This window comes from Butyrivibrio sp. XPD2006, from assembly GCF_000420865.1.
In the GTDB taxonomy this organism is placed as follows: domain Bacteria; phylum Bacillota; class Clostridia; order Lachnospirales; family Lachnospiraceae; genus Butyrivibrio.
On sequence record NZ_ATVT01000004.1, the window covers coordinates 173,015 to 281,717 of the forward strand.

Genomic DNA, 108,703 nt, shown 5'->3' on the forward strand with positions numbered 1-108,703 from the left:
AGCACTCTGTTCACTGTTATAGAATGTATAACCAAGGCAGCATTCATCGACATATCCAAGTCCGATCCTGATAAGAGACTTTGCAAATCCGGCTATCATACTCATTCCTGGAACAAAATCAAGGAAGCTCTCCACCCTGCCTACAGCATTCTGAAGCTGATTTACTGCTCCGCTCACAAGCCTGTCAAGCAGGAAATAGATGTTACTGGTAGCAAATCTTGACTTAACCATGCCTATTCCATAATGTACTTCATCGGAAGGAACCTGACCGGTTCTGAATGTTTCGGCAATTACTGCGACATGTCCGGCCTTAACCAGATATCCGAAATATGTATTTATTACGTAACTGATCGCCAGAGTTCCCGCCAACCAGATTCCAAGGCCGATAAGTCCAACCTCGGCACTCTGCATCAGTACGCTTATCCCCATGATTATTGCAAAAAGCAGTACCGACAAAAGCACTGTTGCCATACCCATTCCCAACTTGATCCAAGCGAATTTCAATGTTTTTCTGTATACTTCATTAGCTTTCATACCTTCATTCCTCCTTTAGCGTCTTTAGTAATTACCTTCGCTTCGTGTTCATTATATGGAGACATATATTCTTATTGGATATTTTTCCGCGAATGGTTGAAAATCTGGTGTGAATGGTTAAAATAATACTGTTTATCTTATTTTTTTCAGTTTTGAGGTATTATATGCGAGTTGCAATACTTGATGATGAACAAATATTCGTAGACAGTTTATATAAGCTTCTGTTTGGAGATATGAACTATGAGCTTTTCACTTATACCGATCCTGAAAAGCTCCTTTCAGACTACTCTCAGGGCAAGCGGTTCGATATAATCTTCTGCGATGTTATCATGGAGCCTTATAACGGCATTGAAGTCGGAAGGAAGATCCGCAGCTATGACTCGACATGCTTTATTATATATCTCACCAGCGACTTATCTTCTGCTCCCAGAGGGTATGAAGTAAATGCTTTCAGATATCTTTTGAAACCTATTGATGAAAAAGCTCTGTCAGCAACGCTTGGGGATATTCAGGAAGAGATCCGCAAAAAGCAGAAAAATCTCCTGTGTCTTGACACAACATTTGGCTCAATGATCATGAACACCGAAGACATTCTTTACATGGAAGCCAATGACAAGGAAACAACCGTCTATACGGATGATGATTCTCTGACCGTGAGAAAGAACCTGACTGACTTTGAAGAGCAGCTTTCCGGGCAGCATTTTTTCCGTATACACCGCAAAACACTCGTTAATCTTGGACGTGTTCAGCAATATGATGCTCTGCGCGTAACGCTTGATAACGGGAGCACACTGATTCTCAGCAGACGCAAATACAAGGAATTCGTATCTGCTTTTAATGCATATATTTCAGGAGAATTTTAATGGGTTACCCTATAGTTTTTCACAGCTCTGATATAATTAGCGCACTTGCAAATTCAGCAGCCTACATCGAAATCATACTGTTTCTGCAGTACTTTTGCGGAGGGCATCTGGATATTTCAGGCAAGAGACTTTACATACTCTGGCCTGCCTGCTCTCTGGCATTTTTTCTTGCGTATGTTTTTATTCCGGGATCACATACCGATATGATATCGGTTTTTGTGGCAATATATCTGACTGTCCTGATGTTCAGCTCATTGAAGCTTGTAGATGCACTGCTGACTGTTCCGGCTTTTTTCCTCTATGCCATTTTTTCAATATTTCCGACATTCATATTCAATGCTCTTTTTCCGTATGTGGATGACACTATCGAGATCCTTGATATGCCGCTCCAATACTCTGATATCATTACAGACCTGACCATGTTGTTGATCCTTATCGCAATACACGTCATTTCTCTGAAAAAGGGTCTGGTTTTCCATATCAACATCAGAGAAATTGTTCTGGCTTTCATTTTATTCTGCCTGGTAATGCTTATAACAGCACTTTATTCAGTAGCCACGATTCCGGAAAGCACTCTGAGTTATGCAACGGTATTCTGGAACATCTTTTTGCCGGTCTCATATTTACTGTGCCTTATCTTCTACATCTACAGTTTGTTTGAAAAGAGAATCCGGCTTCAGAATGAGGCTCTTGCGAGAATACAGATGACTTATCTGCAGACACAGTTTGATGCCATGCAGAACCTCCAGCTTCAGGATAATGAAATCAGGAAAAAGAGACATGACCTGAAAAAACATATGGTCGTCATTGAAACTCTGGCAGAAGACGGTAATTACGATGAGATCAAGAAATATACCTCAGAGCTCACATCCAGCCTTCCTGCTGCCCCTGTAGCCATCAGCGGCAACAATATTGCGGATATAATTCTTTCTAACAGAATGGATACAGCCCGGGAAAGAGGCATCAGATTTAATTATGAGGGCTCACTTGCAGGACTTTCGGAAATGCCTGCACCTGACATCTGCTCCATTCTTGCCAATGCACTTGATAACGCACTTGAGGCCTGTGAAAACGTCGAGGACCCCTATATCGATGTTAAAGCTGTATGCACCCGCAACTTCACGTCTATTTCAGTTAAGAATCCTGTGCTGGTACAACGCCATATCCACGGAAACACCATTTCCACCACCAAGAAGGATAAGACCAACCATGGCTATGGTCTTAAGATAATTCAGGAGCTGGCAGGTAAATATCACGGAAAATGCCTCATATCCTGCAGTAAACTTGAATTCAGCTTAAGGGTTCAATTGCAGAATCCCTAATAAAACACATGGCAACAATTTGCCGCATCAAAAAACCAGCCTACATCAGTAGACTGGTTTTGTTATGTCTTTTTATTCTTCTGTTGGTTCAATCGAAGGCTCAGCATCCTCTGCGGGAGCATTATTCTCCTCTGCAGGAGTCTCCTCTGCCTCAGGCTCTTTGGCAGCTTCCTCTTCCTTCTTATCTTCCTCAGGCTTCTTAACCGTATCGGTAAGATCTTCCAGAAGAATGGTCATCATATCCTCTTCGCTTGGCTCTGCCATAGCAGCAATTCTTCTGGCCTGGTTGGTGATGATCTCCTCAAAGAGGTTTCTGACTTCTCTTGCGTTAGCGAAGTTATCGATGTTCTCGATCTTCCTTGCTGTGATAAGAGCTCTGATCTGGTGCTTAACATCTTCAGGAACTATGTAGTCGTACTTCTTGCAGTTCATGTTGAAGATCTCTTCAAGCTCATCAATGTTGTAGTCAGGGAACTCAATGTACTTGTTGAATCTGGACTTCAGTCCCGGGTTGGAATCGATAAACTTCTTCATAGGCTCTGTATAGCCTGCTACGATAACAACAAAGTCATCTCTGTTGTCTTCCATAGCCTTGAGGATCGTATCGATGGCCTCCTGACCGAAAGCATCATCCTTCTGAGCCAGTGCATAAGCCTCATCAATGAAGAGCACTCCGCCCTTGGCCTTGGCAATCTGCTCCTGAGTCTTGATGGCTGTCTGGCCTACATATCCGGCAACAAGTCCGGAGCGATCCACCTCAACCAGCTGTCCCTTGGAAAGAACACCAATCTGTTTGTATATCTGAGCTATGATCCTGGCTACAGTTGTCTTACCTGTTCCTGGATTACCTGTAAATACCAGATGGAGAGATACGGGAACTGACTTAAGTCCCTGTTCCTGTCTTGCCTTCTGTACCTTAACAAAAGCCGTGAGTTCTTTTACATCGTCCTTAATTGTAGTAAGGCCTATGAGCTTATCAAGGGTCTCCATGGGATCCTCTTCTGGCTCCTTGGGCGCCTCGGGTTCTGCGGGCTTTACATTTCCGTCTTTTGCAAAAAGAGCTTTAGCCTCCTCGAGAGCATCATTGGCGCTTGTTACTGCATCCTTGTTTCCGTTTTTGGCCTCCTCGGCTCTTGCCTTATCTTCCGGAGGAATATATACGCTTCCGTTCTTAGGACCTTCCTGCACAGGTTTGCTATCCGGTGCACCTGACTCCGGAGTTGAAGAAGGTGCTGTGAAGAAGTCTCCGTACAGACTTCCAAGAAGGTCTCTCTGCATATTTGTGATCTTATTAAGTGTTTCTAATTCTTTATTTCTATCCATATCAGTCGTTCAAAAACCAGCCGTTTCTAGACAGGAATGTTCTGTTTGTTACAAGGGCATTTACGTCCTGTCCAATAATCTGTGATGCCTGTGCCTTAACTGCAGCAGCATTTCCTGTTCCAAGATTTTTGTAAGCATCATAAGACATCTTCTTGCTGCCGTCAAGGTTCTTAAGTCCCTGAGCTATATGACTCTCCATCTCGTGGGCATCGTCAGTCTCTCTAAAGAGAATGAAGCTTGTGATGTAAGGGTTGTTCTCAGCCATTGTGTAGGCATATACGATAGATGCCAGCTGTGCATCCTCGCCAAAGCTTGATGTATAACCAATCTCTGAGAGAGAAATATTTCTGACCTGTCCCGCAGGATTGAGGAAGGATGCCTGACACATGTAATCTGTAAGGATGTAAACGTTCTCCATTGTAATGTATGGAGTTGAAAGTGATGTGTTTACATACTGTGACTGCTGCTTCCACGCGTATGGATCAAAGAGAGGTGCATTGTATGGATGAACTGAAAGTGACCAGTCAATGTTACCCTCACGGTTGATGTAATAGTTGAATCTGTCCATGTACTCCTTTGAAAGGAAGCATCCAGGATTTGACTTTCTGTTCCACTCCTGATCGAAAGATGTGTAAACTCTTGCATTGGCGTTTACAGACTTAATCTCGTTGTAGAAAATACGGAAAGCCTTAACATACTCACTTACGTTGAGCTCGATATTTGTTGAATTGAGGTAATACCACTCGGTTCTTGCGTTTACTTCGTTGCCGATAACCCAGTTATCAACTGTTCCGTAAGCGCCGCCTGAATATCTCTGAGCGAGGAAAGCTGCAATAGCCTTAAGATGCTGTGTGCCGCCGTCCTCCTTGGTATTCATGGCATATCCCGGGCAAACATGTGCATCCCTTGAAAGCGGATGGATGAGGTCTGCAGCAGCTTCTGTCTTGTTGTTGAGGATTGTCATTGTGAGCTGGAAGTTGTTGATGCTACACCAGCGAACAAAACCGTCATACTGAGCAAGAGCTGCTCCGTTGAACTGATAGTCAACGCCGTTATATGAGAAGGGAACTACATTTGATCCGTCTCCGGGTCCTACAATATCTCCCATGTAAAGGTTATAAACCATCTGAGCAACACCGAGATCTTTGAATGTAGCTGCATCTGCGCTGTTAGGAAGGATACCCTTCATACCATGGTCATTTCTGGCAACAGTCTTGGTTGCTTTGGCTTCCGGATTGGTGATGTAATGCTCATCACTTACCTGAACCATTGAACCACTCTTAACAGCTACAAGGAACTTCTTGGAAAGATTAGACTCAGCAGTGTAATGATTGAGCGGGAATGTAAAGGTTGCATTTGTCCCCGCTGCAGTCTCGGCAACGATCTTGCCTACACAGCCGTCCTGATAAACCTCATCTGCATAGAGGTAGAACTTACCGTCGGATGAAGACGGAACCGAACTACATGATACATTGACAACAACGTTGTCCCCCTGAATTGTGCAGGATGTGATGCTGACCGGTCTGCCTGCTGCCTCAGCAACAGCCCCCTTGTATCCGGCAGTTACAACCGCACTCTTTGCAGCAACAGTCATAGTAACTGCAACCATTGCACCTGCAAGAATCCTTTTCATTAAACCTTTTTTCTTCACAACAAACCTCCAACTTGTTACACTTATGCGCTTACTATTGCATCAGTGAAGTTATTAAGCGCATCTGCATCTGTCGCATGAAGTGCGCTCTTGATTGTTAGTACGTTCTCAAGAACAGTTACATTCTTAAGTGCGGAAAGCTTCTCACTCATGAGCTTTCCTGTTACCGGCGCCCATGTGCCGTTCTGAGCAAGGGCAAATACCCTGTTCTGCACACCAAGTGCCGCCATATCGGTGATGAAGTTCTCCATTGGCGGATATACTCCGTTGTTGTAAGTAGGGCACATCAGGACTATCTTCCTCGCGCGCCATACTTCACCGATCAGATATGACACATCCGTTCCGGACACATCATAAACCCTAACATTACCTGCGCCCTTATCACGGAGCTGCGCAGCCACTGCCTCTGCAGCGCTGGCTGTATGTCCGTAAAGACTGCCATATACTACTATAACACTATCTTCCTCAGATTCATAGGTGCTCCATTTCTGATATTTCCCGAGGATCACATCAAGGTTTTTTCTCCATACGGGACCGTGAAGAGGAAGGAGCATCTGAATATCAAGTCCTGCTGCCTTTTTGAGAACAGCCTGGACCTGAGGTCCGTACTTTCCAACTATATTAGCATAATATCTTCTGGCTGAGGCAAGAAAATCTTTCTCGAAATCAAATTCATCTGCGAATATTCCGCCGTCCAGAGCTCCGAAGGTACCAAAAGCATCTGCGGACAAAAGAGCTTTATTCTTGTCGTCATACGCAAACAATACTTCCGGCCAGTGAACCATTGGAGCTGCCACAAAACTGAAAGTATGAGAACCTGTTGAGAGTGTATCCCCCTCTTTGACCTCAAATTTGTTAAAGTCCGCTGTCTGAGGGAAGAACTGCTGCATGAATGTAAATGTCTGCTTGCCTCCAACCACGGTTACCTCAGGGAAAAGAGCTACCACCTTATCGATAAGTGAACAGTGATCCGGCTCCATATGAAGCACTACAAGGTAATCGAGCTTTCTGCCTGCAAGAGCGTCTTTCAGATTCTCAATATACTGGTCAGCTACGGTAATGTCTGCCGTATCGAATACTGCAGTCTTATCATCATCTATAAAATAGCTGTTATAAGATACCCCCTCCGGAATCGGGAAAATGTTCTCAAATCTCTCAAGTCTTCTGTCGCTTCCTCCGATCCAGAAAATTCCGTCTGCAACTTTTTTAATTCCCTTCATGTCAAAAACTCCTCTCTGATGTTTTATTTTTTGAACTCGCTGATAGTCTTTTCAACCACCTTAATGTCGATAGGCTTTGTAACATGTGCATTCATTCCGGCATCAAAAGCCTGCTGAACATCGTCTGCGTATGCATTCGCCGTCATGGCTATGATAGGAATTCTCTGGGCCCAGTCGGTACCCAGCGCTCTTATGGCTGCTGCCGCCTCATATCCGTTCATAACAGGCATCTGAATATCCATAAGTATCATATCATAGTCGCCTTCATTTGCGGCTTTAAACATTTCAACAACTTCCTGACCGTTAACGCCTCTTGTAACTTTAGCCCCGTACATATCCATGAGCTCGATGAGGATATCGGCGTTGATATCGTTGTCCTCCGCAGCAAGGAACTTCATGCCCTCAAGAGGATTCTTGGGTTCTTCTTCAGGCCCTGTCTCTATCTTGGCTATCCTGTCTATTGTTGATCTTAAATTGTACGGCAGAACAGGCTTTTGCATAACCTCATTACAGCCGGCCTCTCTGAGAGCATCCTCATTTTTCTCAAAGAAGTCAGTTACTGCAAGAATTACACTATGATGGCTCTTATCTTTCTTTCTGATATTCCTTATCAGCTCGGCAGGTTCCATATCATCATAGTTTTCATCCACAATTATAAGGTCGTAAGCCTTTCCCTCATCCGCCATCTCCTCTACCAGTTTGAGGGCTTCATATCCGCCGGTGGCCACCGTAGAATCAAGCAGATCATTTTTGTATTTTTGCTTATAAACCTTATCATCTGACATGCTTCCGTTGACAGTAAGCAGTGTACGCATTCCATGGGCCTTCCAGAAATCCACGTTCTGAGTCTCTACAGCCTTAAGACGCAGATTTACAATGAAGGTACTTCCCTTTCCTTCCTCTGACTCAACCCTGATGGTTCCGCCCATCAGTTCAACCAGACTCTTGGTTATAGCCATACCAAGTCCTGTTCCCTGAATAGTCTTGGTTGCGCCCTTTTCCTCTCTGGAGAACGCATCAAATATCTTGTCCTTATACTCAGGCTTCATACCAATTCCATTATCAGCTATTGTGAACTTCACATTCTGGTATCCTTCTGAAGAAGAATCCGACTCTGATATTGTAAAATCGATCTTCCCGCCTTCAGGTGTGTATTTCACTGCATTTCCGAGAATGTTCATAAGGATCTCATTGACCCTCTGCTTATCAGCCATGAAAATATCATGCTGCATGTTTTCAATCTTTACAGTATAGGTCTGATCCTTAGCCTTTGCCTGGAAGCTGATTACAGAGTTGATCTCCTCAAGAAGCAGTCCTAAAGCCATCTCCTGAATATCCAGAGTGGTCTTGCCCGACTCGATCTTACTCATATCAAGGACATCATTAAGAAGTGCCAAAAGATTATGAGACGCCAATGATATCTTATATGTATACTCTTTTACTTTATCAGGCTCATCCGCATGTTTATCAATAAGCAGATTAAAGCCTGTAATGGCATTCATAGGTGTCCTGAAGTCATGAGACATGTTGGCCAAAAAGCTTGTCTTGGCCTTATTTGCGGTCTCAGCTGCACTGAGGGCTTCCTGAAGCTGGTGATTACGCCTGAACTCCTGAGTTCTGTCATAGAGAGCCACAGCCATTCTTTTGCCGCCGTCATCAATGGTGGATACAATAACACCACGATAGTACAGATGCTCATTTGTCCTGACGTTCTCAAATCTTATCTCGTCAAATATCTGTGTTTCGCCTGTTTTCCTTGCGTCTTCAAATCCTTTGCTCAGCCTCTTTTCCTCTCCTTCTCTCTGAGCCTTAACAAGGTTTCTTATATCCTCCTTAAGCTCATCCATCGGAATTCCAAGGACGGTCTCAGCATTGGCTGTTATAAAGCTTGGCGCATACCCGTCTCCGCTGATAACGGCGAGGATATCATTGTTCTTCTCAACCACAAAGTCAAAGAGCCACTCTCTGTAATGGATATCGTTATCCTTGAGCATGAGCTGCTCTTTATTCATCTTGTCAATCTCCCGAACCATGTTGTTCAGGGTTATTGCCATGGATTCCATGGAATCGGAGAGCTGTCCCAGCTCATCTATATGGTCATCGGGATTCTTGACATCGAAATTACCCTTTTCGATCTCATGCGCCATATCGTTGATCCTGGCAATTCTCTTGCCGAATTTATTTGCAAACCTTTGGCCGAATATAAATGCCGCCAGGAAAAGAACCAGCGCAATTACAATGACTGAAAGAAGAATGCTGTAAACGTCAGCTGTGATCTCATTTCTGTCCACATAGTAGTATAAGGTCCAGCCGTTTGCTGTATCCTCCGACTCGGCAATGAAGTATTCACTGGTGGCATGGAACTCTTCCACTTCCCCTGTCCTGATATTTTCTAATATTCTCTCTTCCAGGTCCGAATTATCTATCTTTCTGTGATTGATAGTCTTTCCTCTTCGGTCCAGAATTATGATTCCGTTATTGAGGTATCCCGACTTGTTGACGATAGAAAAGAACTCACTCTCTTTGACCTTCAGAGCGATCATGCCGATGCGTTTTGAGGAAGTTGCTGAATCTAGCAGCGCCTTTATCAGATACACTCCGCCTTCATCGTCAACATCCCAATAAGCACCGTACTCATGCCCGGTCTCCTCATACCACTCCTGTTCTTTATCGGTTACAGGCTTAAGAAGGAAATCTCCCATATGCTCGCCATCAATAAGGTCTGAATATATGGTAATGGACTCAATATTGGTATCGCTGCTGAGATAATACCATATAAGGGGCTCTATCTCGTCGTTGAGCTCCTCCGTCAGGGTGTATGGATCAATGCGCACTCTCTCCAGAGCTTTTCTGAAGTCATCCTCATAGGAAAAGAACTTTACGACGTCATTTTCTTTTTTGACACCGTTTTCTATACCATAGGAAATAACATCCACGTTTCCTATCATGGCAATCTTGGTCTGTTCGATAAGATTGTTTCTGGCAACGATATAGGAATAGCTGCCCAGCAATATGATGGGAATAATGATAAGCAGGGCAAAGACCCTTATAAGAGTCTTTCTTATGCTGTCCGCGTATCCGAACTTTCCGATCCTTTTAATCCTTCTCATATCCTTTGTTGCTCCTTATTTGTCACTCGTGAAGTATCTCGTACACAAGCTTGTCGACATTTGACAGTGCCATTTCAAGACTCTCTCTCTTTAAAAGAACCTTTTGAAGCTCTCGGCCATAGGTATAATGAACACGTCTGTTGAGGTCCTGTCCCCAATCCATCCATGGCGTATATACCAGTTCCTTTTTATAACAATCCTCTATTCCCTTAAAAGCCTCATCAACATTAAAGGCTGTATCCTCGAGATATGTCTGGCTTCCCGGACGGTCCTTCCAAAGAGCTTCCTGACCTTTAACTCTTGCAAGGGATGCCAGTACTTCTTTTGCCTTATCATAATTCATAGCGTTTGCGTTGAGTGCAAATCCAAGGTCGCATCCGCCAATTATAGCCATTCCTTCGCCTTCGGTCCCGAAATACGGAAGTGTTCCGATGTTCATATCGGGTCTTGCCTCCCTGATAGCAACATATGTTTCCGGCGTTCCTACTATCATGGCTGCTTCTTCGCTTACAAACTCTTCAATAGCTCTTTTTCCATCTATAGTGTACATATCAGCCGTAAGCACCCTGTGCTCTATAAGAGTCTCCCAGTCCTTCATGTATGGACGCAGCTCATCTGAAAATGTAGCTCTGCCGTACTGGAGCCTTGCGCCAAATCCGCTTCCTCTGTCGGTTGAGAAGTAATTGGCAGAAAGCACTCCCAATGCGCTGTTCGCAAATCCGTAAGGATCTTTTAAGCTGGCTGCAAGTGGCCTTATCTTGCGCACTACCCTGAAGTAGTCGCAGGCACCGATAAAAGTGCTGAAATCCGTTGGAACAGCGGCTCCCTTGGCCGTAAACATGTCTTTGTTGTAAAAAATGCATTCAAGGTCCGAAGTGTTGGGAACAGCATAAACTGCATTTCCGTAGCCGAAAGCCACCTTGGCTTCCATGTTAAACTTCTCGGTAATATCCGACAGATTTGCAATATATCCTGTCATAGCATGTTTTTCTGCCATCTCTCCGGTAACGTAAATAATATCCGGAGCCCCCTTATATGAGAGCTTCGAATCCATAATGGGCTCGTAGTTACTCTTCCCGATATATTCAAATACAAAATTATAATTTGGAAATTCTCCGGCCAGATAGGCCTTAAGATTAGTTAGATTATCTTCGGTATACCATGTACCGATCCTGATTGTTGTAGTTTCATCAGCAGATTCCAAATCCGCCTCGGAATCTGCTCCTTTAAGGACATGGACCTCCTGATTCTCCGCACCAAAAGACAGGCTCGCTTTTGTGGGAATCATGCCACTAAACGCACCTGTCAGAACAGCTACTGCGGAAAAAATACTTACAAAGATCTTTCTTGGATTCCTGCTCTTCATATGTCCCTCATAAGGATAGACTTATCTGATCATGATCTTCTTAATCTCCCCAACGTAGACGATATGATATTCACCGTTTTTTTCAAACTCATCCACCAGACTCTTGTCTACAAAGCCATCCTCCCTGAACTCTTTTTTGTAGAGTACTTTTGCTGTTATGACATTGTCGGCTTCATCAATAAAAGGTATCCCATCATCGTAGTTAACTGTCAGACGGGCACCTGCAATCTTATCTTCCGCTCTTCCGGAAACAGCTTCAAGATACTTAAAGGCTCCTCTGAATTCCTGCTGATTAAGAAAGCTCAGCGAAAATTCACCGGACTCATCAAGAAGCTCACTTGTGTACCTTCCACCGCGAAGGAAAATGTAAACCACTCTCTTATTCCAGAGAAAACCTGCGCCACCCCATTTGGCCGTGGTTGTGTTTACCTTGCCTCCGCTTCCTGCTGTCACAAGAAATTTGGTACCGTCAAAAGTATAAGCTCCCTGCTCGATATCGACAGGATCAACCGGCTGAAAAACGTGCATGTATACCCTCCATTTCTCATTAGAGCGCCGAGTCAGAAGTCCCTGATGGTATCCTCCTCGGTAAGTCCTGTGTTCTCTATGTTCATTATCGTTACATCGTAACTTATTTCACTGTTCACTATAATAGTAACACGGTCTCCTACCCTATGTCCAAGCAATTGTTTGCCCAGAGGAGATTCAATGCTGATAAGGCCTTTTAAGGAATTTTTCCTCATGGTGGTCACCACCTTGTAGGTCTCAATACTGCCGTCATCTTCCATTCTGATGGTCACAGTCTTATTCATTCCCACTTCGTCATCTTTAGTATTATCGTCAATAACGCGCGCTGTCTTTATCATTCTCTCCAAAAATCTGATCCTGCTCTCATTCTGATTCTTGGCTTTTTTGGCTGCGTAGTACTCGAAATTCTCTGAGAGATCGCCCTGGGCTCTGGCCTCTTTTACATGCTCGAGAAGCTCTTTTCTGACAACAACCTTGCGATGTACGATCTCCGCTTCCATATCTTCGATATCTTTTTTGGTAAGTTCGTTATTCATTTCATGTATACCCCTGATCTGTAAACTTGTAAGAAAAAAGAAGGGTAAAGCCTTGGCTCTACCCTTCCGGAAAATTCTGCTATAACCTGAATCAAGCCTTGCCAACTGATCCAAAGAGCTCCATCTTCTCCTTAACTGTAGCCTTGATAGCCTCAGCGCCGGGAGCAAGAAGCTTACGTGGGTCAAATCCCTTTCCTTCAAGATCCTTGCCTGCCTCGATGTATTTACGAGTTGCATCTGCGAAGGAAAGCTGACACTCTGTATTTACGTTGATCTTGGATACACCAAGGTCGATAGCCTTCTTGATCATGTCTGAAGGAATTCCTGTGCCGCCGTGAAGAACAAGAGGCATAACTCCTGTCTCTTTCTGAATTGCATCAAGAACGTCGAATCTAAGTCCAGGCCATCCCTCAGGATACTTACCATGGATGTTACCGATTCCTGCTGCAAGCATATCTACGCCGAGATCAGCGATTCTCTTGCACTCTGCAGGATCTGCGCACTCGCCCATTCCTACAACGCCGTCTTCCTCGCCGCCGATTGATCCAACCTCAGCCTCGATTGAAAGGCCAAGCTGATGAGCTACGTTAACGAGCTCCTGTGTCTTAGCAACGTTCTCCTCGATATCGTAGTGAGAACCGTCGAACATGATGGATGTGAATCCGGCCTTGATGCACTTGTAGCATCCTTCGTATGTGCCGTGGTCAAGGTGAAGAGCAACAGGAACAGTGATTCCGAGGTTCTTGTCCATCTCTCTTACCATAGCTGCAACAGTGCTGAAACCTGTCATGTACTTACCTGCACCCTCAGATACACCAAGGATTACAGGGCTCTTAAGTTCTTCTGCTGTTAAAAGAACTGACTTTGTCCACTCAAGGTTGTTGATGTTGAACTGACCAACTGCATAGTGGCCTTCTTTTGCTTTTACAAGCATGTCTTTTGCAGATACTAACATTTTGTTTCTCCCCTTTATAATTGATAGTTTTGATGGTTACAACCATTATATACTTGTTGTTTTGTTTAATCAAACCCAAAGAAGTTATCTGACCAGAATTCTTCATCTGTTATTGCTTCGAAGCTGTCATATCTGAGAACATATCCGGTATTTCTGGACATTGTAAGACTCAGGATTCCGTCAGTTACGGTCTTGGTTGTGGGTGATACATCAAATCCCGTGCTGTCTGAAACCATAAGCTGCTTGAACTTGGCATCCCTTGGGATTCCCATAGGCCATACCTGAATATCCCTCGTAATCTCATAGTCGTTAAGGTTTATGGCAACCACAATAGCAGAAGTTCTGTTGAATCTTCCGTAGGCCATGAAGTTATTCTCTGCATAAAGCTCTCTGATAGAGCCGGTCTTAAGCTCAGGGCATTCCTTGTGAATACGGATCATCTCTTTGTGGAAGGCAAGCATCTGCTTGTCCTCTTTGCCCCAAGGATATGTTCTCCTGTTGTCAGGATCGGTAAATCCGCACACACCGGCCTCATCGCCATAGTACAAGGTAGGAGCTCCGGGCCATGTCATCTGGATCATGACTGCCTGTCTCATCACATGCTTTCTGATACCTGTGTCAGCTGACGAAGACATGAGAGTATCGCATCTTCCTACCTTCTGGCTGGTCCTTGTGAGGAACCTCGAATGATCGTGGTTAGACAGCTCATTCATAGCCGTATAAAGAGAGGGCATGGTAAAGTTCTCACCGCCTGCATAGAGCATGGTGTCAAAAAACTCCCTGGCATTGCCGACTCTTATCGGTTTAAACTCATCGCTGTGCTTGTCCATTCCGGTGAGAAACCACGTAACAGGCTCCATAAAGGCGTCATAGTTCATGACGGTATCCCATTCTTTGCCACTGAGCCAATTCCTTGAAGGTCCGTAGTGCTCAGCAAGGATAATTGCCTCGGGATTGGCCTTTTTGACCTCTTCCCTGAACCTCCTCCAGAACTTGTGATTGTACTCCTCTGAGTGTCCGAGATCTGCTGCCACGTCAAGTCTCCAGCCGTCGCAGTTATATGGCTCTGACACCCACTTTTTGCCGATTCCTATAATGTAGTCCTCAAGCTCTTTGGAGCCCTCATAATTGAGCTTTGGAAGGGTATCATATCCCCACCATCCGTCATAGCTGGCGTTGTAAGGCCATTTATCCTGTGAAAATGAGAAATATTTTCGATAAGGGCTCCCGGATGCCACATAAGCACCCTTCTCGTATCCCTTGACATCTTCATATATAAGTTCTCTGTCAAGCCACTTGTTGAAGGATCCGCAGTGATTAAACACACCGTCAAGAATAACTCTGATGTCTCTCTTATGGGCCTCCGCAACTACCTTGGCAAAGAGCTTATCACTGGCTTCTAAGTTCTTTTTATTTGTAACGCGCCTAATGTAGCGCTCTGCTCTCTTGTTGCTCTTCTCAAACTGAGGAAGAATATCTCCTCCATCCTCGACAATCTTGCCGAAGTGGGGATCTATATGGTCATAGTCCTGAATATCGTATTTATGACAGGACGGAGAAACAAACAGAGGATTAAAATAGATGACTTCTATTCCCAGATCCTTGAGATAATCGAGTTTATCAAGAACACCCTGGAGGTCTCCGCCGTAAAACTCGCAAAAGTCTGTCCTTGGATCGGGGTAGCTCCCCCAGTCCTCTACCTTTTTGGCTTTGAAGCCGCTATAGGCATATTCTCCGGTCATTACATCGTTGGTGGGATCTCCGTTGCAGAACCTGTCAACGAATATCTGGTACATTACTGCGCCTTTGGCCCAGGTGGGAGTTGAGAATCCCGGGATAACAAGGAACCTCATACTCTCCATAACATCGCTGACAGCACCTCTCTTGTCGTAAAAAGAAAAGCTGCCGTCCCTGCCCGTTATCTCAAAGTGATATATGAATGGATCCTTGCCAATATTTATAGAAACGTCATAATAATCAAATCCGTTGTCGGTTTCGGAGAGCTTCATCTTCTTGTGTTCTGACCCACATACCAAATGGACCTGGGAAGCATCTCCGTGAGCGCATCTGAACCTGAAATCCGTGATACGCCCAATATCTGGTTCCGCAGGCCTTAGGTAGTCCAAGGTCATGTCATGAAAGAAAGCCGACTGATTCATAGTAATTCCTTTAAAAATATATTTTCGAATAAAGTAAAAAAGACAGCGGGGTAGCTGTCTTTTTAGAGAAGGTATTTCTTTCTTATGGGGTATAGCAAAAAACTATATAATGTATTGGGGGGTTACGCCTATTATACTAGCATCCCCTCAAACCCACGTAAAGACTAATACTTCACAAATTTGTCAAAAACAGCGTCATGTTTTTGTGCATTTTTCACAATCAAAGCTCTACATCCACGTCTTCTGTGATTGTATGACCCTCGAAGAGCGCTTCAAACTCCTCTCTTCCGATCTTTTCCTTCTCGATCAAAAGAGCTGAGCTCTTGTGGAGAACGTCCTCATACTGAAGGATTATCTCCTTAGCTTTCTTGTAGCATTTATCAATGATGTTTCTGACTTCCTTGTCTATCTCACCTGCCACCAGCTCGGAATGCTTCTTGGAATGTGAAATGTCATATCCGATAAAGACATCTTCTTCATTTTCATCATAGTTAACTATACCGATATTATCTGACATACCGTACTTGGTAACCATGCTTCTGGCTTCCTGAGTTGCCTTTCTGATATCACTGGATGCACCTGTTGTTATATCTGAGGTTCCAAAGATGATCTCCTCTGCAATTCTTCCGCCGAGAGAAACCATGATATCTTCGAGCATCTTGCGCTTTGTAAGGAACATTTCATCCTTTTCGGGAAGTGGCATTGTGTAACCTGCTGCCCCGAGGCCAGTAGGAATTATAGACACAGTATGAACAGGGCCAACCTCAGGCAGTACATGGAACAAAATAGCATGTCCTGTCTCGTGGTAAGCAGTGATCTTTTTCTCCTTGTCGGAAATGATCCTGCTGTGCTTCTCTGTTCCGATTCCAACCTGTATGAAAGCCTTGTTTATATCTTCCTGTTTAATGAACGCTCTGTTGTCGATGGCTGCGCGTATTGCAGACTCATTAAGCAGATTCTCAAGATCTGCTCCGGTAAACCCGGCTGTTGTCTGGGCAACCTGTTTGATATCAACATCCTCTGAAAGAGGCTTGTTTTTGGCGTGTACTTTGAGGATTTCCTCTCTTCCGCCGATATCCGGTCTTGAGACAGTGATCTTTCTGTCAAAACGTCCGGGTCTTAATATAGCGGGATCAAGAATATCTACTCTGTTGGTGGCTGCCATAACGATGATGCCTTCGTTTACACCAAAGCCGTCCATCTCAACAAGGAGCTGGTTCAGTGTCTGCTCTCTCTCGTCGTGTCCGCCGCCCATTCCGGTACCACGCCTTCTTGCTACTGCATCAATCTCGTCGATAAATACGATACAGGGAGAGTTCTTTTTGGCGTCAGCAAAGAGGTCTCTTACTCTTGATGCACCGACACCTACGAACATCTCAACGAAGTCTGATCCGGAAATACTAAAGAAAGGCACTCCTGCCTCTCCTGCAACTGCTCTTGCAAGAAGGGTCTTACCCGTTCCCGGAGCTCCCTCCAAAAGTACACCCTTGGGGATCCTTGCTCCCACCTTGGTGAACTTCTCAGGGTCCTTTAAGAACTCTATGATCTCTGCGATCTGCTCCTTCTCTTCCTTGAGGCCTGCGACATCCTTGAGGGTAGTCTTGTTCTCTTCCCCTGTTGACATCCGTGCCCTGCTCTTTCCGAAATTCATCATTCGGTTGTTACCTGAGCCCGAGCTCTGGATATTGGTAAAGAGCGTGAAGATGAATACCATGACTATCAATCCTACAATTATCGGAATAATGCCGTTTATCAGCACATTCTCCGTAGGAACATCCTTAACCTCAACGCTGATGCCCTTCTGTGTAAGATATTTCTCAATATCCACAACATCTGTAGAATAGAAGTTTGTTTCTTCAGATCCGTCATTAAAGTAAACCCTGACCTGACCTGTTGGCGTCTCTGCATTTGGTGTGATCACAACATAGGTGATCTTATCGCCTTCTATGTCTCTCTCAAGTGAAGTTCTGTTGTAAACCGGGCCCGGATTATTCACAAGCCCTCTTCCGTACTCAAGGATCACAACCGCAACCAAAAGCACGATCACAAAAATAAATAACGAATTAAAGTTCTTTGAACGATTCAATTTACTAAGCTTCCCCTCTTAAACAATACTTTTCCCTTATCAGTTAAATTCTACGACACCGATATAAGGGAGATTACGGTATCTCTGGTCATAATCCAGGCCGTATCCGACTACGAACTCGTCAGGAATCTCAAATCCTGTATAGTCTACCTTGACATCTGTTACTCTGCGCTCGGGCTTATCAAGAAGTGTGCAGAGCTTAATGCTTGCAGGATCTCTGTCCCCAAGCATCTTGATAAGATATGAAAGTGTTCTGCCTGAATCCACAATATCCTCAACAATAAGAACATGTCTGTCCTTTAACGGCTCATCAAGGTCTTTTACGATCTTAACAACACCACTGGATTTTGTTGAGCTTCCGTAACTTGAAGCAGACATAAAGTCCATTGTTACAGGAACAGTGATGCGCTTTGCAAGCTCACACATAAAGAACACTCCGCCCTTAAGGACGCATACAAGGTGAACTGTCTCACCTGCGTAATCTCTGCTTATTGCCTCTCCAAGTTCCTTGATCCTCTTATCTACTTCCTCTTCCGAAAGTAATATACGTACAGATTCAGCCATTAATCTTTCCTCCAGTTTTGTTTATATTTATAGTTAAAACTCTCTTTGTAGTTCCACTAACTTTGTAAGCGTCGCTCATGCGATAGCCCGGAAGCCATAAGACTTCATCCCCGTCACAGAGGATATACATGCTATCCCTCTCATCCCTTGGGACCTTCTCATCAGTCATCAGTTTGGAAAGTTGCTTGGAATGCAGCTCTCCTTTCTGCGAAATCCTGATATAATCATCCCGACGCCTTTTGCGAAATGAAACTGCTTGTATTCTATCATAATCGAGCCATTTCGTATATGTCTGCGTAGGTACTTCTTTTTGGGCATCGTAGGAAATTACTGCAATCCGAGCTCTTCCCAGTCCCGGGATCACAATTTCGGTTTCCTCTCCTTCTGTCAGTGACAGGTTTATATCACCGCCATCATCTGTCCGGTTTTCAGCCGGACCGAGTTTTAAAATATCGTATGACCTTACTGCCTTAAGCCCGTAAGGCAAATCTACAGATGCGGTACCCGACATATCTCTCATAAGGCTTAAAACCGCATCAACATGGGCAAACCCGATATCTTTGCGACTTTTAACAAGTTGTTCAAAGGCCATCAGTACAACATTTTCTTTTATAATGTCCGCTTCCTCTGAAAGCGCTCTGACATCTATATTAACCGAGTCGCCCAGGACCTCTGCGGTCTCTGCAAAGACCTTCTGCGTATAGCCTCTGATAAATTCGTCTGCTTTTTCAAAAGACATTGCTGCCCTTGCCATGTGACTGACAGATTTGGGGTTTACGCCCTCATCCAGCTCCGGAATGATGCGGTTTCTGATGATATTTCTGGTATGGACATTTTCAAAATTGGTCATGTCCGTGCAAAAAGATATGTTTCTCTCCTGAAGGTACTCTTCAATCTCGTTTCTGTCCACACATAAAAGCGGTCTTATGATGTTGTCCCTTACCGGCCTTATGGCTGCTGCCCCGTGAAGGCCGCATCCCCTTGTAAGGTTCATAATCAGGGTCTCAGCCACATCGTTTTGATGATGTGCAACAGCAATCACGTTTGCCGACAGCTCTTTTGCGTAAGCATTAAAAGCCTCATATCTGGCCCTGCGACCGGCTTCCTCTTCTGTCAGTTTAAGCTCCCTTGCCAAAGCCGGAACATCCACCGACACTGCTCTGAACGGAATACCTCTCTCTGAGCAGAAGTTTCTTGAAAACTCCTCATCCTCAGCAGCTTCCTGCCTGATGCCGTGATTTATATGTATCGCAGCAAGCCTGAACTTTAAGATATCCTTCAGCTCATAGAGCACGTTTAAAAGAGCTGTGGAGTCCGCTCCTCCGGAGAAGCCTGCCACAACCGAATCATCGGGGGATAACATCCCGTTCTCTTTTATGAAACTAAAAACCTTTGATGTGAATTTATCCATTAGACCTTGCTTTGAATATCAAAAGCGCAGACTTATACGATCCCCGTATAGATGTCTGCGCCTAACTACTTAGCTATCAGTTATCCGTGTTCTTGAAAATGATCTCTCCCGGATAAACAAGTCCCAGCTTCTCCTTGGCTGTATCCTCTATATATTTACGCGTCTCAGTGTATCTCTCGAACTCGGCAATTTCTTCACTTCTCTGTGTCTCGTACTCGATCTGTTGCTGAAGCTGATCTTCTTTTTCCTGATATTCCCTGGCCTTCTGCATCAGTCCGATGCTCTTTACAGAAACCACGGTCACCAGGATCAGCACAACAATGCTGGCCCAGACGATACCTGCTCTATTCCTTAATCGACGCCTTTTATAACGAGCTCTGGTCGCCATGTTTACCCCCTGCTTCTTAACACTATACCACCACTTTCATTGTAATACAGCTGTTTTGGCCGTGTCAAATCAGATATATCTGTAGAGATTGGTCACATCCTCTTTGTGGATGGTCTCCTGAACGTCCAGTACCTCCACTGAAACATCCTTGTTTCCAAAGCCGATGGTGATCTTATCTCCCACCTTGACCTCTGTTCCCGCCTTGGCAGGTTTGCCGTTGATGGAAACCCTTCCGGCGTCACAGGCATCATTGGCCACGGACCTTCTCTTTATCAGTCTTGTTACCTTTAAATACTTATCAAGTCTCATTATCCTTCACCCGATGCAGTATTGGCTGCATCGTTTGCTCCTTCGTCTGTACTTGTCTCTTTGCTTGCCGAGTCGGATGCGCCATCATCTTTGGAGGAATCCTCAGATGATGAATCTCCCGATCCCGACGAATCTTCTGTCGCTGCACTCTCTGCTGTCGAAGCAGAATCGCTTGACGGTGCAGAATCCTCTGTGGTTGACGCATCTCCTGACGAGGATGAATCTCCGGCAGAAGACGAATCTGCTGCGGAAGAAGAATCTCCTGCAGATGATGAATCTCCCGTAGAAGCTGAGCTTCCGCTGTCTGATGAATCACCTGTACTTGCGGAAGTGCTGCTTGATGCATCACTGCTTGATGATGAGTCATCGGTGCTTGAGGCATCGCTGCTTGAAGAGGAATCTCCTGAGGAAGCGCTGCTTGAAGATGATGAGTCATCTTCACTCTCTATCTTTACAAGATCCGGGAATGAGTAGGATTTGTTATCCTGTTCCTTATCCACATTGATCCTGTAGCTCTTTGTCTCATAACCGTCTTTTTTAAGGATGACTTCATGGTTACCTGAGATTTTATTTACACTAGTAGGTATTACGCCTATATAAGCGCCGTCAAAATATACCTCTGCATCGTAAGGATTGTCAAAGTATATCTTGTAGCCCTTGATCTCCTGATTGGGCTTTTCTTCTTCTGTTGAATTGGCGCTGACTGTTGCTGCGGATGACGCAGAACTGGAGGCGCCAAAATCTATCGTGCCCACAGGGTAGCTTGCATATGTGGATGCGCTGCTGGCAGCTGTACCGCCGTTTAAATCTTCCTCGCTGGAAGCTTCGGTTGCCGCATCATTCTCTTTTTCGAGTTCTATCTGGATAACAGCCTTGGCTGTACCAACCTTGAGATATTTGTCCTGGGTTATGTACCCGTCCGCAAGCACCTTAAGGGAGTGATATCCGTAGTTGATGGTCTGAGGAACTCCGGTAAGGGCTCTCTGCCCGTCCACAAACACTTCGGCATCCTCAGGAATGACCTCAAATGTGACCAGCGACTCCTTGGGCTTTGTTATGGATACGCTGCTGGTATCAACAACAGTCTCCTGGTTACGGCTGATATTGACTTCAGTCTGGAAGTTTGCACCGTTGCCCAGGATCTGAAGGTTATAATCTCCCTCCGGAGCACTGAGCATCATGTTAGGTGATATCTTGTGTATTACTTCGTTGTCCAGCTCAAGCCATGCCCCAACAAGGCTGTGATCCTCAACAGTGTCCGAAGAGAGGCTCACGTAGCCGTGTCCGCCGGTTACAACAACGCTGTAAATATCCCTGCCTATGCCGCTTACGGTAATCCTGTCTGTGGCAAGAACGTCCTCTGCAAGCGCCGGGTTGCCTTCTGCCATCACAAGGGTTCTGGTGTCTATCTTATATATATCCCCCTGGATCCTGGCTGTTCCGTCGCCTCTTACAAGATCATGATTTCTTGTATTTTCTATAACCCAGGCATCACTTGATACATTAAGCGTTGTAATGTGCTTGCTGCTCTTTAAAAAAGTAACATCAACAATTTCTCCGACTTCAAGCAAAGATGCCGATAAAACCGTACCTCTGGCGTCATACATCATACTTGTATTGTCATAAGTAAGAGTATAGGTCTTGCCTGTCTGATGGTTTCTTAGTCTTATGATCTTTTTGGTAGTGTCAATGTCTCTTATGGCTGCAGTATCTGCAGAATCATACTTGCCTATCAGAGAAACACTGATCTTGTCTGTGCTCTCTGCTGCCCTTGTAATGCTCTGAGGTGAAGATATCAGCATTCCCAGCGATAATGCAGTTGCAAGTACCACCCTTAGTATTCTCTTGGATGTAATCATTGCTCTCCCCGTTCCACATGATCCATCATGTATTCTTCTCTTAGGCGCTCCGGCTCCAGCAAATACTCCTTCGTGTTGTGCTCAGGATGCTCCAGAACATCCATCAGCATTGCTTGTAATATGTTTCCCAGCGTCTTGCCGGGTGTAACTCCGAGGCTGATAAGGTCCTTTCCGTTAACCGCCAGAGATTTCAGGTTAACGCAGTCCTTTCTCTCCAGAATCTCCCTGTAAACAGCCTTGCACTCCTCGATGACCTTAAGCTTATCATCGCGCATATAGTCGCTCTGAGCCATCGTATCAGCATATCTGACCTCGAAAAGAAGAGGGAAATCCGCCTCTCCCACTTTGGCCATGGCTCTTCTGATACTTGAAGCCTTGGGCGGAAATCTGTAGTCGTGATAGAGTACAAGATTGCAGACCCTGTCCATGGTGTCCCTGTCAAACTTAAGACGCCTGAATATGTTCCCGGCAATCTCAGCGCTGACCCGGTCGTGGTTGTAGAAATGATATACTCCCTCGTCATCTATCTCCATTGTATCAGGTTTTCCCATATCATGCATCAGCATTGTAAGGCGCAGAACCCTGTCAGAGCGCACATTCTTCAGGGCTTCCACTGTGTGATCGCCCACATTGTACATATGGTGTATGTTCTCCTGCGGTGTATCCATGCATTTGTCGAATTCCGGCAGGACCACTGCTGTTATTCCAAGCTCATACGCTGTTTTTATCTTCTCGGGATGCGGGGACAAAAGAAGCTTGACCAGCTCTGTCTGCACTCTCTCGGCGCTGATCTTTGAGAGGGTAGGAGCAAGCTCTTTTATCGCACTCTCCGTCTCCGGCTCGATGTCATAATCCAGCTGGGCTGCAAATCTGACAGCCCTCATTATCCTAAGTGCATCCTCGGAAAATCTCTCTCTTGGATTTCCCACGCACCTTATTATCCTGTCCTCTAAGTCCTTCTTGCCGTCAAATCTGTCTATCAGGCCTTCTTCCTCATTGTAGGCCATGGCATTTATCGTAAAATCCCTTCGTTTCATGTCCTCGAAGAGATCCCGGGTAAAAGTGACTTCCTTGGGATGACGGGAATCCTCATAAACTCCGTCAATCCTGTACGTAGTGACCTCATATCCCTCTTTTCCCATCATAACCGTAACCGTACCATGTTCAATCCCGGTATCGATGGTCCGCTTAAAGAGCTTCTTGGTATCCGACGGAAGCGCGTTGGTTGTGATATCCCAGTCCTCAGGAGTCCTGCCAAGAAGCGCATCCCGGACACATCCGCCCACTATATAAGCCTCGAACCCTGCCTTGTGCATGGTGTCGAGAATCATTTTTGCATTTTCAGGTATTGTTATCTTCATACCTTCATAATAGCCTAAAGCCCTGAATTTGTGAATAATTACTAGGCATTTTATCAATAAGGTTATATACTTAATATATGTAATAATGAGGAAAAATAAATGAAATTTTGGGATTATCATCGCTATGATAAGCTTGCAGCGATACTGCTGCTCATAATATCCGTTATTGCAATATTCTTCGCTACAGAAATCTTCTTCGAACCGACTTACGAGATCTACAGCTTAAACGACGGCTGGGAGATCTCTGTAAATGGTGTCTCCAAAGATACAGATTCCCTGCTTGATGCCAATTTCGGCGTAATGAACAACGGCGACATCATAATTCTCAAAAGAACTCTTCCTGAATTCAAACTCGAAAATCCCTGCATCATGATGTACACCATACACTCTCTTATTGATGTTTATCTGGACGATGAGCTCATTTACTCCTTCGGACATGATTATTATGAGCGCGAGAGAACTGTTCCCAAACGCTATAATTACTTTGCCCTCGGCCAGGATTATCTGGGAAAAGAGCTTAGAATTGCCATCTCAGGTACAAGATACCACTCATTTTCCGGCACCTCCGTTGTAACAGTGGGCGAAAGACGTGACATTCTCACCTATCACCTCAGAAGAATGCTCTCGAACATCATAATCGGCGATTTCCTGATGATCCTGGGCCTGGCGCTGATGGTACTCTCTCCATATATGGTCCTTTATCACAACAATGATCTGAGGCTTTTATTCAGCGGTCTTATATCGCTGCTTCTTGGTCTGTATATTTACTCTTTCTATGGACTTATCGATCTTTTGTGCAACAATCCGGTCCTTAACACCATCTGCGAGTACACGTCGATGTACAACATTCCGACGGCCATTCTCGGATACTTCATGTCCATTTCATCCGGCAGACTAAAGAAGATATTCGGAGGCTTGTTTAGTGCCAACATGCTTGTTTTCCTGTCGGTATTCTTCTTTACAGTCATCGGAAACAGCAGGATTTTTGAATTCTCAAGCTTTCTACAGGGGCTTGCCTTTGTGGAAGCTGTCATCTGCTCCGTCATCATAACAAAAGCTGCTGTAAAAGCATTTAAGGAACCGGATTTACACCTTATCTCCTCTGACAATGTCTTTTCCGCAGGCCTGATCCTGTTTATGATCCTGTCAGTTGTAGATATCTTCAGATACAACTACTCCAAATATATCTCCCATCTCGGCGAGTCCTCCACGACAATATCGTTCTTCACCGCCGGAGCTGTGCTTTTGGTGTGCAGTCTTCTTATCAGTTATCTGCTCTATATTATTTACAACTCAAACCTTCAGTCCATGCAGAGCAGGATATCTTCGCTTGCCTTTACTGATCCTCTTACAGGCCTTGCCAACAGGGCCCGTTGCGAGCAGGTTATGGATCTGCTCTCACAGGAGAGATCACAGTATACCATCATAAGCCTTGATCTCAATAAGCTTAAACAGGTCAATGACACCCTTGGCCACCATGAAGGCGACAGGCTTCTTTCAGGATTTGCCACAATTCTATCTGACTGCTTCCTGGATGCTAATCTTGTGGGACGCATGGGCGGAGACGAATTCATCGTCATCCTCACCGAAGAGAGGACTCTCAACACCACCAGAAGAATACACGAGCTTTACTCCATGATAAATGACTGGAACCACAAGGAGCAGGTTTTCCAGTACAGCGCTTCCTATGGTTATGCCTACAGCTACGAAGTACCCAGCGGTTCTGCCCAGGAAGTATATATGCTTGCTGACAGCAGAATGTATGAGATGAAGAGGGAGCATCAGATGGACAAGCGTAAGGAGGTGATAAAGAATGCGTAAATTCTTATCTTTCCTTGGCCTTGCCATAGCGCTTTTGATCATTTTCTTTTCATTTGCCGCATACATTTTCTCTTATGAACCGGTACATCCTGTAATAAAACTTGAAAAGGGCTGGACCGTGACCTATCACAACCAGCAATATCTCAACACAAATCTGGAGCACCTCAGCGCCGAGGTAGGTTCCACCTTCTCGAGAGGTGACATCGTTAACCTGAACCAGACAGCACCTCTTTCTGACATAGATGCTCCTTTCCCTTATCTTGCATTCAAGACAAGGTATTGCAGATATGAAGTTTTCCTTGATGAAGAGCTTATTGAAAGCTCACTGGCTGCCGATTCCTCCAACAAGGAATTTGTTGGCGCAGGCTACAATTTCATCTCTCTTCCCGATGACTACGCAGGCAAAAGACTCACCTTAAAGCTCTATGTAACGGAAAACGCCACAAGAGCTGACATAATCACACCTGTGATAGGGGACTTTGACGATATTTACAGAGATATGATCCATTCAGTCATCTATCCGTTTACCATCGGGCTGTTCATGATCATGTTCGGAGCAGTATTCCTGATAATATCACTTCTGTTCTATATCAGGTCAGCCGGAGTGACTACACAGATCCTCTGCTCAATCCTCACCATAGTTCTGGGGAGCTGGCTCCTTACAGCCTTTGATATTTCAAATTTCGTACTTCCTCCGTCATCTGCCACTACCATTGAATTTACCTCGATGTACCTGATAGTACCGCTTATCTACGCTATTGTTTTTGATCTACACAGACGCAGAAGCAATACGCTGTTGATTATAATGGGGCTTGCCACAATGGGCTTCTCACTGGTTTTCATAATACTGCACTTTACAAATACCGTGCACCTGAACCACTTCCAGTACCCGTACTACCTGATCTCCAGCGTGGGCATCCTTGTCCTGATCGCATATGTGTATGTAGATGTAAAGGCCCAAAACCACAATTCTTCCAGACTTATAATCATGAGCGGAGTAACATTCCTGTGCATATCTCTTTTGTGCTATGTTGTTTCAGTCCTGCTCCGCCAGCATATTGATTATATTCGCACCACAATGCTTGCTGTCATTATGACAACCGGATCAATGCTCTTTGTATTTACGCAGCTCCTCAATTACTTTGTATTCATGACGCACTCTTTTGCCCAGAAAAAAGAGTATGCTGCGCTTACAAAGATTGCCTATGTCGACAATCTCACCGGCCTTCCAAACAGAGTCAGCTGCGATGAGAGACTTGTCGAGTTCAATAACTCAGACGACAACTTCTGCCTGCTGAGTCTTGACCTCAACGGACTTAAGGAAGTCAACGACAATGCCGGCCACCCTGCGGGCGACAAGCTTCTTAAGTCTTTTGCCGACACGCTTTCAGCTACTATGGGGGATCTTGGAACCTGTACCAGAATAGGCGGAGATGAATTCCTGGTACTCATAAAAAGCACCACTTCAGAGGAACTTGACCAAAGACTTGTAGAGCTTGATAAACGTCTTTTGGAACTTGATAAAAAAGATCCCGATGTAAATCACAGTGTCTCCTACGGCTATGCCTTCAGGGATGAAGCCGAGGACAAAGACACTCACTCAGTCTTCATGCTGGCCGATCAGAGAATGTATGATTACAAACGGGCTCACTACGCTAATCTTATGAAAAGATAAAAAAAAGGACGCGCATTAATACGCGCGTCCCCAATATACCATCTTTGTTGCAGGCTTTCCGCACATTACACATGTGTCGGAGAGCTTTTCCTGTTCAAAAGGAATACATCTGCTGGTAGCATTGAATTCTTCCTTAACCTTCTCTTCGCACTCGCGGCATCCGCACCACATAGCCTTTACAAAGCCCTTGGTCTCTTTGAAAGCTTCTGCGAACTCCTCTTTGTTGTGAGCTGCGAAGGTGTGCTGTGCAAGGTGATTCTTGGCTCTCTCAAACATATCCTTCTGGATTGTATCAAGAAGCTCACCAACCTTGGCTGACACTTCAGAAATAGGGCACTCGATCTTCTCCCTTGTATCTCTTCTTACAAGAACACACTTACCCGCTTCAAGGTCCTTAGGTCCGATCTCTACACGAACAGGAATACCTCTCATCTCCTGCTCAGCGAACTTAAATCCCGGTGTTCTGTCTGTATCATCAGTCTTAACCCTGTAATCTGAAAGGCTCTTTGCGATGCCATAGGCTGCATCAAGAACGCCTTCCTTTTTCTGCTGGATAGGAATAACAACTACCTGTACAGGTGCGATCTTAGGAGGTACTACAAGACCTGAGTTATCGCCGTGTACCATGATCATGGCACCGATTGTACGTGTTGTAAGTCCCCATGAAGTCTGGCATACATAGTGGAGCTGGTTGTCCTTGCCGGCGTACTGGATTCCGAAAGCCTTGGCAAAGCCATCACCGAAGTTGTGGCTTGTTGCGCTCTGAAGAGCACGTCCGTCGTGCATAAGCGCCTCTACTGTATAAGTAGCCTCTGCTCCAGCAAACTTCTCTTTGTCAGTCTTGCGACCCTTAACTACAGGAATGGCCATGTCATTCTCAAGGAAGTCAGCGTATACGTTAAGCATCTGCTGAGTTCTCTCCTCAGCCTCTTCCATTGTAGCGTGTGCTGTGTGGCCTTCCTGCCAGAGGAACTCTCTGCTTCTAAGGAACGGTCTTGTCTCCTTTTCCCAACGAACAACGCTGCACCACTGGTTAAGAACCTGTGGAAGGTCCTTGTAGGAGTGGATTTCTCCCTTATAGTAATCGCAGAATAAAGTCTCTGATGTAGGACGTACACAGTATCTCTCTGTAAGTGGCTCAAGTCCTCCGTGAGTAACCCATGCTACCTCAGGTGCAAATCCTTCAACGTGATCCTTCTCCTTCTGAAGAAGTGACTCAGGAATGAACATAGGAAGGTAAGCGTTCTGAACGCCTGTCTCCTTGAATCTTGCATCAAGGTGCTTCTGAATAAGCTCCCAGATTGCATAGCCTGCAGGCTTGATCACCATACATCCCTTGATGTTTGAGTAGCTTACAAGGTCTGCCTTAATACATACGTCTGTGTACCATTGTGTGAAATCTTCATCCATTGATGTGATCTCAGAAACGAGTTTCTTGTTGTCTGCCATGATTTCTCCTCTCTCTTTCTTAATATGAAGTGGATACGAGGTTTACTAAAAGCAAATAAAAAAGCCTTCGCATCCCTAAAAACAGGGACCGAAAGCTCGGCGGTACCACCCTATTTAAATCTGCACAAGCAGATTTCACTTCATTTGTGCCCTTAACGCGGGTAACGCTGTATTTATGCTATCGCTTTCATACAGGACTCCAAGGCGGGTTCGCTGTTTTTCCGTAAGAGCCTCACACCATACGGCCCTCTCTCTGAAACGTGATTGCAGTTACTATTCCTCTTCAACGTCGATTTATTTATTTCACTCATTCTAGAATTTTAACCATGTATTGTCAACCCAAAATTTTGGTCCCCTGGGACCATTACCTGTTGAGCTCGCTCTGGGGTCCGTCTGAGTGGTGATTTCTGATTATACTGTCAATCACCTGCTTATCACAGGCAGGAAGGTCGCCCGGTACCGTGTTCTTAACGCTTGAGGTTGCGTTTCCATAGAAAAGAGCTTTCTCCACATCGTCATACTCAAGTAGTCCGTACAAAACCCCCGATACATACGCATCTCCGGAACCGATCCTGTCGATTACGTCAATTCCGGTATATGGCTTTTCTGTATAGAACTTGTCCTCTTTTGCGCTGTAGATAGTCGATGTGAAGTTGTGCTTCTTGGGACTTATGACTTCACGCTGAGTTGTGCATACAATCTCCACCGGATAGTCTTTTGTATAGCTCCTCATGATATCAGAGAGCTCTCCCTCCTTCTGCATCATGCGCCTGGATGTTTCCTCAGACACAAAGAGAATATCGACATACGGAAGGATGCTCTTAATTGCTGTCCTTGCCTCTTCCTCGCTCCAGAGATTAGCTCTGTAGTTGCAGTCAAAAGACACCTTGGCGCCGGCTGCTTTAAATCGCTTTATCAGCTCTGTTGTCACTTCGCAGGTATTCTTATTAAGTGCAAGAGTAATTCCGCTGGTATGGAACATTCTTGTATTCGTATAAACACTTTCCGGAATCTCATCCAGGGAAATCCTGGTAATTGAGGAATTCATTCTGTCGTAGACGATTGACGGCTTTCTCGGTGCTGCGCCGTTCTCATAATAATAGATACCAAGACGCGCCTCCGGTGCATCGTCATAGATAAGATAGTCATCGGAAACACCCTCAAACCTTATCCTGTTCTTGATAAAGGTTCCGAGAGCATTCTTCGGAAGCCTCGATATAACGCCTGTGCGGAGCCCTAAAAGAGCCACACCAGACGCCACATTGAGTTCGGAGCCACCGGCACGCTTATCAAACACATCTCCCCTGGTCATCAATTCGTAATTGGGCGGAGAAAGCCTAAGCATTATCTCCCCAAAGGTTAACAGATCAAATCTTCCATCTCCCATAACCGGCCTCCTTATTAACCATCAAAGCCACAGTAGTATCTGTAGATGATATTATAATATGCTATTAGAAATTCTCATGTAAGAGCTTACATTGCAGATAATGTAGAATATTTTGAACTAAAAAAGGGGATATGAACTATCCCCTTGAAGTATCCCTGTCATTATATTTTGATAAAACGACTTTTCCTGTCTTTAATGTCTCTTTTACATCAATGACTCTCTGGTTTGACGAGCCTCTAAACCTCAGCATAAGGTCTTTTTTATCAAGCATAAACTCTCCGTCCACCAGGACATCAGTCATTGAAAGGATCGCATCCGTATCCTCTCCATGGCATCTTTTATTATCCGGATCCGTAAGTTCATCCCAAAGATATCCCGAATATATCCAGATTGTAGCCTTAGGCACTTCCTTTTTGATCCTCTCAAGGAGCGGTCTTATCTCCTTCTGGTTTGAGATTTCCATTGGCTCTCCGCCAAGGATTGTCAGGCCATCGATATATCCCGGCTTTAAAGATTCAATAAGTTCATCTTCAACCTCTTTTGTATAGGGCTCTCCATAATTAAAGTCCCAGGTCATCTCATTGAAGCACCCCTTGCAATGGTGAGTGCACCCGGAAACAAAAAGTGCCGTCCTACAGCCTACTCCATTTGCAACATCGTTATAATAAACCTGTCCGTAGTTCATAACAAAAACCTCTAAAGATACAATACAAGCCGGACTAAATGCCCGGCTCGTATCTGTATTTCATACTTTTTCAATAACCCCCAAGCGATACCTTACACGGGTTCGCCTATAACCAATTATCAGCAGGAAATCTTAGGATTGGACATGTGGAGAACTCTCTCCTTGATCTCCTGGGTACGTCCCTGATTCCAGAACTGAGTTCCGATATATCCACAGGTACGTCTTGCAACATTCATCTTATTCTGATCACGGTTGCCACAGTTAGGGCACTCCCAGATAAGCTTGCCGTCTGTATCGGTAACGATCTTGATCTCTCCGTCATATCCGCAGCACTGGCAGTAGTCTGACTTGGTGTTGAGCTCTGCGTACATGATGTTCTCATAGATGTACTTCATAACAGAGATAACAGCCTCAATGTTGCTGTTCATATCAGGAACTTCGATGTAGCTGATAGCTCCTCCCGGTGAAAGAGCCTGGAACTCAGCTTCAAACTTGAGCTTGGTGAATGCATCGATCTGCTCTGTTACGTGTACGTGATAGCTGTTTGTAATGTAGTTCTTATCAGTAACCTCAGGAATTATGCCGAATCTCTTCTGAAGAGCCTTGGCAAATTTGTAGGTTGTTGACTCAAGAGGAGTTCCGTAAAGAGAGAATGATACGTTCTCTTTAGCACGCCATGCTGCGCACTTGTCGTTAAGGAACTGCATAACCTTTAATGCGAAATCTTTTCCTCTCGGATCTGTATGTGATACGCCCTTCATGTACTTGGTGCACTCGCAAAGTCCTGCATATCCAAGAGAAATTGTTGAGTAGTTACCAAAAAGAAGCGGATCAATCTTCTCACCCTTCTCAAGACGGGCAAGTGCTCCGTTCTGCCAAAGGATAGGAGCCACATCGGAAGGTGTTCCTAAAAGTCTGTTGTGCCTTGCCATAAGTGCTCTGTAGCAAAGCTCACATCTCTCGTCCAGGATCTCCCAGAATCTGTCCTCATCCTTGGAGGATGAACATGCAACATCAACCAGATTAAGTGTTACAACACCCTGATTAAATCTTCCGTAATACTTGTGTGTTCCTTCTGTATAATTCTTGGCCTTAGCCTTGTTGCCTGCATTGCAAAGTCCCTCTGCAAGAGCTTCGTTGTCAGGTGTAAGGAAAGATCTGCATCCCATGCAAGGATAAACATCGCCTTTCTTGAGCTCTCTCATCTTCTTGGCTGAGATGTAATCGGGAACAAGTCTCTTGGCTGTGCACTTAGCAGCCAGCTCTGTGAGGTACCAGTACTTGGAATCCTCATTTATATTGTCCTCATCAAGAACATAGATAAGCTTAGGGAATGCAGGTGTGATAAGCTGACCCTTCTCATTCTTAACACCGTAAATACGCTGCTTGAGCATCTCTTCGATGACCATTGCAAGGTCTTCCCTCATCTGTCCCTCGGGAACTTCGTCGAGATACATATATACTGTGATGAAAGGAGCCTGACCGTTGGTGGTCATAAGTGTAATGACCTGATACTGGATAACCTGGCATCCTCTCTCGATCTCTTTCTTAACTCGCATCTCTGCGATCTCATCAACCTGTTTCTTGTTGATCTTCATGCCGGCTGTCTCAAACTCGAGAGCAACTTCCTTGCGGAATTTCTGTCTGCTGACATCAACAAAAGGAACAAGGTGAGAAAGTGTTATACTCTGTCCGCCGTACTGTGAGCTTGCTATCTGGGCAATTGCCTGAGTTGCGATGTTGCATGCAGTTGAAAAGCTCTTTGGACGCTCGATCATGGTCTCGGAAATAACTGTTCCGTTCTGGAGCATATCCTCAAGGTTTACAAGACAGCAATTGTGCATGTGCTGTGCAAAGTAATCCGCATCATGGAAATGGATAAGTCCTTCCTCATGAGCCTTAACAACATCATCGGGCAGAAGGAATCTCTTTGTGATATCCTTGCTGACTTCACCTGCCATATAGTCTCTCTGAACGCTGTTAACAGTAGGATTCTTGTTGGAATTCTCCTGCTTGACTTCCTCGTTGCTGCACTCAATAAGAGACATGATCTGCTCATCGGTTGTGTTTGATTTTCTAACCAGAGCATGCTTATAACGATATGTGATATATTTCCTTGCAACCTCGAACTTGCCGGATTTCATCAGGCCATCCTCAACCATGTCCTGAATCTCCTCCACGCTGGCTGCACGGGTAAGAGAGGCGCACTGCTTTTCAACAGATTTCTCGATGTCACTGATCTGACCCTCTGTCAGCTTCTTCTCCTCAGTAACCTCGTTGTTGGCCTTTTCAATCGCAGCGATAATCTTGCTGCCGTCAAAGGCAACTTCTTTGCCGCTTCTCTTTATTATCTTCATAACAAACCCCTTTCCTTTTGAAACACCTTCTGCACACAATATATTGTGGTCATATAAATATGATAATACATTATATTGATTAATTCAAGCTCAAATATTTCGAACTTTTTCAAGGCGCAAATGCAGTCTTTTCAAGTGTTCCAGCGTTTCTCTCCCGGAAATTTCTTTTCCAGAAAAATAATATTCCGTGTTTTTCATCCACGACATTTCGTTTTCATCATCAAAAGACATATCTATATCTTGTGCCACTTCCAATGAAAGCACATCTGCAAGATGTCTTACCGTACCACTGTTCCCATCCACCAAAAGAGTTTCCTCTCCGAAATATTCCCTGTAGGACGGCTTAAAGTAATTAAAGTGGGTACAGCCCAGAACCAGCGCACAGTATTTTGCTTTATCAAAGGCTCCGAACTGGCTTGTGATGTACTCTTTTACCGCAGGAGTATCAAATTCCTCTCTCTCGGCGAACTCAACAAGCCTTGGCATTGCAAGAAGATCAACTCTGTGATCCTCATCTACTCTGTGGAGCAGGTCTTTTAGCTTATCCTGTCTGATAGTGACCGGGGTCGCAATGACCATTATCCTCTTTTTCTCTGTTCCCTCTACTGCAGGCTTAACAGCCGGCTCCATTCCAAGGATCGGAATATCATAGTTTTTGCGAAGCTCCTTGATCGCCACACTGGTAGCCGTATTACAGGCTACAACTATTGCCTCTGCCCCCTTGTCTATAAGAAAGTCTGTTATCTTTGTGGCATAACCGACTATCTGCTCAGGAGACTTGGTGCCATATGGAACATTTTGTGTATCTGCATAAAAAATGAATTCCTGATTCGGAAGCTGATGGTATGCCTCATGCAAAACCGAAAGTCCTCCGATGCCGGAATCAAAAATTCCTATCTTCATATTTCTTTTTCCTCTGTGTTACAATAAACTCATGAGCGAAAAAATATTTGATGAACTTCAAAAATTATATGACAACTCAAAAGTTGGCGCGTTGGTTCAGGAGATATGCGAATACTACGCCACAAGAGCAGGCTATGAAGACAGTTCCTACGAGGATGAGATTGAACCTACAGAAATCGTAGAATCTGCCTATATCCTCTTTTGTCTCCAATCCAGAGAGCAGATTCTTGATGAATTTGCCCTGGTCAGGAAAAAGTACCCCGCACTCTATGAACCTGTCGGAAATTTCCACAACACCCTTCTGGTGAACATGGACTACTCCCGACTTGAAAGCGAATGCGCAACCAGGATTGCCGGCTACGCCAAGGACACCACAGAAAAAGAGGTTCTCTCTCACGTAGAAAGCTTAGCCCGTTCAAGCGAAAACCTCTCTGAAGGCCTTGATAAATTTTACAGCTGGCTCCATACAAGAAGCCGTTAAAACCACCGAGCTTATTCCGGTGGTTTTTATTTTTCCTTGAGATACTTCATGGATGCATAGACCTGCTGCCCGTCAACTTCCACAAGGGCCCAGTGTCCGTCCTCCGAAACGGCGATCCTCTTGAGTTCATCGCCCTCCGGAACAAGTCCCACTACAGTATCTTTGCTCTCAGAACTGGGAACGGAGCGGATATTTAACGTCGAAGCTCCGGTAACCACCACTGTGTCGTTCTTTTCAATAAATCCTGCAGGTATTGCAGGCGCTGCCACAGATGCCGGCGCCTCATCGGGATCAGGCGCAAAATATCTGTCATATACCTTAACCTTAAGTGCCATTGCGACAATCGCCAGAATTATTATTCCGGTGAGTATTGATGCAACGCGCACCACAAGGTTCATGTTGATACCGCCCTCGGCATCATCCTCGTCGTAACCGTCATCACCATCGTAGTCTTCATCATAATCCGGATCATCCTCCGACTCATAACGCTCCCTTGACGGTCTTCTTCTGGGTTCAGGATCCCTCTGTCTTCTCTCTTGTCTGGGTTCCCTTCGTTTTTCTCTTCTCTCTTCGACAGGCTCCTCTTTGTGAGGTCTATCCTCCTCCGGCTCCTTGCGGGGTTCTTTGGGCACATCTTCACCAAGCTCCTTGCGGCGCTGGAGAATATACTCCTCCCTCTCCTCAGCGTTCAGGAACTGGTACGGATCCTCGATCTCGATGTTCATTGTATCCTGCGAAACAGGCTCCGGTGTTACAGCTTTATTCTTGTAGTCTTCAAAATTTGTAATCTTATCTGACAAAACTCTTCCCCCGGTCTCCTTTAAAAAGTGCTGGCTTTTTAAGCCAGCACCTTGTCAATTATTCCTTGTAATTTAGCTTTGTTCAGTGCTCCGACTGCTGTCTCCACAACCTCGCCGTTCTTGAAGAAAGCGAACATTGGGATTGACATTACTTTGTACTTCTGAGCGATATCAGGTGACTGATCAACATTGATCTTGCCAACCTTGAGTTCCCCTTCGTACTCCTCTGCGAACTCGTCGATCATCGGAGCCATCATCTTGCAGGGGCCGCACCAGTCTGCTGAAAAATCAACAAGCACCGGCAGTTTGCTCTTAAGCACTTCTTCTTCGAAATTCTGACTGTTTAATGTGTAGTCCATGTAAATTACTCCCCTTTCTTTCTGCTGATTATATATTTGTATATTGGGTTTCCTGCCTCCGAAAACCTCTCTTCATATTCTGTCATTACATTGCCCTTGTTCATGACCTCATCGTTGTGAAGGTCATAAGTCACGGCATCCAGTGTCCATCCTGCAGGCTCTATCTCATCCAGTGCAAACTGGAACAGGTCTTTATTGTCTGTCTTGAACTCGACAACTCCGTCAGGTACCAGTATCCGGTCATAGCGCTTCAAAAACTCTCTTGCCGGAAGCCTTCTCTTGGCGTGTCTGTCCTTGGGCCATGGGTCCGAGAAATTCAGGTATATCCTTCCGACCTCAGATGGTGCGAACACTTCAGTGATGGTCTCAGCATCCATTCGGATGAAGATGATATTGGGTAAAAGAAGCTGTTCCTGCTTCTGTAAGGCTCTGAGGAGTACACTTGAGTATTTCTCGATTCCAACGTAGTTGATATCGGGGTGAAGTGCTGCCATATCCATGAGGAATCTGCCCTTACCCATTCCTATCTCAATATGGATCTCGTTGTCATTTCCAAATACCTCTTTTTTCCAGAGGCCTTTTTTCTTTTCAGGATCCTTGATCGTAAAGTCTGAATCAGCTATTACTTCTCTTGATCCTGCTATGTTACGTAAACGCATTTTTCTTCCTGCCTGTGAATCTTATACTATGAATTTTACACCATTTGCTCGAAGTTTGGAAGTATTGTATTATAAGCATGTCATGAAGCTTACATATACTAACATAAGAAGAAATTTAATATACAGATCCATTGTCGCAGCCCTCATTTTTCTCGTTCTGAGCTTGTCTGTCTGTGACACTGCTTGTGCTGCTACCGACTACGAAGAGGCAGCTCAATTGCGCAAAGAACTTCCCATTCAGTCCAACGAAATAAGCTCCTGGCCCCACGGCCCCGAGATAACTGCAGAAGCAGCCATTGTCATGGAGGCCGGAACAGGTACCATCCTCTATGCCAAGAATATCAACGAAGAACTATATCCTGCCAGCACCACCAAGATCATGACCTGCCTTTTGGCTGTTGAGAATGCAGGTCTTGCGGATGAGATCACTTTTTCCAATGAAGCCGTTTTCAGCGTTCCTCAGGGAGGCTCCAATATCGGAATGGACGTCGGCCAGTCAATCACGCTTGAACAGGCTCTCTACGGTATCATGGTCGGCAGTGCAAATGAAGTAGCCAACGCCGTCGCCGAGCACGTAAGCGGAAGTATTTCAGCCTTTGTCGATCTTATGAATAAAAGAGCCAAGGAGCTTGGCTGCACCAATACCCACTTTTCAAATACCAACGGCCTTCAGGCGGATGATCACTACACCAGTGTCTACGACCTTGCACTTATCTCAAAAGCCTTTTTTAGCAATGAGCTTCTCTGTAAAGTCGGAAACACCGCACGCTATCACTTTACAGCTTCCGACAACCAGCCTGATGACTTCTATCTCAACAACAAACACAAGCTCATCAGCGGCGAGATGTCCTATGAGGGGATCGTGGGCGGCAAGACCGGATACACAGACCTTGCAAGAGAAACCCTGGTAACCTGTGCAGAAAAAGACGGCCTCAAGCTCATCTGCATCGTCTTCATGGAGGAGTCGCCGTCACAGTTTACTGACACTGTTACTCTTCTCAATTACGGTTTCAACAACTTTAAATCAATTAACGTAGCCGATTCAGACACAAGGTACATGCCCGATGACTCACTGTTCTTCGAGTCCGACAACGATGTGTTTGGCAGATCCGGAACCATATTAAAACTTGGAAAGAGCGACCAGATCATAATTCCCAAGACATCAACCATAGAAGATACCGATTATGAGATACAATACGATCTCACCGATTCGGAAAAGAGCCAGTTCCCCACTGCAATCGCACGAGTTGCCTACAGCTTTAACGGCGCACCTATAGGAAACGCTTACGTATGTTACTCATCAGCGGCAGGAATAAACTCAGCTGACAGCTCGGCTGCAGACAAGACCATATTCATAAATGTAAGGATTCTTCTTGCGATCGCAATTGCCATACTGATCCTTGCCACAATCATAGGTTCAATAACCGCTGCTGCCGTATCCGGCAAAAAGATATACAGCAAGTACGACAAGGTTCGCTACAACCGCAGGAAAAAAGAATACAGACGCACGAAATTCAAATCAAAGAAATTTTAAGACTGTGAGGATAAAAAATGATATATCAGGAATTTGACATCAAAGAAAAAGGCTCCCTTGAAGGAGCCAAGCTGACCGTATATATTCAGGAGTACGCAGAGACTCTCAATATCAAGGATCGTCCTCTTATCCTTATCTGTCCCGGAGGGGCATACGCCTACACTTCGGACAGAGAGGCAGAACCCATAGCCCTTTCATTTCTTGCCAAGGGCTATCATGCAGCTGTCCTTAGATACTCCTGCGCTCCTGCAGTCTTTCCGACAGCGCTTATGGAGCTTGGAAGATCAATTCTTCTTATAAGAGAACATGCAAAGGAATGGCACATTAAAGAGGACTCCATAGTCGTTCAGGGCTGCTCAGCCGGCGGACATCTCGCAGCAAGCTACGCATGCATGTGGATGAGCGACTTTTTATCTGAGGGCATGAACATAACCTATGCAGACAGAATCAAGCTAAGACCAAACGGTCTCATGCTCTGTTATCCGGTTATCACTTCGGGGAAATTTGCTCACGAGGGTTCAATCCAGAACCTTCTTGGAGATAATTATTTAGAGCTAAAAGAAATGATGTCCCTGGAAAACGCTGTCAACGAGCATGTTCCAAGGACATTCATATGGCATACATTTACAGATGGGGCTGTTCCGGTAGAGAACTCACTTCTGTTTGCAACTGCTCTTCGTGAGCACGGCATCAGTACTGAGCTCCATATATTCCCGGAAGGCTGTCACGGCCTTGCTCTGGCAAACGAGCTTACTGCTGGGAACGAGTTAAAAGAAATCGAACCTGTCGCAGAGCCGTGGATAGATCTTGCTACTACATGGATGAAGAAGTATTGATCCGCAGGATTACATAATTCCTTCTACGTATTCTGCTACCTTCTTCATATCAGCTGTGGGCTCAAAGCGGGCAACTACATTTCCCTCTCTGTCCACAACGAACTTTGTGAAATTCCACTTGATCTCAGGATTATTCTTGTAATCCTTGTCGATCTTCTTGAGCATTACACCCATAGCAAGGGCTGCAGGGCCTTTTCCGAATCCCTCAAAGCCCTTCTGGCTCTTGAGGAACTTGTAAAGAGGAAGTGCACCTTCACCATTTACTTCTGATTTCTTCATCTGAGGGAACATTGTGTTGTAGTGAAGCTGACAGAACTCATGGATCTCCTCGTCAGTTCCGGGGGTCTGGCCTGCGAACTGATTGCAAGGAATATCAAGGATCTCAAGTCCCTTGTCGTGAAGCTTCTCATACATAGCCTCAATATCTTTATAGTGTGGGGTAAATCCGCATCCTGTTGCTGTATTTACAACAAGCACTACCTTACCTCTGTAATTTTCCATTGATACTTCATTTCCCTGTGCATCTGTTACCGAATAATCATAAAAGCTCATGGTGAATCCTCCTTTTGAATTCCATAAACAACTATACAAACAAATCTATCTGAGCAAGCTCGATATATTTATTTGTATATATATCTGCTTGTCTCTGTATACAATCATATTGTGCGCAATCTAATTTGTCAATACCTGTTGCAAATATTTTTTTCTCCTCTTATCATTAATGCATGAATAACTACATTGTCTTTGACCTTGAGTGGAATCAGGGTGATGCGCCAGTTACCAGGGACGGCAAAACTCTCGTCTTTGAGATTGTTGAGATCGGCGCAGTCAAACTTAATGAAAACAGAGAAAAGATAGGTGAATTCTCACGGCTTATTAAGCCGCAGGTCCATCAGCACATGCACCGCATAACCGGCAAGCTCATCCATCTCTCAATGGAGGATCTTGAAAGCGGCGAGAAATTTGAGGATGTTGCAAAAGAGTTCTTGGAATGGTGCGGAGAAGATCCCAAGTTCTGTACCTGGGGACCGCTGGACCTTACCGAATTCCAGCGCAATCTGGATTTCTTCGGTCAGCCTCTTTTATCTGACAGACCCCTTGCTTTTTACGATGTCCAAAAGCTTTACAGTCTTGCCTATGACAACGGAAAATCCAGAAGGGGCCTTGAGTCTGCCATTGACGAGCTGGGCATCGAAAAAGATATTCCTTTTCACAGAGCTCTGGCAGATGCGGAATATACAGCCAAGATCTTTAAGCGCCTCGGCGAAAAGGCTCTCAGTAAGATTTCTTTTGACACCTATGTCACACCCAAGACCAAGAAGCAGGAAATACGGATAATCTTCGACAACTACGAGAAGTACATCTCGCGTGAGTTTGCCAACAAAGAAGACATCCTTGAGAATATCGAGATCATGAGCACCAGGTGTTATCTCTGTAAAAAGAACCTTAAGAGGGTAGTCAAGTGGTTTACCCCTAACGGCAAGCACTACTACGCTGTTGCATACTGCGAAAAGCACGGCTTCATGAAAGCCAAGGTTCGCATCAAAAAGGCTGAGAACGATAAACTCTATGTAGTTAAGACCTGCAGGTTCATCTCCACCGAAGACATGGAAGACCTGAAAAAGAAACATCGCAAGATCAAAAAGAGACAGAAAGATAAGGACGACTGAACATGGAGTTTCAGCTTACAACCCTGTGCTATATCGAACGAGATGATGAATATCTCATGATGCACAGGATTTCCAAGAAAAATGATATCAACAAGGACAAATGGATCGGAGTCGGCGGCCACTTTGAAGGCACTGAAAGCCCCGAGGAATGTGTAAAGAGAGAAGTCTTTGAGGAAACAGGCTTTGACATTCCTCTTGAGGACTTTGCCTATAGGGCCGTCATTACCTTTGTCTCCGACAAGGGTGACTATGAGCTGATGAGTCTTTTTACCGCCAAATGGCCCGGCGGTGAACCCAAAGAATGCAATGAAGGCAAGCTTGAATGGGTAAACAAAAAAGCTGTTTATAACCTTAACCTCTGGGAAGGCGACAAAATATTCTTCAAGCAGCTTGAAGAGAGCCGGGATTTCTTTTCCCTGAAAATGGCCTATGACAAAGAGGATAATCTAAGGCTTGCGATCCTTAACGGAAAGGAGCTTTCACTTGGAAGAAAAGAGTTATGAGTTCCTTGCGGGGAGGATCAGAGATCTGGCGAACAGAGCCTATCAGAACGGTTTTGTTACTCACACGGACTTTCTATCACTCTCTGAACTTTCGCATTTCTACAGGATGCTCTCTTCAGAGGGAGTTCCATCAAATGTGCATGAATACTGTGGCGCCGCTTTTTGTATCTACGGCGGCTTTGATGATGCCGAGAGGGCTATGGTGTGCTTCCTCCCTGATTATATGGATGAAGAGACCTTCCTCGCCTCGGAAAAGGCTGAGCAGACGGTGCTCGCCTGCGTGCATATCACTCCACTAAACAACAAGTTTTCGGATGACTTAAACCACAGGGATTATCTGGGAGCTCTTATGAATCTTGGAATAGAGCGCGATCAGATAGGTGACATCCTGACCGGCGATAAAGAAGCTTATATCTTTGCCACAATCGAGATTGCCGAGATGATCTGCAAAGAGCTGGTGAGGATCAGGCACACCTCAGTAAAATGCGAAAAGGTAAGCTCAGCTGACTGCAATATCCGGCCCACATATGAAGAGGTAAGCGGAAGTGTCGCCTCCGAGAGAACTGATGCGATCATTGCTTTCGTCTATCACCTTTCAAGAAGCGAAGCCCAGAAGCTTATAGAGAGCGAGATGGTATTCATCGATGGACGTACTGCCTATAGCGGCGGTTATGACTTAAAGGTCGGAAGCCGGGTATCAGTAAGAGGACACGGCAAGTTTATATATGACGGTCCTTCCGGTACCACAAGGAAGGGAAGGCTCTTTGTTAGCGCTAGGAAATTTGTATAATGTAAGAAAGAAAAACGCCACCACTTCAACTCTTGAAGTGATGGCGTTTATTTTACCCTATCAATCAGTAAGCAATTGCATCTGTCCAGTAATCCTGGCCGTAAATATCTGTAAATCTGTAGGTTACAAGAGCCTCTCCGTCGCCGACATAGGTGTTGCTGATCGTCATGTCTGACATGCTGCCCTTAACTGTCATAGGCTCGCCAAGGTAATAGCTGTCCTGGTAGCTCTTGTCATATCCGTAGTAGTCGCATACAAAGTCGATGACATCACCTTCTGCAAGTTCGGTTGTGTTCTTGGCAACAGTCTCTGTCTCGCCTTCAACGTAATCGTAGCATGCTCCTGCCACATATCCATCCTCATTCTCTGAATCGAATACAAGAATGAGATTACTTCTTACGCCGTTGATATAGCATGGAACACGGCCTGTAATCGCATAGCTGTCTGATGTTCCCTGAACATCGATGACATAATATGCCACTACCTGTCCGTCAATTGACATCCATGTCTTATCTGTCTGAGACTTAAGGTTGCCCTCATCGTCAAAGTCAAATATGTTATCAAGTCCAAGGTCTACATAGCCTTCTCCGTCATCATAGAACATATTGAGCTCAAGGTCCTGAACCATGCTCCACTGATCCTCGGAAAGCTTGATCACATCTTCGCCTGCAGCGTTTTGAGACCAGAAAAGAGCTGACTGATCAAAGCTGTGATTTGCGATATATTCCGCTGCTCTCTCGACATCCAGGCTCTTTCCGATAAAGCCTGAGTTGGATGATGTAAGACCTGATACGCTGCTAAAGTCACTTGAGAGGAAGGTTGTGAGGAGCTGTGTAATAAGCTCAGCTGAGCCTGCTCCGCTGCTGCCTGTGCTTCCCGAGAAGTCTCCGAAAATGGATCCGACAGGTGATCCCGTAGCACTTCCGCCTGCTGCCACCTGACCTGCTGTACCCATCGATGCAAAGCTTGCGATACACTTTGCATAGTCCTCATCCATTCCGATGTCATCGTAGGTATTAAGCATACTCTGGACATTTCCTGACTTCTTGTAAGGGAAGTAAATTGAAAGTCCGTATGCATTGGTCATGTTTGAGCTTGTCTTGTTGTACTTGATGGCGTCCCTGAGGGCTGATGCCAGCTCTTTTGACTCTGCTGTATCCATGCGGGTTGCAAAGTCCACAAGGTCAACCTGATCTATCCTTGCCTGAGCAAATTCTCTTGTGCTGCTTCTTGCGCCGGATACTGTCTGGAAATTATCTCCGTTTATCATTTCGGAAGTATCCTTGGAGAAATCAGCAAGCTCTGCGGGAACTGTCTCAGAGAGCTCCGCAAGATCTATAAGTGAAAGAGTTGTCTTCTGTCCGGGGCAGTTTCTTGCACAGGCATCGGTAAAGTCATCAATGATGTTTTTGCCGATCTGTACAGTCTCCATGGACGTGTTCTTGCCAAGGGCATTTAACCAGTTTGTATAGTACCAGCCTATACCGGGCTCTGTCTCCTCGGAAGCCACAAGATAATCCGAGTAGTTTGAAACAACAAGTGCATTCTCAACTGTAGCCATCAGACAGGTATCAAAGCCGACCATGTCAAAGGTCACGCCTCCGTCCTTGAGCGCTTTATTGATTCCTGCAAGGGACATAGCTCCTGCCTGAGGGAATTTCTCGTCATATCCATAGCCGCCTGTGGATCCGCCGCCGTGATCCCAGAAGATAAGGATATTTCTGTTAGCCGGGAAGTTCTTGGCAGCCCAGTTTATATAGCCTGAAAGTGTCTCCGGCTTGGTCATTGCTGCATTTCCGAGGTTGTCCTTAAGAAGTGCCATCTGACCGTTCTTGATCTGATATATCTGATTTGTGGAGCTTGAGATAACATTGTTCTGCCACTGCTTTGCTCCGCCTGTATATATGATCAGGTTTACGTTATCCCCGAGGTTTGCACCCAGCATTTCCTGAATATCCCTGCTGGCCATTCCGCTTCTGGACTCAAGGTCTGCGCCGCACATGTAAACCATGATGGTTACAACATCTTCGCCGTTGCCCTTAATAACTGTTCTCTTTGCACGAGCGCTTGGAGATACCGATGTGTTGAGTCTTCCTGTGTTGGGATCTGCGCTCCATGCTGCCGATGCTCCTGAGCTGGCACCTGAGTATGCGCCGTACCCGCCTCCGCCAAGGAGTTGTCCCAGAATAGACATTCCTGATGAACCTGAGCTGCTAAGGCCGGTACCGGTTGATGCTGACCCTGAACCTGTTGAAGTTGTTGTGGTCGTAGCCGGCTGTGTCTGCTGAGTAGTATTTGTATACTGCGTAGTATCACTTACACTGCTGCCTCCGCCTCCGAGGAATGAGGATAATCCTCCACCGCCTCCGAGAACAAGGAACAAAATAATAATGATCATAAAGAGGGGACTTCTACCGCCGGATCTCTGAGGGCCGCCACCCCCACCGGATGAAGATGAACCCGATGAATAACCAGCACTGTTACCGACAGGGCCGGTGCCCAGGCCTTCACCACGCTTGTGAACCCCGCTGCCGCCTTCGGTGACATTTTTCTTTCTACCTACCGGTCTGTTTTCCATTTTATGCCTCCCTTACGTAATCTAATATGCGAATAAATCACGTTTGCCCCTTTATTTTACCATAAAATAAGCCATCCGCATGAATAATTCACGCGGATGGCCCATAGACTCAAGATTCTTAAGTAGAGGATGTTTTATATCAGAGCTCAATCCTGCCTGAGCAGATGAGCTTACCTGATCTTCTGTCAAAGAGGAGGATGTTCTCCCCATTGATATTGATCTTCTCTTCCTGGCCGATCTGATAGATCACGCCACCGAAGATAACACTGGTAAGAAGGAACTCACCAACCTTAAGCTTTAGTGTTGACTCCATTCCTGTAGGCATCGCACCATAGATGGTTGTGTCGATCTTGCCATTTGGATCGATGTCTATTGCTTCAGGACGGATACCGATAACGAAGTCCTCGTCGGTGATGACAGGCTCGTCAACAATTGAATCATCCTGCTCTTCCACCTTCTGAACATGGTACTTGAATACCTCGTCCTTGTTGCTCTTTTCTACAGCGCCCTTCTGAAGGAGTCTCTGGCGCTCAAACTCTGCCTTGTCAGCAGCTTCTTTGTCACGAGCTGCTCTCCATTCTGTGAGGTCCATCTTTTCTGTAGGAACAAATCTTGCTTTGATTCCGCCGAGGATATCCAGTGAAAGGCTTCCATCGCTTCCCTGAGTTCCCTTTGCATCAACAAAGTTCATGGAAGGATTTCCGACGAAATCTGCAACGAAGAGGTTTGAAGGTCTGTTGTAAACTTCAAGCGGAGCTGCGTACTGCTGAAGAACACCGTTGCTTACAAGGCAGATCCTTGTGGCCAGTGTCATTGCTTCCATCTGGTCATGTGTTACATATACGAAAGTTGATCCTGTCTCAACATGGAGTCTCTGCAGCTCATATCTCATCTCGAGACGAAGCTTGGCATCAAGGTTTGAAAGAGGCTCATCCATGAAAAGAACCTGTGGCTCCGGAGCAAGTGTACGGGCAATTGCAACTCTCTGCTGCTGTCCACCCGAGAGCTCTGCAGGGTATCTGTCCATGAACATTCCGATCTTAACGATTCTTGAGCATGCTCTTACTCTTGAATCAATCTCTTCCTTGGAAAGCTTTCTGTTTTCGATAACAGGTTCACCGTTCTTTGTTACTTCAAACTTATCGTTCAGGCTCTTGCCCTCTTTTTCATATCTGCTCTTAATTCCGGCGAGCTTACTCTCATATTCTGCAAGCTTGGTCTTAGCAAGAGCTGCTGCATCGGATGCAGTATGAATGCCCATAGCAAAAAGATCTTTTGCTGTATAGATTGAGAGATTGTAATTGTCGATAAGCTTAACATAAGCCTTGTTCTCATCGAGCTTGCCATTCTTATCACGGCATTCCTCAATGATCTCTTTTACCTTATTGCCGTTCTGAAGGGCTCTCACAAGATCCCCTGCCTGCTTGGCTTCAACGTCAACTACCGGCATCTCCTCATGGATGTTCTTAAGACCAAAAGAGATGTTCTCGTAAACTGTCATGTTGGGCCAAAGTGCGTAGTTCTGGAAAAGGAATCCTACTTTACGCTTGTTGGCAGGAACGTTGATACCTGCGTTTGAATCAAACACTACCTTGTCCCCGATTGTTATCCTTCCCTCAGTGGGAGTCTCGAGACCTGCGATCATACGAAGGATTGTAGTCTTACCACAGCCTGAAGGTCCGAGAAGTGTAATAAAGGAATTATCCGGGATATTGAGGCTTACATTGTCTACGCCGAAGAACTTTCCCCAACGTTTTGTTATATTTTCTAAAATGATTTCCGGCATGATTACTTTCCTCCTATGCCGCTGTCAAGGCTGGCGCCTGTCAGCTTGTTCACTAATGTGTTAAATACAAGAATTGTTACGATGAGGATCAGGTTGATGGCACTTGAGAATGCGTAAAGACCCATCTCATCGAAGTAGTCAAGTGTAGTTGAAAGGATAAAGCCCTGTGTACACAAAAGAAGGAACAGGGACAACTCACGAAGACATGTCATGAACGGAAGAAGATATCCGCTTATGATAGAGGACTTCTGGATCGGAATGATAATCCTGGTCATTCTCTTTATCCATGATGTGTTCATGATTATCGCGGCTTCTTCAAGCTCGTTAGAGATCTGAAGCATTGAGTTCAGAGAGCTTCGGGAAGCAAACGGTATGTATTTTACAACACCTGCGATGATCAGAAGTGTGTATGTGTTGAACAGATTGATGCGCTCGTTGGAGAAGAGGATGAAGAACGCTGCTCCAACTGCGATGGAAGGCATAAGGTAAGGCAAAAATGCAACGTTGTTTACGTAATTAGCCCACTTATTTCTTCTCTTCTTTGCTACGGCATATCCGATAAGAGTTCCGATTGTTCCTGCGATAAGTGCACAGACAACTGCCAGGAATAAAGTTCCGAAGAATGCATGCCAGATTGTCTTGTTGTACAGGATACCGGGCTGACCGTACATACCGTTCTCTGTAATATTCTCGTTTGTTACCCACCACTTGTTTGTAAGGTGTGCAAGGTTTCCTGTGTAAAGGAAGCTGTAGTCACCAGGATTCGGAAGGAAGGTCTCAAGGGCAAACAGAACGATTGGCCAGATACTTGTGAAGAATGTGATGATGATAAAGATGATTCCCACAAGATATTTTCCGACTTTACCGATCGTGAGCTTTGTGAGCTGACCTGACTTACCGGTTACAGTGGTGTAATTCTTACGACTCTTAAGTGAGAGCTGGTTCATTCCAAGAATCAGTACGCCGAAGATCATCATGATGATGGCGAGGATTGAAGCCTCTCCGGTGTATTTGCTGTTCATTGAAATGTACTTGGTTGAAAGTGTTGTAAGGTTCAAATAATGCGGTACCGGATAACTTCCCATGGCACTTCCGAATACCAGAAGGATTGTTGAGAGGATAGCCGGCTTGATCATTGGAAGTGTAACCTTGAACATTATCTTCCACTTCGGTGTATCAAGGATGGTTGCTGCCTCTTCGAGGTTGGCATCCATGTTTTTGAAGATACCGCCTATAAGAATGTAGGCGAAGGGCGCGTAGTGAAGACCGAGAACCATGGCACTTGGAAATACTCCCTGGCACCACCAGTGTGGGAAGTACACATTAAAGATTGCTGCTAAAAGTCCATCGGATGTTCCCGTTACTTTGTTTGAGTAGAACATGTGCTGCCATACAACAGCCAGTGTCCACTGAGGCATGATGTAAGGGAAAATGAAGATGGAGCTTAAGTACTTTTTAAACTTCATATCTGTTCTTGTTACAAGGAAAGCAAAAAGTCCGCCGAACAGGATTGATATAAAGCAGGTAAGTACTGAGAGGATCACCGTGTTAAGAAGCGGTGTCCAGAGGTTTGTCTTTGCAAGTTTACTTGTGAAAAGATCTGTGTAGTTAACTATTGTGTATCCGGAAGCTCTTTTTGTCAGATGCTGATCAATGGTTCCCGGATGAATCGCAAAAGTGTCTTTTACAATTGCGATGATCGGTGCGACAGTACTGAAGGTCAAAACAATCCCAAACAGCAAAAGTATAATATTCTGAGGTTGGGAAAACCATGTCTTTACCTTATTCTTGAAAATCGCACTTTTGTCTGGTTTTGCGATTGTCTGCATGTTAAGTGTTCCTTTCTCTATTTACCATGATATTCGGGTCGTAAAGTACAAATGCGTTTCATGCAAGCATGAACGCATCTGTACCTTCGACACCTATATCATTCTCATTCGCCCGGAGCATAGTGATCAAGTACGTCGATCCAGCTTCCTACTGTGAAGGAAACGTCTGAGCAATATACAGGATCCTCAAGAACAAGCTCACCGTCTGTTGTCCACCAGTCATAGCCACGGTCGTTCTTTGCAGGGAACTCATCTCCGCCACCCTGTGAGTGCTGGAATTTCTCTTCAACCTCTTTTGCAACGTTAGGATTTGATGAATATCCACCCATATCCTTGCCCCAAGGCTCAAATCCGGACTCTGTGCATGTCATGAATGCGATGAATGCGCATGCTGTCCAAGGAAGAGGAGAATTCTTTGTAAGGAAGAGGTAGTGGCAGTAGCCGTATCCGCCGATTCCTGTGTAGCCGTCCTGATATGCTGCTACGTTGATGTTGTTAACTGATACTGTAGCTGACTCCTCAACTGAACGAAGCTTTGAGTAAACAAGAAGTCCTGCCTGGTCCTTAGCTGAAGCATCTACAAGAGTGTTGCAGATAGGGCCGTCATCAGTCTGTTCGTTGTAGTTGTTAACCCAGAGCTTGATCCATGCAAGTGCATAAGCGCCGTTTGCACCAAGTCCGAGGTCGCTGGCATCTGCCTGCATAGCCTGGATTTCAGGCTCGAAGTATGCCTTCTTTGTATCATCAAGCTTGTCATAAGCTTCTTTAAGCCATGTTGCGTACTTATCTTCTGTGAGCATCATAAGGAAGTTCTTTCCTACAATCTCAGAATCAACACCCATGAAAAGAGGATGTGAACCTTCATATACGAAGTCCCAGCAGTTTGTGTATGTAGCTGTTCCCTGGTTGTTGTACATGAATACCTTGTTAAGTGTCTGAAGAGGAAGGAATCCCTCATATGCATCAGCTGTTGTTCCGTTAGCCTCTGCCCACTCCTTAGGAACGAAAGTCTTAAGGATGTCTGTATCTACCATCTTGGACTGAATCTGGTTACCGTCCTGGATAAGAGTCATGGCAAATGTGCCTTCGCTCTTAAGTGAATCTGATGTAAGCTGCTCGAAGATCTTGTTATTCTTGGGCTGCTGCCACTCGAACTCCATTGTGTATGAAGGATCGATGGACTGAAGATACTCGATGAATACAGGAAGTGCTGACTTACCACGGCTACTGTTACCTACGCCGTAGAATGTCTTGCCGTTTGACTCTTCAATGGCCTTCTTGGCAAGCTCTTCCATTGACATACCTTCTGCCTCAGCGATGATCGCATCGATTCCTGTAAGCTCAGCAGCAGGTGCGCTCTCTGCTACTGCTGTGTCTGCTGCTGCGTTGTCAGCTGCAGGTGCTGCATCAGCAGAAGCCTGTGTGTCAGTTGATGTAGCTGCAGGTGCCTGTGCTGCGCCGCCGCAACCAGCCAGTGCTGTAACTACCATTGTGAAAGCTAAGATTGTTGATAATACTTTCTTTTTCACTTTTCATTTCCTCCTTTTACATTAACCCTGTGTTTTAGTACAAAAAAATGTACTTACGGGCATTTCTTGCTCTGTAAGTACATTGTAAATTTTTCAATATTTCGTTTGCAGATGATAATTCTGATATTTTTTGTAAATTTTTAACATTTTGTTTAGAAATTCCTGATCAGGCTCATTCAAGTCCCTTGGCCTGATAGTCAGAAGGGGTCTTGCCCACAAGCTTTTTAAAGGTATTTGAGAAGTAAGCGATGTCTGAATATCCCACTTTTTCTGCAACTTCGTAGACCTTGACCTGAACATCCTTGAGGTAATCCATGGCCTTTTTGATCCTGTATTTGGTCAGGTAGTTGCCAATGCTGATGTCGGTCTCTGATTTAAAGAGTCTGCTGATGTGCCCCTCGCTGACACCCATGGATTCTGCCAAAGCCCCGATGCTCATTCCGGGGTCAGCAAAATGCTCCTCTATATAAGAAATTGCGCTCTGAACATACCTGTTGGCTATCTCTTCCTTACTCTTAAGCGGAATCAGATTATCCTCAAGTTCTCGTGTGGAAGCCGGAACGCTGGGATGAAGATGAAGAAGCCTTTGGATCGAACCTTCAAGCTCGCCGTCCTGGAAGGGTTTTAAAAGATAATCCGACACGCCGATACGTATAGCCTGCCTTGCATACTCAAACTCGTTGTAGGCTGTAAGGAATATCACCTTTGTTCCCGGACATTTCTCAATGATCTTCTCTGCCATCTCTATGCCATCCATTTTGGGCATGCGTATATCAGAGATCACAAGGTCCGGGCGCAGCGTCTCTGCAGCTTCAAGACCCTCGATACCGTTGGCAGCTTCCCCCACAACCTCACACCCGATAAGGGACCAGTCCGTCTCACTCTTTATGCCCATTCTCACATATTTTTCATCATCAACTATCAGTACTCTTGTCATCTTTCTCCTCTTCCTTCACCGGTTCGTTTTCCGAATAAGGAATTGTAACTATCATAATTGTTCCGCCCTCTGACGGTCTTACAGCCATAACCCCATACTCCTTGCCATAGTAAAGCCTTATAATGGTGTTTACGTTGTTAAGACCAAGATGCCCCTTAAGCGTCTCCGGGTCATCGTTGTTAAGGGCAGTCAGCATCTCATCGCTTATGCCTTTTCCGTTGTCCTGAACGGAAATCTTAAGAAGGTCCGGCGCACCGTCCCTGCCTTTTTCCCTGATAGAAGCCACGTAGATGTGGCCGTTGTCCATCTCATCCATGCCGTGAATAATGGCGTTTTCTATGATGGGCTGCAGGATAAGCTTTGGAATGACGGCCTGCATCACATCCTCGGGGATATCTATGGTAATGTCAAACTTATCGTCAAACCTTATCCTTTGAATGTCGCAATAATTCTGGATCAGCCTGATCTCTTCGGAGAGCCTTACAAACTGAGTCTGGGAAATACTGGTCCGAAGGATTCCGGCAAGAGATGCCGACATGGTCGCAACCTCCGGCACATGATTTGCCTTGGCCACCCACTTGATGGTGTCTAACGTATTATACAAAAAGTGCGGATTAAGCTGCGCCTGCATCATCTCGATCCTGGTCTCGTTTACCTTTCTCTCAGCAGCCACACGCTCTTCCATAGTGTCTTTTAACTGAGTGGTCATCTTGTTAAAGCCGACTGCAAGCTGCTCGAATTCATCCTCTCTATCCAGCTCGATCTTGGCATCGAAGTCGCCCTTCCTGAAGCGCCTCATACCGGCTGCCAGTGTACCAATGGGCTTGGCCACATAATTACTCATCCTGTTGGCGACTATGAGACAGACGATAACACTTATTATGGCCAGAAGGATTATGATCTGATAACCCGCCTTCACTGCCGATTCATCAAGGGCCGGCGGAGTTACATATACGGATAAAAGACCGCTCTCTCCCAGCTCGGTTATATAGACATTGCTGTCAAAACCGTCGTTGTATAGATTCCCCTTAAAAAGATTGTTGCGGATCCGGTCCAGAGTTTTGCCATCCTCGGCTGTTCCCATAAGGCACAGTGGCCTTAAGTGGTCATTTACCAGCATGAAACCATCCTTGGCATTCATGGTTCCGCTGAGCTGTTCCTTAAGAGTATCCTGCTCTATTCTTATGACCGCATAACCGGGATTGTCTTTATTAATGATCTGCCTTGCTATCAATAAAGATGCCGACTCCTCATCGGAACTGCCCGGATCCAGGGCATAGATCGTCTTGCCGGAACTCCTTGAAGCATTTGAAAGAACAGAGTAATACTCAGGAAGTGCTGCCGACTTATATCCGCTTCTTGTGCTGTACATGCAGAGTCCTCCGATGTACAGATCAACCACAGCAAAGTCTCTGACATTCTGGCTCTCATTATAAAGAGCTGCATATATCTCCAGTGAATTCTTGCGTCCTTTGAAAAAAGCTTTTCTGAGAACATCATTTGAAGCAATGCCATCAAGGGTTTGCTCCGCACCTGTAAGCATCGTGTTGATTCGCTCTGTCACAAGCTCTTCCTGCTCTTTGTCTCTCTTTTCATAATCCGCTTTGACTCTGGCCTGGAAGCCCTGAACCGTCAGTATTCCTCCGAATATGACAAGGCACAGTGCCGCTGCAAGAAACGCTACAAACATCTGTCTTCTGAAGGATTGTCTTACAAAGCCCATAGTCACTCTCCCTCCTGCCCGGTCATGGCGTTCCAGAGGGAAAAGACCTCCATCTCTTCCTGCGCGGATTTCCTGATATCAAAGCTTATCTGTTTAAGTCCCGAATCGGTGCTCCTATTGAGGTCTGTTCTGACACTCCTTCTATAGAAGTTATCGCAGGCAAACTGCTGCGTATCATGTGAAACAACAAAGTCAATGAACTTGCCGGCATTATAACTGTGAGGCGCGTTCCTGACAACAGCGCAGCCATCGGGAACTGCACTGGTTCCGTCTTCCGGATAGATCATGGTTATATCATATCCCTGATCTATGGCCTTCTTGGCTGTTTCCTCGAGAGTTATCCCCACCAGGAATTTACCGTCTGAAACCTGTGGGATAATATCGCCTGAAGATCCGAGGACCTTGCCCTCAAGCTGTTCATAAAATCTCGGAACCAGGCTCTCAGGTTCCTCATTAAAGAGCTGTTCCATGGTTGAGATGATGGTGTAACTGGTTCCTGACATGGCAAGATCCGCAAATGCGATCTTACCTTTCCACTTCGTATCAAAGAGCTGCTCCCAACTTCTTGGAACCTCTGAATATGACACCAGCTTTTTGTTATATACAAATACGATCGGAAGCTCTGTAAACGGTGTCCAGTAGTTGTCGGCATCGAGATAATTCTCGTCAAGAATGGGTTTATCTCCTGTCTCGTATGGCATGAAAAGATCTTTCTGAGCTTCGTAGCTCTCGATACCGCCTCCAAACATGATGTCGCAGGCTCCGTTTTCAGAAGCCTCTTTTACCTGAGATATCATCTCGGCAGTTCCACCGGCATGCAGCTCCACCCAGATTCCTGTTCGGTCTTCAAATTCTCTGATTATAGGAAGGTAAACCTCCTCCTTGTGAGAGGTATAGACTATCAGACGCTTTTCCTCCGGTACGGAGTACCTGGCTGAGATTTCCTCTATAGCCAGCTGCCTTGGAGAATTGCCGCAGGACGAAAGCAGAAGCATCGCTGCTCCTGTAAGAAACGTGATCGCTATAGCTTTAAGGCGTTTGTTCAATGTCTTTTTACTATGTCTCATGGTCCTATTCTACTACATACCTGCCTTGATTTACAAAGAGCATTGTGATAAGATACTTAGTGCATGTTTCCGTAGCTCAGCAGGATAGAGCGTTCGCCTCCTAAGCGAAAGGTCGTGCGTTCGAATCGCATCGGGAACACTCGCGAAGGCTACAAGCCGTGCAAAAAATAGATAATCCGACTCGTGGGAGTTTACTCACAATCGAGTCGGATTATCTATTTTTTTATAGGGCGCCAGCCCGCGGAGAGGAAGCTCTGCTTCCTCGTCGCGCATGGCTTGTGAGTCAATGGGGACGTTTCAGTTTGTCTCATTTTATGTTTACGCCTTTACCGGAACCCAAATTTCAGAATAATACTCCGGATCCTGCGCTCCTTTTGCATACTTAGTTTCATCCGTATAAAACTCTATATTGAAGCCTGCAGCGATCTCATAGTTGCTGGCCGGAAGCCATTCGTTGAACACCTGAGTGTTAACGCTCTGCAGCGCCTGTGGCATAGCCCCACGACATGGGAACACAGCCCAGGTGTACTCCGGGATCTCTTTTACCTCGTACCCTTCAGCGCTTGCCAGTTCTTCATTGTAATCATCAGCTATCATATAGCGAAACTGATCACCCTGAATCTCATCATCAAGGCACACTCCGTAAACGCCCATGAGCTTGTTGGACGGGTTAGCAAATACCTCATCCCAGAACTTAGGGATAGTGCTATAGCCATCACCGTAATCAATTATCTTTGAAACTCCCATTACTTTAAATGCCGGTTTCTTCTCAATCCTGTACTCCATTGTTTTCCCTCCATCTAATGTCAGTTTAATGTGCAGCGGTGCAAAAGCCTTAATGCTTGCACCATTTTGTCTTACATCAGTTGGAGTGCTTCCATGAAATCTTGTAAATGCCTTGGTGAAGCTGTCTGCCGAGTCATAGCCATACTTTATCGCAAGATCTATCACTTTGATGTCTGATGAAGTCAGCTCCTCTCCGGCAAGAGAGAGCCTTCTCATCCGGACATATTCACCGACAGTGTATCCGCACAGCATGGAAAAGCCCTTCTGGAAATAGAATGCGGATGTATTCACTTCCCGGGCAATCCTGCCAACTGTCAGATCTTCAGTGATATTCTCCTCGATAAACTTAATGGCATCTTCAATGATCTTCGTCCAGTTCATATGTAACCTCCAACTTGATTGTAACTTTAGTATAGAGGTCTTGTACATACTGCTCCCGACAAAAAGTGTTTTCTTTTGTCAGCTGGCCAGGTCCCGTCGGTTAAACACAACAAACGCCAGGGATGCGCAGCAGACTGTGACTATAGCTGCCATCACAAGTGCCATAGCCTCAACCTCTATTCCTGAGAAAATCTCGGACGCATTCGCATAGGAATATGGGCCGATAAAGAGATAGTCCTTAAGATCCGGAACAACTCTTCCCATAAGGTCATAGACATAACAAAACAACACAATTCCCAGGCCCATGCCCATCTTGCTCTTTCCCGAAAAAGCAGAGATGCCAAAACATATCGCTGCGGTTTCAATGTTCATCAGAAACTGCCTTATCATAAATGCAGTAAATTCCTGTGTCGGGATCTCCTCTCCCAGATACACAAAGCCGCAAATATAGAAAAGTGCACAGATTACAGTAAACAAAGTAAGCAGGATAACTACGCATCCGCCCTTTGCCGCAAGGACCTTGCTCCTTGAGATCGGGAGCGAGAAAAGAAACTCTCCGCTGTGCTTATCTTCCTCTTTAGACAGAATATCAATTGCCAGAATAGCTGCAAACATGCCACTTCCAAGCCCATGTACAGTTCCAACCTCAGTTGCAAAAAATCCTTCAATCGTTGCAATGCTCAAAGTGCTCATACCAAAAGCATCGGAAAATGCTCCCATATTTGAGAACATATCCGCCATGTCTTTCATATCACCTTCCATACTCTGATAAAGAAGGATGCAGACAAGACCCATGAGTCCTACTGATAAACTCCATATAAGAAAAGTCTTTAAGTTGAGCTTTAGTTCTCTAAACAATATATGCTTCATAGCTGCCTCCTTTCTTAGTCCTCGTAAAACTTAAGGAAAGTGTCGTCATCAATTCCCACATCATCGAGCATCGATAGCCTTCCCTCTCTCATAATGGCTGCGTGTCTGCAGTACTTATTGACCTCAGTCAGTACGTGTGTGGACAAAAGACATGTCGCCCCCTCGTCCACGTATTCATTAACCAGTTCAAAGAACGTCCTCTGCATAAGAGGGTCAAGTCCTCCCGTCGGCTCGTCAAATATAAAGAGCTTTGGCCTGTGCTGCATTGCACAGACTATGCTGACCTTCTTCCTGTTTCCGTAAGAGAGCTGTTTTATCTTTTTCTCCTTATCTACCTTAAGGCGTTCACATAATTTCTCAGCCTCGGCAGAGCAATCGAGGCCTCTTACATCCGCCGCATACTTAATTACATCCCTGACCTTCATGGAATCATAAAACCAGGCCTCAGATGGCATATAGCCTACATTCTTAAGTATCTCTTCGTGCTCCTTCACACTGTCCATACCAAGTATCTTTATTTCTCCGCTGTTAATCCTTAAAAATCCCAGCATTGAGCGGATAGTCGTAGACTTCCCGGCACCGTTCGGCCCAAGAAATCCAAAGATATCTCCTTCTTCGATACTCAGAGAGACATCTATGACTCCGCGATTTTTTCCGTAGCTCTTTGTAAGGTTTTTTATCTCAACCACACTACTCATGATCTTCCCTCCTCTTTATGTCTTACTTGTCTTAATTTATGATTAACACAAAGAAAAAGCGGGAACAATGGCTGTTCCCGCAAGGTGCACTTTAATTCCCCTAAGATTCACTTTTTATGTTCCGACTGAAAGATCCGAAGGTCCTCATTGAGTCTTTTATCATCGATATAGCGCTTCGATTTGTAAATGAAGTAGACGCATATATAGCATAGTAAAACATATGCTGCAAATATCAGCGTAGCCAGAAGACTTCTGTCAAACCACTTAAACAGGTATGACAACATGGTGTAAACCACCGTGCATATCACCATTCCCAAAAGCTCTTTTCCACCGAGGCTATCCGCCTCATCAAAGTTCCATAGCAGATAAACCTGAATGTATCCAATGACATAACACGCCAGTATCATCTCCAGCATGTGCAGCATATCTGCAACAAATACACCTCCGATAAGCCTCACAACACAGTAGAAAAACAGTATCGCAAAGAAGTAGAGACAGGCCTTAAATTCTATTCCGATCTCTTTTGTGAGATAGAGCTCCCACATGGTAAGGCGCTTCTTGTCCTTATTCCTGTCACCCATCTTATCTCTCTCCTTTCAGTAGTCTTCTGAAATCCACGGCATATCTTCTGGAAATCATGATGTGCTCTCCGCCTTCCATGGTGGCGTCGATCCTGTTGGAGGAGAGGCTCTTTAAAGCCCTTACCTTTCCAACATTTATTATCATTGATTTGCTGCACCTGAAAAACGTCTCATCCTTAACTTCATTCATAAATGAAACCAGTGACCCCTCGATCCTGGCCACGACCTCAGCCGTATATGCAAAGAGCTTGTCGTCCACCGTCTCCAAATACAGGATATCCTCAAGGTCAATGGAAACGCTCCCTGTATCCGTTCTGCCCCAGAGCTTGCCTTCTCCGCTTTCCAGGATTCCGATTATTCTGCTTACTGTGGGACTTAGCTCCTTGTACCTGATGACAATGCTCTCTTCCCCTTCAGTTATCTTCTCGATGTCTATATTCATGCTCGTTTCTCCCTATTACTAACATAACACAATGTAATCCTTGCAAAAAGGCATATTTTTGTGGTATTATTTCGTCGTTTTGAGGTTTAATTGTGAGGAGATTTTCATGGGAAGAGTTTTTAAAAATATACGTAAAATCGATACAGTGCTGTGTATAGCCTGGATTCTGGCCATTGTCTCGGCCTTCTTTGTTCATCCGTCAAAAGAGTACCTTAGCTACATAGATTTCAGGTCCCTCGGAATCCTCTGGGGACTTATGGTCATAATTCAGGGACTTAAAGAGAACTCAGTCTTTGACAGGATTGCTGGATTTCTTTTATCAAAGGTCACAAAGAGCTGGCAGCTATCCGCTGTACTTATATTCATGTGCTTTTTCGGAAGCATGCTGATCACAAACGATGTAGCGCTCATAACCTTTGTTCCGTTCGCACTTATGATCCTTCACGGCTGCAGACGCGAAGACATGATGATCCCGACAGTTGTTCTGCAGACAGTTGCTGCTAACCTCGGAAGTATGCTTACTCCCATCGGCAATCCTCAGAACCTTTATCTGTACGGACTGACAGGCATGAGCCTCGGCCGCTTTGTCCTGATCATGCTGCCCTTTTCCCTTGTATCTGCGGTTTTACTTGTTCTCTCCCTGCTTATCATTCCGGGTAGGGAAAAGAGCCTTAATACGAGCGAGCGTTCTTCCATCACAAGTCAGTTTGGAAGCACACGCCAGATAATCATTTATGCTGTTTTATTTGCAATAGCTCTTTTAACAGTAGTAAGGATCCTGCCCTGGTATGTATTTGCAGTTATTGTTCTGGTTATAGTGGGTGGAATGGATTACAAGATTCTCTTCCGTGCAGACTATGTGCTGCTGCTTACTTTCATCGGTTTCTTTATTTTCACGGGAAACATGGGAAACATCGAAGTAATCAGTTCCTTCCTGGAAGAAATCCTGATCGGCCGTGAGTTTGCAATATCCGTAGCCCTCAGCCAGGTGATCAGCAATGTTCCTGCAACTCTCATGCTCTCAGGCTTTACATTTAATTATAAGTCTCTGCTCATCGGTGTTAACGTAGGTGGTCTTGGAACACTTATTGCTTCCATGGCTTCTCTTATTTCATATAAGGCATACAGCAAAGAGTATCAGGAAAAGAGCGGAAAATACCTTCTGGTCTTTACTGTTGTAAATGTAGTATTTCTGATAGCTTTGGTCCTGACATATATAATTATCAGAAATCTTTGGATCTGAAAAATTAGTTTCAGATTTTATGTTGACGAAGACTTTTAAACATGTTACAAATGTAAGTGGTAAGTTTCAGAGCACAATTTGGAGGTAGAGAGGAATGTTGAATAGGTGATATTGATTCATTAAGTAATAGCAGTAATTAACCCGTAAGGGTATTATTTGCGTTGCGCGAATCGTATCATTCTATTGCAGATCTTTTCTAATTCCGGATAGGTGCTTTTTTTGTGCCATAGTTTGAATATCTAAATCCCGGGATAATAAGATTTTGAGATAGACAAGGTCCGTTTGCGTGATGCAGACGGATTTTTTATTTGTATTTGACTTACTTAGGAGGACATCATGGAAAAGACATCTTCAGATGATTTATCAATAAGAAAGCCCCTGTGGACAAGGGACTTCACAATAATAACCGTAGGCAGCGTAGTGTCGATGCTTGGAAACAGCATGGCTGGATTTGCCCTCAGCCTTATGGTGCTTGATTACACAGGTTCAACGATGCTTTATGCAATCTACCTGATGACCTACACAGTTCCACAGCTCATAGTTCCTATCATTTCAGGCGCCATACTGGACAGGTTCTCAAGAAAAAAGATGATATACACCCTGGACTTTATGATGGGAGGTCTGTATCTGCTACTTGGAATACTGCTCTCACACGGGTGGTTTAACTTCCCGCTTTTTGCACTGTTCAGCTTAACAGTCGGATCTGTCAGCAGCATCTACATGGTAGCTTATGACAGCTTTTATCCGCTTCTGATATCAGAGGGAAATTATTCAAAGGCATATTCCATCGCCAGCGTCCTTGAGACCTTTGCGATATTCATGGTTCCCGTGGCAACATTTTTCTATAAGCTCTTTGGTATGGGGCCACTTCTTATGATCAATGCAGTCTGCTTTTTAGTGGCTGCAACACTTGAAACGCAGATTCGTGCCGAAGAAAAATACATTGAAAAACAAAAGAAAAGTATTGAAGGCGAAGATCTTTCTAAAGTTTCTCGCGTCCTTGTGGATATCAAAGAAGGCTTCAGATATCTCTTTTCCGAAAAAGGACTTATGGCGATTGCCATTTACTTCCTGTTCAGTTCCATGGCAGGAGGCGCATCAAATGTGATCTGCCTTCCCTACTTTAAGGGGAATTTTGAGAACGGTGAGTATCTGTTCATGCTGGTCTTTGGCATGAGCTTTGTGGGAAGAGCTCTGGGCGGCGCTTTCCACTATAAGAAAAAGCTTGATGCCGGTAATAAGTTTTATATTGCACTTTTTGTTTACATCATGATCGGAATATTTGAAGGGCTATATCTCTATACCCCTTTGCATGTTGCGATGGTACTGAGCTTCTTTGTGGGCGTAGGCGGAGTTACAAGTTATACAATAAGAATCTCCTCAACCCAGAGCTATGTTCCCGATGAGAACAAAGGAAGATTCAACGGCGCATTCCAGGTTCTCTCAACTTCAGGCTCACTTATCGCCGAACTTCTGGCCGGCGTTCTGACACTAGTTATGGATCAGCGAGCCGTACTGCTGCTGTTTGAACTTGCCAGCGTAGTTGCTGCCATTCTGATCATCGGCGGAAACAAAGAACACGTCAAAAAGATCTACAACAGAAATATGTAATCCTTCGAAAGGAGGCGCAGATGTCTAAAAAATTACTGATTGAAGCAGAAAATATAGAAGTAACTTACGGCGAGCAGACAGTTCTCAACTTCGAGAGGTTCTACCTCTACGAAGGTGAGAAGGTCGGACTTGTGGGCATTAACGGTGCAGGAAAAACGACTCTGCTTAAAGTTTTGTCCGGAAGCATCGAGCCCACGCATGGCAAGGTTTCCCAGTACTGTACTCCCTTTTATTTTGAGCAGTTCGGAGACGGACTCAGCTACGACGATGCAGACTACTCAGAGGCCGGTAAGCTCGGTGTCTCCGATCAGCTCTGGCAGGAGAATGTAAGCGGCGGAGAGAATACAAGGATCAGACTTTCACAGCTCTTTTCCAGCCAAAGGGCCGTTGCCTTCCTGGATGAGCCCACGTCAAACCTTGACAGCGCAGGCGTTGAGCTTTTGAAAAAGAGGCTAAGCGAGATTGAAACTCTTGTCCTGATAAGCCACGACAGAGCACTCTTAAACGCAGTCTGTGACAGAATTGTTGAGGTTTCCTTTGGAGAGCTGAACTTCTTTGACGGCAACTACGATGACTACCTTGAGCAGAAAGCTCTTTTGAAAAAGAGTCAGTACGCGGAGTATGAGAATTACCAGGCCGAAAAGAAAAGGCTTCAGGGAGTCTATCTGCAAAAGAAAGCCAAAGCAAAAAGCGTTGTGAAAAAGCCAAAGAACCTGACATCCAGTGAGGCCAAGGCCATTGCCCTTTGTGGAAACAGAAAACCCGAGGACAAAGCGCGCAGTCTTGAAAAGAGTGCGGAGAATGTCCTTAAGAGGATCGAGCATATGGAGGTCAAGGAAAAACCCAAGGAAGAGCCGGTTGCGCGTCCTGACTTTCGCCTCACCAATCCTCCGAAAAATCCTATTGTCATAAGAGGGGAACACCTGACCTTTGGTTATGGAGATAAGCTGATTTTTGATGATGCAGACTTTATAATTAAAAATGGAGCCAAGGTTGCTCTTGTTGGAGATAACGGCGCAGGAAAGACAACTCTTATTGAACTCATAGACAAAAGGGACGGTGTCTATGTCGTACCCGGCGCCAAGATCGGCTACGCAAGGCAGAACATGAGCCAGATCGATATGGACAAAACGGTCCTTGAGAATGTCAGGGATGTCAGTATCCAGAAAGAAAGCATCGCACGCATAATCCTTGCAAGACTTCTTTTAACAGAAAGAGATATCCGGAAGAAGGCATCGGACTTATCCGGCGGTGAAAGGATGAAGCTGTCCTTTGCAATGCTCTTTGTATCGGATGTGAATTTCCTGATACTGGATGAGCCCACCAACTATCTTGATATCCCATCCATTGAAGCACTTGAAAAGCTCCTTATGGAATACGAGGGAACACTTATCTTCGTTTCCCACGATAAGACTTTCGTGGAACATGTTGCTACTGAAAAGCTTTTGATTCAAGACGGAAAGATAACAAAAAGTGAATAACGAAAAATCTCTTTACAGGAAAATATGGGTAGTTGCTCTGCCCATCATATTTCAGAATATAATCGATGCCTCTGTTAACAGCGCCGATGTTCTTATGCTCAACTATGTAGGCCAGGATGCCATCAGCGCAGTGTCCCTTGCAAACTCTCTTGTTGGTATTCTGTTCATGCTGCTCTATGGTATCGGAACGGGAATCGCGATGCTGGCAGCCCAATACTATGGCAAAGGCGATCTTGTGACCATCGAGAAGATCGAAGGAATCGGACTTAAATTTTCTTTGTCGGTTGCTGCGCTTGGTGCATTTTTGTGCATGACAATACCGGGGAAGCTGATGTTAATATACACTTCAGATCCTGTTCTGATTGAACTTGGTGCAAAATATCTTCGTTTCATCGCACCGGGCCTGTTGTTCTGGGCCATAAGTGCAGTGTACATGGCAATCCTGAGATGCATCGGAAGAGTCGGGACAAGCACAGTTATTGAGACCACTGCTCTTATAGTGAATGTCTGTTTAAATGCTCTGTTTATCTTTGGACTTTTTGGAGTTCCAAAGCTTGGGGTTATCGGTGTTGCAATCGCTACAACTTTAAGCAGGCTGATACAGCTATTGTTCTGCATCGTAGTTTCTTTATCCGGTGCTGAAGTTAAGCTTTCACTAAAGCCAATGTTTGAAAGACACAGACTTCTGGAGAAGGATTTCTTTTCCATGGCACTGCCGGCAATAGGTAACGACCTTTCATGGTCACTGGCCTTTTCCATGTACTCCGTGATAATCGGTCACCTTGGAAATGACATGGTTGCAGCCTATTCAATTACGAATGTCGTACGAAACCTCGGAACAGTCTTCTGCTTCGGAATGGCTTCAGCTACCGGCATTATTGTAGGTCAGATCCTTGGAAGCGGCCATAGAGATGATGGAATAAAGGCTGCTCATACTCTCTTTCGGTTAACGATCCTGGCAGGAGTTCTTGGCGGAATAATTGTTGCTCTCGTCATGCCTTTTGCTTTAACACATGCTTCTCTGACTCCTCAGGCCCTTGATTATCTTAAATTTATGCTTCTTATCAGCACCTACTACATCATGGGAACCGCAGTAAATACCTGCCTTATCGCCGGTATTTTCAGAGCCGGAGGCGACAGCAAGTTCGGCTTTATCTGCGACACCATAGATATGTGGTGTTATGCTGTACCGCTTGGACTCCTTGCAGCCTTTGTGTTTAAGCTCCCGGTAAAAGTGGTTTTCTTCCTGCTCTGTACGGATGAGTTTGTGAAATGGCCATGGGTACTGAAGCACTTCTACAGTCATAAGTGGGCAAGGAATATCACTAGAGATGAGATGGATTGAATTAATTCAAAAAGGAAGCTGAAAATGTCAGCTTCCTTTCTTATTTTTCCATTGGTACTTTTTAAGATCAACAATTCCGTCCTTGACTTCAACGCCTTCTGACTGCAGTATTTCTCCCTGCTTCCAGGCTCCGCCGAATGCATAATTACCGGCCAGCTCTCCTTTTGAATTGACCACCCGATGGCAAGGAATAGTGCTTGGATCAGGATTCTTGTGAAGAGCATTTCCAACGGCTCTTGCCATTTTCCTGTCCCCCGCTTCCTCGGCTACCTGAGCATAAGTGGCAACACAGCCCTTCGGAATCCTTGCAACTGCATCATAGATTCTCTTTGTCGGGCTATCTGCTATAAGGTCATAGCTCTCGGCAATCATGAGCTTAATGTCTTTATCCGGTATACTTCCATCAAGAATTATGGTATTCCAGTGCTCCTTGTTCTGATGGTATCCGGGAATCACAGAGCTGTATGCCTTTCTCCAGAAATACGCAGTCTCGGGATCAACCTTTACATTGAGATTGATAAACCCTTCCCTTTCATACGTCCAAAGAAATGCCTTTTTATTATACTTATATCGCACCAGCTGCCAGTTCGGATCGTGGAACGGCGCTTCCTGATAAGTATCCGGAAAAGATAATCCGTATTTTAAAGCTTCTTCTCTTGTTTTCATAAATCCATTCTAACATAACAAAAGAGCTTTACTGATAATTTACGGTTATTTTTCCAAGTGTTATTTTGTCCAAAACTTTTTTATTCGTAACTACAGTGTGTTTCGGTAATATTTCTTCCTGATAGTATGCCCCATCCCAGTTTACAAGCTTTTCGGGTTCTTCAGAATATTTTGAAAAGTCCTGGCTATCTGCCAGAAATCCGGCGTACTTGGTTGCAAGCGCATGCTTTACTCTCATCTTGACGATGATGTCTTCGTTTAAACCTGTTCTTGTAAGCTGCTCCTCTGTCATGCTGCCATAGAGCAGCTTTGCCTCTGTCAGCGCTTGTTCTTCTTCGATACTGCTAAGAATGATTCCGTCAGAAAGAGCTTTTTTGTAATAGATTTCCTCTGATATGCAGGTATTTATCGCAACCTTTTTAGCATAGTCACAGACAAACTGTGAATCCATTCCTGCCGAAAAATGAGTATTCCACCAGTGCTTTGGATTTTCCGGATCATATAAAAGAGCCTGCTTTTGAACAAATACCTCTATTTCATATATGTAATATCCGAATTCTCTCAATGTGATATCAGTATCATCAACCGTTATCACCACATCGTCCAGATGATCTTCGTAATCAAATCTGCTCAGAATTTTTCCGCAAATTGCTGCGACTATCAGGATGCAGTTAAATATGATAATTCCGATAATAGCTCTTTTGACAGATCTTTTCATAAGCACTTATCCATCCAGTGTAAAGAGGTCCTTGAATTCTTTTCTTCCGGGAACCCATGCCTTCTCATAAATACTCGTGAAGTGATTTTTCACAGTCTGTTCTGAAATTCCAAGCATGTAAGCAATTCTACGATTTGAAAACCCCGACACTTTAAGGTATCCGAGTTCCAACTCTCTCCTCGTAAGTCCGAATTTACGAGCTATATTAAGATATTGCTCCTTTGTAATTCCGGAATCATTCATCTTCCATATCCATCTCTTCGTTCATCTTTCGCTCGGCATTCAGCTTAAGCGGTAGAAGGAAAAACTCAATAATAACAGCATAAAAACCGGCCAGGAAGCAGACAGCAAGATTAGGTCCGATTGTTTCAGGACTTGAAAGCTGTCCCATAAGAATTATAGCTGATGTTATGATGGCGAAAAGAGCTCCAAAAACAGTAAGCTTCTGGGCAGCGCCTACGGCCTCTATTATGTTTTTAAGCTCCAACAATCTGAAATCTTTTATTCCTACAGAGAAAGACTTACAAAAATCTTTCCATTCACCCATGATGATAAGTCCCGGAATAAGAATCAGCAAAACAAGAATCAGCGAAGGAAAGTCAAGAAACCACGCTACAGCTGAAAATCCAAAACTTGTTCCGAGTGTGCTGATAAAAAATACTACAATAAAAAGCAAAAGCTCTCCAAGTAAAACTAGGCGAATATTCTTTTTCATAGATATACTCCTTTACATAAATCAGCATTATAAATGTTCCTAACATAACGCTATCATATGCACTAAAAAAAATATATAGTACCTTTTTTAGCCTTGCAAAAAGCCCTCTTTACCGGTCTTTGCGGTAAAGAGGGCTTATATCACAGATTTAGTTTGAATGCTCAATCAGTTTTCTCATCATCTTCGGAATAATTCTTAGAGTTGAATTGCAGTCTTAAGTGCAATCTCCATCATGTCTGTAAAGCCGGTCTCACGCTCTTTTGCTGTGAGTTCTTCTGTCTTGAAGAGGTGATCAGAACATGTAAGGATTGTAAGAGCATTCTTCTTAGCTTCTGCTGCATTCATATAAAGAGCAGGTGTTTCCATCTCTACTGCAAGAGCGCCCATATTTCTGTAGAGCTCGCTCTCGTTGCACTTCTTGTAGAATGCATCTGAAGAAAGAACATCTCCAACATGGTACTTAACACCTTTCTCCTTGGCAATTGCAACTGCCTTCTCAAGAATATTGTAGCTGCAAGTAGGAGCGAATGTTCCCGGAAGTCCAAACTGGAATCCGTAATTAGAATCTGTGTGAGCACCCTGGGCAAAAATGATGTCCATAACGTTTACATCATCCTGAAGTCCTCCGGCACTGCCGACTCTGATGATGTTATCTACATCGTAGAAGTTAAAGAGCTCATAGGTATAAATACCGATTGAAGGAATTCCCATTCCGTGTCCCATTACAGACACCTCTTTTCCCTCATACTTACCGGTAAAGCCCAGCATTCCTCTTACTTCATTGACACATTTGATATCAGTAAGGAAGTTCTCTGCAATAAATTTCGCCCTGAGTGGATCTCCGGGCATCAGAACGGTCTTGGCGAAATCGCCTTTCTCTGCTTGATTGTGTGGTGTTGCCATAACTACCTCCTTTTTTTGTTTTTTAATTATCCGGATAGTTTATCATTCCCTGCATCCAGATATTTCCTTTAAATCTTCTGCCTACAGCCGGCTCTCCGAGAAGGTCTGCCTCGTTGATGCATACGTCAAATTCGATCTCGTTGCAGCTGATCCTCATAATGTAAACAGCTTCATCCGTGAAACGATTGACCACCTTCTTGCTCGCAACAACCTCTCCCAAAACAGAATACAGATCGCACTCAACTCCATATGGCATAAAGTAAGTGTCGACCAGACTGTAGATATCCTGCTTTCTGATTTTCTTGGAAAGAGTTGTATAAAGATCCATGTCATCAAGAGTCAGGGACTCGATTGCAGTCTCATCCCCTCGTCTTGCGTTGTTGATAAGCTTATTGCGATAGTTGCTCTTTTTCTTGGCAACTTCTTTCTCTTCTTCTGTCTTGGCAATTGGCATCATTATCTGACCCTTGATTGAAAGAGCAGAAAGAGAAAGCGTCGTTCCCTTAATAGGGAACTTGTTTTCGTTCTCATACTTGATATATGGAACCATATTCTGAAGATAGAAAATGAGAGTCACGCCAAGTCTTGGTTCATTACAGACTCCTGCGTATGAATAAGTTGCAGCATGTCTTTCTACATTGATATCTTCTTCAGTACTTACAGCTGATGGAATCAGGTATGGATAGTAATACTCATAGATGAATTTATCCTCATCATCGAACTCTCCGCATACTGCCACGCCTATCTCATCGGCATAGTCCCTGGCAAACTCCGCAAGTATCACATTCTCATTGTTAGTCACATAGGACCTCCTCTGAGCATTCTGTATAGAACTTGTGATAAGTGCAGTCAGTTCTTTCCTGTCTTTAATTTTCGAAAATCCAACAGCTCTTAAAAACTTGTGCAAAAAGATATAACCTCACTAAATTATTTATTGGGAACAAGAACTTCCTTGCCACCCATGTAAGGACGAAGAACCTCAGGAATCCTGACTGTTCCATCAGCCTGAAGGTTGTTCTCAAGGAATGCAATGAGCATTCTTGGAGGAGCAACAACAGTATTGTTAAGAGTATGAGCAAGATAGTTGCCGTCCTTACCCTTGATTCTGATGCGCAGTCTTCTTGCCTGTGCATCTCCAAGATTTGAGCAGCTACCAACCTCGAAATATTTCTTCTGTCTTGGTGACCATGCTTCTACATCGCAGCTCTTGCATTTAAGATCTGCAAGATCTCCTGAACAGCACTCAAGAGTTCTGACAGGAATATCAAGTGATCTGAAGAGATCAACTGTGTTCTGCCAAAGCTTGTCATACCAGGTCTTTGAATCCTCAGGCTTACAGATAACTACCATCTCCTGCTTCTCGAACTGATGGATTCTGTAAACACCTCTCTCCTCGATACCGTGTGCACCTTTTTCTTTTCTGAAACAAGGTGAATAGCTGGTAAGAGCCATAGGCATCTGATCTTCGGGAACAATCTGATCAATGAACTTACCAATCATTGAGTGCTCACTGGTTCCGATGAGGTAAAGATCCTCACCTTCGATCTTGTACATCATTGCCTCCATCTCAGGGAAGCTCATAACACCTGCTACAACATTTCCGTGGATCATGAAAGGAGGAACACAGTAAGTGAAACCTCTGTCGATCATGAAATCTCTTGCATAGCTGATTACTGCTGAATGAAGTCTTGCGATATCACCCATGAGATAATAGAAACCATTTCCTGCTACTCTTCTTGCAGCATCAAGATCGATTCCGCTAAAGCTCTCCATGATATCTGTGTGATATGGAATCTCAAAATCAGGAACAACCGGATCACCATACTTCTGGATCTCTACATTCTGTGAATCATCCTTACCGATCGGAACTGACTCATCGATGATCTGAGGAATGATCATCATCTTATTTGTAACCTGCTCATCGAGTTCTTTCTGCTTAGCCTCAAGCTCTTCAAGACGCTTTGCTTCCTTGGCAACCTCATCCTTAAGTGCCATGGCCTCGTCCTTCTTGCCCTGAGCCATAAGTCCACCGATTTCCTTAGAAATCTTATTTCTGTGAGCTCTTATCTCATCTGCTTCCTGCTGATTGGTTCTTCTCTGCTCATCAAGAGCGATTACCTCATCAACAAGAGGAAGCTTCTCATCCTGGAATTTCTTTTTGATGTTTTCCCTAACTGCATCAGGGTTCTCTCTTAAAAACTTAATGTCGATCATCTGTGATCTCCTCCACTTAAATATATTTTATACAATTATATTTTATAATTCTTATCTTCTGTTTACGCTGTCAAGTGCCATATCCAGCGCTTTCTTTTCTTCGCCGCTGAGTTCAACATCTGCGATGCCGGCTTTAATATCTTTTGAATAGGAATAGTTTATTCCATCTGTACTGTGTACTGAATTAAGAAGCACTCCGTTATCACTCTCATCCAAAAGACAAAGAGCAAAGCTGAGCTTACCACCACTCTGATTGAAAGCATCATACTTATGAAGTCCTACCTTCTGGAAGGTTCTTGCCATTCGTCTGTTGATATCGATTATGTCTTTACGATTCTTCTCATTTTCACTTCTGATCATTCTGTTATCATGAAAAAGACCTATGATCTCATCTTCCAATGAGTCCGCTTCTTTTCCCTGCATGAACTTATTATATTTCTTCTCAAGTTTTTTGAATCTGTTACCCTGGATAATAACCAGTACAAGAAGAACAATAACCAGAAGAATCAAAACCAGGAAAAGAATTCCCGGATCCAATGTGCCTAGCCCGATAGCGTTAAATATATTGCTGTTCATATTTCCCCCAAATAAATTTATTCTCTGCAGATTCTGTCGATAATCTTCTCAAGATCATCATTGTTATAGAACTCAATCTGTATAAGTCCTACTCCATCTCCCTTGGATGTAACTTCAACCTTGGTTCCAAGAGCCTGCTTACATTTCTCTGATACCTCTGCGTAAACAGCATCAATGCTTGGATTGGTTTTGGTAGCTTTCTTCTTGGGAGTTTTGCCAAGATTTTTAACAAGCTTCTCTGTCTCTCTTACGCTGAGATTACCATCGAACACCTGCTGAGCAACTTCTTCCTGCTGAGCAGGATCTGTAATTGCCAAAAGAGCTCTCGCATGTCCTGCAGTAAGAAGTTCCTGGATTACCATCTCCTGAACTTTCTCTGTAAGTTTTAAAAGTCTGAGTGAGTTGGTAACATATACTCTACTCTTAGAAATTTTCTCTGCAACCTGATCCTGAGTATATGAGTACTGCTCGATAAGTTGTTTGAAAGCGAAAGCTTCTTCGATAGAGTTGATATCTTCACGCTGTAAGTTCTCAATAATTGCAAGCTCAGCAATCTCTTCGTCGGTTAAGTCCTTAATGACTACAGGTACTTCTTTGAGTCCTGCCTTCTTAGCAGCTCTCCATCTTCTCTCACCTGCCACAATAAGGAAGCTGTCGCCTCTTTTGGTAACAAGGAGTGGAGTGATAACTCCATGCTGCTTGATAGAATCTGCGAGTTCAAGAATCTTATCCTCGTCAAAGGTTTTTCTGGGCTGATTTCTGTTTGGCTCAAGTTCCGTAGTCTTAAGAGTAACTACAGCACCTTCCTGTTGAGCTGCTGTAACTTTATCTTCTTTCTTTGAAGAAACCTTAGCAGGGATCATTGCATCAAGTCCCTTACCAAGTCCTCTCTTTGCATTCTTTGGTGCCATGTCTTTCCTCCAACAATATATTAGTTAAATTTTCTATCGATTACTTCCTTCGCAAGAAGTCTGTATGCCTCAGCTCCGGCAGACTTTGGTTCATACTGGTTTATTGGCATACCGTAACTTGGTGCTTCTGCAAGTCTGATATTTCTGGGAATAATTGTCTTATAGACATTTTCCTCAATGTGATCTTTAACGTTCTCAACAACCTGGAGAGAAAGATTTGTTCTGGAATCAAACATGGTAAATACCACACCTTCCATTTCCAGCTCAGGATTCAGTCTGTCTTTTACAAGATTCACTGTATGAATTAACTGGCTGAGTCCCTCAAGAGCATAATACTCACACTGAATAGGAACCAAAACAGTATTTGCAGTTGTCATTGCATTGACTGTCAACATACTAAGAGATGGTGGACAATCTATGATAATAAAATCATATGAATCTTTAACATTGCTGATTGCATTTCTAAGAATGAATTCTTTATCGTCGGCATCAATAAGTTCTATTTCTACCGCTGCAAGATCTACATTAGATGGTATGATATCAACATTCTTAGCTACATCTTTTGTAATAGCTTCGTCTGTTGTAATCTCACCGATGAGTAATTCGTAGATTGTGTTCTCAATATTGTTCTTATCAAGACCAAGTCCGCTGGTTGTATTTCCCTGAGGATCAGTATCAATTACCAGGACTTTCTTTCCTGCTTCACCAAGAGCAGCAGATAAGTTAATAGATGTGGTGGTCTTACCAACACCACCCTTTTGGTTCGCAATAGCTATAACTCTTCCCATTATTCCTCCACCTTTTCAAAAACGCTATATTGATTGTAACACAATTTCTTATCTATAGAGCACTACAAGTAAACTTTTTGGTTATAAACTATATCTTGTGCCTCAAATTGTCGTTATTTGTAGAACAATATGTGCTCGGATTAATGTTTCACGTGAAACACCACAATATGTGGTATAAAAATGTTTCACGTGAAACAATTTTTTGTGATGAGAATTGTATCCCTTTTAAATGTTTCACGTGAAACTATTATTATTTTTTACTAGAAGTTGTGTTTACTTTAAAGGTTGCTTAGATGGTACGCCTGCTTTTCTAGGATATTTCTTAGAAGTATTTTCTTTTTTCTCAACAATACATATGGTTCTGCTTACATCAGAATCAGGTAAAAGAAATTCATCCGCCGATACAAGCTTTCCACCAAGTAAGTGTATTGCACCCTTTGCATCCTTAAGTTCTTCCTGTGCCTTCTCACTTTTATAAGCAATAAATGAACCACCCACTTTTACATATGGAAGACAATACTCTGATAAAGTAGACATATTTGCTACTGCTCTTGAAACAGCAATGTCAAAAGTTTCTCTAAGAGATCCTTCTTTTGCAAGACAATAATCTTCTGCTCTTCCATGCAAAGTTTTAATCGATCCACTTTCATTAAGTCCTAGCTGGTCAATTACTTCATTGAGAAAGTTTAGCCTCTTATTAAGAGAATCCAATAGGGTTATGTGAAGCTGAGGAAAAATAATCTTCAATGGTATTCCCGGAAATCCGGCACCGGTTCCTATATCCACAAGAGAAAACTCCTCTTTTGAAAAATCAAAGAACTTACATCCTGATACACTGTCTACAAAATGTAATTTGCATACATCATTAAATTCAGTTATGGCTGTAAGGTTCATAACTTCATTCCATTTAATAAGTAACTGATAGTACTTATCAAATTGATCCAACTGTTTGTCTGTCAGTTCAATACCAAATGAAGAAAAATCTTTAATCATCTGACTGTAATCATTTGTCATTGTTTGTTCCTCTGTGAAGTGAATCAAGATATATTATCAGTACAGAAACATCAGCAGGATTTACACCACCTATTCTTGATGCCTGTCCTATATTGGTTGGTCTGAACTTTTCAAGTTTCTGTCTTGCTTCTAACCTTAAACTTGAAACATCATCATAGTTTATATCTGCAGGTATAAGTTTCTTTTCAAGTTTTCTAAATTGATCAACCTGCCTTTGTTGTCTGTCTATATATCCTTCATATCTTATAGTGATTTCAACCTGTTCAATTACATCTGAAGGAAGAGGTTTTCTATCCGGATCAATCTCGGCTATAGAATCATAAGTAAGTTCAGGTCTGCATATCAACTCAGCCAGAGATGTTGCAGTCTTAAGTGTTGAACTTCCACACTTTTCCATAAACTCCTGTATCCTAGCATTAGCTCCTACAGTAGTTTCTTTTAGCCTTTTAACTTCTGCATTAATAAGTTCTTCTTTCTTGAGAATCTTCTCATATTTTTCATCGCTGATAAGACCAACTTCATGACCTTTTCCTCTGAGTCTTATATCAGCATTATCCTGTCTGAGTAAAAGTCTGTACTCAGCACGTGATGTCATCATTCTATAAGGTTCAAAATTTTCTTTTGTAACCAGATCATCAACAAGAACTCCAATATATCCTTCAGACCTATCGATAGTAAGATACTCTTTTCCAAGAATCTGCATTGAAGCATTTATTCCTGCATAAAGACCCTGAGCAGCAGCTTCTTCATATCCGCTACTTCCATTTACCTGTCCTGCACTAAAAAGACCTCTTACATTCTTTATCTCTAAAGTCGGATGTAACTGTCCCGGGCATAAGCAATCATATTCTATAGCATATGCTGACTTGACAATCTTACAATTCTCAAGTCCCGGAACTGTTCTGTACATAGCAATCTGTACATCTTCTGGAAGTGAAGAACTCATACCATCAATATAGACTTCATTAGTATAAGTTCCTTCCGGTTCAACAAATACGTGATGTCTGTCATGATCAGGGAACTTTACAACTTTATCTTCAATAGACGGACAGTATCTTGGGCCAACACCTTCTATTATTCCTGCATATATAGGTGATCTGTTTATGTTTTTTCGTATTATTTCATGTGTTTTTTCATTTGTGTATGTAAGATAGCATGAAACCTGGGGTCTTTGAACATCCGCAGGGTCAGTATCAAATGAAAAAGGAATAACAGGAGTATCTCCAAACTGCTCACTCATCTTGGAGTAGTCTATTGAATTGCCATCCATTCTGGCAGGTGTTCCTGTTTTGAATCTTCTAAGTTCAATTCCCGCTTTAATAAGTGACTCTGATAAATAATTAGATGGTAAAAGACCATTAGGTCCACTGTAAGTTATAGCCTCTCCTGTAAGACATCTGCTCTTTAAATATGTTCCGGTACAAATAATTACAGCTTTTGCTTCATATATAATTCCCGAAAAGATTTTTACTCCGGTTATTACTTTTGAGTATCCTTCTCTTTTCAGTTCATCATCATCAGTATCTTCAAAAAGAAGCTCTGTAACTTCCGTCTGCTTGATTGATAAATGTTCCTGCTCTTCCAAAACTTTTCTCATTGCTTTGGAATATTCCATCTTGTCAGCCTGGCACCTCAGTGAATGAACTGCCGGACCCTTGGAAGTATTAAGCATCTTGGACTGAAGGAAAGTCTTGTCAATGTTCTTACCCATCTCTCCACCAAGTGCGTCAATCTCCCTCACCAAATGTCCCTTTGAAGATCCACCGATATGTGGATTACATGGCATAAAAGCAATATTGTCTGCACTCATAGTGAAAATTACAGTCTCAAGACCGAGCCTGCTACATGCAAGTGCAGCTTCACATCCGGCGTGACCTGCTCCAATTATTGCCACATCAATTTTTTCTCTTACATCAACCATAAATTATTTACCCATACAGAATTTTGAGAAAATCTCTTCAGCAAGATCATCTCCGATTTCTTCACCAATTATTTCTCCAAGGAACACATATGCATTAGTCAGATCTACGGTATAAAAATCTTCAGACAGATTTTTGTCGATGCTGTCTGCAACAAGTGCCAGACTTTCAGCAGTTTTAGAAAGCAGTTCCTTGTGTCTTATGTTTGTAATATATATTTCCTGCTTGGGAGCTATCTCACCACCAAGGAAAAGTTCAGTAATGGCGCGCTTTAGCTCTTCTATACCCTCTCCATTCAATAATGATGTTGTAATTACAGGAAAATCTACACTTTCATTTCCTGAAAACAGCATAGGAAGGATATCTTTTGATATTTTAATATCACCTGTAAGATCATTCTTATTTAGAATGACAATAGTCTTCTTATCCGCACAAAGACTGCTTATCTGTTTGTCTTCATCATCAATCTCAGATGTTGAATCAATTATATAAAGACAAAGATCGGCCTCTTCCACTTTTTCTTTTGCCTTATCAACACCAATCTTTTCGATAAGATCTTCTGTATCTCTTATTCCTGCAGTGTCTATAAGATTTAAGATTATATCATCAAGTCTCACAGTTTCTTCTATTACATCTCTGGTAGTTCCGGCAATATCAGTAACTATTGCTCTTTCATTTCCTGATAGAGCATTTAAAAGAGATGACTTTCCTGCGTTAGGCTTACCGATTATAACAGTTTTTATTCCGTCTTTTCTTATCTTACCTTCATCAGCTGTCTTAAGAAGATTCTTTATCTTTTCTGACATTAAAGTCACTTTTTCTTTTAACTTATCAGAATATCCAGTAAGATCATAGTTTTCAGGATCGTCTATTGCAGATTCTATATAAGCCATCTGATATAGAATATCTTCTCTCAGTGCTTTTACTTCTTTATAGATACTTCCCTGGAGCTGTTTTCTTGAGCTGTCCAGGGCAAATTTATTCTGTGCACCAATTATATCCATAACAGCTTCTGCTTTAGTAAGGTCAATCCTTCCACTGAGGAAAGCTCTCTTTGTGAATTCTCCGGGTTCAGCTAATCTGCATCCCTTTGAAAGAAGGAGTGATAAGATTTCATTCATCACCAGCATTCCACCATGGGAATTGATCTCGATAACATCTTCTCTTGTGTAACTGTGAGGTCCCTTCATAAAAGAGATCATGACCTCATCCACAATTTCTCCGTTATCATTACAAATGAATCCGTATTTAATGGTATTAGGTTTGTGAGTTAAAAGAGTGTGCTCCTTTTTCGGCGAGACATATATTTTGTCACATATAGAAAGAGCATTTTTGCCACTTACTCTTATAATACCAATACCTGCATCGGACATGGCTGTTGCTATTGCGCAGATTGTATCATCATTAAAGTTGTTTAAAACACTGCTCATAATTTTTCCCTAAATAAAACCCCTCAAGACCAAGGCTTGAGGGGATGTATAATCTCATTCAAAGATTATTTCTTTAAAGTAACAACTACTCTTCTGAATGGCTCATCACCTTCACTGTGAGTTGTAACATATCTGTCGTTCTGAAGAGCTGAGTGGATGATCCTTCTCTCGTAAGGATTCATAGGCTCAAGAGCAACTGACTGTCTTGTTTTCTTAACCTTTATAGAAATATTCTTTGCAAGGTTCTCAAGAGTAGCCTTTCTTCTTTCACGATAATTCTCTGTATCAACTTTTACGTGGATGTACTCTTCTGTCTCTCTGTTAACTACAAGAGAAATGAGATACTGAAGTGAGTCAAGAGTCTGTCCTCTCTTACCGATAAGAACTCCCATCTCATCTCCTGAAAGCTCTACATCAAGAATGTTCTCCTGAGCATTGAATCTGGTGTTTAAGTTAACTTCCATATTCATGGCACCGAACACATCTTTGAGAAATGCGTTAGCCTTTGCTACAAGCTCATCTCCATTGATGTTTGAAGAAGCTTTTTTCTCTGCCTTTACTTCTTCCTTAGGAGCTTCCTTTTTCTCTTCTTTTTTGACTTCTTTCTTTTCTTCCTTTTTAGGCTCTTCCTTAATTTCCTCTACTTCAGGAGCCTCTTCTTTGATTCTTGCCTTTATAACAACAGGCTTAGAAGCAATTCCTAAAAATCCTGAAGATCCTTTTGATATTACTTCATAATCAAGTCTGTCACTTGTAACCATAAGTGTTTCGCATGCTTCTGTGATAGCATCATCGAGATTTTTTGCAGAAAACTCTCTATATTCCATTATAATATAACCTCCCGGAAAGATTACTTATTATTCTTTTCATTAAAGTCTTTTACCATGTTTGCCTTAGCGAGGAGTGAATCCTTACGGATCTCCTTATTATTATAAACCGCTTTTACCTTCTCAAGCTTCTCTTCCTTCTCAGCTTCAGAAATACCAGATTTGTTTGTGGAAGAAAGATCATTGCTCTTTGTTGAGAGGTTGGCATAAAGACTCATCTGCTTAGTTGTCTTATTCTTCTCAAGTTTCTCTTTGTACTTGGCTGTATTCTTGGCAATCTCAGCATCGATATCAATCTTATCAATGTGTCTGTTGATTACAACCTGCTGGATTGATCTGATAACAGCACCGGCAATCCAGTAAATACCCATACCTGCAGGAAGACTTAAGCAGAACACTGCTGACATAATAGGCATCATCAGGTTCATAGTCTTCATTGACTGCTGCATCTGAGCTGTAGGATCATCAGCATTTGCCTTGCTGTTATCTGTAGCAGGCTGAGGCATAAGCTTAGTGTTGATCCACTGTGTAAGTGCAGCAAGTACAGGAACCATAACACCACCGAGCATTAAGAGAAATGCCTTATCAGCAAATCCTGTCTTGATCATGTACATAGGTGTATCACTTATGTTAAGACCAAGGAAATAGTTGAATCTGCTAAGAGCTGTATGTGTGTTCTCAATTGATGCAGACAGTGATGGGAACTGAGCAGTTAAGCTGTTCCAGTCAGCTGTAGATGCCTTGTTAAGAACATCGATGAATGTGTTCTTAATATAAGTAGTATCACCTGATGTAAATGCTGCATTAGTAAACTGACCCTTAAACATTGAAGCACTTGAAAGGGTCATTAAGAAATCAGAAGCACCGGTTGTTGCCAAAAGATCTTCTACAAGAGGTGAAAATGCATTCTTAACAATAGTTACGTAAGCAGGAATTGAATAAATAACACGGTAAAGTGCAAAGAGGATCGGCATCTGGATCACAAGCTGAAGACAGCTTCCTGTCTGAGATACTCCGTACTTGGCATAAACCTCTTTTGTCTCCTGCTGCATTGCGAGCATTGAATCATTGTCTTTCTTACCTTTGTACTTGGCCTGGATAGCCTGAAGTTCAGGACTCATCTTAGCCTGAAGCTTTGAAAACTTCTGCTGTTTGTATGTCAAAGGTAAAAGACATAAATAAATAACGATAGTAAAGATAATAATGGCAAGACCAATGTTTGGTATACCAATAGCATTGAGGACATTGAAAATGCCATTCATAAGATGACCGAGAAGCCAGGCAACCGGTCCTACAATTTTACCCTGATACTGGGTAAGCAAAACTCCCTTCAAATCATACCTCCTAACGAATTATGGAACCGGATCATATCCACCGCTGGAAAAAGGATTGCATCTGAGAATCCTCCAGGCAGCAAGTAATCCCCCTTTGATAGCTCCATACTTTTCTATTGCTTCTAGTCCATACTCGGAACATGTTGGTATGTATGGACATTTTGTTCTCTTTAATGGAGAAATATACTTCCTATAAAGTTTGATCAAAAAGATTAATATTTCTTTCATATTAATCACCGCCATTTTTTGTTATGCGGGCCTTACCTGCCAGGCTTAAAAGAGATTCTTCTATATCAAAGAAATTAGCATCTCTCGCACAGGCTCTGGCTACGACTACTATATCCAAACCACTATTGAATATATCTTCATGTAGTCGGTACGCTTCACGAACAAGTCTTGCAAATCTGTGCCTTACAACACTGTTCCCTATTTTTTTACTGCACGAAATTCCGACCTTGTTATTGGAACCGCCATTTTTCCACACATAAACAACAACGAATTTGTTGGCATAACTTTTGCCGTTCTCATAACAATTACGAAATTCATCTGTCTTTTTCATTGAATCTGAAAAAAGCATTACTTTATTCCTTTATTACGATGAAAAAAGGCCACATAATTATGTGACCTTTAAAATCATGCTGATAGTCTCTTTCTTCCTTTAGCTCTTCTGGCAGCTAAAACTTTTCTACCGCCCTTTGTAGCCATTCTTGCTCTGAAGCCGTGTACTCTGGCTCTCTGAAGCTTATGAGGCTGAAATGTCATCTTCATATTCGGAAACACCTCCTTCTTAAACAAACTAACCTGATCAAGGTCCGTTAAATGAGAAGAAACTTCTCACAATTATCAATGATTACATCCTGTGTGGAAAAAATCTTTATAATTATAATAAATAAAATCCGCTTGGTCAAGCCATTAATCGACGCTTTTTCATCACATTACATTTAAAATATTTTTTTCAATTTTTTTCCACCAAGATATAGTGCCTTTAAAAATTATCCACATCAAAATGTTGATTTTGTGGATAACTTGTTAATTAATATTTTTTATAAAAAGATATCCACATTTTTTTCCAGATTTGTGGATAAGCTAGTTAATTCTCGGTGGTTAATATTCTAAAAATGCCGTATTTAAGCCATTTGTAACAGTAGATAGTTTATAGTGGAAAAGATATGGTTTATCCACAGAGAATTTTTTTTCACCTTTTTATATTGATTTTAAAAAAAGTTATCCACAATTTTCATCTGTTTGATATTTAAAGTCAATTAATATAAAATAGAAAAAGTCTAAATTTATGCTTTGTTTGGGGAATCTTATATGCAATCATCTACTGAAATCACCGAAATATTAAGAACAAATTGGGAATCTATCAAGAATACCATTAAGAGTGAAGCCGGTATTACTGATATTTCTTATAAAACCTGGATTGATCCTCTCACTGTTTATGGTGTAGAGAACAATACAGTCAAGATTTTAATTCCATCTGATAATTCAATTGCACTATCTTATATAGTAAATCATTATGTTGGTTTCTTTCAGGTAACAATTTCAGAACTTCTTGATACAGTTATCGAAGTATCTTTTATTTTAAACAAAGATATTATTAATAATGAAGAAACACATGAAAAAGTAACTGAAGATAATTCTTCATCCCAGTATGCATCAAGTATTGTGTATGAGCATTCCAATCTCATTCCCAAATACAGATTTGATACTTTTGTCGTAGGTAGTAACAACAAGTTTGCTCATTCAGCTGCCCTTGCAGTTGCTGAGTCACCGGGAACAGCTTACAATCCTCTCTTCCTTTACGGAGGCCCCGGACTTGGTAAGACTCACCTTATGCATTCAATTGGTCACTTCATCATTGAACATAATCCACAGGCCAAGGTTTTATATGTTACTTCTGAGCAGTTTACCAATGAGGTTATCGAATCTATTCGTAGCAGCCGTGCTGAGAATATGAGTAAGCTCAGAGAAAAATACAGAACTGTCGATGTACTCATGGTCGACGATGTACAGTTTATTATAGGTAAGGAATCAACACAGGAAGAGTTCTTCCATACCTTTAATGCCCTTCATCAGGCAGGTAAACAGATAATTCTTTCATCTGATAAACCACCCAAGGAAATGGAAACACTTGAAGAAAGATTCAGATCTCGTTTCGAGATGGGTCTTATTGCAGATATTTCATCTCCTGACTATGAGACAAGGGTTGCTATTCTTCGTAAGAATGCTGAGAACTACGGACGCAAGATAGGTGATGATGTCATCGACTACATTGCAACAAATATCAAGTCAAACATCAGAGAGCTTGAAGGTGCTTTCACAAAGATCATCGCATACTCAAGACTTAATAATGTAGATATAACACTTGAAAATGCTATGGAAGCTCTTAAGGATATCATTTATCCGGACAAGACCAAGGTTATTACTCCTTCTCTTATCATTGATACTGTCTGTGAACAGTACGGAACCAAGAAGGAAGATATCGTATCCAAGAAGAGAAATGCTGAGATTGTTCTTCCAAGACAGATAATAATGTATCTTTGCAGAGAGCATACTGATGCTTCTCTGGAAGAAATAGGAAGGATCCTTGGCAAGAAAGATCACACAACTGTTATGAGCGGAATCAATAAAATCAAATCAATGATTGCTTATGATGACGACCTTAACAAGAATCTGGATGTTATAGTTAAAAAATTGAATCCTTCTTTATAAAAAACAGACCACAATTTGTGGAAAAGTTTATGAAAACTTTGTGATTTATATGAGGATAAAATGTTGATTGAGGGTGGATAAGTTTTTCCACCCTTTTTTACTAATATTTGGCGTGTTTATAACTTTATAATTTTCAACATCAATTTTTTTGTTTTCAACACCTAAAAATTTGTAAAAAAGCCTTTAAAATTGTATAATAGAATAGGTTTTACACTTATCAACAGCTATTAATACTGTTTTTATTATTAATTAATAAATATTTTATAGTTATGTGTTGAAGGGAGTAGAGGATTAAATGAAATTTGTTTGCTCAAAGTCTAATCTGGTAAGCGGATTACAGATTGTATCAAAAGCAGTACCTTCTAAGACAACAATGTCTATACTTGAATGTATTCTTGTTGATGCTACAGAAGGAATTATAAAGTTTATAGCCAACGATATGGAGCTTGGTATCCAGACCGTTGTTGAAGGTAACATTATAGAGAGAGGATTCATTGCAATTGATGCCAAGATATTTGTAGATATTGTAAGAAAGCTTCCCGACAGTGATGTAACCATTGAATCAGATGCATCCAATAAAGTATCTATCAGCTGTGAAAAGGCTAAGTTTAATCTCATCGGAAGAAAGGGTGATGATTTTACTTATCTTCCGGCCATTGAAAAAATCGATGGTGTCAGTGTTTCTCATTTCACACTCAGAAATGTTATTCAGCAGACTATTTTTTCTATCGCAGAGAACGATGCCAACAAGATGATGGGGGGCGAGCTCTTTGAGGTTGACGGAGATAATTTAAAGCTTGTATCTCTTGATGGACACAGAATTTCCATAAGAAAGGTTAAGCTTTCCGGAAGTTATCCTTACAAGAAGGTTATCGTTCCAGGCAAGACTCTGGGTGAGATCAGTAAGATTCTCAGCGACAGCACAGACAGAATGGTAAGCATTTACTTTACTGACAAGCACGTATTATTTGAGTTTGATAAGACAACAGTTGTATCAAGACTTATAGAGGGTGAGTATTTCAGCATTGATCAGATGCTTTCAAGTGATTATGAGACCAAGATGAGCATCAACAGAAAAGAGCTCCTTGAATGTATCGACAGAGCAACTCTTCTTGTAAAAGAGGGAGATAAAAAGCCGGTTATTATGTCAGTAACCGATGATACTATGGAACTCAAGATCAATTCAGCAATCGGTAGCATGGATGAGGAAATAACAATTGAGAAGCAGGGAAAAGACATTATGATCGGCTTCAATCCTAAGTTCCTTATTGATGCTTTAAGAGTTATTGAAAACGAGACTATTGATATGTTCTTTGTTAATCCTAAGGCTCCATGCTTTATCAGAGACAAGGATTCAACATATATCTATCTTGTACTTCCTGTTAACTTTACAACAGTGGATTGATAAAAGGATTTTTGATGGAAACAATTAAGCTTAGAGAAACAGATGAATTTATAAAACTTGGTCAGGCCCTTAAAAAGGCAGGACTGGAAAGCTCCGGTGTTGATGCCAAGATGGATATACAGTCAGGGCTTGTCAAAGTAAACGGAGAAATAGAAGAAAGAAGAGGCCGTAAGCTTTACGACGGAGACATCTTTGAATTTGACGGCAAACAGGTAAAAGTAGAGAAATGATAATCAAATCATTAGAGCTGGCCGATTTCAGGAACTATGACAATCTGAAAATAGATTTTAGCAGTGGAACAAACATACTGTATGGTGATAATGCCCAGGGTAAGACCAATATCCTGGAGGCTATTTATGTCTCTGCAACAACCAAGTCTCACAAAGGCAGCAAGGACAAGGAAATAATAAACTTTGGAAAAGAAGAGGCACATATCAGAACTATCTTGGAAAAAGATAACGCTGAATATCGCGTAGATATGCATCTTCGCAAGAATAAATCCAAAGGTATAGCAATCGATGGTCAAAAGATAAAAAGAGCTTCTGATCTGATAGGGAGACTCAATGTGGTGTTCTTTTCACCTGAAGATCTCAGCATTATAAAGAATGGTCCGTCAGAAAGGCGCAGATTCATGGACATGGAGCTGTGCCAGTTAGATCATATATATCTAAACAGCCTTTCTAAGTACAACAAGCTTGTAGTCGAAAGAAATAAAGTTCTAAAGGATCTATTCGAAAAACCTGAAAACAGTGTACTTTTGGATGTTCAGGACAAACAGCTTTGTGAGTATGGATCCGTCATTATCAAGGCCAGAGAAAAATTCATCAAAGAGCTTAATGAAATAATAAGCCCTATCCATGAGAAGCTCACAGGAGGAAAAGAACTTCTCTCTGTTTATTATGAGCCAAACGTATCATTTGATGATTTTGAAAAAAAGCTCGCTGCTTCCAGAAAAAAGGATATGTATGCCAAACAGACCACAATAGGTCCGCACAAGGATGATTTTTCATTCATTGTAAAAAAGGCTTCAGATCCCGCAGCTGAGGGAATTGATATCAGAAAATTCGGATCTCAGGGACAACAAAGGACGGCTTCTTTATCGCTGAAGCTGTCAGAGATAGAAATAGTCAAGAAATCCAAAAAGGATAATCCGGTACTTCTTTTGGATGATGTTTTGTCAGAGCTTGACAGCAACAGACAGAACTATCTTTTAAACACTATCGGTGATATTCAGACTATCATCACCTGTACCGGACTGGATGAATTTGTAAATAACAGATTTGAAATAGATAAGTTGTTTAAGGTTACAGAAGGAACAGTAAGCAGCGAAAATTAAGGAGTAAAGAATGAGCAACGAAGAAGTACAGTATGGCGCCGATCAAATCCAAATTTTGGAAGGACTTGAGGCGGTAAGAAAAAGACCCGGTATGTACATCGGTACAACAGCAAGCAGGGGACTTCATCATCTGGTTTATGAGATTGTTGATAACTCAGTTGATGAGGCGCTTGCAGGTTTTTGTGATCATATTGAAGTTACGATCAACGAAGATAATACCATTATCGTCAAGGATAACGGTCGTGGAATCCCTGTTGATGTAAACCACAAGTCAGGTCTTACAGGTGTAGAAGTTGTATTTACAATCCTTCATGCCGGCGGAAAGTTCGGCGGTGGAGGATACAAGGTATCAGGCGGACTTCATGGTGTAGGTGCATCAGTTGTTAATGCTCTTTCCGAGTGGCTTGAGGTTCAGGTTACAAGAGATGGCAAGATTTATCAGCAGCGCTATGAGAGAGGCAAAGTTTGCTATGCCCTCAAGGAAGTTGGCACAGCACCTGAAGGAGTAACAGGTACAAGAGTTTACTTTAAGCCCGATGCTCTTATCTTTAAAGAGACAACTGTTTATGATTACAACATCTTAAAGCAGAGACTTCGTGAGATGGCATTCCTTACCAAGGGACTTCGTATCACTCTTACAGATATGAGAGTAGAAGAGGGAGAAGATCCTGTAACTCAGACCTTCCACTATGAAGGCGGAATAAAAGAGTTTGTTCAGTATCTCAACAAGTCCAAGACATCTCTTTATCCTGAGATCATGTACTTCGAGGGAAATAAGAACAACGTTGCTGTAGAAGTATCTCTTCAGCACAACGATTCCTACACAGAGAGTATTTACACATTCGTTAATAACATTAATACTCCTGAAGGCGGAACACATCTTGAAGGTTTCAAGGCAGCACTTACCAAGACCTTCAATGATTATGCAAGAGCCAACAAAATGCTCAAAGATAACGAGGAGAACCTCTCAGGAGAAGATATCCGTGAGGGACTTACAGCTATCATAAGCGTTAAGATAGAGGATCCTCAGTTTGAGGGACAGACCAAGCAAAAGCTCGGTAATTCAGAGGCGAGAGGAGCTGTTAACAGTGTTGTAGGTGAGCAGCTTACATACTTCCTTGAGCAGAATCCGAGTATTGCCAAGCAGATTCTGGACAAGGCTATTCTTGCTCAGAGAGCAAGAGATGCAGCAAGAAAGGCAAGAGATCTCACAAGACGTAAGTCAGCTCTTGACGGACTCGGACTTCCGGGTAAGCTTGCTGACTGTTCAGACAAAGATCCTAAGAACTGCGAAATCTTCATAGTTGAGGGAGATTCCGCCGGTGGATCTGCCAAGACAGCACGAAGCCGTGCTACACAGGCTATCCTTCCTCTTAGAGGTAAGATCCTCAATGTAGAGAAGGCAAGAGTAGACAGAATCTACGGAAATGCTGAGATCAAGGCTATGATTACAGCTTTTGGTACAGGTATCCATGATGATTTCGATATCAGCAAACTTCGTTACGACAAGATCATCATCATGACCGATGCCGACGTAGACGGAGCTCACATCGCAACACTGATGCTGACGTTCCTCTACAGATTCATGCCACAGCTCATTAAGGAAGGTCATGTTTACCTGGCTCAGCCACCTCTTTACAAACTGGAGAAGAACAAGAAGGTTTGGTATGCATACAGTGATGAGGAGCTTAATAAGATCCTCACAGATGTAGGAAGAGACCAGAATAATAAGATCCAGCGATACAAAGGTCTTGGTGAGATGGATCCCGAACAGCTTTGGGAGACAACCATGGATCCTGAGAGAAGAGTACTTCTCAGAGTCAATATCGATGAAGAATCTGAGTCCGATATTGATGTTACATTCACAACTCTCATGGGTGATAAGGTTGAACCAAGAAGAGAGTTCATCGAAAAGAACGCTAAATTTGTTAAGAATCTGGATATATAAAATTACAAGCTGCAAAGAGATGTACTTGTACATGAATAGAGGTAAAAATGGCTGATAATAACAATAACAACAATGAAATGCCGGAGGATGTTTTTGATAAAACAACCACCGACAGAATAAAAGAGGTCGATCTTCAGAAGACCATGGAAGCGGATTATATCGATTACGCCATGAGTGTTATCGCATCCCGTGCGCTCCCTGATGTAAGAGACGGACTTAAGCCGGTTCAGAGAAGAATTCTCTACTCCATGATAGAGCTCAACAATGGTCCCGATAAGCCACACCGTAAGTGTGCGCGTATCGTCGGTGACACAATGGGTAAATATCACCCACACGGTGACAGCTCAATCTACGGAGCATTGGTTAATATGGCTCAGCCCTGGTCCATGAGATACTGTCTTGTTGACGGACACGGTAACTTCGGTTCTGTGGACGGAGACGGTGCAGCTGCCATGCGATATACAGAGGCTCGTCTTACCAAGATTTCAATGGAGATGACAGCAGATATCGGAAAAGATACTGTTGATTTCACTCCTAACTTTGATGAGACCGAAAAAGAGCCTGCAGTTCTTCCCAGCCGTTATCCCAACCTTCTGGTAAACGGAACAACAGGTATTGCCGTAGGTATGGCTACCAATATCCCGCCTCATAACCTCAGAGAGGTTATAAATGCTGTAGTCAAGATGATTGACAATAAAGTCCTTGAGGACAGGGATACAGAAGTTGATGAGATCCTTGAGATTATCAAGGCTCCTGATTTCCCTACAGGTGGTATCATTCTTGGAACAAGAGGAGCAGAAGAGGCCTACAGAACAGGTAGAGGTAAGGTTATCGTAAGAGCGGTTACTGATATTGAGCCCATGCAGGGTGGCAAGAACAGGATCGTTGTAACCGAGCTTCCATACCTTGTAAATAAAGCTAACATGATCTCCAAGATAGCTGAGCTTGTTAAGCTTAAAAAGCTTGACGGAATCACAGCTCTTAGAGATGAGTCAGACAGAGAAGGTATGCGTGTTGTAATCGAGCTCAGAAATGATGTTAACCCTAACATCATGCTTAATAAGCTCTATAAGCATACACAGATGCAGGATTCCTTCGGAATCATCATGCTGGCTCTTGTAAACAACCAGCCTAAGGTAATGAGTATCACTGAGATGCTTACTCATTACATCAAGCACCAGGAAGAGGTTGTAACCAGAAGAACCAAATACGATCTCAACAAGGCAGAAGAGCGTAACCACATCTTAGAGGGATTGCTCATCGCCCTGGATAATATCGATGAAGTAATAAAGATTATAAGAGGCAGCGAGACAGTAGCTATTGCAAAAGAGCAGTTGATGAGCCGTTTCGGACTCTCAGAAGCTCAAGCACAGGCTATTGTTGATATGAGACTTCGTACTCTCACAGGTTTGGAGAGAGATAAGCTTGAACAGGAGCATGCTGAACTCTTAAAGAGAATTGAGGAGTTGAAGGCTATTCTTGCAGATAAGAAGGTACTTCTTGGAGTAATAAAGACTGAAATCCTTGAGATTTCTGATAAGTATGGTGATGACAGAAAGTCACAGATCGGTCATGACGATTCCGATATCGACATGGAGGATCTTATCCCGAATGTAAATACAGTAATTGCAATGACTGATCTTGGTTATATCAAGAGAATGTCAATTGACAACTTCAAGTCACAGAATCGTGGCGGTAAGGGAATCAAGGGAATCACAACAATTGAAAACGACTTTGTTGAAGATATTCTCATGACTACAACCCACAACTACGTAATGTTCTTTACTAACACAGGAAGGGTTTACAGGCTCAAGGCATATCAGATTCCTGAGGCATCAAGGACATCACGCGGAATGGCAATTGTAAATCTTCTTCAGCTTGCACCCGGAGAGAAGATTTCTGCGATGATTCCAGTGACAGGATTTGAGGATGAGGATAAGTCACTGTTTATGGTAACCAAGAAGGGTACCGTTAAGAAGACACCTATCACTGATTTCTCAAATGTCAGAAAGACAGGACTTGCAGCTATTAACCTTCGCGATGACGATGAGCTCATCGAGGTTAAGACAGTCAAGAAAAAGTCAGAGATATTCCTCGTTACCAAGAATGGTATGTGCATCCATTTTGATGAATCTGACGTTCGTTCAACCGGAAGATCATCAATCGGTGTAAGAGGAATGATGCTGGATGACACGGATGAAATTGTCGGAATGCAGATAGATTCTCAGGGAGATTCACTCCTTATCGTATCTGAAAACGGATATGGAAAGAGGACAACCCTTTCAGAATTCCATTCTCAGTTCAGAGGCGGAAAGGGAGTTAAGTGCTACAAGATTACTGAGAAGACCGGTAGTGTTGTAGGTGTTAAGGCTGTTAACGATGACAATGAGATCATGATGATCACAAATGCCGGAATCATTATTCAGCTCAGAATGAATGATATTTCTGTTCACGGAAGAGTAACCTCAGGTGTTAAGATGATCAACCTTGATAAGGGCGTAACTGTAGCCAAGATTGCCAAGGTTAGAGAAAAGATATCTGACGGCGAGAAGGAAATCGACAATATCGATGATATCGAAGATATTGAAGAACCCAATGAGACATCCAGTGAAGAATAAATGAGGGACTTATGAACATCGGACTGCTTATATCTGAGATAGAGGATAAGGAAGTTAAGAAGATCATAATAGGTGCAAACCAGGCAGCAAAGGACAAGGGTGTAACCCTTGTCATCATGCCCGGCAAGTATCTTATTTCAGATGCCACTGATAAGGATGCAGGTTTTGACTACCAGTATTCTGCGATTTTCGACTATGCTGTTACATCAGATCTGGATGCTCTGATAGTTGATATTGAGAGAATCGGGTCAAAGACAACCATCCTTAAGAAGGAGGCTTTCCTTAAGAAGTTTGAAGGAATTCCGGTGTTTACACTGACAGAGCAGGAGGGATTTAATTCTGTAAATCAGGTTAACACTGAAAAGAACCAGTTTGAACAGCTTGGATATGAAGCAGTATGCGATGCAGAGTTTTATGTTAAAAATCAGGTGCTTCCTCCTACTGAACCTGCTCAGCAGTTTAATTATGTTGAAGCACAGGAGGCAGATGCGCTTAGATCAGTGCTTGGAGTAAGTGATATTTTTCTTCACAGAAAATTTGCTGAAGACAGGATATCAGAAGTATTTTCAAAGATGGCCTTAGCAGAGGGCATAACAACATGCGGAATTCTCCTCTATGACAAGAAGGCGAGAAATACCGTTAAATATCCCTGGAAGAGGCCTGAGGAAATCAGTGTTAAGGCAGCTATTATAGACGGTAAAGATATCATGTTTAAAGAGGGGGAAATGACACTCTCAACAGACAAGATCATCTCAACCTTTGCTAAGAGCAGTGTAAAATCATATATAATCGGAGACCTTTATGTCGGAGAATACCAGCTTGGTATTATGATATCCGAGTTTACGCCCGGAGCACTTATTGATCACTATTTTGATACCATAACAGCTCTTGTTACAGGTTCCAGCAGACTGTCATATCTTGAAAATGAACTCAGGAAGACCACCGAAGAACTCTATGAAGTTCAGGAAGAACTTGCAAGAGATGACTCGGTTCTTGACCATATCGGAGAGAATGATTATCTCACCGGAGGTCTTAACAGAAGAGGCTTCTTTGCAAGGGCCTATGATCTTCTCAAAGAGAAGTTTGTTCCCGGTAAGAGTGCACTGGTTGCTTATATCCACATGGAGTCACTGAAGAATATTAACAGTCTCTACGGACATGAGGAAGGAGACAGGGCAGTTAAAAGAGTTGCCCAGATCCTTGAAGAGGTATTTAATGACGGAGTTTACGGCAGAATAAGAGGCGATGAGTTTGCTGTTATCGTAGTTGCTGATGGAGAGGGTAAGGCAGAGTCTTTAAGGGAAGAGATGTCTGAGCAGAACGCCAAACTTCTCTCTGAGCCAAGCAGATACATAAACCATCTTCAGTATTCTATCTGTGAATTCAGTCATGAAGAGAATCTTTCACTTAGAGAGATGCTCAAGGAAACTGATGAGAACCTTCAAAAAATAAAAGGAAACATGTAAGCTTATGAGCAAAAAGCTTGTATCATGGAATGTGAACGGACTGAGAGCATGCGTTTCAAAAGGATGTTTTCAGGAATTTATGGATAAGGAAAACCCTGATGTGATCTGCCTTCAGGAGACCAAACTTCAGGAGGGACAGATAGAAATCGATCTTCCCGGATATGAGGAGTATTGGAACTATGCAGAGAAGAAGGGTTATTCCGGAACTGCTGTTTTTACAAAAGAAAAACCAATATCGGTAAGTTATGGCATGGGCATAGAAGAACATGACCATGAGGGAAGAGTTATAACGGCTGAATATCCGGACTATTATCTGGTTACGGTCTATGTTCCGAATGCCAAGGAAGATCTTTCAAGACTCGAGTATCGTCAGCGCTGGGAAGATGACTTTTTAAAGTTTATCAAGACCCTGGAAGAAAAAAAGCCTGTTATTTACTGCGGAGATTTGAATGTTGCTCATAAGGAAATAGACTTAAAGAATCCAAAGCCCAACAGAGGACATGCCGGATTTACGGATGAGGAGAGAGCGAAGTTTGATAATGTTGTTTCCTCAGGACTTGTGGACACGTTCAGACATTTTTATCCTGATCTTGAGGGTGCATATTCCTGGTGGTCATACAGATTCCAGGCAAGAGCCAAGAACGCAGGCTGGCGTATAGATTACTTCGTGGTATCCAAGTCTCTTTTACCTGAGATTGAAGATGCCAAAATTTATTCAGATGCTCTGGGCTCAGATCACTGTCCGGTTGGACTTATACTGAAATAAAAATCCTTCCCATTCACCTACGAATGGGAAGGTTTATTTTTACAAAATATGTCACGCAAGAAGCTTGGCTGTAAATGCATCGACTTTGCTCCAATAGTTCACAGGGTCTTTTACAACACTCTCAATGTGTCCTGCGCCGAGGATCATACAGTACTGCTTGGGACAGCTTGCAGCCTCATAAAGTCTTGAACACATATGCGGATCAACAAAAGTATCGTCATCCCCGTGGATGAACAGTGTAGGTGTTGTAGATCTTGCTACAGCTGAAATTGGTTTTACGTCATTGATGTCATATCCGGCTCTCAGCAAAATGTTTAAACGAAGCAGCATTACTGCAATCGGAGTAGGAACATAAGAGCCTTTGAATTTTTTGTAGGCTGATGCAAATTGTTCCGGAAGAGAAGTATAAGAGCTGTCTGCAATAGCACCCTTTACATTTTCCGGGAGATGTTCGCCGCAAGCCATCAGTGTTGTAGCTGCGCCCATGGACATTCCGTGGAGAAATATCCTTGCATCCGGATCTCTCTTAATTACCCAGTAGATCCACTCCATGATATCGAGTCTGTCATCAAGGCCGTAACCGATGTATTTTCCTTCGCTCTTACCAAAACCTCTCAGGTCAGGAAGCAGGCAGTTGAAGCCTTTTTCAAGGTAGTGTTCTGCGTAGATGCCGTTGGATTCATTATTATCCCAGATGCCGTGGATAAGTATGACATAATTGTGGATATCATTTCCTGCCGGGATATAATTTGCGTGAAGACGAAGCTTATCAATACTGTCGATGTATATGTCCTGTCTGTCACTATGATTTCTGATGAAGGATCTTCCGCGTGAAATTGCCGGATCAAAATCTTTGCTGTCGTCGGTGTGCTGACGTGGAACTGTAGCTGTTCTGTATGCATAATCGGAAAAAGCATATACGCCTCCGAAAAGTGCCGTAAATAAAGAAAATTTAAGGAACTTGTTTTTCTTACTCATGTAAAGTCTCCATTCTTCCTAAAAAGATACCTATATATTAACATTTTTTTCTAAGTATTGGCGGCTTTTTCACATTCTTTATAAAGTGTGTTATACTCTTTTCGAGTTTAAACATGGAGAAAACTGATGGGTTTTAATTCCTTTACATTTATACTGCTTTTTTTGCCGGTCCTTCTTACCGGCTGGCATCTTTTAAATAAGGCAGAGCTTTTCAGAATCGCTGATGTATTTCTGATTGGCCTGTCTTTATACTTCTACTATTCCTTTGGGGTATCATTTCTTGTGATACTTCTTGTCAGCATAGCTGTTAACTATCTGCTAAGTGCTGTCATGGAGAAGTCCGAGGCTTTTCGAAAGCCTCTGAAAATTGCCGGGGTGTTGTTTAATCTGGCACTTCTTTTTTATTTTAAATATCTTGGATTTTTCGTGGACAACATAAATGCTCTATTTGATGCGGGTATTACGGCAAAAGAGATACTGATGCCTATAGGTATCAGCTTTTTTACCTTCGGACAGATTTCGTTTATCGTAGACAGGGCAAATGGTGAGGCTCCTCATTATCCGTTTATTGACTATGCGCTTTATACAGTGTATTTTCCTAAGCTCATTCAGGGACCGATTGCATTTCACAAGGAAATGATAGATCAGTTCAGGCAAAAGAGCCTTAGGAGTTTTGATACGGATACCTTTGCCAAAGGAATAATGTCTTTTATCATCGGTCTTGGAAAGAAGGTTATTCTTGCCGATACTCTGGCAAAGTCAGTAAACTACGGATTCCATTATACTTACTACATGGATACCCTGACCATCATTGCAGTAATGCTGGCATATGCTTTTCAGATTTATCTGGATTTCTCAGGTTATTGTGATATGGCGAGCGGAGTAAGCCTGATGCTGGGCTTTAAACTTCCGGTCAACTTTAATTCTCCATACAAGGCAAAGAGCGCAAAAGAGCTGTGGCAGAGATGGCATATGACTCTGTCCAGATTTTTTATAAAGTATGTCTATATTCCTCTTGGAGGAAGCAGAAAGGGCAAACTCAGAACAGTTATAAATGTCCTTATTGTCTTTGTACTCAGCGGACTATGGCACGGAGCAGGATGGACCTATATATGCTGGGGCCTTATGCAGGGGCTTTTGGTTGTGTGGGATGATCTTGGAATTGTTGGTGTTAAGCCGTCTAAGGAAGAAGAGATGAGCTCTAAACCAAGAAGATATCTTCTCAGAGAAAAGCCGTTTTTCATGGTTCCAAGACCTGTGGGCAATGCACTGACCTTTATTATGTTTGTGGTGTCATTGGTATTTTTCAGATCGCAGGATATGACCTATGCAATCCAGATGTTTAAAAGGTTCTTTTTCTGGACTTATCCGGGATTCCTTTACAGAACAGCATCGCAGCTTGAAATTGCAGAAAACTACATTCCCAGACAGCTCTTTTCCCAGCTGGGATTTGCTGCCGGAGAGAATATCGTATATATGGTAACACTCCTTCTTCTCCTTGCAGTAAGCGGATTTATCATGACCAGAAAGAACACTCAGGAAATTGTTGAGGAGACTGATTTTAGCATGAAGACAGTGATGGGACTGGCCATAGTATTTATATGGTCATTCATTTCACTCTCAAATGTCAGCACCTTTATATACTTCCAGTACTAATCCAGAAACGGAAAGCATACATGTCAGATAAAACAAACTCAAAAAATTTCATAAAGAGACTGGTGGTAACAGTGCTTGTGCTTTTGATACTAATCGGGGGTGTTGTGTACATCTTTGATCCCTTTTATCACTATCATAAGCCTTGGCTTGGTATGAAGGCGGTCCTCAATGACAAGGAATATCAGTGTGTGGGAACACTTCGCAACTTCGATTATGATGCACTGATCGTTGGATCTTCCGTTATGGAGAACAATGACAATTCCTGGTTTAGCAGTGCTTATGGGGTTAATGCAATTAAGGCTATCAGATCTTATGGCGCGACAGCCGATCTGTGCTATCTTCTGGATGTGGCCTATGAAGAGCATGACCTGAAGTATGTTTTTTACAACATTGATCCTTCATCACTTTACGGAGAAGCGGAGACAACCTATGAATCAACCGGGTGTCCTATGTATCTCTATGACAGCAATCCGTTTAATGATATTCAGTATCTGTACAACAAGGACGTACTCTTTGAGAAGATACCTTACGAAGTAGCCAATTCCTTCATGGGGGATTATGACGAGAATCTCTCTTATAACTGGGCAAAGTGGAAGAGCTTTAATCAGGACATGGCTCTGGGACTTTACTTCAGATCTCCCGAGGTAAAAGAGATGCTTCCTGAGGATGCTTATCTTGAAAAACTTGAGGCGAACATTAATCTTATCACGGCGCAGGTGGAGGCACATCCTGAGACGGAGTTTATTTTCTTTTATCCGCCTTATTCAATGCTCTGGTGGGATATGAGTTACAGGGGCGGCGAGAGCGACGCTATAATCAGATGCGAAAAAGAGATGACGAAGCGTCTTTTAGTCTATGACAACGTCAGGGTTTTTGGCTTCCAGGGCGAAGAGGAAGTCACAACGAATCTGGATAATTACATGGATACCATTCATTTTTCACCTGAGATCAATAAGCTCATGCTGGATAAGATTGTTGCAGGAGAAGATGAGCTTACTCTTCAGAACTATGAGGAAAAACTTGATGAGCTGAGTGATTTTACAGACAGGGTAGTTAATAAGTACATCGTTCCTTACGAGAAAGATGGGCTTTTGAACTATGAGACAGAGGAAGAATGACTTTTTACATGTGTTAAAAAATGATATACTTATACAGCAAGTAAGCTTAAAAGAGGGAAAATAAGTGAGCGAAAAAGCAACTAAGAAAATTGTACTTACAGGTGGCGGAAGCGCAGGACATGTAACACCTAATATTGCCCTGATACCGGCCCTTAAGAAGGCAGGATTTGAAATATATTACATCGGTTCCTACGAAGGCATTGAGAAAAAGCTGATTGAGGATTACAACATACCTTATTTCGGAATCGCAACAGGTAAACTCAGAAGGTATTTTGATCCCAAGAATTTCTCGGATCCTTTCAGAGTTTTGAAGGGAATGCGCGAAGCAAGGACTCTTCTTAAGAAGATCCAGCCTGACGTTGTCTTTTCAAAGGGCGGATATGTAAGTGTACCCGTAGTAAGAGCAGCAGGCCTTCTTAAGATTCCATACATTGTTCATGAATCCGATATGACACCGGGTCTTGCCAACAGACTCAGTATGTCGGGCGCCAGCAAGATCTGCTGTAACTTCCCTGAGACCATGAGGCTTCTTCCTGCAGATAAAGCGGTTCTTACAGGAACACCCATAAGAGAAGAGCTCGGAATGGGATCAAGAGAGGCAGGAAGAGAGCTGTGCGGATTTACAGATGACAAGCCGGTTCTTATGGTAATAGGTGGAAGTCTTGGAGCCCAGTCTGTTAATGAGACAGTCAGATATGCACTGCCAAGACTCCTTCCCAACTTCAACGTGGTTCATATTTGCGGAAAAGAGAAGATGGACAACCTTAAGCTCACAGTACCGGGATACAAGCAGTTTGAGTACGTCAAGAATGAGCTTAAAGATATATTTGCAATGGCAGACATTGTGGTTTCAAGAGCAGGTGCTAACTCCATCTGCGAGCTACTGGCTCTTAAAAAGCCAAACATCCTGATCCCGCTCTCGACCAAGTCCAGCAGAGGCGATCAGATGCTTAATGCAAGGAGCTTTGAGCAGCAAGGTTTTTCAGTAGTTATTGATAATGATGACCTGGATGAGGATATCCTGGTTGAGACTATAGAAGATCTTTACAATGACAGAGAGAAATATGTTGAGGCTATGAGCAAGAGTAATCTTCACAGTGCCACCAACACCATTGTTCAGATCATCAACGAAGAAATACAGTAAGAAAGAGGAATACCAATGATCTACAAGACAAAAGGAACATGTTCAACCCAGATAGATATAGAGGTTGATGGAGATATTATTAAGTCAGTCAAATTTACCGGCGGCTGTAACGGAAATCTTCAGGGAGTATCAAGACTTGTTGAGGGTATGAAGGCTGAGGATGCCATTTCAAAGCTTCGCGGAATCAAGTGCGGATTTAAGCCTACATCCTGTCCAGACCAGTTATCATACGCAATAGAGCAGGCAATGAATGCATGACAAAAGGTGGCTCACATGACAGAGCGCAGAGACATAAATGGATTAACTGAAAAAGAGTTTTTGGAGCAGTACACAGATACTCTTTATGATAAGCCTTCAGTTACGACGGATATTCTCGTCCTTGGCGTGGACGAGTCTTTCGCCAGGTTGAAGGCTCTTTTGATAAAGAGAGATGAACACCCTTACCTTGGATTCTATGCTCTTCCCGGAGGCTTTATCAAAAAGGACGAGACAGCTTATCAGGCTGCATCCAGGAAGCTCTATGAGGAAGCGGGAGTCAGGGATGTGTACCTTGACCAGATATATACTTTCACAAGGCCCGGGCGTGATCCCAGAACGTGGGTTATGAGTATTGCTTACCTCGCCCTTGTGGGAGATGTGTCAGAAATAAAAACAACGGGCGAATGGTTTGATCTTGAGTTTGATGATGACCGGATACGCCTATATAATGATGAGTCCGGAGCAGAGATTATTTATCCTGTAAGTGTAAAGAAATTTAAGAACGGTCGGATAGGCTATGAGAACCGGGTTGCAATTTCCGGAGAAAGAGGCGAGAAGCTTGCCTTTGATCATGTGGAGATCATTATAGAATCCATAATGAAGCTCAGGACTTTCTTTGAAAATTCGGATATTGCTTTTAACATGGTGGGTGATACCTTCACGCTGCCGGATCTTCAGGCGCTGTATGAACTGGTCCTTGGCAAGAAGCTTTATAAGACCAATTTCAGAGCACTGGTTGCGCCAAAGATCGAGGCAACAGGTGCAAAGATAAAATCCCGTATCAGCAACAAGATGTCTGCAGAATACAGATATATCGGATGATGATAGTGAATGAAAACCTTGGAAAAGAAATTTTCCGGGGTTTTTTTATTTTTTTTGTTGACAAAGTAGTAAATTGCTACTAATATGTAATCAAGAAATAAATAGTAGCAAATAGCTACTAATTAAAATTTCATACAAGACTAAGGAGGAGCTGGTTATGAAGTTTAAGAAATTTAACCCAAACGATTATGTAATGGTTGTAAAAAACGGAAAGATAGTGAAACAGGGACTTGGCCTGTCACTCTTCTACAATGAGCTGACCACAAATATTATGGTGGCACCGTCTACCGCATTTGACGGAGCGTTCGCCTTTGATGATCTGGTTACCAGCGATTACCAGAGAGTGTGTGTACAGGGAGTTACGACATATATGCTCACAGATTATGAGAAGGCAACTCAGATGCTTGATTTTTCTTACAATCGCGGAGCAGCGGTTTATGAGAAGATTGGAAGTACAATGGCGCTTCTTGAAAAGAGGATCAACAACATAATCAAAGCAATTGTGATAAGGGAAGTCAGCAAGAAGGACGTCAGAACGGTTATCAGATGTGCCGATGAGATGGCAAAGGTTATCGTCGATAAGCTTGCAGAGGATGAGGCAGTAACAAAGCTTGGAGTGAGCATCGTAGGAGTGAGCATCCTTGGCATCAATCCAAACACCGAGACCAGAAAGGCTTTGGAGGCAGCAGCCAGAGAGGAAATCTTAAAGGAGCAGGACGATGCCATCTACATGAGGAGAAACGCAGCGATCGAGCAGGAGAGGGTCATCAAAGAAAATGAGATCAACACTGAAATCAAGGTCGCTGAAAAAGAGCGTGAGAAGGAAGAAAAAGAACAGGAGATGCTCAGATATGTACAGCAGTGTCAGCTCGATATGAAGAAAGAGGAGCAGGAAAGAGAGCAGGCAATGAAGCTCATGGCTCTTCAGGCAGAGCTTACAATGAACAATGAGAAGCAGGAGAAAGAACAGGCGATGAGACTCAGAGCTCTGAAAGCCAATCTGGCTCTTGATACAGAGAAGCAGGAAAAGGAACTGGAACTTAGAGAAAAAGCAGCAGCAAAGAAAATGGAGATTGACAATGAAGAGATGCTTGGAAAAATCGAACTGGAGAAGAAAAACAAAGAGTATACAGCTCTGGAAGCCGAGAATGCTAAGATCAAGGCGGACCAGGAGGCCTACGCAGTTGAAGGCATTGTGAGAGCATATAACAACTTAAATGTAGCTCTTGTTGAAGCTTGCGCAATGGCACAGATGGATCCTAAGACCCTCATGGCAAGGGCATTCATGAACATCGGAGAAAACGCTGATAAGATCGGTACATTCAATATGACACCTGATCTTCTTCAGACAATAGCAAACGGAATCGGAGAGAACCTGGTTAAAAAACAGGCATAAGTTTTAGGAGGCGGACATGGCTGATAGGGGAATGAACAAGGTAGTTCTCATTAAGAGACGCACCAGATATGAAGAACTAAAAAGGCGCTACAACACTGTAGAGCAGGCGAGATTTTATATAGAGCATCTGGGCGCTGATTTTTCGGACTACGAGAGAGAGGATAAAGTTTACAACATGGTCCTTGATCAGGTAAGAAGCTGTGTCCGCCATGTAGCAAGGCTCCAGGAGATAGACAGGGAGTACATTCCCAACATGATCTTCGGAGAAAAAGACATCGTTATCGCCGTAGGCCAGGACGGACTTGTGGCAAACGTCATGAAGTACCTGGATGGCCAGCCCCTCATAGGAGTAAACCCCGATCCCGCAAGGTGGGACGGGGTGCTGCTCCCCTTTGAAGCAGGGGACATAGAGAAGATCCTCCCCACAGTTATAGATGGGAAATACAGTGCCAAAGATGTTACAATGGGAAAGGCAGAATCTAAGGATGGACAGGTTCTTTACGCAGTAAATGATTTCTTTGTAGGCGTTGAGAATCATTCGTCTGCAAGATATCACATAAATTACAGAAATCGTATTGAAAATCAGTCATCATCGGGTATCATTATTTCAACGGGTTTTGGAATGACCGGCTGGCATAAATCCGTAATGGCTGAGTTTAAGGGAATGGCAATGGCCTTCGGTCTTGGAACTGTCAGAGAGCCTGTATACGACTGGAGCGACAAGAGCCTTACTTTCCAGGTAAGGGAACCTTACCCCAGCCGCTTCACTCAGGCGGATATCGTATATGGAAAAATTGGAGAGAAGGAAGATCTGATACTCACGTCTGACATGAGTGAAAAGGGAGTTGTCTTTTCCGACGGAATTCTTGATGACGCCATCGAATTCAACGCGGGAATGCAGATAAAGGTCGGGGTTGCAGAGCGCGTGGGAAGGCTGGTTACAGCATGAGTAATATGAATTATGGGAGAATGGTATGAGATCAGTATTTGAAGAACAGGTAGCAGTCGCTCAATGGCTTATGCATCCGAGCGAATTAGGAAAAATGCCAAAAGATGTAAGATTTACTAAGCAGTTCACGACAGCAGACGGCATAGAATGCATGATTTTTAAATTCAAGAAATCGCTTTTATCGCCGTGGCTTTTAGCTATAGCTAGTGATTCAGGGATATTCAGTGAGCAGCAGAAGTATAATCCTGCAACAGAGATTGAAGATGCAACAAAGCTGGTAGAATTTTTAAAACAGTACTGGCAGAACAAGGCTAAAGAACAGACTGACAGAGAAGAAAAAGCAAAAGGAGCAGGCGTGTTTGCTGCGTTTGCGCTTTTGAAGGAAGCGACCTGGAATGCTTTGGAATTTGAAAAAGCATTCCAGGATGAATGGGGAATTACACTTTCCGACAGTGAATCTACTGAGTCGGGAACTAAGGCATACTCCGTGCCGGAGTTAGGCGCCAAGGCTATTCTGGCAATTACACTTGTTGAAGCGTCCGTGCCCGGTGGGGAGGCAGAATACAATGCGCAGTACAATTACTTATGGAAAGATGCTGTACAGGTTGCCAAGTCGCATAAGGCACATTTGATCGTCTCGGTTTTGGGAGCAGATACACCTAAAGGTGGAGGAGCGCTATTTGCTATGGCATTATCCTCAATCTGTCACAATGAGAATACTTTGGGCATTTACTACAACAATGTTGTTGTTCAGCCTAACTATATTTTTGCCGGTGCTGAGTTTCTTAAGATGAAGCAGTTTCCGGTGCTGTCACTGGTCTGGATTGGGATTGTTCAGTCAGAAAATGGTATAAGTGGCTATACTACAGGATTAACTAATCTTGGAAAAGATGAAATAGAAATAGTAAATGTGAGAAAGAGCCCTAATGAGATTCGTGATTTCCTTCAAAACATTGCCTCATATGTAATTGAAGAAGACGTTATTCTTCACGACGGTGAAACCATAGGTGCAGATAATACACAGCGACTAAAAATAGTAAAGAGCGCAGGGGTCAATGTGAAGGGCGAGAGCCTGAAGATCCTGTATCAATAAAGCGTAGGGATATGGGGATTATGTATTAAGTAAAAAGGAGGGTTATCTTATGTTAGAGGTTGGAACTAAAGCTCCGGAGTTTGAACTCCCGGATCAGAACGGAGAAATGCATGCACTCAAGGACTACAGAGGCAAGAAGGTAATCCTGTATTTTTATCCCAAGGACAATACTTCCGGATGCACCAAGCAGGCCTGTGGTTTTTCTGAGAGATATCCTCAGTTTACGGAAAAGGGCGCTGTTGTACTGGGAGTAAGTAAAGATACTGTAGCGTCACATAAGAAATTTGAGGAAAAGTATGGTCTTGCTTTTACGCTTTTAGCTGATCCTGAGCGTAAGGTAATTGAGGCTTATGATGTCTGGAAAGAGAAGAAAAACTATGGAAAGATATCCATGGGCGTAGTAAGGACAACATATCTGATCGATGAAGAAGGCATCATCATCAGGGCTAATGACAAAGTTAAGGCAGCAGACGATCCGGAAAAGATGCTTGGAGAACTGTAATGAGGATAATCCTTTCCCCCGCCAAGAAAATGAATGTTGATACCGATAAGCTTGAGTGTCAGGGATTGCCTGTGTTTCTGGAGCAGACACAGGAAATTCTTGATTGGCTTTTGTTGCAATCTCATGAAGATCTGCAAAAGCTCTGGAGCTGTAATGACAGCATAGCTGAGCAGAATTTTAAGCGAATAAAGGAAATGGATCTCGGAAAAAGACTTACTCCCGCAATCCTGTCTTACGAAGGGATTGCCTTTCAGTATATGGCCCCGGCAGTTTTTGAGGACAGCTCTTTTGACTATGTTCAGGAGCATCTTAGGATACTCTCAGGCTTTTATGGCGTGCTTAAGCCCATGGACGGAGTGACGCCCTACAGGCTGGAGATGCAGGCCAAAGCTAAGATTGGCGGACATAAGGATCTCTATGATCTGTGGGGTGATCGTTTGTATCGTGAAGTGAGGGATGAGTCCGGTGTCATAGTCAACCTGGCTTCCAAGGAGTACTCAAAGTGTATAGAGAAGTATCTGGGAGCAGGGGATCACTATGTAACGGTGACCTTCGGTGAGATGGCAAAGGGGAAATTCGTCACCAAAGGAACTTATGCCAAGATGGCCAGAGGCGAGATGGTTAGGTTCATGGCTGAGCGCGGAATAGAGGATCCGAAAGAAATCAGGTCTTTTGACAGACTTGGATATGTATATAGAGATGATCTTTCAAGCGACAATGAGATTGTGTTTGAAAGAAAAATGGTCCCTTGACTCCGTCCCTGGGGACCAATTTGAAAAAACACTTGCGTTATGACTGATATATGATACAATTACATTGCGCACAATGTAAATTTGTATGGAGGTCATTCTATGAGTTTTCTTGAGGATGTAAAGACTAGACGCAGTGTCAGAGCATTTGATGGCAAAGCGCCATCTGCTGAGATTATTAATGAGTTAAAAGAGTATGCGGAGAATATTACAAATCCATATGGAGTCAATGTAAGATTTGTTTTTCTTGACGCTAAGGAAAATGATCTCTCAAGCCCGGTATTATCAGGAGAGACATTATATGTTTCAGCTGTAGTTAAGAAGGCGGAGCATTTTGAGGAGGCTTACGGATATGCATTCCAGAAGCTTCTTATGAAGGCTCATCAGCTTGGTCTTGGTACAGTCTGGATTGGTGGAACAATGCCAAGAGATAAGTTTGAGGCAGCATCAGATTTAAAGGACGGAGAGTACATGCCATGTATGAGTCCGCTCGGTGTCACAGCAAAGAAGATGTCAGTTAAGGAAGTCCTTATGCGAAAGGGCGTCAAGGCTGATACAAGAAAGGCTTTTGAGGAGCTTTTCTATAACGGAAGTTTTGCAACACCTATAACCGAGAGCGCATCCATGGGAATGGGACTTCATGATGCTCTTGAAGTAGTACGCTTTGCTCCTTCTGCTGTGAATAAGCAGCCTTGGAGAATAGTTATAGCGGACAGGAAGGCACATTTCTTTGAAGCTCATGATAAGGGATTTGTTACTCCTGATTACGATCTTCAGAAGATAGATATGGGAATTGCGCTTTATAACTTTGAAACTCAGCTTCTTTCAGAAGGAAGAACAACCGAGCTCTCATGTGAAAAGCCTGAAATTAAAGCTCCTGAAGGAATGGATTATATAGCAACTATTTCGTTTTAATTCATGAGGATCTTCTAATGGTTTTATTTAATATCTTTGTAATTTTGACAGGACTGTTTTATATAGCAGTCCTTGAACTTTCTAAGAACATGCTTATCGGCTGGGGTATTGGTATTTTTTCTATCATAGCCCTTCTTCTTTATCGGGATGTCTTTTACAAAAAAATCGGAAGTAAAAAGAATACGCTGATTCTGCTGCTGGCCTTTGCAGTAATTCTGGCAGTAAACATCTTTTTGACAAAACCTCCTGTTAAAAGAGTTCCGGCAGTGGATAACAGAAATCCGGATGTCACTGAAGTAGTGGAGATAGAGCAGGGACAGCTCACCGGTGTTTATAACAAGGATCACTCAGCCAGAGTCTATGCCGGGATTCCTTATGCCAAGCCTCCTGTCGGGGAGCTTAGATTTAGAGAACCTCAGAAGGCAGATGGCTGGGATGGTGTAAGAGCCTTTGATCATTTCGGACCGATGGCTATGCAGACAAGAGGATCGGTTTTGTATGATTCCCTCTCTCACATTCTGGGATGGCACGATTATCAGATTAAGTTTGGAGACGAGTATGTGGAGGAAGTCAGTGAAGACTGCCTTTATGTAAATGTCTTTACCCCCGGAGAAGACCGGGATGAATTTCTTCCTGTTATTTTTTATGTTCATGGAGGATCCCTTACAACAGGCCAGTCCTCATATACGGAGTACAGGGGTGAAGATCTGGCAGCCAAGGGAGTTATCTTTGTAAACTTCTCATACAGGCTTGGAGTATTCGGATACTATGCAGCTGATGACCTTAAGGCTGAGTCTCCGAACGGTACCACCGGTAACTACGGACTTCTGGATCAGATTGCAGCCCTTAAGTGGGTATATGACAATATCGAAGCTTTCGGTGGTGACAAGACTAAGATCACTATTGCAGGTGAGTCAGCCGGTGCATCGTCAGTAAATGCCCTGTGTATATCACCATTGACTGAAGGGCTTTTCAGATATGCAATAGCTGAGTCCAGTGGTATCGTGGCAAAAGAGCCTTTTCATACCTTCAGGGATTATGAGGATGCTGTTGCAACAGGAGAAGAAGTGCGAAATGAGTTTGGCGTTTCTTCATCTGCAGAACTCAGGAACATACCGGCTTCAGAGCTCCTTAAGACAAAAACGCACAATTCGTCCATGACTGTTGACGGATACGCTATTGTAGAACAACCTTATCTCACCTATGAGAAGGGTGAGAATCATGAACAGGCTCTTCTCAACGGCTTTAATGCAAAAGAGGCTGACGCATTTCTCTTGGGTACCGAGGCTACAAGAGAGAATTATGAGGACCTCATCGCAGAGGACATGCCGGATTATGGCGATGATATGGCGGAAGTTGTGCCTTGGAATCTGCCTCAGAGAGATCAGGCTTTTATAGTAGATGCACAGGGTGAAGCCAAGGGGGCGCTTAACGTAGCTTATAGTGCCATGTGGTTCAGCTATTCACATTATGTCTGGAATAATTACATGATTGCCCAGAACAGGCCTGCCTATGAATATTACTTCACCAAGACCAATGACATGCTCTCTAATTACCACGCAGGCGAGATTCCTTATGCCTATGGTAATCTTAAAAGGCATCCGGGACTGTACGATGAAGCGGACTACAAGCTATCTCAGATCATGCAGAGCTACTGGGTGAACTTCGCATATAACGGTGATCCTAACGGATACATTCTTAATCCTGATGGCTCTTCATCCGGAGAGGCGCTTCCGGTCTGGGAGATGAGAGACTTGGGTCAGGACAAGCTTTTAGAGCTTGGAGATGAGATAAAAATGACGGATGATCCCAACATGGAGATATACGAAGTCATCGATGAATTTATGGATACAAGAGAAACAAATTAATAGCATTCAGAAATCAGCCGTCAGTATTAAGAAACCTTGATACTGACGGTTTATTTAAATTCATCCGAATAATAGGGAACTACAAGGTTTTCACCGGCATAAATGGTTCCTTCTTCATCAAGATTATTTATAGCGCAGACTTCCCTGATGTAGGAGTCTGCGTTTTTGTATTCTGAGGAAATGTAATCTTCTGCGATGCTGCTCAGAGTATCGTCACTGTGAATGGTAATAGATGTGTAATACTTAAATCTGCCGTTCTCTGAATGAGCTGACAGAACAAGCTTCGTTCCAAGAAAAGCAAAAGCAAATACGATGATCGCTATAACAAGTGCCAGAATGATTCTCTGGCGTCTTACTATGCGAAGACGTCTCTTCCTGTTCTCTTCAATTCTGATCTCTCTGTAAGCTGTATATGCTGCATCCATAAAAAACACCTCCTTTGCTATGATTTGATTTTCGCAAAGGAGGTGTCCTATAGTTTGGACTTATTCCCAAAACAGTTCGTCTAAAGTCTTGCCGAGAGCCTTGCATATTGCGATGCAGAGATTGATGGTGGGGTTGTAGTCACCCTTCTCAATAGCGCTGATAGTCTGCCTTGATACGCCGCAGATGGAAGCAAGCTGATCCTGTGACAGGTCCATACCTGCTCTTGCTGCCTTAAGTTTAAGATTTTTCATAGATCAGTCCTCCTCATTTCCTTTTGTTGCAAAGCACTTTTTAGCCAGGGCACAGATACCTATTACTGCCATCCAGACAAGTACTATTACGTTGAGAAGAGGTAATGAATTAAATCCTTCTCTTGAAAGAGATCCGTTTACAATAGCAGCAATAACAGGGATGAGATTTAAAGCTACTGCAAGAACGATTATAGCGGTATAGCGCTTGCGATTGTTGTTAAGTCCCCAGTAAACTCCGTTCCAGATGCTGTGTACGCACAGAACTGTGAAGCCGATGAGCAGTACAATAAAGTGTACAAGATATCTTTCAATTGCAAATGTGATACCACCAATCTCGAGAATAGCCAGAAGTGCTTCCAAAAAAGCCAGTGTATAGAAACTGTACTTGTATCCGAGACCCTTTATTGCTTCCTGTCTCTCATCATACTGTGTTTTAAACTTGTGGTCTTTGTTGGCAAACTTAAGAAGTATTGCAGCAATTACAAGACCAACCATTAATCCAATTACCATTCCAAAAGATGCTGTTGCGTTCATTATATTTCTCCTCCTAATAAAGAATGAAACTATGTTTATATGTGAACTATTTATCTGTCAGCTGATAATCATATAATAAAACCACAATAGAATAATGTCAAGTATATTTGACAAAAATCTTTTCAGAATATCAAAATTCATATCAGAGACCGGGAAAAACAGGCAGAAAATAGACGCAAAAAAAGAGCTGAAAGCCGTAGCCATCAGCTCTTTTGACGTATTATCAATTGATGCTTTTAAATGTTTACAAACTGTTTTGTGCTGTCGTTAAGTTTCTCTGTTACTTCATTGGTTATATCCATTGAAGAACTGATACCGGAAATCTCATCTACGATATCCTGAGCGTTGTCAGCAGACTGACCTATTGCATCGGAAGCTTCGCTTACGGAATCTGAAATTGAAGATACGGAATCTGCCATCTGATCCATGATCTCATTAAGGCTTGTTGTCTGTATTGAAATGCCATCAAGCATCTCGTTGATGATCTTGGCGGTCTCTTCATATTTAGCACCTGTTTCAACAAATGCATCGTAGTCGCTGAGCACGGTAGTATTGATGAAATCAAGAACCTGCATCGCGTTATCGGCAAGGGACTTAACTGCAGTGGTAACTTCATTACTGATATTCTGGATGTTTCCGGCTGTCTGTCTTGAATTGTCGGCAAGGGAGCTGATCTCTCCGGCAACAACCGCAAATCCTTTTCCTGCTTCACCTGCTCGTGCAGCCTCTATAGAAGCATTCAGAGCAAGGAGGTTTGTCTGTGATGCGATATCAAGGATAACGTTGGTAAGCTCGGCAATCTGAGATACCTTCTCACTGTCTTTAACTGACTGCTCAAGCACTTTGGAGAGGTCCTCCATCTTGGTTCCGGTGTTCTCTTTCTTGTTTTCAGCCTCGTTCTTGATCTCAATAGCTTCAGCTCTGATCTCTTCGGCCTTGGCGGTTCCGTCTTCAACACCGTCATTGATATTTCCTGTAGCTGTCTTAATGTCATCCAGCTTTTCGTTCATAACCTGAGCAGTTTCAGCTACATTCTGCATGCTGGCTGAAAGTTCCTCAAGGGCAGCTGATGTGTTTGTGATATTGTCGCTGGCAAGTCTGATCTGATTAGACATATCTTCTGATGAACTTGTAAGTGAAATGGTTCCGTCTTTTACATCCTTAAGTACTACCTGAAGGGTTTCAATAAAGAGGTTGAAACCATCCTTTATGTGAACCAGCTCTGAAGAAGTTTTGGTCTTAAGACGTACTGTCAGATCGCCCTTATGGGATTTGATATCGGAGATCATAGCGCTTATCTCATCGGCTATGAGGTTAACCTTACGTCCAACCTGTCTGTAATTCCATACAAGGAATCCGATGATGGCAATAATGTAAATAATCATCATTATATTTACAATGCCAACAGCTCCGTTTGCGCGCTGCATAACAAGTTCCTGAGACTGAACCTGAACTTTAGCGACTTCATCGTTAAGGATAGATAACTGATCTTTCATTACAGCAAGTTGTGTTGAACACTCAACAAATACAACCTGGATAATGGTATCTACATCTGCTTTCGGAGCAGCGTCTATTACCTTCAAGTATCCGGCTTTCCACTCAGCGTAGTTTTGATCCAGAGTCTGCACGGCGGTAGCAGCATCACTGCCGGGAGTTGTAAGAGTATTGAAAGCGGATTTTATACCGGCTATAGCATCATCCATTTCTGAAATACAGTTCTGCATCTCAGGGACCTTTTGCTCTATTTGGCCCATTCCCGCAATAGTATCATACATGGCAGCCATTGCAAAACCGTCGTTATCGACGATACGCATATCAACATCAAATGTGGAGATGTTATTCATAACACCTTCCACAGTGTTGGCTGTCTCAATAGAACTGTTTGCGATATTCATCATCTGCGTGGTAACTACAGCGATAGAAATAACAAACAGTATCAGCAGGCAGGCATAGCTGATAGAGATCATTCCTGCCACTGTTTTGAAAAACGGGATTTTTTTAAAGGTTGCATTTTCTTTTCGAGTGGTTGAATTTGCCATGGCGACCTCCTTAACATAAAACGTCTTCACAGTATATTTTATCGCTTTTTAGATTATATATGTATGCGTTTATGCTAATTTTATACATTATTACCGGCTATTTTATAAAAAAAGAGGATTGCCTAATTAGTGGCAATCCTCTTAACGTTTCACATAATGTATAATTATCCAAAATATCTCTTGAGGAGACCTGCGAAAGCTCTTCCGTGTCTTGCTTCATCTCTTCCGATTTCATGTACAGCATCATGAATGGCATCGAGATTGAGCTCTTTTGTTTTCTTTGCAAGGTCTGCACGACCCTGGGTTGCGCCATACTCAGCTTCTGCGCGGAGTTCAAGATTTTTCTTGGTGGAGTTTGTAAGATCTTCACCAAGCATTTCGCAGAACATTGCTGCGTGTTCAGCCTCTTCCCAGGCAGCCTTCTCATAGAAAGCACCAATTTCGGGGTATCCCTCACGGATTGCTACACGAGCCATAGCAAGATACATACCTACTTCGTGACACTCGCCGTCACGCATTTCTCTGAGGCTCTGCTTAACATCTTCGGGTGCGCTGCTTGCTACGCCCAATACATGCTCACATGCCCAGTTTTTCTCGCCTTCTTCCTGCTTTGAGAACTTCTCGGCAGGAGCTTTACATTTAGGGCAAAACTCCGGGGGCTGGTCTCCTTCATGAATGTAACCACATACCTGACATACCCATTTCATAATAAGAAATCTCCTTTCCTGCGCTAAGCGCTTAAGTGTATAAATACACATATATTACTGCCGTAACATCAGAATAACACAAAGAGACTGAAAAAATCCTTTATTTTATAAATATTTAAGAATATACTTAGCAATTGTTTGAAAATTAATTTCATTCCGTATGCAAAAATGCGATATACTATTAAGTAGGGGGAAAATCAATGTATGGAGGCTATATATGAATATTGTTAGTGAAAAAATAAAAAGCAATTATGACTCGCTGCCTTCTTCAGAAAAGCTGGTGGCAGATTATGTTCTTGAACACAAGGATGCACTCTTTAAGCACCCGATAAAAGAGCTTGCGGAAATGTCGGGCACAACTCAGGCTGCCTGGACAAGATTTGCGCAGGCAATAGGATATGACGGACTTAAGGATTTAAAGAACGCATATTATGCTGAGGCAAATACCAATCTGGAAAAAGTGGGAGAAAATGCCCCGAAGATTGCTTTCAAGGATGTCAATGAGTATACATCGCTTCAGTCCATTGCTGATAATATCTGTGCGACCAGCGTACAGGCAATCCAGACCACATACAGACTTTTTGCGGCTGAGGCTTTTAGCGATGCGGTTACAACAATAGTAAGCGCAAAGCAGATTCAGGTATTTGGCGTAGGTACTGCAGGAATAGCAGCTTATGATCTGTATTGCAAGCTCCTCAGAATACATTACAACGTGGTTTATAATCAGGACCACCACATGAATCTTATGACAGTATCCCAGATAGGCCCCAAGGATGTGGCGATCTTTTTTGCCGATAATGCCAAAAATACTGAAATGATGCAGCTCTTCAATATTGCAAAAGAGCGAGAAGCTGCTACAATAGCAGTTACAAAGCTTGGTAACAATGCTTTGACCACCGGCTGCGATCAGGTTCTTTTTGCAACATCACCGGAGATTGATAAAAAGAGCGGACTGAACAGTTCCAGATTTGCCCAGCTCCTTATTGTAGACACGCTCTACACAGCAATTGCAAACAGGGACTACGAGAACATCAAAGGATATCTTAAGGATTCCTATGATGTATTCCATAAGACAGCCAGAGTATAAAATAAATGAAAGGCAGATCCAAATGGAAAAAATAGCTAGCTTTACGGTGAATCATATTGACCTTGAACCGGGCATTTATGTTTCGAGAAGAGATAAAGTAGGTCAGGAGACGATCACAACCTTTGATCTCAGAATGACAGCGCCCAATAAAGAGCCTGTTATGAACACCGCAGAGGTTCATACCATTGAGCATCTTGGGGCTACATTTCTCAGAAATGATCCGGAGTATAAAGATAAGACAATTTACTTTGGACCGATGGGATGCAGAACCGGATTTTATGTTGTTCTGGCAGGAGAGCTTGAATCAAAGGAAGTTGTTCCTCTGATAACAAGAATGTTTGAATTTGTAAGGGATTTTGAAGGAGATGTACCGGGGGCAAGTCCGAGAGACTGCGGAAACTATCTTGATATGAATCTTCCTATGGCAAAATTCTTGGCAAAGAGATATCTGGATAACACCCTTTACGGGATTGATGAAAAGCACCTTTATTATCCGGAATGATTGGAGAGATAAATGAAGATTGGAATTATCGGCGCAATGGAGGTCGAAGTAGAATCTCTTAAGAGCGCAATGACTGTTAAAAGAACTGTCAGCAAAGCTTCTATGGATTTCTTTGAGGGAACCATCGGAGAAACTGAAGTTGTAGTAGTAAGAAGCGGAATTTGTAAAGTTAATGCAGGGATTTGCGTTCAGATTCTGGTGGATACCTTCGGAGTAACCCATGTGCTCAACACCGGAGTTGCAGGATCTCTTGATGCAAAGATCAACATTGGAGATATAGTTTTATCAACCGATGCAGCTTACCACGACGTTGACGCCACAGTATTTGGCTACAGGAAGGGCGAGATCCCGCAGATGGGAGTACTCTCTTTTCCTGCAGATAGGGAGCTGATAGATAAGGCAAAAGCAGCAATAAGGACAGCAGCTCCTGACCTTGGAGTATTCGAAGGAAGAGTTTGCAGCGGAGATCAGTTCATTTCCGATAAGTCTGTTAAGGATGCCATTATAGAGTCCCTCGGCGGAATGTGCTGCGAGATGGAAGGAGCAGGGATTGCCCAGGCATGCTTTCTCAACAAGGTTCCGTTTGTTATCATCAGAGCAATCTCTGATAAGGCTGACGGATCGGACGTAATGGATTATCCGGAGTTTGAGAAGAAGGCAGCAAAAGACTGTGCGGCCCTTGTAATGGAAATGATGAAGACCATGTAATCACAATAATAAATACGTATAACAAAAGGGAGCTGAAATCAGCTCCCTTCAGACTGTAGACAAAGTGGTCCTGAGGGCGTAGCTCTCTGGACCATTTTTCTTATGTTATGGGGATTTTGTTCAGAACAAAGGTCAGAAACAGCCTATATCAGGCCATCTCTAACCGCCATTCATGCTTGATCCTTGCAAGCTTTTTCAGATTCATACACGCAAAGGTAAGCGCGACCTTCATTTCCATACGCGCCTTGCCATACATCTGTGTATATCTGAATCCGTGGTTTTCTTTGGCGGTCCCAAAAATTCTTTCTATTGTTTCTTTGCGATGGGAATAAAGATCTTTCATTCCCTCTGTGTATCTGATATCATCGCATACTTCCATGTAGTCTTCCCA

99 protein-coding genes, 1 tRNA gene, 1 pseudogene and 1 other annotated feature (1 of these 102 only partly in view) are annotated in these 108,703 nt (G+C 43.2%); of the genes and pseudogenes, 38 read left to right on the top strand and 63 right to left on the bottom strand.

The genetic code is table 11. The features are described 5' to 3' along the window. On the bottom strand, positions 1–534 hold the 5' portion of the coding sequence (locus tag G590_RS18635) for a hypothetical protein (protein WP_022764854.1). It extends 399 nt beyond the left edge of the window; only the first 534 of its 933 coding nucleotides appear in the window; the start codon lies at positions 532–534; the stop codon falls past the left edge of the window. Positions 535–698: 164 nt separating this feature from the next. On the opposite strand from G590_RS18635, the gene G590_RS0106440 reads away from it, so the two are divergent. Together G590_RS0106440 and G590_RS0106445 are read left to right on the top strand one after the other, a co-directional pair. Then, positions 699–1,397 (top strand): LytR/AlgR family response regulator transcription factor, encoded by a 699-nt coding sequence (locus G590_RS0106440; protein WP_022764855.1) that lies wholly within the window; start codon positions 699–701, stop codon positions 1,395–1,397. Further along, entirely contained in the window at positions 1,397–2,719 is a 1,323-nt protein-coding gene (locus G590_RS0106445; protein WP_022764856.1) for a sensor histidine kinase, read from the top strand. Before G590_RS0106440 ends, G590_RS0106445 begins: the two co-directional genes overlap by 1 nt. Before the next feature lie 72 nt (positions 2,720–2,791). On the opposite strand, the gene G590_RS0106450 is transcribed toward G590_RS0106445, so the two are convergent. The 16 genes from G590_RS0106450 to G590_RS0106525 form a co-directional block, all read right to left on the bottom strand. Further along, positions 2,792–4,042, bottom strand: coding sequence for an AAA family ATPase (locus G590_RS0106450; protein ID WP_022764857.1), 1,251 nt, complete (start codon positions 4,040–4,042; stop codon positions 2,792–2,794). 1 nt (position 4,043) lies between these two features. Continuing rightward, positions 4,044–5,693 carry a DUF5722 domain-containing protein gene (locus G590_RS0106455; protein ID WP_022764858.1) on the bottom strand — a complete coding sequence of 550 codons (1,650 nt, stop codon included), beginning with the start codon at positions 5,691–5,693 and terminating at the stop codon, positions 4,044–4,046. A gap of 23 nt (positions 5,694–5,716) precedes the next feature. Next, complete coding sequence (locus G590_RS0106460; protein WP_022764859.1) at positions 5,717–6,913, bottom strand: FprA family A-type flavoprotein; 1,197 nt, start codon at positions 6,911–6,913, stop codon at positions 5,717–5,719. A 23-nt stretch (positions 6,914–6,936) separates the two neighbouring features. Further along, the gene (locus G590_RS20495) at positions 6,937–10,023 is read right to left on the bottom strand and encodes an ATP-binding protein (RefSeq protein ID WP_022764860.1); all 3,087 of its coding nucleotides are present in this window, start codon (positions 10,021–10,023) and stop codon (positions 6,937–6,939) included. Positions 10,024–10,045: 22 nt separating this feature from the next. Continuing rightward, positions 10,046–11,389 carry an ABC transporter substrate-binding protein gene (locus G590_RS0106470; RefSeq protein WP_022764861.1) on the bottom strand — a complete coding sequence of 448 codons (1,344 nt, stop codon included), beginning with the start codon at positions 11,387–11,389 and terminating at the stop codon, positions 10,046–10,048. Positions 11,390–11,410: 21 nt separating this feature from the next. Continuing rightward, the gene (locus G590_RS0106475) at positions 11,411–11,917 is read right to left on the bottom strand and encodes a flavin reductase (protein ID WP_022764862.1); all 507 of its coding nucleotides are present in this window, start codon (positions 11,915–11,917) and stop codon (positions 11,411–11,413) included. A gap of 32 nt (positions 11,918–11,949) precedes the next feature. Continuing rightward, positions 11,950–12,453: a GreA/GreB family elongation factor gene (locus G590_RS0106480; RefSeq protein WP_026493983.1), complete on the bottom strand. Its 504-nt coding sequence runs from the start codon at positions 12,451–12,453 to the stop codon at positions 11,950–11,952. A 91-nt stretch (positions 12,454–12,544) separates the two neighbouring features. Beyond that, positions 12,545–13,408, bottom strand: a complete 864-nt coding sequence (gene fba, locus G590_RS0106485) for a class II fructose-1,6-bisphosphate aldolase (protein WP_022764864.1) — start codon at positions 13,406–13,408, stop codon at positions 12,545–12,547. Between the two features lie 65 nt (positions 13,409–13,473). Then, positions 13,474–15,567, bottom strand: coding sequence for an alpha-glycosidase (locus G590_RS0106490; RefSeq protein ID WP_022764865.1), 2,094 nt, complete (start codon positions 15,565–15,567; stop codon positions 13,474–13,476). Positions 15,568–15,787: 220 nt separating this feature from the next. Further along, entirely contained in the window at positions 15,788–17,653 is a 1,866-nt protein-coding gene (ftsH, locus tag G590_RS0106495) for an ATP-dependent zinc metalloprotease FtsH (protein WP_022764866.1), read from the bottom strand. Between the two features lie 39 nt (positions 17,654–17,692). Then, positions 17,693–18,217, bottom strand: a complete 525-nt coding sequence (gene hpt / locus G590_RS0106500) for a hypoxanthine phosphoribosyltransferase (RefSeq protein ID WP_022764867.1) — start codon at positions 18,215–18,217, stop codon at positions 17,693–17,695. Further along, entirely contained in the window at positions 18,210–19,628 is a 1,419-nt protein-coding gene (gene tilS, locus G590_RS0106505; protein WP_022764868.1) for a tRNA lysidine(34) synthetase TilS, read from the bottom strand. Before tilS ends, hpt begins: the two co-directional genes overlap by 8 nt. A 76-nt stretch (positions 19,629–19,704) precedes the next feature. Continuing rightward, on the bottom strand, positions 19,705–20,016 hold the full coding sequence (locus G590_RS0106510) for an FtsB family cell division protein (RefSeq protein ID WP_022764869.1): 312 nt from the start codon (positions 20,014–20,016) through the stop codon (positions 19,705–19,707). A gap of 69 nt (positions 20,017–20,085) precedes the next feature. Beyond that, a complete protein-coding gene (locus G590_RS0106515; protein ID WP_022764870.1) occupies positions 20,086–20,325 on the bottom strand; it encodes an RNA-binding S4 domain-containing protein in 240 nt (79 codons plus the stop codon). Next, positions 20,325–22,184, bottom strand: a complete 1,860-nt coding sequence (locus G590_RS20500) for a PEGA domain-containing protein (protein WP_022764871.1) — start codon at positions 22,182–22,184, stop codon at positions 20,325–20,327. Before G590_RS20500 ends, G590_RS0106515 begins: the two co-directional genes overlap by 1 nt. Then, positions 22,181–23,545: a CCA tRNA nucleotidyltransferase gene (locus tag G590_RS0106525; RefSeq protein ID WP_022764872.1), complete on the bottom strand. Its 1,365-nt coding sequence runs from the start codon at positions 23,543–23,545 to the stop codon at positions 22,181–22,183. The genes G590_RS20500 and G590_RS0106525 overlap by 4 nt, the downstream gene beginning before the upstream one ends. Positions 23,546–23,644: 99 nt before the next feature. Between G590_RS0106525 and G590_RS0106530 the strand changes: the two genes are divergently transcribed. Together G590_RS0106530 and G590_RS0106535 are read left to right on the top strand one after the other, a co-directional pair. Further along, on the top strand, positions 23,645–25,366 hold the full coding sequence (locus G590_RS0106530; RefSeq protein ID WP_022764873.1) for a GGDEF domain-containing protein: 1,722 nt from the start codon (positions 23,645–23,647) through the stop codon (positions 25,364–25,366). After that, positions 25,359–27,041 carry a GGDEF domain-containing protein gene (locus G590_RS0106535; protein ID WP_022764874.1) on the top strand — a complete coding sequence of 561 codons (1,683 nt, stop codon included), beginning with the start codon at positions 25,359–25,361 and terminating at the stop codon, positions 27,039–27,041. The genes G590_RS0106530 and G590_RS0106535 overlap by 8 nt, the downstream gene beginning before the upstream one ends. Positions 27,042–27,056: 15 nt before the next feature. On the opposite strand, the gene proS is transcribed toward G590_RS0106535, so the two are convergent. The 5 genes from proS to murI all read right to left on the bottom strand — a co-directional run bounded on the left by proS (position 27,057) and on the right by murI (position 33,822). Then, positions 27,057–28,490, bottom strand: coding sequence for a proline--tRNA ligase (gene proS, locus G590_RS0106540; protein WP_022764875.1), 1,434 nt, complete (start codon positions 28,488–28,490; stop codon positions 27,057–27,059). 80 nt (positions 28,491–28,570) lie between these two features. Beyond that, positions 28,571–28,786, bottom strand: a binding site (T-box leader). 68 nt (positions 28,787–28,854) lie between these two features. Next, positions 28,855–29,877 (bottom strand): sugar kinase, encoded by a 1,023-nt coding sequence (locus tag G590_RS0106545; RefSeq protein WP_022764876.1) that lies wholly within the window; start codon positions 29,875–29,877, stop codon positions 28,855–28,857. A gap of 136 nt (positions 29,878–30,013) precedes the next feature. Further along, positions 30,014–30,562, bottom strand: a complete 549-nt coding sequence (gene nrdG / locus G590_RS0106550) for an anaerobic ribonucleoside-triphosphate reductase activating protein (protein WP_022764877.1) — start codon at positions 30,560–30,562, stop codon at positions 30,014–30,016. 119 nt (positions 30,563–30,681) lie between these two features. Further along, positions 30,682–32,919, bottom strand: a complete 2,238-nt coding sequence (nrdD, locus tag G590_RS0106555; protein ID WP_022764878.1) for an anaerobic ribonucleoside-triphosphate reductase — start codon at positions 32,917–32,919, stop codon at positions 30,682–30,684. Positions 32,920–33,009: 90 nt separating this feature from the next. Next, positions 33,010–33,822 carry a glutamate racemase gene (gene murI, locus G590_RS0106560; RefSeq protein WP_022764879.1) on the bottom strand — a complete coding sequence of 271 codons (813 nt, stop codon included), beginning with the start codon at positions 33,820–33,822 and terminating at the stop codon, positions 33,010–33,012. Between the two features lie 31 nt (positions 33,823–33,853). Here murI and G590_RS0106565 point away from each other — a divergent pair, with 31 nt between their 5' ends. Then, positions 33,854–34,303, top strand: a complete 450-nt coding sequence (locus G590_RS0106565; RefSeq protein ID WP_022764880.1) for a hypothetical protein — start codon at positions 33,854–33,856, stop codon at positions 34,301–34,303. Positions 34,304–34,329: 26 nt separating this feature from the next. On the opposite strand, the gene G590_RS0106570 is transcribed toward G590_RS0106565, so the two are convergent. Genes G590_RS0106570 through trmB form a run of 3 tightly spaced genes read right to left on the bottom strand, consistent with a single transcriptional unit; the run spans position 34,330 to position 36,121 of the window. Beyond that, positions 34,330–35,103: an SH3 domain-containing protein gene (locus G590_RS0106570; protein ID WP_022764881.1), complete on the bottom strand. Its 774-nt coding sequence runs from the start codon at positions 35,101–35,103 to the stop codon at positions 34,330–34,332. 38 nt (positions 35,104–35,141) lie between these two features. Next, positions 35,142–35,462, bottom strand: coding sequence for a thioredoxin (gene trxA / locus G590_RS0106575; protein ID WP_022764882.1), 321 nt, complete (start codon positions 35,460–35,462; stop codon positions 35,142–35,144). A 5-nt stretch (positions 35,463–35,467) separates the two neighbouring features. Further along, positions 35,468–36,121 (bottom strand): tRNA (guanosine(46)-N7)-methyltransferase TrmB, encoded by a 654-nt coding sequence (gene trmB, locus G590_RS0106580; protein WP_022764883.1) that lies wholly within the window; start codon positions 36,119–36,121, stop codon positions 35,468–35,470. A 217-nt stretch (positions 36,122–36,338) separates the two neighbouring features. Between trmB and G590_RS0106585 the strand changes: the two genes are divergently transcribed. Both G590_RS0106585 and G590_RS0106590 read left to right on the top strand, forming a co-directional pair. Next, positions 36,339–37,655, top strand: coding sequence for a D-alanyl-D-alanine carboxypeptidase family protein (locus tag G590_RS0106585; protein ID WP_242829765.1), 1,317 nt, complete (start codon positions 36,339–36,341; stop codon positions 37,653–37,655). A 17-nt stretch (positions 37,656–37,672) separates the two neighbouring features. Continuing rightward, entirely contained in the window at positions 37,673–38,491 is an 819-nt protein-coding gene (locus G590_RS0106590; RefSeq protein WP_022764885.1) for an alpha/beta hydrolase, read from the top strand. A gap of 9 nt (positions 38,492–38,500) precedes the next feature. Here G590_RS0106590 and G590_RS0106595 read toward each other — a convergent pair whose 3' ends face one another. Beyond that, positions 38,501–39,043 carry a glutathione peroxidase gene (locus G590_RS0106595; RefSeq protein ID WP_022764886.1) on the bottom strand — a complete coding sequence of 181 codons (543 nt, stop codon included), beginning with the start codon at positions 39,041–39,043 and terminating at the stop codon, positions 38,501–38,503. Positions 39,044–39,216: 173 nt separating this feature from the next. Between G590_RS0106595 and G590_RS0106600 the strand changes: the two genes are divergently transcribed. Genes G590_RS0106600 through G590_RS0106610 form a run of 3 tightly spaced genes read left to right on the top strand, consistent with a single transcriptional unit; the run spans position 39,217 to position 41,454 of the window. Continuing rightward, entirely contained in the window at positions 39,217–40,161 is a 945-nt protein-coding gene (locus tag G590_RS0106600; protein ID WP_022764887.1) for a 3'-5' exonuclease, read from the top strand. A 2-nt stretch (positions 40,162–40,163) separates the two neighbouring features. Continuing rightward, on the top strand, positions 40,164–40,664 hold the full coding sequence (locus G590_RS0106605; protein WP_022764888.1) for an NUDIX hydrolase: 501 nt from the start codon (positions 40,164–40,166) through the stop codon (positions 40,662–40,664). Further along, positions 40,645–41,454, top strand: coding sequence for a YlmH/Sll1252 family protein (locus G590_RS0106610; protein ID WP_022764889.1), 810 nt, complete (start codon positions 40,645–40,647; stop codon positions 41,452–41,454). The genes G590_RS0106605 and G590_RS0106610 overlap by 20 nt, the downstream gene beginning before the upstream one ends. A 64-nt stretch (positions 41,455–41,518) precedes the next feature. Here the strand turns inward: G590_RS0106610 and G590_RS0106615 are convergent, their stop codons facing one another. The 7 genes from G590_RS0106615 to G590_RS0106645 form a co-directional block, all read right to left on the bottom strand. Then, positions 41,519–44,032, bottom strand: a complete 2,514-nt coding sequence (locus G590_RS0106615) for a clostripain-related cysteine peptidase (RefSeq protein ID WP_022764890.1) — start codon at positions 44,030–44,032, stop codon at positions 41,519–41,521. A 139-nt stretch (positions 44,033–44,171) separates the two neighbouring features. Next, the gene (locus G590_RS0106620; protein WP_022764891.1) at positions 44,172–45,818 is read right to left on the bottom strand and encodes an ABC transporter ATP-binding protein; all 1,647 of its coding nucleotides are present in this window, start codon (positions 45,816–45,818) and stop codon (positions 44,172–44,174) included. A 2-nt stretch (positions 45,819–45,820) separates the two neighbouring features. Further along, positions 45,821–47,647: an ABC transporter permease gene (locus G590_RS0106625; protein WP_022764892.1), complete on the bottom strand. Its 1,827-nt coding sequence runs from the start codon at positions 47,645–47,647 to the stop codon at positions 45,821–45,823. 104 nt (positions 47,648–47,751) lie between these two features. Next, entirely contained in the window at positions 47,752–49,176 is a 1,425-nt protein-coding gene (locus G590_RS0106630; RefSeq protein WP_022764893.1) for a hypothetical protein, read from the bottom strand. Between the two features lie 172 nt (positions 49,177–49,348). After that, the gene (locus G590_RS0106635) at positions 49,349–50,113 is read right to left on the bottom strand and encodes a response regulator transcription factor (RefSeq protein ID WP_022764894.1); all 765 of its coding nucleotides are present in this window, start codon (positions 50,111–50,113) and stop codon (positions 49,349–49,351) included. Continuing rightward, positions 50,091–51,836, bottom strand: coding sequence for a cache domain-containing sensor histidine kinase (locus G590_RS18650; RefSeq protein WP_022764895.1), 1,746 nt, complete (start codon positions 51,834–51,836; stop codon positions 50,091–50,093). Before G590_RS18650 ends, G590_RS0106635 begins: the two co-directional genes overlap by 23 nt. Positions 51,837–51,838: 2 nt before the next feature. Next, positions 51,839–52,903 (bottom strand): extracellular solute-binding protein, encoded by a 1,065-nt coding sequence (locus tag G590_RS0106645; RefSeq protein ID WP_026493987.1) that lies wholly within the window; start codon positions 52,901–52,903, stop codon positions 51,839–51,841. A gap of 65 nt (positions 52,904–52,968) precedes the next feature. Between G590_RS0106645 and G590_RS0106650 the strand changes: the two genes are divergently transcribed. After that, positions 52,969–53,042 (top strand) — tRNA-Arg (locus G590_RS0106650). A gap of 179 nt (positions 53,043–53,221) precedes the next feature. On the opposite strand, the gene G590_RS0106655 is transcribed toward G590_RS0106650, so the two are convergent. The 5 genes from G590_RS0106655 to G590_RS0106675 all read right to left on the bottom strand — a co-directional run bounded on the left by G590_RS0106655 (position 53,222) and on the right by G590_RS0106675 (position 56,661). Next, positions 53,222–54,070 carry an AraC family transcriptional regulator gene (locus tag G590_RS0106655; RefSeq protein ID WP_022764897.1) on the bottom strand — a complete coding sequence of 283 codons (849 nt, stop codon included), beginning with the start codon at positions 54,068–54,070 and terminating at the stop codon, positions 53,222–53,224. Positions 54,071–54,148: 78 nt separating this feature from the next. Next, the gene (locus G590_RS0106660) at positions 54,149–54,940 is read right to left on the bottom strand and encodes an ABC transporter permease subunit (protein ID WP_022764898.1); all 792 of its coding nucleotides are present in this window, start codon (positions 54,938–54,940) and stop codon (positions 54,149–54,151) included. A gap of 14 nt (positions 54,941–54,954) precedes the next feature. After that, the gene (locus tag G590_RS18655; RefSeq protein WP_022764899.1) at positions 54,955–55,638 is read right to left on the bottom strand and encodes an ABC transporter ATP-binding protein; all 684 of its coding nucleotides are present in this window, start codon (positions 55,636–55,638) and stop codon (positions 54,955–54,957) included. 107 nt (positions 55,639–55,745) lie between these two features. Next, entirely contained in the window at positions 55,746–56,219 is a 474-nt protein-coding gene (locus G590_RS0106670; RefSeq protein ID WP_022764900.1) for a DUF3021 family protein, read from the bottom strand. 1 nt (position 56,220) lies between these two features. Beyond that, positions 56,221–56,661, bottom strand: a complete 441-nt coding sequence (locus G590_RS0106675; protein WP_022764901.1) for a LytTR family DNA-binding domain-containing protein — start codon at positions 56,659–56,661, stop codon at positions 56,221–56,223. Between the two features lie 106 nt (positions 56,662–56,767). Between G590_RS0106675 and G590_RS0106680 the strand changes: the two genes are divergently transcribed. From G590_RS0106680 to G590_RS0106695, 4 genes are all read left to right on the top strand, one after another. After that, the gene (locus G590_RS0106680; RefSeq protein WP_022764902.1) at positions 56,768–57,904 is read left to right on the top strand and encodes an SLC13 family permease; all 1,137 of its coding nucleotides are present in this window, start codon (positions 56,768–56,770) and stop codon (positions 57,902–57,904) included. 336 nt (positions 57,905–58,240) lie between these two features. Beyond that, positions 58,241–59,515 (top strand): MFS transporter, encoded by a 1,275-nt coding sequence (locus G590_RS0106685; RefSeq protein ID WP_022764903.1) that lies wholly within the window; start codon positions 58,241–58,243, stop codon positions 59,513–59,515. A 20-nt stretch (positions 59,516–59,535) separates the two neighbouring features. Further along, positions 59,536–60,996 (top strand): ribosomal protection-like ABC-F family protein, encoded by a 1,461-nt coding sequence (abc-f, locus tag G590_RS18660; RefSeq protein ID WP_022764904.1) that lies wholly within the window; start codon positions 59,536–59,538, stop codon positions 60,994–60,996. Continuing rightward, positions 60,989–62,341, top strand: a complete 1,353-nt coding sequence (locus tag G590_RS0106695) for an MATE family efflux transporter (protein ID WP_022764905.1) — start codon at positions 60,989–60,991, stop codon at positions 62,339–62,341. Before abc-f ends, G590_RS0106695 begins: the two co-directional genes overlap by 8 nt. 27 nt (positions 62,342–62,368) lie before the next feature. Here the strand turns inward: G590_RS0106695 and G590_RS0106700 are convergent, their stop codons facing one another. The 18 genes from G590_RS0106700 to rpmH form a co-directional block, all read right to left on the bottom strand. Then, a complete protein-coding gene (locus tag G590_RS0106700) occupies positions 62,369–63,007 on the bottom strand; it encodes a methylated-DNA--[protein]-cysteine S-methyltransferase (RefSeq protein WP_022764906.1) in 639 nt (212 codons plus the stop codon). 28 nt (positions 63,008–63,035) lie between these two features. Continuing rightward, complete coding sequence (locus G590_RS0106705) at positions 63,036–63,725, bottom strand: hypothetical protein (protein WP_155828733.1); 690 nt, start codon at positions 63,723–63,725, stop codon at positions 63,036–63,038. 6 nt (positions 63,726–63,731) lie between these two features. Continuing rightward, positions 63,732–63,968 carry a helix-turn-helix transcriptional regulator gene (locus G590_RS0106710; RefSeq protein WP_022764908.1) on the bottom strand — a complete coding sequence of 79 codons (237 nt, stop codon included), beginning with the start codon at positions 63,966–63,968 and terminating at the stop codon, positions 63,732–63,734. Beyond that, positions 63,961–64,440: a hypothetical protein gene (locus G590_RS0106715; RefSeq protein ID WP_022764909.1), complete on the bottom strand. Its 480-nt coding sequence runs from the start codon at positions 64,438–64,440 to the stop codon at positions 63,961–63,963. Before G590_RS0106715 ends, G590_RS0106710 begins: the two co-directional genes overlap by 8 nt. A 195-nt stretch (positions 64,441–64,635) precedes the next feature. Next, positions 64,636–65,343 (bottom strand): purine-nucleoside phosphorylase, encoded by a 708-nt coding sequence (gene deoD / locus G590_RS0106720; RefSeq protein ID WP_022764910.1) that lies wholly within the window; start codon positions 65,341–65,343, stop codon positions 64,636–64,638. 22 nt (positions 65,344–65,365) lie between these two features. Beyond that, positions 65,366–66,250 (bottom strand): DUF3881 family protein, encoded by an 885-nt coding sequence (locus G590_RS0106725; protein ID WP_022764911.1) that lies wholly within the window; start codon positions 66,248–66,250, stop codon positions 65,366–65,368. Positions 66,251–66,270: 20 nt separating this feature from the next. Then, positions 66,271–67,557, bottom strand: coding sequence for a serine--tRNA ligase (gene serS, locus G590_RS0106730; protein ID WP_022764912.1), 1,287 nt, complete (start codon positions 67,555–67,557; stop codon positions 66,271–66,273). Positions 67,558–67,608: 51 nt separating this feature from the next. After that, positions 67,609–68,133, bottom strand: coding sequence for a DUF4446 family protein (locus G590_RS0106735; protein WP_022764913.1), 525 nt, complete (start codon positions 68,131–68,133; stop codon positions 67,609–67,611). 17 nt (positions 68,134–68,150) lie between these two features. Continuing rightward, positions 68,151–69,044, bottom strand: coding sequence for a ParB/RepB/Spo0J family partition protein (locus tag G590_RS0106740; RefSeq protein WP_022764914.1), 894 nt, complete (start codon positions 69,042–69,044; stop codon positions 68,151–68,153). Between the two features lie 20 nt (positions 69,045–69,064). Next, entirely contained in the window at positions 69,065–69,832 is a 768-nt protein-coding gene (locus G590_RS0106745; RefSeq protein ID WP_022764915.1) for a ParA family protein, read from the bottom strand. A gap of 273 nt (positions 69,833–70,105) precedes the next feature. After that, positions 70,106–70,846, bottom strand: coding sequence for a 16S rRNA (guanine(527)-N(7))-methyltransferase RsmG (rsmG, locus tag G590_RS0106750; RefSeq protein WP_022764916.1), 741 nt, complete (start codon positions 70,844–70,846; stop codon positions 70,106–70,108). Then, complete coding sequence (gene mnmG / locus G590_RS0106755) at positions 70,836–72,767, bottom strand: tRNA uridine-5-carboxymethylaminomethyl(34) synthesis enzyme MnmG (RefSeq protein ID WP_022764917.1); 1,932 nt, start codon at positions 72,765–72,767, stop codon at positions 70,836–70,838. Before mnmG ends, rsmG begins: the two co-directional genes overlap by 11 nt. 3 nt (positions 72,768–72,770) lie before the next feature. Next, positions 72,771–74,195, bottom strand: coding sequence for a tRNA uridine-5-carboxymethylaminomethyl(34) synthesis GTPase MnmE (gene mnmE / locus G590_RS0106760; protein ID WP_022764918.1), 1,425 nt, complete (start codon positions 74,193–74,195; stop codon positions 72,771–72,773). Positions 74,196–74,260: 65 nt separating this feature from the next. Continuing rightward, a complete protein-coding gene (gene jag, locus G590_RS0106765) occupies positions 74,261–75,022 on the bottom strand; it encodes an RNA-binding cell elongation regulator Jag/EloR (protein WP_022764919.1) in 762 nt (253 codons plus the stop codon). A gap of 23 nt (positions 75,023–75,045) precedes the next feature. After that, on the bottom strand, positions 75,046–76,356 hold the full coding sequence (locus tag G590_RS0106770; RefSeq protein ID WP_022764920.1) for a YidC/Oxa1 family membrane protein insertase: 1,311 nt from the start codon (positions 76,354–76,356) through the stop codon (positions 75,046–75,048). An 18-nt stretch (positions 76,357–76,374) separates the two neighbouring features. Then, entirely contained in the window at positions 76,375–76,584 is a 210-nt protein-coding gene (gene yidD / locus G590_RS18665; RefSeq protein ID WP_022769286.1) for a membrane protein insertion efficiency factor YidD, read from the bottom strand. A 1-nt stretch (position 76,585) separates the two neighbouring features. Then, positions 76,586–76,933, bottom strand: coding sequence for a ribonuclease P protein component (rnpA, locus tag G590_RS0106775; RefSeq protein WP_022764921.1), 348 nt, complete (start codon positions 76,931–76,933; stop codon positions 76,586–76,588). Between the two features lie 56 nt (positions 76,934–76,989). Further along, entirely contained in the window at positions 76,990–77,124 is a 135-nt protein-coding gene (gene rpmH, locus G590_RS0106780) for a 50S ribosomal protein L34 (protein WP_013282343.1), read from the bottom strand. A 546-nt stretch (positions 77,125–77,670) separates the two neighbouring features. Between rpmH and dnaA the strand changes: the two genes are divergently transcribed. The 8 genes from dnaA to G590_RS0106820 all read left to right on the top strand — a co-directional run bounded on the left by dnaA (position 77,671) and on the right by G590_RS0106820 (position 88,610). Further along, the gene (gene dnaA, locus G590_RS0106785) at positions 77,671–79,071 is read left to right on the top strand and encodes a chromosomal replication initiator protein DnaA (RefSeq protein WP_022764922.1); all 1,401 of its coding nucleotides are present in this window, start codon (positions 77,671–77,673) and stop codon (positions 79,069–79,071) included. Positions 79,072–79,366: 295 nt separating this feature from the next. Then, the gene (dnaN, locus tag G590_RS0106790) at positions 79,367–80,476 is read left to right on the top strand and encodes a DNA polymerase III subunit beta (RefSeq protein WP_022764923.1); all 1,110 of its coding nucleotides are present in this window, start codon (positions 79,367–79,369) and stop codon (positions 80,474–80,476) included. A 14-nt stretch (positions 80,477–80,490) separates the two neighbouring features. Continuing rightward, the gene (locus G590_RS0106795; RefSeq protein ID WP_022764924.1) at positions 80,491–80,706 is read left to right on the top strand and encodes an RNA-binding S4 domain-containing protein; all 216 of its coding nucleotides are present in this window, start codon (positions 80,491–80,493) and stop codon (positions 80,704–80,706) included. After that, complete coding sequence (gene recF, locus G590_RS0106800) at positions 80,703–81,812, top strand: DNA replication/repair protein RecF (protein ID WP_022764925.1); 1,110 nt, start codon at positions 80,703–80,705, stop codon at positions 81,810–81,812. The genes G590_RS0106795 and recF overlap by 4 nt, the downstream gene beginning before the upstream one ends. Positions 81,813–81,822: 10 nt before the next feature. Further along, complete coding sequence (gyrB, locus tag G590_RS0106805; protein WP_022764926.1) at positions 81,823–83,760, top strand: DNA topoisomerase (ATP-hydrolyzing) subunit B; 1,938 nt, start codon at positions 81,823–81,825, stop codon at positions 83,758–83,760. Between the two features lie 77 nt (positions 83,761–83,837). Next, positions 83,838–86,378, top strand: a complete 2,541-nt coding sequence (gene gyrA / locus G590_RS0106810) for a DNA gyrase subunit A (protein WP_035762770.1) — start codon at positions 83,838–83,840, stop codon at positions 86,376–86,378. Between the two features lie 11 nt (positions 86,379–86,389). Continuing rightward, positions 86,390–87,844 carry a GGDEF domain-containing protein gene (locus tag G590_RS20505; protein WP_022764928.1) on the top strand — a complete coding sequence of 485 codons (1,455 nt, stop codon included), beginning with the start codon at positions 86,390–86,392 and terminating at the stop codon, positions 87,842–87,844. Between the two features lie 4 nt (positions 87,845–87,848). Beyond that, positions 87,849–88,610 carry an exodeoxyribonuclease III gene (locus G590_RS0106820; RefSeq protein WP_022764929.1) on the top strand — a complete coding sequence of 254 codons (762 nt, stop codon included), beginning with the start codon at positions 87,849–87,851 and terminating at the stop codon, positions 88,608–88,610. Positions 88,611–88,661: 51 nt separating this feature from the next. Here the strand turns inward: G590_RS0106820 and G590_RS18675 are convergent, their stop codons facing one another. Then, positions 88,662–89,588, bottom strand: a complete 927-nt coding sequence (locus tag G590_RS18675; protein ID WP_022764930.1) for an alpha/beta hydrolase — start codon at positions 89,586–89,588, stop codon at positions 88,662–88,664. Between the two features lie 126 nt (positions 89,589–89,714). On the opposite strand from G590_RS18675, the gene G590_RS0106830 reads away from it, so the two are divergent. From G590_RS0106830 to G590_RS0106885, 12 genes are all read left to right on the top strand, one after another. Beyond that, positions 89,715–91,244 (top strand): MBOAT family O-acyltransferase, encoded by a 1,530-nt coding sequence (locus tag G590_RS0106830; protein WP_022764931.1) that lies wholly within the window; start codon positions 89,715–89,717, stop codon positions 91,242–91,244. Positions 91,245–91,264: 20 nt separating this feature from the next. After that, complete coding sequence (locus tag G590_RS0106835) at positions 91,265–92,362, top strand: hypothetical protein (protein WP_022764932.1); 1,098 nt, start codon at positions 91,265–91,267, stop codon at positions 92,360–92,362. Between the two features lie 64 nt (positions 92,363–92,426). Next, the gene (locus G590_RS0106840; protein ID WP_022764933.1) at positions 92,427–93,506 is read left to right on the top strand and encodes an undecaprenyldiphospho-muramoylpentapeptide beta-N-acetylglucosaminyltransferase; all 1,080 of its coding nucleotides are present in this window, start codon (positions 92,427–92,429) and stop codon (positions 93,504–93,506) included. Positions 93,507–93,521: 15 nt separating this feature from the next. Beyond that, on the top strand, positions 93,522–93,764 hold the full coding sequence (locus G590_RS0106845; RefSeq protein WP_022764934.1) for a TIGR03905 family TSCPD domain-containing protein: 243 nt from the start codon (positions 93,522–93,524) through the stop codon (positions 93,762–93,764). A gap of 15 nt (positions 93,765–93,779) precedes the next feature. Then, positions 93,780–94,586: an NUDIX domain-containing protein gene (locus tag G590_RS18680; RefSeq protein ID WP_022764935.1), complete on the top strand. Its 807-nt coding sequence runs from the start codon at positions 93,780–93,782 to the stop codon at positions 94,584–94,586. A gap of 157 nt (positions 94,587–94,743) precedes the next feature. Further along, entirely contained in the window at positions 94,744–95,982 is a 1,239-nt protein-coding gene (locus tag G590_RS18685) for an SPFH domain-containing protein (protein WP_022764936.1), read from the top strand. 16 nt (positions 95,983–95,998) lie between these two features. After that, complete coding sequence (locus tag G590_RS0106860) at positions 95,999–96,931, top strand: sugar kinase (RefSeq protein WP_022764937.1); 933 nt, start codon at positions 95,999–96,001, stop codon at positions 96,929–96,931. A 25-nt stretch (positions 96,932–96,956) separates the two neighbouring features. Further along, complete coding sequence (locus G590_RS0106865) at positions 96,957–98,024, top strand: DUF4261 domain-containing protein (protein WP_022764938.1); 1,068 nt, start codon at positions 96,957–96,959, stop codon at positions 98,022–98,024. A gap of 49 nt (positions 98,025–98,073) precedes the next feature. Beyond that, the gene (gene bcp / locus G590_RS0106870; protein WP_022764939.1) at positions 98,074–98,526 is read left to right on the top strand and encodes a thioredoxin-dependent thiol peroxidase; all 453 of its coding nucleotides are present in this window, start codon (positions 98,074–98,076) and stop codon (positions 98,524–98,526) included. Next, the gene (gene yaaA, locus G590_RS0106875) at positions 98,526–99,278 is read left to right on the top strand and encodes a peroxide stress protein YaaA (protein ID WP_022764940.1); all 753 of its coding nucleotides are present in this window, start codon (positions 98,526–98,528) and stop codon (positions 99,276–99,278) included. The genes bcp and yaaA overlap by 1 nt, the downstream gene beginning before the upstream one ends. A 99-nt stretch (positions 99,279–99,377) precedes the next feature. Next, entirely contained in the window at positions 99,378–100,190 is an 813-nt protein-coding gene (locus G590_RS18690; RefSeq protein WP_022764941.1) for a nitroreductase family protein, read from the top strand. A gap of 17 nt (positions 100,191–100,207) precedes the next feature. Beyond that, on the top strand, positions 100,208–102,058 hold the full coding sequence (locus G590_RS0106885; RefSeq protein WP_022764942.1) for a carboxylesterase/lipase family protein: 1,851 nt from the start codon (positions 100,208–100,210) through the stop codon (positions 102,056–102,058). 50 nt (positions 102,059–102,108) lie between these two features. Here the strand turns inward: G590_RS0106885 and G590_RS18695 are convergent, their stop codons facing one another. From G590_RS18695 to G590_RS0106910, 5 genes are all read right to left on the bottom strand, one after another. Continuing rightward, on the bottom strand, positions 102,109–102,483 hold the full coding sequence (locus G590_RS18695) for a LysM peptidoglycan-binding domain-containing protein (protein ID WP_022764943.1): 375 nt from the start codon (positions 102,481–102,483) through the stop codon (positions 102,109–102,111). A gap of 60 nt (positions 102,484–102,543) precedes the next feature. Then, positions 102,544–102,735 (bottom strand): helix-turn-helix transcriptional regulator, encoded by a 192-nt coding sequence (locus G590_RS0106895; protein WP_022764944.1) that lies wholly within the window; start codon positions 102,733–102,735, stop codon positions 102,544–102,546. 3 nt (positions 102,736–102,738) lie between these two features. Beyond that, entirely contained in the window at positions 102,739–103,269 is a 531-nt protein-coding gene (locus G590_RS0106900; RefSeq protein ID WP_022764945.1) for a hypothetical protein, read from the bottom strand. A gap of 236 nt (positions 103,270–103,505) precedes the next feature. Then, positions 103,506–105,308, bottom strand: a complete 1,803-nt coding sequence (locus G590_RS0106905) for a methyl-accepting chemotaxis protein (protein ID WP_022764946.1) — start codon at positions 105,306–105,308, stop codon at positions 103,506–103,508. A gap of 164 nt (positions 105,309–105,472) precedes the next feature. Beyond that, positions 105,473–106,018, bottom strand: a complete 546-nt coding sequence (locus G590_RS0106910) for a rubredoxin-like domain-containing protein (RefSeq protein ID WP_026493990.1) — start codon at positions 106,016–106,018, stop codon at positions 105,473–105,475. Between the two features lie 214 nt (positions 106,019–106,232). Between G590_RS0106910 and G590_RS0106915 the strand changes: the two genes are divergently transcribed. From G590_RS0106915 to G590_RS0106925, 3 genes are read left to right on the top strand one after another with little or no spacing between them, the layout of a single operon-like run. Continuing rightward, entirely contained in the window at positions 106,233–107,102 is an 870-nt protein-coding gene (locus G590_RS0106915; protein WP_022764948.1) for a MurR/RpiR family transcriptional regulator, read from the top strand. Between the two features lie 22 nt (positions 107,103–107,124). Next, entirely contained in the window at positions 107,125–107,604 is a 480-nt protein-coding gene (locus G590_RS0106920; protein ID WP_026493991.1) for an S-ribosylhomocysteine lyase, read from the top strand. Between the two features lie 12 nt (positions 107,605–107,616). Next, positions 107,617–108,312 carry a 5'-methylthioadenosine/adenosylhomocysteine nucleosidase gene (locus G590_RS0106925; protein ID WP_022764950.1) on the top strand — a complete coding sequence of 232 codons (696 nt, stop codon included), beginning with the start codon at positions 107,617–107,619 and terminating at the stop codon, positions 108,310–108,312. 166 nt (positions 108,313–108,478) lie between these two features. Here the strand turns inward: G590_RS0106925 and G590_RS18700 are convergent. Then, positions 108,479–108,703: pseudogene (locus G590_RS18700) on the bottom strand (transposase); the annotation flags it as partial.

Excerpts from the sequence above, each read along its gene's own strand:
- G590_RS0106475 (WP_022764862.1), bottom strand. The coding sequence starts at position 11,917 with ATGCACGTTTTTCAGCCGGTTGATCCTGTCGATATCGAGCAGGGAGCT.
- G590_RS0106920 (WP_026493991.1), top strand. The coding sequence starts at position 107,125 with ATGGAAAAAATAGCTAGCTTTACGGTGAATCATATTGACCTTGAACCG.
- G590_RS0106820 (WP_022764929.1), top strand. The coding sequence starts at position 87,849 with ATGAGCAAAAAGCTTGTATCATGGAATGTGAACGGACTGAGAGCATGC.
- tilS (WP_022764868.1), bottom strand. The coding sequence starts at position 19,628 with ATGGATAAATTCACATCAAAGGTTTTTAGTTTCATAAAAGAGAACGGG.
- G590_RS0106885 (WP_022764942.1), top strand. The coding sequence starts at position 100,208 with ATGGTTTTATTTAATATCTTTGTAATTTTGACAGGACTGTTTTATATA.
- G590_RS0106605 (WP_022764888.1), top strand. The coding sequence starts at position 40,164 with ATGGAGTTTCAGCTTACAACCCTGTGCTATATCGAACGAGATGATGAA.
- G590_RS0106680 (WP_022764902.1), top strand. The coding sequence starts at position 56,768 with ATGGGAAGAGTTTTTAAAAATATACGTAAAATCGATACAGTGCTGTGT.
- G590_RS0106595 (WP_022764886.1), bottom strand. The coding sequence starts at position 39,043 with ATGAGCTTTTATGATTATTCGGTAACAGATGCACAGGGAAATGAAGTA.
- G590_RS0106740 (WP_022764914.1), bottom strand. The coding sequence starts at position 69,044 with ATGGCACCAAAGAATGCAAAGAGAGGACTTGGTAAGGGACTTGATGCA.
- G590_RS0106470 (WP_022764861.1), bottom strand. The coding sequence starts at position 11,389 with ATGAAGAGCAGGAATCCAAGAAAGATCTTTGTAAGTATTTTTTCCGCA.
- nrdG (WP_022764877.1), bottom strand. The coding sequence starts at position 30,562 with ATGAACTACGGACAGGTTTATTATAACGATGTTGCAAATGGAGTAGGC.
- G590_RS0106860 (WP_022764937.1), top strand. The coding sequence starts at position 95,999 with ATGGCTGATAGGGGAATGAACAAGGTAGTTCTCATTAAGAGACGCACC.
- G590_RS0106510 (WP_022764869.1), bottom strand. The coding sequence starts at position 20,016 with ATGGCGACCAGAGCTCGTTATAAAAGGCGTCGATTAAGGAATAGAGCA.
- G590_RS0106895 (WP_022764944.1), bottom strand. The coding sequence starts at position 102,735 with ATGAAAAATCTTAAACTTAAGGCAGCAAGAGCAGGTATGGACCTGTCA.
- G590_RS18695 (WP_022764943.1), bottom strand. The coding sequence starts at position 102,483 with ATGGATGCAGCATATACAGCTTACAGAGAGATCAGAATTGAAGAGAAC.
- G590_RS0106685 (WP_022764903.1), top strand. The coding sequence starts at position 58,241 with ATGGAAAAGACATCTTCAGATGATTTATCAATAAGAAAGCCCCTGTGG.
- G590_RS0106900 (WP_022764945.1), bottom strand. The coding sequence starts at position 103,269 with ATGAACGCAACAGCATCTTTTGGAATGGTAATTGGATTAATGGTTGGT.
- G590_RS18675 (WP_022764930.1), bottom strand. The coding sequence starts at position 89,588 with ATGAGTAAGAAAAACAAGTTCCTTAAATTTTCTTTATTTACGGCACTT.
- G590_RS0106705 (WP_155828733.1), bottom strand. The coding sequence starts at position 63,725 with ATGAAAAGATCTGTCAAAAGAGCTATTATCGGAATTATCATATTTAAC.
- G590_RS0106925 (WP_022764950.1), top strand. The coding sequence starts at position 107,617 with ATGAAGATTGGAATTATCGGCGCAATGGAGGTCGAAGTAGAATCTCTT.
- G590_RS0106660 (WP_022764898.1), bottom strand. The coding sequence starts at position 54,940 with ATGAAGCATATATTGTTTAGAGAACTAAAGCTCAACTTAAAGACTTTT.
- G590_RS0106515 (WP_022764870.1), bottom strand. The coding sequence starts at position 20,325 with ATGAGACTTGATAAGTATTTAAAGGTAACAAGACTGATAAAGAGAAGG.
- yidD (WP_022769286.1), bottom strand. The coding sequence starts at position 76,584 with ATGAAAGAAATATTAATCTTTTTGATCAAACTTTATAGGAAGTATATT.
- G590_RS0106675 (WP_022764901.1), bottom strand. The coding sequence starts at position 56,661 with ATGAATATAGACATCGAGAAGATAACTGAAGGGGAAGAGAGCATTGTC.
- mnmG (WP_022764917.1), bottom strand. The coding sequence starts at position 72,767 with ATGGTTGATGTAAGAGAAAAAATTGATGTGGCAATAATTGGAGCAGGT.
- hpt (WP_022764867.1), bottom strand. The coding sequence starts at position 18,217 with ATGGCTGAATCTGTACGTATATTACTTTCGGAAGAGGAAGTAGATAAG.
- trmB (WP_022764883.1), bottom strand. The coding sequence starts at position 36,121 with ATGCGTTTACGTAACATAGCAGGATCAAGAGAAGTAATAGCTGATTCA.
- G590_RS0106635 (WP_022764894.1), bottom strand. The coding sequence starts at position 50,113 with ATGACAAGAGTACTGATAGTTGATGATGAAAAATATGTGAGAATGGGC.
- G590_RS0106655 (WP_022764897.1), bottom strand. The coding sequence starts at position 54,070 with ATGAACTGGACGAAGATCATTGAAGATGCCATTAAGTTTATCGAGGAG.
- jag (WP_022764919.1), bottom strand. The coding sequence starts at position 75,022 with ATGGAATATAGAGAGTTTTCTGCAAAAAATCTCGATGATGCTATCACA.
- deoD (WP_022764910.1), bottom strand. The coding sequence starts at position 65,343 with ATGGCAACACCACACAATCAAGCAGAGAAAGGCGATTTCGCCAAGACC.
- proS (WP_022764875.1), bottom strand. The coding sequence starts at position 28,490 with ATGGCAGACAACAAGAAACTCGTTTCTGAGATCACATCAATGGATGAA.
- fba (WP_022764864.1), bottom strand. The coding sequence starts at position 13,408 with ATGTTAGTATCTGCAAAAGACATGCTTGTAAAAGCAAAAGAAGGCCAC.
- G590_RS0106600 (WP_022764887.1), top strand. The coding sequence starts at position 39,217 with ATGAATAACTACATTGTCTTTGACCTTGAGTGGAATCAGGGTGATGCG.
- gyrA (WP_035762770.1), top strand. The coding sequence starts at position 83,838 with ATGCCGGAGGATGTTTTTGATAAAACAACCACCGACAGAATAAAAGAG.
- yaaA (WP_022764940.1), top strand. The coding sequence starts at position 98,526 with ATGAGGATAATCCTTTCCCCCGCCAAGAAAATGAATGTTGATACCGAT.
- G590_RS0106715 (WP_022764909.1), bottom strand. The coding sequence starts at position 64,440 with ATGAAAAAGAATATTCGCCTAGTTTTACTTGGAGAGCTTTTGCTTTTT.
- G590_RS0106535 (WP_022764874.1), top strand. The coding sequence starts at position 25,359 with ATGCGTAAATTCTTATCTTTCCTTGGCCTTGCCATAGCGCTTTTGATC.
- G590_RS0106620 (WP_022764891.1), bottom strand. The coding sequence starts at position 45,818 with ATGCCGGAAATCATTTTAGAAAATATAACAAAACGTTGGGGAAAGTTC.
- G590_RS0106460 (WP_022764859.1), bottom strand. The coding sequence starts at position 6,913 with ATGAAGGGAATTAAAAAAGTTGCAGACGGAATTTTCTGGATCGGAGGA.
- G590_RS0106745 (WP_022764915.1), bottom strand. The coding sequence starts at position 69,832 with ATGGGAAGAGTTATAGCTATTGCGAACCAAAAGGGTGGTGTTGGTAAG.
- recF (WP_022764925.1), top strand. The coding sequence starts at position 80,703 with ATGATAATCAAATCATTAGAGCTGGCCGATTTCAGGAACTATGACAAT.
- G590_RS0106795 (WP_022764924.1), top strand. The coding sequence starts at position 80,491 with ATGGAAACAATTAAGCTTAGAGAAACAGATGAATTTATAAAACTTGGT.
- G590_RS0106845 (WP_022764934.1), top strand. The coding sequence starts at position 93,522 with ATGATCTACAAGACAAAAGGAACATGTTCAACCCAGATAGATATAGAG.
- G590_RS0106645 (WP_026493987.1), bottom strand. The coding sequence starts at position 52,903 with ATGAGACATAGTAAAAAGACATTGAACAAACGCCTTAAAGCTATAGCG.
- G590_RS0106830 (WP_022764931.1), top strand. The coding sequence starts at position 89,715 with ATGGGTTTTAATTCCTTTACATTTATACTGCTTTTTTTGCCGGTCCTT.
- G590_RS0106700 (WP_022764906.1), bottom strand. The coding sequence starts at position 63,007 with ATGAAAACAAGAGAAGAAGCTTTAAAATACGGATTATCTTTTCCGGAT.
- G590_RS0106565 (WP_022764880.1), top strand. The coding sequence starts at position 33,854 with ATGAGCGAAAAAATATTTGATGAACTTCAAAAATTATATGACAACTCA.
- G590_RS0106525 (WP_022764872.1), bottom strand. The coding sequence starts at position 23,545 with ATGAAGATAACAATACCTGAAAATGCAAAAATGATTCTCGACACCATG.
- G590_RS0106625 (WP_022764892.1), bottom strand. The coding sequence starts at position 47,647 with ATGCAGACAATCGCAAAACCAGACAAAAGTGCGATTTTCAAGAATAAG.
- G590_RS0106905 (WP_022764946.1), bottom strand. The coding sequence starts at position 105,308 with ATGGCAAATTCAACCACTCGAAAAGAAAATGCAACCTTTAAAAAAATC.
- gyrB (WP_022764926.1), top strand. The coding sequence starts at position 81,823 with ATGAGCAACGAAGAAGTACAGTATGGCGCCGATCAAATCCAAATTTTG.
- G590_RS18655 (WP_022764899.1), bottom strand. The coding sequence starts at position 55,638 with ATGAGTAGTGTGGTTGAGATAAAAAACCTTACAAAGAGCTACGGAAAA.
- dnaN (WP_022764923.1), top strand. The coding sequence starts at position 79,367 with ATGAAATTTGTTTGCTCAAAGTCTAATCTGGTAAGCGGATTACAGATT.
- G590_RS0106480 (WP_026493983.1), bottom strand. The coding sequence starts at position 12,453 with ATGAATAACGAACTTACCAAAAAAGATATCGAAGATATGGAAGCGGAG.
- G590_RS20505 (WP_022764928.1), top strand. The coding sequence starts at position 86,390 with ATGAACATCGGACTGCTTATATCTGAGATAGAGGATAAGGAAGTTAAG.
- G590_RS0106440 (WP_022764855.1), top strand. The coding sequence starts at position 699 with ATGCGAGTTGCAATACTTGATGATGAACAAATATTCGTAGACAGTTTA.
- serS (WP_022764912.1), bottom strand. The coding sequence starts at position 67,557 with ATGATCGACATTAAGTTTTTAAGAGAGAACCCTGATGCAGTTAGGGAA.
- G590_RS0106490 (WP_022764865.1), bottom strand. The coding sequence starts at position 15,567 with ATGAATCAGTCGGCTTTCTTTCATGACATGACCTTGGACTACCTAAGG.
- trxA (WP_022764882.1), bottom strand. The coding sequence starts at position 35,462 with ATGGACTACACATTAAACAGTCAGAATTTCGAAGAAGAAGTGCTTAAG.
- G590_RS0106590 (WP_022764885.1), top strand. The coding sequence starts at position 37,673 with ATGATATATCAGGAATTTGACATCAAAGAAAAAGGCTCCCTTGAAGGA.
- G590_RS0106445 (WP_022764856.1), top strand. The coding sequence starts at position 1,397 with ATGGGTTACCCTATAGTTTTTCACAGCTCTGATATAATTAGCGCACTT.
- G590_RS0106670 (WP_022764900.1), bottom strand. The coding sequence starts at position 56,219 with ATGGGTGACAGGAATAAGGACAAGAAGCGCCTTACCATGTGGGAGCTC.
- mnmE (WP_022764918.1), bottom strand. The coding sequence starts at position 74,195 with ATGAGCAGTGTTTTAAACAACTTTAATGATGATACAATCTGCGCAATA.
- G590_RS0106450 (WP_022764857.1), bottom strand. The coding sequence starts at position 4,042 with ATGGATAGAAATAAAGAATTAGAAACACTTAATAAGATCACAAATATG.
- G590_RS18690 (WP_022764941.1), top strand. The coding sequence starts at position 99,378 with ATGAGTTTTCTTGAGGATGTAAAGACTAGACGCAGTGTCAGAGCATTT.
- rsmG (WP_022764916.1), bottom strand. The coding sequence starts at position 70,846 with ATGACAAATGATTACAGTCAGATGATTAAAGATTTTTCTTCATTTGGT.
- G590_RS20495 (WP_022764860.1), bottom strand. The coding sequence starts at position 10,023 with ATGAGAAGGATTAAAAGGATCGGAAAGTTCGGATACGCGGACAGCATA.
- rnpA (WP_022764921.1), bottom strand. The coding sequence starts at position 76,933 with ATGCTTTTTTCAGATTCAATGAAAAAGACAGATGAATTTCGTAATTGT.
- murI (WP_022764879.1), bottom strand. The coding sequence starts at position 33,822 with ATGAAGATAGGAATTTTTGATTCCGGCATCGGAGGACTTTCGGTTTTG.
- abc-f (WP_022764904.1), top strand. The coding sequence starts at position 59,536 with ATGTCTAAAAAATTACTGATTGAAGCAGAAAATATAGAAGTAACTTAC.
- dnaA (WP_022764922.1), top strand. The coding sequence starts at position 77,671 with ATGCAATCATCTACTGAAATCACCGAAATATTAAGAACAAATTGGGAA.
- G590_RS18680 (WP_022764935.1), top strand. The coding sequence starts at position 93,780 with ATGACAGAGCGCAGAGACATAAATGGATTAACTGAAAAAGAGTTTTTG.
- nrdD (WP_022764878.1), bottom strand. The coding sequence starts at position 32,919 with ATGAAGATAATAAAGAGAAGCGGCAAAGAAGTTGCCTTTGACGGCAGC.
- G590_RS0106615 (WP_022764890.1), bottom strand. The coding sequence starts at position 44,032 with ATGGAAAACAGACCGGTAGGTAGAAAGAAAAATGTCACCGAAGGCGGC.
- G590_RS0106545 (WP_022764876.1), bottom strand. The coding sequence starts at position 29,877 with ATGGGAGATGGAAGATTTGATCTGTTAACCTTTGGGGAGATAATGCTT.
- bcp (WP_022764939.1), top strand. The coding sequence starts at position 98,074 with ATGTTAGAGGTTGGAACTAAAGCTCCGGAGTTTGAACTCCCGGATCAG.
- G590_RS0106735 (WP_022764913.1), bottom strand. The coding sequence starts at position 68,133 with ATGAACAGCAATATATTTAACGCTATCGGGCTAGGCACATTGGATCCG.
- G590_RS18685 (WP_022764936.1), top strand. The coding sequence starts at position 94,744 with ATGAAGTTTAAGAAATTTAACCCAAACGATTATGTAATGGTTGTAAAA.
- G590_RS0106835 (WP_022764932.1), top strand. The coding sequence starts at position 91,265 with ATGTCAGATAAAACAAACTCAAAAAATTTCATAAAGAGACTGGTGGTA.
- G590_RS20500 (WP_022764871.1), bottom strand. The coding sequence starts at position 22,184 with ATGATTACATCCAAGAGAATACTAAGGGTGGTACTTGCAACTGCATTA.
- G590_RS18650 (WP_022764895.1), bottom strand. The coding sequence starts at position 51,836 with ATGGGCTTTGTAAGACAATCCTTCAGAAGACAGATGTTTGTAGCGTTT.
- G590_RS0106710 (WP_022764908.1), bottom strand. The coding sequence starts at position 63,968 with ATGAATGATTCCGGAATTACAAAGGAGCAATATCTTAATATAGCTCGT.
- G590_RS0106915 (WP_022764948.1), top strand. The coding sequence starts at position 106,233 with ATGAATATTGTTAGTGAAAAAATAAAAAGCAATTATGACTCGCTGCCT.
- G590_RS0106865 (WP_022764938.1), top strand. The coding sequence starts at position 96,957 with ATGAGATCAGTATTTGAAGAACAGGTAGCAGTCGCTCAATGGCTTATG.
- G590_RS0106530 (WP_022764873.1), top strand. The coding sequence starts at position 23,645 with ATGAAATTTTGGGATTATCATCGCTATGATAAGCTTGCAGCGATACTG.
- rpmH (WP_013282343.1), bottom strand. The coding sequence starts at position 77,124 with ATGAAGATGACATTTCAGCCTCATAAGCTTCAGAGAGCCAGAGTACAC.